The organism is Thalassobaculum salexigens DSM 19539 (assembly GCF_000423805.1).
In the GTDB taxonomy this organism is placed as follows: Bacteria; Pseudomonadota; Alphaproteobacteria; order Thalassobaculales; family Thalassobaculaceae; genus Thalassobaculum; species Thalassobaculum litoreum.
Genome location: NZ_KE384095.1, coordinates 592,159 through 703,798 on the forward strand (window position 1 = coordinate 592,159; position 111,640 = coordinate 703,798).

The following is a 111,640-nucleotide window of genomic DNA, read 5'->3' on the forward strand; positions in this document are numbered from 1 at the left end:
AGACCCGGTCGAGCGCGTCGGCCGCCGCCTGGGCCCGGGCCTGGTTCTCGGTCGCGTCGCGGGCGACGGTGCCGGCGTGATCGCCGACCCGGCCGGTGGTCTCGGTCAGACTGGTCGCGGTGCGGCTCAGTTCCTCCGAGGCGGCGGCGACGGTGTCGGCGATGCCGCCGACGGTCTGCTTCAGAGTGTCGGACAGGGTGACCAGGGCGGCGGTCTTCTCGGTCGCCGCCTGGCGGTCGCGCTCGCGGGCCTGCTCGGCCATACGGGCCTGCTCGGCCTGGGCCAGTTCGACCTCCTTCAGGGCGCGCGTCGAGGCGTCGAACGCCCGCTGGATGCTGTGGGCGATCCAGAGCAGGGCGCCGGTCTCGATGACCACGATGACGGCGTGAAGGATGACCCGGCCCAGCGAGGCGTCATCCGGGAAGACGGCGGCCGGCAGCAGGAAGCTGAGCGTCAGGTGATGCACGGCCACGACCACCGCCGCCACCAGGATCGACACGGTGCACACCATCGGCGCCAGGATCGCCAGGGCCGCGAAGTAGTACATGTGCATGTCGATCTGCCAGGAATTGCCCCAGAACAGGGCGACCATCATCGACACGATCCCCATCATCACCGCGGCGATCAGATATCGCGTGGCCGGCGCATCGGGCTGCAGCCGGGCGAAAGCGACCACGATGGCCGCGGCGACCGCGGTCGCCAGGGTCGGCCAGATCGCGTCCCGGCCCAACAGGAAGGCGGTCGCGCCGACCACCGGCACATGGGCGAGAATGAACATCGAAAGCGCGAAGGTGGCGCGGCGGCGAATGCTCAGAATGTCTGACATGGCAGTATCCCGATTTGGCGGCGGATCAACCGCGGGCGGTTGCGGCGGAAAGCCCGAGGCAACCGGCGGCGGCCGTCGGATCGATGGTCAGGAGAGCCCCGGCCCTGCGCAGGCGCTGGGGAAGTCCGGGCGTGGGGCTGGCAAGCAGCAGGACCGTGGGTGCAATGCCCTCGCGCAGGATGACCGTGTCGCTTCCGGCCAGGCTGACCATGACGTCGCGTGCGCTCCACCACGGCGGGAAGACCGCGGCGACCCGGGCGTCGGTGTCGGCCGACGGCGCGAGCAGGCCGAACACCGCGACGGCGAGCATCGCGATCCCGGCGAGGGCTGCGGGGAGGAGGTTCAGCAAGGTCGGGTCCGATCGGGGTGTCGAGGACGGCTGCGTCGGCATGGCGCCGTATCTCTACCCGTTAAATATTTAACGGGCAGTTAAGGTAAAATCGCAGACGTCTTACGATTCCGACGGGGCATCGGATCCGAAAAAGTGCTCGGCAAAGACGACCGGCGGCCCGGACTCTTGGGCCGCCGGAGGTCGACCAGGAAGCCGTGCCGCCGGGGCTGATCGGGCGGCCGTGCCGCCGGGATTGATCAGGCGGCTGTGCCGCCCGGGCTGATCAGGCGGCCGTGCCGCCGACGGCGATGGTCATCTTCAGGGTCGGCTGACCGACGCCCACGGGCACGCCCTGCCCGTCCTTGCCGCACGTGCCGATCCCGTCGTCCAACTTCATGTCGTTACCGATCATGGTGATCTTGCCCATGGCGTCGGGGCCGTTGCCGATCAGGGTGGCGCCCTTGACCGCCGGGCCGATCTTGCCGTTCTCCACCAGATAGGCCTCGTTCATGGAGAACACGAACTTGCCCGACGTGATGTCGACCGAGCCGCCGGCGAAATTCACGGCGTAGAGCCCGCGCTTCACCGACTTCAGGATCTCCTCCGGATCGGCGTCGCCGGCGGCCATGTAGGTGTTGGTCATGCGCGGCATCGGGTGATGGGCATGGGACTGGCGGCGGCCGTTGCCGGTGGCGGGCACGCCCATCAGCCGGGCGTTCTGGCGGTCCTGCATGTAGCCGACCAGGATGCCGTCCTCGATCAGCACGTTGCGCGCCGACGGGGTGCCCTCGTCGTCCACGGTGATCGAGCCGCGGCGGTCGGGCAGGGTGCCGTCATCGATGACGGTCACGCCCTTGGCGGCGACCCGCTGGCCGATCATGCCGGAATAGGTCGAGGTGAGCTTGCGATTGAAGTCGCCCTCCAGACCGTGGCCGACCGCCTCGTGCAGCATGACGCCGGGCCAGCCCGGGCCGAGCACCACCTCCATCTCGCCGGCGGGGGCCTCCACCGCGCCGAGATTGACCAGGGCCACGCGCAACGCCTCGTCAGTGGCGTGCTGCCAAGTCTCCGGGTCGACGTAGTTGTCGAAGCTCATCCGGGCGCCGCAGCCGTAATAGCCGGCCTCCATCTTGTCGCCGTCGCCGACCACGACCTGCACGTTGAGCCGGACCAGCGGGCGCACGTCGGCGACGCGCTGGCCGCCGGCGCGCAGGATCTGCACCGCCTGCCAGGAGCCCATCAGTGTGGCCGTGACCTGGCGCACCCGCGGGTCCTTCGCGCGGGCATAGGCGTCGATCTCCTTCAGCACGCCGATCTTCGCCTCGGTGGTGAAGCCCTGCAGCGGGTTCTCGGCGGTGTAGAGCGCCCGGTTGGTGCCCTTCGGCCCCAGGTCCATCTTGCCGTTGTGGCCGCCATGGACCGCGCGCACCGTGTCGGCGGCGCGCTTGATCGCGTCCTCCGACAAATCGGCGGCATGGGCGAAGCCGCGGGCCTCGCCGGCGATGGCGCGCAGACCGAAGCCCTGGGTGGTGTCGAAGCTGGCGGTCTTCAGCCGGCCGTCGTCGAAGGCGAGGCTTTCGCTCTGGCTGTATTCCAGAAACAGTTCGCCGTCGTCGGCGCCGTTCAGCGCACCGTCGACGATGTCCTGGGTGCGGCCCTTGTCCAGGCCGGCGCGGTCGAAGAACAGCTCGTCAGTGAGGGCCAGATTGGACACGGGGCGGCTCCATCGGGATAGAATGGGTCTAATTCGGTCGATCAGCTTCACATAGGCGTCCGTCCCATGGAAGTCGAGGCCGGTGGGCCGAGGAGAAGGGCCGAGGCGCCGGGACCGATCGCGGCCTGCAGTCGGCGGTTACGCGACCGAATGCCGCGTCGCGCGCGCTTGTGGGTCACCGGACCGGCATTTAGCCTTGTTCGGTGTGCTGAAGGGTCGCGTTGCACGGCTGGGCGGATGGTGCCATAAGGGCGTCGCTGCACTCCGGGGGACTGCGGCTCAAGGACCAACGACGACGGGAATGACCGAGTGATGGAGCGGATCCTCAAGCGGGTTGCCGGTGCCACGATGCGCGGCGGAGCCGCACTTCTGGCGGCGGTGGCGATCCTCGCGGTGGCGGCGTTTGACGCGTCGGCCGCCCAGCCTCAGCCCTGGCAATTGGGCATGCAGGAACAAGTGACGCCGGTCGGCTACGACATCGACGAGTTGCACAACATTCTGCTCGTGATCATCACGGTGATCAGCCTCTTCGTGCTGGCGCTGCTGGCCTATGTGTGCGTCCGCTTCAAGCGGAGCAACAATCCGACCCCGTCGAGGACGACGCATAACTCCATGCTGGAGTTCGCGTGGACCGTTATTCCGGCGCTGATCCTGGTCGTGATCGCCTTCTATTCCTTCCCGCTTCTGTACAAGCAGGACAAGGCGGTCGACCCGGACATGACCATCAAGGTCCAGTCGCACCAGTGGTACTGGAACTACACCTACCCGGACGAGGAACTCGCGTTCGACAGCTACCTGATCCCGGATGCCGACATCCAGGACGGTCAGACCCGCCTGCTCGACGTCGATAACCGTCTGGTGGTCCCGGTCGGCAAGAAGGTGCAGGTTCTGGTCAGCACCTTCGACGTGATGCATTCCTTCTTCGTTCCGGCCCTGGCGGTGCAGGTCTACGGCACGCCGGGCCGCATCAACGAGACCTGGTTCCAGGTCGACAAGCCCGGCGTCTATTACGGCCAGTGCAACCAGATCTGCGGCATCGACCATTCCCGGATGCCGATCGTGGTGCACGCCATGGAGCAGGGCGAGTACGACGCCTGGCTCGTGAAGGCTAAGGAACAGTTCGCGATGAACCCGACCGCGACCAAGGTCGCGTCGGTCGCCGACTAACCGGTGGAGACAAGCAAGATGACAAGCGCTGATCACGCTCACGACCACGGTCACGACGACCACGGCGCGCCGAGCAGCTTCGTGAAGCGGTGGCTGTACTCCACCAACCACAAGGATATCGGCACCCTCTATCTGGTGTTCGCGGTGATCGCCGGCCTGTTCGGCGGCGCGATCTCGATCTACATGCGCATGGAGCTCCAGGATCCGGGCGTCCAGTACATGGCCGACGGCAATGCCTGGAACGTCTACGTGACCGCCCACGGCCTGATCATGGTGTTCTTCGTGGTCATGCCGGCGCTGATCGGCGGCTTCGGCAACTGGTTCGTGCCGCTGATGATCGGCGCACCGGACATGGCCTTCCCGCGGATGAACAACATCAGCTTCTGGCTGATCGTCCCGGCCTTCCTGCTGCTGGTCATCTCGATGTTCGTGCCGGGCACGGGCGGCGCGGACGGCGTCGGTACCGGCTGGACGATCTATCCGCCGCTGTCGGGCAAGCTCGGCACGCCGGGGATGTCCATGGACCTGGCGATCTTCTCGCTGCACCTCGCCGGTGCCAGCTCGATCCTGGGTGCCGCGAACTTCATCACCACCATCTTCAACATGCGCGCCCCGGGCATGACGCTGCACAAGATGCCGCTGTTCGTGTGGGCCATGCTGGTCACGGCGTTCCTGCTGCTGCTGGCGGTTCCCGTCCTGGCCGGCGCCATCACCATGCTGCTGACCGACCGCAACTTCGGCACCTCGTTCTTCGAGCCGGCCGGCGGCGGCGACCCGGTGCTGTTCCTGCACCTGTTCTGGTTCTTCGGTCACCCCGAAGTGTACATCATGATCCTGCCGGCCTTCGGCATCGTCAGCCAGGTGGTCTCGACCTTCTCGCGCAAGCCGGTGTTCGGCTATCTCGGCATGGCCTACGCCATGGTCGCGATCGGCGTCGTCGGCTTCGTCGTCTGGGCGCACCACATGTACACGGTGGGACTGGACGTCGACACGCGGGCCTATTTCACCGCGGCGACGATGGTCATCGCGGTGCCGACGGGCATCAAGATCTTCTCCTGGATCGCCACCATGTGGGGCGGGTCGATCGAGTTCCGCCTGCCCATGATCTGGGCCGTCGGCTTCATCTTCCTGTTCACCGTCGGCGGCGTGACCGGCGTGGTCCTGGCCAATGCCGGTGTCGATATCGCCCTGCACAACACCTACTACGTGATCGCGCACTTCCACTACGTGCTGTCGCTGGGTGCGGTGTTCGGCATCTTCTGCGGGTTCTACTACTGGTTCCCGAAGATGACCGGCTACACTTACAACTCCATGCTGGCCCGCGCCCATTTCTGGGTGACCTTCATCGGCGTCAACCTGACGTTCTTCCCGATGCACTTCCTGGGTTTGGCCGGCATGCCGCGGCGCTACATCGACTATCCGGACGCGCTTGCCGGCTGGAACTACGTGGCCTCGATCGGCTCGTATATCGGCGGCATCGGCACCCTGATCTTCGTCGTGGTGGTGATCGAGGCGTTCAGCGCCAAGCGCAAGGCTGAGGCCAACCCGTGGGGCGAAGGTGCGACGACGCTCGAGTGGACGGTCAGCTCCCCGCCGCCGTTCCACACCTTCAACGAGCTGCCGCAGATCGCTCCCTCCAAGGGTCATTGATCGGAGCGAGTGGTGACTGACCTGACGGCTCAGACGCTTTCGGCCGAGGCCGTTCCCAGCACGGGGACGGCCTCGGTCCGCGACTACATCGCGCTGCTCAAGCCGCGGGTGATGTCGCTTGTCGTCTTCACCGGCTTTGTCGGCCTGGCCATCGCGCCGGGCGACATCCATCCGGTGCTGGCGACGATCGCGGTGCTGTGCATCGCCGTCGGGGCCGGCGCCTCGGGCGCCATCAACATGTGGTATGACCGCGACATCGACGCGGTCATGGGCCGCACCGACAAGCGGCCGATCCCGGCGGGTAAGGTCGATGCCGACGAGGCGCTGAGCTTTGGCGTCATCCTCGCCGGCTTCTCGGTTCTGGTCATGGCCCTGGCGGTGAACGTGCTCTCGGCCGCCCTGCTGGCCGCGACCATCGGATTCTACGTCTTCGTCTACACCATGTGGCTGAAGCGCCGCACGCCGCAGAACATCGTGATCGGCGGTGCCGCTGGTGCCGTGCCGCCGGTGATCGGCTGGGCGGCGGCGACCGGCGACGTCTCGTGGCTGTCGCTGGTGATGTTCGCCATCATCTTCGTGTGGACCCCGCCGCATTTCTGGGCGCTGGCGCTCTGGAAGCGCGGCGAGTACGCCGCCGCCGGCGTGCCGATGCTGCCCGTCGTCTCGGGCGAGCGGTCCACCAAGCGCCAGATCCTGGCCTATTCCGTGCTGCTGGCCGTCCTCGGCCTCGCTCCCTGGGCGATGGCCGCGACCACCGCGGTCTATGGCGTGGCGTCCATCGTGCTCGGTGGGCTGTTCGTGCTAGGCGCGGTGCAGGTGCTGCGGGCCGGCGCGGACGACATGAAGCCGGCCAAGCTGCTGTTCGGCTACTCCATCCTGTACCTCTTCGCCCTGTTCGGCGCCATGCTGGCCGACCACTGGATCGCGGGATGACGGCGATGAGCGACCCCCATACCGACGACAGCAACCCGACGCCGCGCAAGGCCGAGGACATCTGGGCGCAGCGCCGCGGCAAGAATCTGGCGATCCTGGCGACCATCATGGGCCTTGCCGTGCTGTTCTTCGTGGTCACCATCCTGCGGATGAGCTGAACGATGACCGGACCGACAGAGACCTCGCAGACCTCACCGACGTCCGAGGGGCGCGCCGACCGGGCCCGCCGTTCGAACCTCCGCGTCGCCGCGGTGCTGGGTGGGATCGTGGTGGGCATGGTCGGCGTTTCCTTCGCCGCCGTGCCGCTCTACACCCTGTTCTGTCAGGTCACCGGCTTCGGCGGCACCACCCGCCAGGCCGAGGCCGCCCCGGGCGCGTCGGCCGAGCACCGCAAATTCACCGTGCGCTTCGATTCCAATGTGGGCGAGGGTCTGCAGTGGGAGTTCGTCCCGGCGGTGAACACCACGAAGGTCGAGGTCGGCGTCGAGAAGCTGGCGTTCTATCGGGCGACCAACACCGGCGACACGCCGGTGGTCGGCACCGCCGCCTTCAACGTCACGCCGCACAAGGCCGGCCCGTATTTCATGAAGATCGACTGCTTCTGCTTCACCGAACAGGTGCTCAAGCCGGGGCAGACGATGGACATGCCGGTGCAGTTTTTTCTCGATCCGGAGCTGATGAAGGATCCGAAGATGGACGGGGTGACCACGGTCACGCTGTCCTACACCTTCTATCCGGCTGAGGATCAATCGAAGGCCCAGCAGCTCGCGCTGGCGCCGTCCGTAGAGTAACATACCGCCAGTTCCGGCGGAGGGTCTGAAGACGAGGGGACCGATGGCACACGAACAGCAACATCCCTACCACCTGGTGGAACCGAGCCCCTGGCCGTTCATGGGAGCCGCCGCCGGCTTCGTGCTCGCGGTCGGTGGCGTCATGTACATGCACGGACTGCCGATGGCGGTTCTGGTCATGCTCGTCGGCCTGGCGCTGATCATCGCCACCATGTTCTTCTGGTGGCGCGACATCATCCGCGAGGCGCAGTGGCAGGGCCATCACTCCCCGGTCGTGCAGATCGGCATGCGCTACGGCATGGCGCTGTTCATCACCTCGGAAGTGTTCTTCTTCCTCGCCTTCTTCTGGGCGTTCTTCGACATGGCGCTGTATCCGCGCACCGGGGTGTGGCCGCCGGAGGGGATCCAGACCTTCGATCCGTTCGACCTGCCGCTGATAAACACCCTGATCCTGCTGCTGTCGGGCACCACGGTGACCTGGGCGCATGCCGCGCTGCTGCAGAACAACCGCAAGGACCTGCTCTGGGGTCTCGGCCTCACGGTGATCCTCGGCTTCCTGTTCACCTGCCTGCAGGCGTACGAGTACAGCCACGCGGCCTTCGGCTTCACCGACACGGTCTATGCCTCGACCTTCTACATGGCGACCGGCTTCCACGGCTTCCACGTGATCGTCGGCACCATCTTCCTGGCGGTCTGCTGGGTACGCGCCTACAAGGGTCACTTCACCCCGGAGCAGCATTTCGGCTTCGAGGCGGCGGCCTGGTACTGGCACTTCGTGGACGTGGTCTGGCTGTTCCTGTTCATCTGCGTCTACTGGTGGGGCGGCTGACGCCGTCCCCCTGAGGGCGCCCCGGCACCATGGCCTACGGCCCGTCTCCGATCGCGACCGGGCTGGCCTGCAAGTGCCCGGCCTGCGGAAAGGGCCGACTGTTCGACGGGTATCTGACCGTCGTCGAAAATTGCGAGGTCTGCGGCGAGGCGCTGCGGACCCGCAGCTCCGGAGACGGCCCGGCCGTCTTCGTGATCTTCGCCCTCGGGGCGATCCTGTCGGTTCTGGCCTGGATCGTGGAGACGCTGTTCTCGCCGCCGATCTGGGTGCACGCCACTTTGTGGACCGTTGCCGTGATCGTCGGGACCTTGTTACTTCTGAGACCGTTCAAGGGTGTCGTCGTCGCGCTGGAATACCGGCACGGCACGCCCGACCAATAGCCGCCGCGGCCGACGCCGCGGCCTGAGGACATCATGGTTTTTCGCCCGCGCCTCTGGCCGACGCTGTTCACCGTTCCCGCCGTCATCCTGATGCTCGCCCTGGGTGTCTGGCAGCTTCAGCGGCTGGCCTGGAAGACCGAGCTGATCGACGCGTTCGAAGCCCGGGTGTCGGCAGAGCCCACGGACCCGCCGCCCTCCCTGACCCATGCCGACATGGGCGACTGGCGCTACCGCCATGTGGTCGCGACCGGACGGTTTCTGCACGACAAGGAGCTGCAGATCACCGGTAAGCCCTTCAAGGGGACGGCCGGCTTCCATGTGATCACGCCCTTCGTCACAGAGTCCGGCCTGACGGTCTTCGTCAACCGCGGCTGGGTGCCGGAAGAGCAGCGTCGCCCGGCCGACCGGCCCTCGACCCTGGTGCCGCCGCCGGCGAGCATCGACGGCGTGGTGATGGAATCCGGGATCAAGGGCACCTTCGTGCCGGAGAACGAACCGGCGAACGACGTCTGGTTCACGGTCCGACCGCAGGCCATGGCCGAGCATCTCGGCCTCGAAGGGCCGGTCGCCACCGGCTACTACATCGACCAGCTCGCCGAACAACCCAAGCCCACCACCCTTCCGTTCGGGGCCGAGCGCACCATTACCGTACGCAACGAGCATCTGCAGTACGCCATCACCTGGTTCCTGCTCGCCGCCACCCTGATCGGCGTCTACATCGTCTGGCATCGCCAGGCCGACCAGGCCGAGCGTGACAAGCAGGTCGAGCGCGACGGGGACGGCGCATGAGCGCCACGCCCGCGACGGATGCGCTCGAGGCCCGGTTCCGCCGGCTCTCCGCCCTGTCCGGGGCGTCGGGGATGCTTGGCTGGGACCAGCATGTGCTGATGCCGTCGGGCGGGGCCGAGGCGCGGGCCGAGCAGCTTGCGACGCTGTCGGTGCTGCGACACGAGCTGCTGACCGCGGCCGAGGTGGCCGACGCGTTGGAAGCGGCCGGGGCCGAGAGCCTGACCGGCTGGCGGGCGGCCAATCTGGCGGAGATGCGTCGGGCCCATGCCCATGCGACCGCGCTGTCCTCCGCGCTGGTGGATGCCCTGTCGCGCGCCGGCTCGCGCTGCGAGGCCCTGTGGCGCGAGGCCCGGGCCAAGGCCGACTTCTCGATCGTCCGCGACGCCATGGCCGAGCAGATCCGCCTGATCCGCGAGGAGGCCGATGCCAAGGCCGCCGCCCTCGGCACCACGCCCTATGAGGCGCTGCTCGACGGCTACGAGCCGGGCGGGTCGGTCGCCAAGATCGAGGCGCTGTTCGCCGAGCTGGAGGCCGAGCTCCCGCCGTTGCTGGACGCGGTCCTGGAGCGCCAGGCGCGCCACGGCGAGCCGGTGCCGCCGGAAGGGCCCTTCCCCGTCGCCACCCAGCGCATCCTGTCGCGCCGGGTGATGGAGACCCTGGGCTTCGACTTCAATCACGGCCGGCTGGACGAGACCCTGCACCCGTTCTGCGGCGGCGTGCCCGACGATGTGCGCGTCACCACCCGCTACGATGAGACCGGCTTCATCAACGGCATCATGGGCGTGATCCACGAGACCGGCCACGCGCTGTACGAGCGCGGCCTGCCCGCCGACTGGCGCAACCAGCCGGTGGGCGAGTCCCGGGGCATGGTCATGCACGAGAGCCAATCCCTGCTCATGGAGATGCAGGCCTGCCGCTCCCCGGCCTTCCTCGGCCTGCTGTCCGGCTGGGCGCGGACCGCCTTCGGCGCCGAGGGTCCGGCCTGGGAGCCGGAGAACCTGCGCCGCATCTACACCCGCGTGGCGCGCAGCTTCATCCGAGTCGAAGCGGACGAGGTGACCTACCCGCTGCACGTGATCCTGCGCACCCGGCTGGAGCGCGCCATGCTGTCGGGCGACCTGGAGGTCTCGGGGTTGCCGGCCGCCTGGAACGACGGCATGCGCGACCTTCTCGGCGTCACGCCGCCGGACGATGCCCGGGGCTGCCTGCAGGATATCCACTGGTATGACGGGGCGGTCGGATACTTCCCCACCTACACGCTGGGGGCGATGGCGGCGGCGCAGCTGTTCCAGGCGGCGGTCCGGGCGGTGCCGGGCATTCCAGAGGCGATCGGCCGGGGCGACTTCGCGCCGCTGGTGGGCTGGCTCCGGGAGAACGTCCACGGGGTGGCCAGCTCGACGGGCACCGAAGCGATCCTGAAGGCCGCAACCGGCGCCGAGCTGAGCGCGGCGCCGTTCCTGGCGCATCTGAAAACGCGGTATCTGGAGGCATAGCCCCCGCTTCCTCACCGGTCCGGCGGCGCTGACCGAGAAGAGGCTCCGGCTGGCCCCTCACGCTGGCCGCGTGTTCGTGTTCCGCGGTTGGCGCGACGACCTGATCAGGGTGATCTGGTACGACGTGATCTGGTACGGCGGCCAGCGCGCGTCCCTCTTCGCCGGGTGCCGAGGGAAAGCCCTAGAGAAAATCACGATCAGATGGAAACATCTGCTCCTGTGAATTTGCCCTATCTTTAATGGGTTAGAGAGCGATTCACGGTTCAGATCGTTTCGATCTGAACCGATCGCGCGCTAGTAGAAGCCGAACATGCTTTCCGTCAGGTCGCTGGCCTGGACACCGATCAGGCGGACATACTGGCCGCCCAGGTCGATCTCCACGTCGCCGTCGGCATTGTCCGCCGCCCGGGCGATGACGTCGGCGGCCGAGGTGAAGGTCTGACCGTTCGCGGTGGATCTGATGACGATCTGATCCTCTGTCAGGCCGAAGTCGGCGACCACGTCGATGCCGTTGAGGTCGTCGACGTAGATCTTGTCGGCCCCGGCACCGGTAAAGATCCAGTCCACACCCTCGCCGCCATGGAAGACATCGTCGCCGGCGCCACCGGACAGGATGTCGAACGACGTTCCGTCGCCGCCATTGGCACTGGAGAGACCTCCATAGAGCGTGTCGTTGCCGTCGCCACCGATCAGCGTGTCGGCTCCGTCGCCACCGGAAAGGTTGTCGGCTCCGTCGTTCCCGTTCAGCACGTCCAGGCCCTGACCGCCGAACAGAGTGTCGTCGCCCTGCCCGCCATAAAGCGTGTCCTCGCCCAGGTTGCCGTAGAGCAGATCCTGGCCGTTATTGCCGTAGAGCAGATCCTGGTGCTGGCCGCCATACAGGCTGTCCTCGTTCTGGCCGCCATAAAGCGTGTCGTAGCCCTGGTTGCCGTAGACGACGTCATTGGCCTGATTGCCGTAGACCACATCCTCGTGCCCGCCGCCGGACACGGTGTCTGTGTCGGTACCGCCGAAGACCCTGTCGTTGCCGTCCTCGCCGTGGAGCTGGTCCGCCCCGCTGCCGGACCCGATCGTATCGGCCCCGTCGCCGCCGAACAGGGTGTCGTTGCCGACGCCGAGCGAGATGAACTGGCTGCTGTCGTCGGCGGTGACGTAGTTGTCGCCGTTACCGCCCGTGACCGTGGACGAGCCCATGACCGACGCGAACTCGATGTTATCAAGCTGCAGGTTTGATCCCGAGGGCAGCGAGCGCATGTCGATGACGAAAGCCTCCGACTGGCTGCCGCCATTGGTGCCGGTGATTACGATCGGGCTGGACAGGCTCGAAGTGGTCGTGGTCGGAACGATCGTGCGCACGTCCAGGGTGGTGGTGGTGGCCAGGTTGTTCAGAAAGGTGCGCGCGCCGGACACCAGCGGTGTCTCGGCCGTCGAGCCGCGGGCTTGAATCGACGTGACGAGCGTGGTCAGCGCGTCGGTCGGGCTCTGCGCGGTGCTCGGCCCTTCGGAAGTGATCGTCGTGCTGGGTGGCAGGGTGGCGGTGACCAGGTTGCCGTTGTTGTTGGTGTTTTCGACGATCGCGGCGGAACCGGAATTGCTGCCGTTGTTCGTGATGGTCTGGGCTGTGGTCGTGCCCGACCCGCCGGATCCGGTGGTGGGCGTGGTCGGGGTGACGACGATCGTCCCGCCGCCGCCGGAATCGCCATCCGATGCCGGAGCGACCAGGGTGATGGTGGTATTGCCGCCGGCGAAGGTCGCGCTGAACGTCCCGCTCGCCGAGGTGATGCCGGTGAGCGTGGTCGCGACGCTACCGCTGATGTCGATCGTGCCGCTGGCGGTCGTACCGTTCAAGGCCGACAGATCCTTGCCGGTGACGACGATGCTGTCTCCCACCGCGAAGTCGGAGATGGTGTCGCCGTTGAAATCCGACGCGCTGCCGGTGAGCGTGTCAGCACCATCACCCCCGACGAGCGTGTCGAACCCGCTCCCGCCGCTGACGACGTCGTTGCCGGCTCCGCCGCTGACGGCGTCGTCGCGGCCGCCGCCGATCACCGTATCGTCACCGGCGCCGCCGTCGAGGGTGTCGGCACCCGCACTGCCGGTGACCGACTGGCTGCCGGCAGAGCCTGTGATCACGAAATGATCCAGGCCGCTGTCGCCGGCGGTCAGGGTCTTGCCCGCGGCCTGGGCGGCGGTCAGGGTGATGGTCTGGGCACCTGCATCCGCCGCGGTCGCCAGGGTCTCGATCGGCGTGATGTTTGCACTGGCGATTGATCCCGTGGCCGACAGCGTCACCGTTTCGGTGCCGGCCGCCGTCGTGGTGCCGGTGAAGCCGTTCAGTTGCGCCGCCGTCATTGTGACCGACGCGCCGCTGCCCAGTGTCAGGTTCTCGAAATTGCTGACCGTCGAGCCGGACAGATTGTCGCCGTCATCAAGGATCAGCGTGTCGGAGCCGCCGGCACCGCCGTTCAGCGTGCCGGTCAGCGTATCGATCGAGGTGCTGGACTGGACCGTCTGGTTCGCGCCGGCGCTGCCGGTGACGTTCTGCCCGGCGGCCCCCAGCGTAAAGGTGAAGGCGGCATTCAGGGTGTAGGTCTCGATATCCGCGTCGCCCGTTACGGCGCCGTCGCCATTCGCGGACGACAGGACGATCGTCTCCGTCCCGGTATTGCCGTTGACGGTCGTGAACCCCTCGTACTGGCTCTCCGACATCGTCACGGTGGCGCCGGCAGCCGGCGTGAGAACTTCGAAGCCGGTCAGCGTGAAGCCGGTCGTGGTCAGGTCGCCGCCGTCGGCCAGCACGATTGTGTCCGTGCCGGCGCCGCCATTCGCCACCGACGCGCTGGTGATGTGGCTGGCATCGGCGATGGTCAACGTGTCGTCGGTGGTGCCGAAGGTCGAGGCCGGGTTGAGGTTGGTCCCATTGGTCGTGTTGAATCCGGCCGCCGTCGTCGTTGCCGACACGCTGGCGCTGCCGAGCGTGATCAGCGTGTTGCCGCCGGAATCCGCGACCGACGCGACTGTCAGCGCGCTGGTCAGATCGGACACCGTCCCGATCGCGACTTCCGGCGTGGCGAAGGTGGTGGCGTTGGTGTCGACCTCCAGGCTGGTGCCATTGAACCGGACATTCGCGGTCGACAGGCCGGTGACCCCGGTGAGAAGAATCGTCTCTCCGCTCGCAAGATCGGTAATCGTGTCGCCGTTCAGGTCGCTGACACTGCCCGTGAAGCGGTCGGTATCGTCACCGCCCGTCAGCCTGTCCGCGCCGGCGCCGCCAGCGAGCGTGTCCGCGCCGGCACCGCCGTCGATCGTGTCGACGCCGGCGCTGCCCGTGACGCTCTGAGCACCTGCGGAGCCGGTGACGACAAAATGGTCGTTGCCGGTATCCGCGGCGGTCAGCGTCTTGCCGGCAGCGATCGACGCGGCAAGCGTGATCGTCTCCGAGCCGCCGCCGGCGGTGGACAGGGTCTCGATGGCGCCGAGATTGGTGCCGCTGACGGTCCCGGTAGCGGTCAGCGTGACGGTGTTGGTGCCGGCCGCCGTGATGGTGCCGGTGAATCCGTTCAACTGCGCCACCGTCATGGTGGCGGAGCCGCCACTGGTGAGCGTCAGGTCTTCGATGTTGCTGATCGTCGCGCCGGAGATATTGGCGCCGGTGCCCAGCGACAGGATGTCGTTGACCGTGCCGTCGCCGGTCAGGGTGCCGGTAAGGGTCAGACCCCCGGCATCGAAGGTGACCGCATCGGTGGTCGACGTGGCGCTGACGCTGTGTCCGGCATTGGTGATCGTGACGGTGCGCGTGTTGGTGCTGTCGTCGCCGACGTTGTAGACCTCGAGGTTGGCGGTCGTCGAGACGTTGCCATCGCCCGAGAGCGTCACCGTCTCGGTGCCGCCGGCGGTGATCGTGCCGGAGGAGAATGCGTTGAACTGCGACAGGTTCATCGTCACCGAGGCGTTGCCGGCCAGGGTCAGGTTCTCAACCCCGGAGATGGTGGCGCCGGAAATGTCGGTCCCGTTCGTCGCCTGGATGACATCGGTGCCGGCGCCGCCCGAGAGCGTCCCGGTGTAGGTCAGTCCCTGGAAGGTGATGGTGTCGTTGCCACCCGAGCCCGTAAGGTCCTGCGCACCGCCGGCGATCGTGACCGCGTTGGCGACCCCCAGAGCGTAGTTTTCCACCGCCGTGTTCGTCGCGAAGCCGTTGGTGGCGGCCGAAATGGTGATGGTATCGGTTCCCGCAGCGTTGACCGTGGAGAACGCGTCGTGCTGCGCCTCCGTCATGGTCACCGACGCGCCGCCGGACAGGGTAAGAGTCTCGAAACTGCTGACCGTGGCGCCGGAAATATTGGCGCCGGTGCTGAGCTGCAGGATATCGGTGCCGAGGCCTCCGCTCAGGGTACCGGTCGCGGTCAGACCGCCGCCATTGACGGTGTCGTTGCCCGTGCTGCCGGTGACGTTCTGTGCGGCCGCACCCAGCGCGAAACTGGTCGCTGCGCCGAGCACATAGATCTCGATGTCTGCGTCGCCGGAGACATTGGCGTCGCCGTTCGCCGAGGACAGCGTGATCTGGTTGGTGCCGGTGCCGTTGATGGCTGTAAAGCCGTCGTGCTGGACTTCGGTCATGGTGACCGACGCGCCGCTTGCAACGCTTGCCGTGCCGATATTGGTGATGGTGGCGCTGGAAATGTTGGAGTTGTTGGTCAGCTCCAGCGTGTCGCCAACCGTGCTGTCGCCTGTCAGCGTGCCGGTCAGGGTCAGGCCGCCGGCACTGAAGGTTACGGCATCCGTCGTTGAGCTGGCGGTGACGCTGGTGCCCGCGCCGCCAAGGGTGATGGTCCGCGCGTTGGTGCTGTCGTCGCCGACCGAATAGCTCTCAGTGTTCGCGAGAGTGGTGAAACTACCGTCGCCGGTGATGGTGACGGTCTCGTTGCCGGCGGCGGTGATCGTACCGCTGAACCCTGCGTTCTGCGTCGCGGTCATGGTGACGCTGGCGCCGCTGGTCAGCGTCAGGTTCTCGAAGCTGGAGAGGGTGCTGCCGGTGATATCGGCACCGGTGCCGAGCTGCAGGGTATCGGTGCCGGTGCCGCCGTTCAGCGTGCCGGTTGTGGTCAACCCTCCGCCATTGACGGTATCGGCGCCGCTGCTGCCGGTGAGATTCTGTCCGGCCGCTCCCAGGGTGAAAGTAATGCCGTTGGCGCCGAGCACATAGGTCTCGATCGCAGAATTACCGGTGACGGCGGTATCGCCGCCGGTGGCGGCCAGTGTGATCTGTTCTGTTCCGACTGCGGTGACGGTGCCACTGAAACTGTCATGCTGTGCCGCCGTCATGGTGACGGAGGCACCGCTGCCGAGCGTCAGGTTCTCGAAATTGCTGACCATGGCGCCGGCGATGTTGTCGCCGGTGTCCAGCACCAGGGTGTCGGATCCGCCAGTGCCGCCGTTCAGCGTGCCTGACAGAGTATCGACGGCGGCCGTGGACTGCACCGTCTGGCTGTCGGCATCGTTGCCGGTGACGCTCTGGCCACCCGTGCCAATGGTGAAGGTGAAAACCCCGTTGAGGGTATAGGCTTCGATATCGGCGTCGCCGGTGACGTTGCCGTCGCCATTGGCCGAGGACAGGACGATCGTCTCCGTCCCCGTATTGCCGTTGACCGTCGTGAACGCCTCGTACTGGCTCTCCGACATCGTCACGGTGGCGCCGGCGGCCGGAGTGAGAACCTCGAAATTCGTCAGCGATGCGAAACCGGACAAGTTGCTGCCGTTCGCGGCGACGAGTGTGTCGGTGCCGCCTCCGCCATCGGCGGTGGATCCCGAGACATGGGAGGCGTCGGCGATCGTCAAGGTCTCGTCTAAGGAGCCGAAATTGAAGGAGGGAGTGAGGCTGGTGCCGGAGGTGGTGTTGAAACCTGCGCCGGTGCTGGTCGCGGAAGTGAGGACGGTGAAGGTGATCTGGTCGACGCCGGCGAAGTAGTTTCCGCCACCGGAGTAGGACACCGTGATCGTCGTGATCCCGGTCCAGTCTCCCGGCGTGAGGTCCTCGTGGAAGCCTGTGATGCTTGTCTCAGCCACGACCGAGGCCGTGCCCGATGACGGTGTGAGAACGTAGTTTCCGCCGGTATTGGCGGGGGCGCCAGCCTCCCAATAGGATAGCGCGGTCACGGTCACCGGCGCGCTGAAGGTTAGCGTCATCGTGCCGTTGACGGTCGATCCGCTGTCGAGGAAGTTTCCGGTTGACCCTGTGGCGCTGGTCGTAAGCGTCCCGCCGTCCGACCGGGTCGCGGTGACGGTTACGCTGCTCACCGTCTGTGTCAGAGTGGCGGTACCCGACCCCGACACGGACTCGAAATCGAACAGCGCAAGCCGGTGCGGATAGCGTTGAAGCGTGGCCGAACCGAACAGCGATGCAAGGACCGGCAGTGCCTCCCATCCCGCCTCGCCGCCAAGATCGGCGGTCGGTGCCGAGACCGGAACGCCAAGCGCTGTCTCCAGCGCCTCCACGAAATGCGCGCCGTCCCTACCCGCGCCGGTCGCGCAAGAGGCGAGAATAAGTTCGGCGTCCGGTGCCAGGGCGGCCTTGATTTTCGCGAGGGGGCCTTCCCGATACCGCATCGCGGCGCAGTCGATCCTTTTGCCCGAGAACTCTATCGTGCCGGGGGAGCCGTGTGCCAGGATGACGAGCCGGTCTACATTCCGTCTGCCCGAGAGGGCGGATGCAATTTCCGAGAGTGGATCACCCGATCCGGAAAGAAAATAGGTTGTGTCCTTTGGCTTCAGGCCGGATATTAAGATTTCAGCGCTGTTTATTTTCTGATCGACGAATAAAGTAGTATTTTTTTCGCGCATAGACTTCGAGGCCCTGGATTTCTCAGCTAAAGGTTGGAATTTAAAGTAGTATATGGGTTTTATATTGCCGGCCTGCGGCCCGTGTCAATTGTATAAAATTGTCAATATTTTAGATCTCTGGTGAGTTAAATTTTATAAATAAAAATCCTGAAGTGAACCTAATTTGTAAAATTTTTGGAGATTCGCTTTGTGAATTTAAAGTTAATTTCTATTCTGCATAAATCTATATTCCGCTTGCTGACGATCAGCGCTGTGTCGGTTTGTTGATCTCGGCGGCGTAATTGATCGGTGTTGCGGGTGATTTGGTGCTTTGAGACCTCTGGTATGGGTCTCTACCAAGGCCGGTTCGGTGACGCCGCCCCGTGCTTGGGTGGGGTGGCGTCACCTCCAACATTTAACTGCGCGGCGGATAGAGCCCTTCAGTGGCGATGCAGAATCTCAGGCCCATAACCGGGTCCTGGATCTTGAAGGGCCTGGAACTGCCCGTGTCAGCAATGGCAACAGAGCCCCCACCGCTTTGGCCGCCTTCGATGGTAAGGCCGTCGAGCTCAACCAGTTCCGCACCCAGGCCGCCTGTACCGAATATGGAGGTCCCACCGCCGCCCGAGATAAAATCTCCCGTGGCCGGAGTGTCGCCGCTGGCTCTGGCGCTGTAGGCCATCAGCGAACCTGTCGCGCCCGATCCGCCAGTGGGCGTAAAGGTCGCCGTGTGGTCATGCGTAGCAAGCTCTTCTTTCGTGAGAGTGTGAGTTTCCGTCCCCCGCCATTCCCCCAGCTCAATAGCGGTTAGTCCCGGACCCGCCCCGACTCCGATGGGCGCACGCCCGCGCATATCCGGCAATGCGAAACTCGATCGGCAGTCACCGCCCCACGCGCAGCCGAGCAGCGAGAACAGGGCGTTGTACTCCGAAATCGCCAACAGCTGTCCTTGCATGGGTTCGTAGCCGCGCGGGCAAAACGATATCGCTGTCATGCAGACCGAGCCGATGTAAACCGAATCGCCCGGCCCGCATGAGGCGCTGGCCTTGGTGGGGATCGTTCCCGCTATGGCAAGGCAGCAGACGGCCAACGGCCCTCTGATGCTCCGCGATAAATGTCTGAGTTTCATCGGTATCTCCCTGTTTACGTGATATAGTTGAATAATGCGATATTCGAAATGTAAACGCTATCGAAAAAGTAGTTTTTATAATCGACCAATACCCGCTACCAGGGCGTCTGCCAAAGAAGGGTTTGCGTACCAGCTTTCCCCGAGAGTATCGGGGACTACTCCAAAGGCGGGGGCTGGGCGGGCTTGTGAGTTCTCGCGATCGGTCGGATTTGGGGATCCATGGGTCGACCTCGAAGGATCCAAGGCCCCCACAACACATTGACGATCCGCGTCCCGCGCCTTGTGCGTATCGGCATAGGCGAACGGGCGCCAACGAGACGTCACGAATTACAGATCAGACGGTCCAGAAACCCCTGCCCCGGGTCCCGGCGCCGGGCCGGGAGGGAAGACGGACGGGTAGGACCGCGCGTCTACCCCTCGCCCTGCGGCAGTCCGGCCTCCAGCGCGCCGGCGATGATCTCCGACACCTCGTCGGCGGTGAAGCCGATGGTGCGGTTCTCCGGCGTCTCCTTGCCGAGCTGGGTTCCGGCCACCAGGCGGTAGGTCTCCGCCGCCCCCATGAAGATCTGCGGGTCGAGGCCGACATCGTTGAAGGTGCGGGCGATCTCCTCCATCTCGCCGACCCAGCGATAGGCCTTCGGCGCCATGTCCGGCAGGGAGCGGTCGAAGCGCTCGCGCAGCATCCGCAGGCTGGCCACCATCTCCGCGTCCAGCTCCTTGCCCACCCCATAGGCCTTGGCCGAAGCCAGCGACTGGATCGCCAGCGCCGTCAGTCCCTTGGTCACCGCCGCATAGCTCATCTTCAGGGCCGAGGCCGCGCCCACGCCGCCCGGCACCGCGCGCATGTCGAGCCCGAAATTGCGCAGCTCCAGCACCCGCGTCACGTCGTCCTCGTGGCCTGAGACGTAGAGCCGCGGGCCCATGCCGCTGGCGCTCTTCGGCGGGCCGCCGATGATGCCGCCGTCGACGAAGGGCACGCCGATGCCCTCGATCACCTCGCCCACCTCCACCGCCGAAGCCGGCGCGATGGCGTTCAGGTCCACATAGATCGGCTTCGAGCGGGCCAGCGCCAGGGACGAGGCCAGCCGCTGGGCCAGCTCGAGCGCCAGGGAGGGCGGCAGAATGGAGAACAGCACGTCGGCGCCGTCCACCGCCGCCACGTCGTCTTCCGTGTCGGTGATCCCGGCCGCCCTGGCGAGATCCCGGGTGCGGTCCGACCGGTCGGCGAGATTGGTCGTCACCGTCAGGCCCTTGGCGACCAGGACGCGGGCAAGGGCATGACCCATGTCGCCCGGCGCGAAGATGGCAACTCTCTCGATTGTCATGCCGATCCGTTCCTAACCATCGGTGGAGGCCAAAGTGGTGCCGAAGACGGCCGCATGATCGCAAGGTTGCACACGGCCGGCACCAAGCATAGGTTACCGCGTCAACGCTCGGGGATATACAGGTCCGTGCAATACGTTAGCACCCGCGGGCAGGCGCCCGCTCTCGCCTTCGACGATGTTCTGCTCACCGGACTGGCGCGTGACGGCGGTTTGTACGTCCCGGCGGTCTGGCCGCTGTTCTCGAAGGACGACATCCGAAGCCTGCGCGGCCTCTCCTATGCGGAGGTGGCGACGCGGGTCATGGCGCCGTTTGTCGGCGGCACCATTCCCGAGAACACCCTGCGCAAGATCGCCGAGGACGCCTATGGCGGTTTCGGCCACACCGCCGTCGCGCCGCTGAAGCAGCTCGACGGCAGTCTGTGGATGATGGAGCTGTTCCACGGCCCGACGCTGGCGTTCAAGGACTACGCCATGCAGATCCTGGGGCGGCTGTTCGACCATGTGCTGGCCCAGCGCGGCGACCGGGTGACCATCGTCGGCGCCACCTCCGGCGATACCGGGTCGGCCGCCATCGAGGCCTGCCGCGACCGCGACAATATCGACTGCTTCATCCTGTTCCCGCACGGACGGGTGTCGCCGGTGCAGCGCCGGCAGATGACCACGGTCGACGCGCCCAACGTCCACGCCATCGCGGTGGAAGGCACGTTCGACGACTGTCAGGACCTGGTGAAGGCGGCGTTCGGCGACACCGAGTTCCGCGACGAGATGACCCTGTCGGCGGTCAACTCGATCAACTGGGCGCGGATCATGCCGCAGATCGCCTATTACTTCTGGGCCGCGGTGGCGCTCGGCGCGCCGGAGCGCACGGTGTCCTTCTCCGTCCCCAGCGGCAATTTCGGCAACGTCTATTCCGCCTATGCGGCCCGCAACATGGGCCTGCCGATCGAGACCCTGGTGGTCGGCACCAACTCCAACGACATCCTGTACCGCTACCTGGAGAGCGGCACGATGGAGATCACCGGCGTGGCACCGACCCTGTCGCCGTCCATGGACATCCAGGTCTCGAGCAATTTCGAGCGGTTGCTGTTCGACCTGCTCGACCGGGACGGCGATGCGGTCCAGCGCACCATGAACGGCTTCCGCCAGTCCGGCTCCTACACGGTCGAACCCGAGCGCCATGCCCGGGCCACCGCCCTGTTCCGCGGCGCGCGGGCGGATGACGACGAGATCGTCGCCACCATCCGCGCCATTGCCGAGCAGACCGGCGAGGTGATCGACCCGCATACCGCCGTCGGCATCGCCGCCGCGCGCCGGACCCAGGCCGGTCGCGACGGCTCGATCCCGATGGTGTCGCTGGCCTGCGCCCACCCGGCCAAGTTCGCCGAGGCGGTGGAGCGGGCCGTGGGGACCGCGGCGCCGCTGCCGGAGCGGATGGCCGACCTGATGGACCGGCCGGAGCGCCAGACCGTGATGCCGAACGATCTCTCGTCCCTGAAGGCCCTGGTACGCGACCGCGCGGCGCGGCGGGGAGCGGCAGCTTGACCGCACCTGCCTTTCCCGGGATGCGCCTGACCACCCTGGATAACGGGCTGACCGTCGCCACCGATGCCATGCCGTCCGTGGAATCCGCCTCCGTCGGCCTGTGGGTCGGGGTCGGCACCCGCCACGAGAAGCCGTCCGAGAACGGGCTCGCCCATCTGATCGAGCACATGGTGTTCAAGGGCACCGCCAAGCGCGACGCCGCCGCCATCGCCCGCGAGATCGAGGATGTGGGCGGGCTCATGAACGCCTATACCTCGCGCGAGCAGACCGCCTATTACGCCAAGGTGCTGGCCGACGACGTGCCGGTGGCGATCGACCTGATCTCCGACATCGTGCAGAACTCGGTCTTCGATCCGTCCGAGCTCGAGCGCGAGCGGTCGGTGATCGTGCAGGAGATCGCCCAGGTCAACGACACGCCGGACGACGTGATCTTCGACCATTTCCAGACCGCCGCCTTCCCCGACCAGGGGCTGGGCCGGCCGGTGCTGGGGACGTCGGAGGTGGTACGGTCGGTGCCGCGCCAGTCGCTGGTCGACTATGTGGCGCAGAGCTACGGCGGGGATGCCTGCATCCTGTCGGTCGCCGGAAAGGTGGACCATGACCGGGTGGTCGAGATGGCGGCCGAGCGCTTCGCCGCGATGCCGGCCAAGACCACCAGGACCACCGAGGCCGGGCGTTACAGCGGCGGCGAGATCCGGGTCGAGCGGGAGCTGGAGCAGTTGCACGTGATCCTCGGCTTCCGGGGCACCTCGTTCGACGATCCGGACTTCTACACCCTGCAGGTCCTGTCGATGATCTACGGCGGCGGCATGTCGTCCCGCCTGTTCCAGGAAGTGCGCGAGAAGCGGGGTCTGGCCTATTCGATCTACTCCTTCACCTCGGCCTATCTGGATGATGGGCTGCTCGGCGTCTATGCCGGCACCGGGGCCGACGAGGTGGGCGAGGTGATGCCGGTGATCTGCGATCAGCTCCGGGCGATCCCGGACGAGCTGGACGAGAGCGAGCTGGCCCGGGCCAAGATCCAACTCAAGTCCTCCCTGCTGATGAGCCGGGAGAGCACCAGCGCGCGCTGCGAGCAGCTCGCCAACCACTTTCTGGTGCACGGCCGCCTGCCCGATCTGGCGGACATCATCGAGAACGTGGAGAAGGTCGATCAGGCGGCCATCCGCGCGGTGGTGGAGCGCCTGCTGAGCGCCCCGCCGACCCTGACCGCCGTGGGCCCGACGCGGACCCTGGAGAGCTACGACGCCATCCGCGCGCGGTTGAGCTGATCTTACCCCGTTAGACACTTCCCGGCCTTGTGCCGGGACCCACGGGTCAGGCGGCACGAACGCCGCAACCAGGGTGCCGAGCCTCCGGGCGCGATCCGACGTGGACCCCGGAACAGGTCCGGGGAGTGAGTGTGCTTGGAGAGAAGCTACAGGTCCCGCAGCAGGAGCCGCACGCCACCCTCATGGGGCAGGCGAGGGAGCGGGGGGATGTCGACCGCGTCCACCTCGCGGAACCCGCATTTGCGATACAGACCCAGCGCCGGCGCGTTGTCGGCGAAGACCCGCAGCGTCAGCTCCGAGAAGCCCGCCGCTCGGGCCTTGTCGGCCACCGTCTCGATCAGGGCGCGGCCGACGCCGTGGCCGCTGGCACCGGCGCCGACGGCGAGCATGTTGATGAACCACGAGCCCGGCCGCCCCATCGCCTGGATCGGCGCCACGTGGGCAGCGCGGTCCTCGGGGACGCTGGTCTCCAGGCCGGAGGGCGGCTGGTCGTCATAGGGTTGACTGGTGATCGCGCCGACCGGCTCGCCGTCCAGCTCGGCGATCAGGGCGCGGCTCCAGGACAGCGCGGTGTCGGCCGCAAGCACCGCGTGCAGCATGAGCTGTGCAGCGCCGGGCTCACCCGGTCGGTCGTCATAGATGAATTCGTAGACCCCGCCGCCGGCGAGAATGTCGAGCGCGGCGAGGACCGGCGCGTCGGTGGGACGCGCCGGTCGGATGGTCAGATCAGGCACAACCCGAAGCGCGCCGGCTCACGCCGCCTTCTTCAGGTGCTTGGCGACCAGTTCCTCGGCGATCTGCACCGCGTTCAGGGCGGCACCCTTGCGCAGGTTGTCGCTGACGCACCAGAACACCAGCCCGTTCTTTACGGTCGGATCGACCCGGATGCGGCTGACATAGACCGCGTCCTCACCGGCGCTCTCCACCGGGGTGACGTAGCCCTCGTCGGCCCGGTGGTCGAGCACGATCAGGCCGGGGAAGCCGTGCATCGCCTTGCGGGCGGTCTCGGCGTCGATCGGCTTCTTGGTCTCGATGAACACCGCCTCGGAATGGCCGATGAACACCGGCACGCGGACGCACTGGGCGACCACGTCGATGTCCGGGTCGAGGATCTTCTTGGTCTCGACCGTCATCTTCCACTCTTCCTTGGTGAACCCGTCATCCATGAACTTGTCGATGTGCGGGATCACGTTGAAGGCGATCTGCTTGGTGAAGGTCTCGCGCTCGATCGGGTCGTTCACGTAGACCGCGCGGGTCTGGTTGAACAGCTCGTCCATGCCTTCCTTGCCGGCGCCGGAGACCGACTGGTAGGTCGAGACCACGGCGCGCTTGATGCCGAAGGCGTCGTGCAGCGGCTTCATCGCGACGACGAGCTGGGCGGTGGAGCAGTTCGGGTTGGCGATGATGTTCTTCTTGCCATAGCGGGCCAGCGCCCCGGGATTGACCTCGGGCACGACCAGCGGCACGTCCGGGTCCATGCGGAAGGCGGAGCTGTTGTCGATCACGACGCAGCCGGCCTGGCCGGCCTTCGGCGCGTATTCCAGCGAGACGTCGCCGCCGGCGGAGAACAGGGCGATATCGGCCTTGGTGAAATCGAAGGTCGCCAGGTCCTGGACGGTGAGGGTGCCCTTCTCGCCGTAGGAGACCTCGTTCCCGGCGGAGCGCCCGGAGGCCAGCGCGATGACCTCATCGGCGGGGAAGTTGCGCTCGGCCAGCGTGGTCAGCATCTCGCGACCCACCGCACCCGTGGCGCCGACGACGGCAACTCTGTAGCCCATTTCTTTCTCCTTCCGCGATGTACGCGACGTTCGGCGGGGGTTTACGCCCCCCGGTCCTGCATCGCAAGCACGCAAACGGAAGGGCGGAAGCCGCTAGCCGGTGGTCTTGGTGGTGGTTTTCGGGGTGGTGAACGCGCAGACGCCGACGCCGGCCGCTTTCGGAGCGGAGCGCAGGAGAAGGTCAGCCATGAAAGCCGGTGCGTTCATGGGAGGACGTATAAGCGATTTCGGGGGTGTGGGGAAGGGCACTTCTGGTGCGGGAGATGGCACGCTAGGGTTGCGGGTCCAAGGGGAGGCGTGCATGGCGGAAAAGTCCACATGGCCGGTCGAGTTCGACTGGCGCAAGACGGCGCTCAAGCTGTCGAAGATCGCGATCAAGTTTGCCGTGACGGGCGTCCCGCCGAGCCCCGGTGCTGTGGTCGATGCGGTGGTGGACAACATCAAACTGGCACCGGAGGCGGCCGGCAAGGATGGCGCGTCGCCGACGCCGGAGGCGCTGATCACGCTCTGGCTCAATCAGGCAATGGCCCTGGCGATGATCGATGTGTTCCGGGAGGCGCAGGAGCACGCCAGCAAGCCACTGCCGCTGGAGATCGACGAGAGCGTGGTTCAGCCGGGCGGGCTCGATCCCACGGCGCTCTATGAACCCCAGGATGTCGATGTTTGGTCGATGGTGGGCGACGCGACGCTGACGCGGCTCGATGACTGTGGTGTGGCCAAATCAACGGCGTTGGAGATTGCCGGAGATCTTGCCGATCGGTTCGTGGAGCGGTTCTGGGGGCTGGTGGCGGGTCACGAAGCACGCGGCGGAACCATTCCGATCTTGCTCAAGCGGGACGTTCTGCGTCAGCGGGCGGCGGAGGCGGCGGCATGGCGGGAAAATCGCAGGCGTCTGATCCGGACACCCCGCGAAGCGGACAAGAACCCGCTCCTCGATGGCAAGGCGAGCCTGGAACAGATCTATGTCCCCCTCCAAGCATACGAAGCGGTCGAGAACTCCAGGCTGAAGGGCCTGCGTCGACGGGGCGATGAGGATCATGGCGACAGACGCCCTTTGATGCGCTTGCTCAGCCTCGATCAGGAGTTGGATCGTTGGGTGGACGATCCAAAAGCGCCGTCGGTTCGGATCGTCGCGGGTGGGCCAGGGTTCGGCAAATCGAGTGCGGCTCTCATGCTGGCTGCTCGGCGGGCGATAGAACCTGGATGGCGCGTCCTGTTGGTACCCCTGCATCAAGTTGACGAGGCCATGACCTGGGACTCGGTCGAGGACGCCATTCGGGCAACAAGCACGGTTATGCCGCAGGCCCTTGCTCAAGCGGCACGGGGTCGGAAGATACTGCTAATCTTTGATGGACTGGATGAACTGGCGACGAAGAACGAGAGCGGCGTTCTTCCGCTGGACACCCTGGTGTCGCAGATCAGAGAGGTCGTTGAGATCCGAAACCGAGACGGCCGTGGCATGCGAGCTCTTCTGCTTGGGCGTGACCTCGCTGCGGGCGAAGCGAGTCGTGCCGCTCGGGCGACGGACGATATGTTGCATGTCCTGCCATTGCGCCCGACGGAGGAGGACCGTGAACGATATCGGTGGCAGGACGACACCGCGCCGGAGTTCGACCACCGCCAGGAGTGGTGGCGTCGATATCGGGAGGCGGTTCCAGGTGCTCCGGACCTGCCCGAAACTCTTTTCGAGAATGGGTCCTTCACCGAGATAACGTCGCTACCTGTTCTTATGTCCCTGCTGGCATTCTCGCTGGGGGAGAAACCAGCGCCCGACAATCTGGCGACTCTTGGGCGTGTCGAGCTGTATGACAACATCTGTAGGGCCGCGTACCGTCGCACCTGGGGGGAAAGCGATCAGCCGCCCCATTGGGGTGTTGAAAGCGAGGACGATTTCTTCCGGCTCGTCGAGGACATCGCGCTGGCTACCTGGCGGCGGAACAGCCGGCGGGCAACGGTGGAGGATCTGACCGCTGTTCTGAAGGCGAGTGCCAGCGCGACGGGTGAAACCCAGGCGGCCCTGATTTCCGACAGCAACGGCGCGGGTGCGAAGCGGTTGCTGATGCTGTTCTTCTTCCGTGATGGAGCGGACGGGGAAGTGCGCAAGGCGCGCGCAGACCGGATGGTGTTCGAGTTTAGCCACAAATCCTTCGCCGACTATCTGCTGGCGCGGCGGCTGCTGCGGGCCGCGCGGGAGGAGGTGGATCTTGCCGGTTGGGCGCGGCTGTTTGGGGCCTTCCGCATCGAGATGGCGGTGGTCGGATTCCTGCGCTCGGAATCGGTGCGGCAACGGGACGCTGAATACCTGCCCTTGGCGACGGCCCGCGATCATCTGACGAGTTTGCTCAACGTCGCGGTCGGTGATGGCTTTCCGATTTCCGGGTTCGACGCATCCGGCGGAACGAGCGGTGCCTTGGCTCGCCAGGTGGCCGATGCCGAGCTGGCCTTGCTGGCGACGTTGGATGCGGTATGCCGGGGAAATGACGAGGCCGGGGTCGAAAGAAAGATCGGCCGTGCGGCGGTGAAATGGCCCGACGCTTGGGCCGCGTGGCGGATGATCGGGCGCCAACCGCCACCGGCAGACGACCTTAGTATCCGCTGGCGCGACAAGCCGCCGTTGGACCCCATCCGCGAATGCCTCGCGCGCTTGATCTATGTCTTGGAAGATGGTCGATCCGAGGCTGACGATGACTCGACCGCCGTAGGGGCCGACGAAATGCTTCACCTTCGGGGAATGCGGTTGGAGAACGCAAACCTTGAAGGCGCAAACCTTGAAGGCGCGAACCTTCAAGCCGCACGTCTTCGTAGCGCAAACCTAGAAGGCGCAACCCTAGAAGGCGCGAACCTTCGTGAAGCGAAGCTTCAAGACGTTAACCTTCAAGGCGCGAACCTTCAAGGCGCGCAGCTCCCAGACGTGAATCTCTGGGACGCTAACCTTCATGGCTCGAACCTTCAGGGCTCGAACCTCGACGGCGCAATCCTTCGTGATGCGAACCTTCAGGGCGCGGACCTTCATGGCGCGAACCTTCAGGGCGCAAACCTTCGGGGCGCAATCCTTCGTGATGCGAACCTTGAGGGCGCGGACCTTCATGGCGCGAACCTTCAGGGCGCAAACCTTCAGGGCGCGAACCTCGAGGAGGCACCCAGTATCCGGGCCGCTCGGAACGTCGATCAGGCGATCATGACCACCGATTTGCGCGCTGCTCTCGGCCTGCGTCCGCAGCGGCAGGACGTGCCGCCGACCGATCCTGACGAGGAGGACGACGGCACGCCTGACTAGCGCCGGATCAAACCAGCTTATCCAGCTCCTTGAGGATGCTGTCGGTCATGGTCGCGGTGGAGACCTTGGCCTTGCCCGGGGCCATGATGTCGGCGGTGCGCATGCCGCCGGCCAGCACGTTGTCGATCGCCTTCTCCAGCAGATCTGCGTCCTCGCCCATGTCGAAGCTGTAGCGCAGCAGCATGGCGAAGCTCAGCATCTCGGCGATCGGGTTGGCCATGCCCTTGCCGGCGATGTCCGGGGCGGAGCCGTGGACCGGCTCGTACAGGGCGTGGCGCTTGCCGGTGGTCGGATCCTCGGCCCCGAGCGACGCCGAGGGCAGCATGCCGAGCGAGCCGGTCAGCATGGCGGCACAGTCGGACAGGATGTCGCCGAACAGGTTGTCGGTGACGATCACGTCGAACTGCTTCGGCGTGCGGACCAGCTGCATGGCGCAGTTGTCGGCGAACATGTTCTCGTAGTCGAGACCCTCGCCCTCGGAGGCGTGCAGGGCGGTCATGACCTGGCGCCAGAGCACGCCGGACATCATGACGTTGGCCTTCTCCACCGAGGTCACCTTGCCGCGGCGCTTGCGGGCGAGGTCGAAGGCGACCCGGCCGATGCGCTCGATCTCCGGCGTGGTGTAGGCCTGGGTGTCGAAGCCGCGCTTGCTGCCGTCGGGCAGATCCTCGATGCCGCGCGGCTCGCAGAAATACACGCCGCCGGTCAGCTCGCGCAGGATCATGATGTCGAGACCTGACACCAGCTCCGGCTTCAGCGAGGAGTTCTCGACCATGGACGGGAAGACCATCGCCGGACGCAGATTGGCGAACAGGTCCATTTCCTTGCGCAGGCGCAGCAGGCCGCGCTCCGGCTTCAGCTCGAACGGCAGGTCGTCGTATTTCGGACCGCCGACCGCGCCGAACAGGACGGCGTCGGCATGGGTGGCATCGGTCATGGTCTCGTCGGTGAGCGCCGTGCCGTGGGCGTCATAGGCCGCACCGCCGACCAGGCCTTCCTCGATGTCGAAGGAGACCGAGCGCTTCTTCGCCATCCAGTCGACGACGCGCAGGGTCTCGCCCACGACCTCGGGGCCGATGCCGTCACCCGGCAGCACCAGCAGTTTCTTGTTCGACGCCATAACCCGCTTCCCTCCAGAAAACCCTCTTCACCCCGCGCAAGTCCTTAAACAAAGGGGCGAGGCGAAGCAAACCGGTTGTTTTTCTCGGCCGGCGGGAGGGTGTCCCGCCGACGCCGTTGTCTATGCGCAGCCCGTTCCGCCCGGGATCAGGTCCCGGATCAGGCCCCGGATCAGGCCCAGAATCGGGCCAGAATCAGGCCCAGGGCGTGGCCGCCTTGCGCTGCTCCTCGAAGCTGTCGATCTTCGAGGCCTGCTGCAGGGTCTGGCCGATATCGTCGAGACCGTTGATCAGGCAGTGCTTGCGGTGGGGGTCGATCTCGAACGACACGCTCTCGCCGTTCGGACGGCCGATCGTCTGGTTCTCCAGGTCGATCTCCAGCACCGCGTTGGAGCCCTTGCCGGCATCGTCCATCAGCTCGCGCAGCTGCTCGTGGGTCACCTGGATGGGCAGGATCCCGTTCTTGAAGCAGTTGTTGTAGAAAATGTCGGCGAAGCTGGTGGAGATCACGCACTTGATGCCGAAATCGAGCAGCGCCCAGGGGGCGTGCTCGCGGCTCGACCCGCAGCCGAAATTGTCCTCGGCGACGATGACCTGGGCGTTGCGGTACTGCGGCTTGTTCAGCACGAAGTCCGGCTTCTCGCTGCCGTCCTCGTTGTAGCGCATCTCGGCGAAGGCGTGCTTGCCCAGGCCGGTCCGCTTGATGGTCTTCAGGTACTGCTTGGGAATGATCATGTCGGTGTCGATATTGATCATGTCCATCGGAGCGGCGGTGCCGCGCAGCTGGGTGAACTTTTCCATTTTTCTTCCTCCCCTTGCGCTCAGTTGGCCAGCGCGCGCACGTCGGACAGGTGGCCCGTGACGGCGGCGGCGGCGGCCATGGAGGGGCTCACCAGATGGGTGCGCCCGCCCGGGCCCTGCCGGCCCTGGAAGTTGCGGTTGGAGGTGGACGCGCAGCGCTCGCCCGGCTCCAGCTTGTCGGCGTTCATCGCCAGGCACATGGAGCAGCCCGGCTCGCGCCAGTCGAAGCCGGCCTCCTTCAGGATGACGTCGAGGCCTTCCTGCTCGGCCTGCTCCTTCACCAGGCCGGAGCCCGGAACGACCATGGCGTAGACGCTGTCCGCGACCTTGCGGCCCTTGGCGATCGCCGCGGCGGCGCGGATGTCTTCGATGCGGCCGTTGGTGCAGGAGCCGATGAAGACCTTGTCGATCTTCACCTCGGTCATCGGCGTGTTCGGCGCCAGGCCCATATAGGCGAGCGAGCGCTCGATGGAGGCCTTCTTGCCGGGATCGGACTCGGCGGCCGGATCAGGCGTGTGGCCGGTGACCGGGACCACGTCCTGCGGGCTGGTGCCCCAGGTGACCTGCGGAATGATGTCCTCGGCCTTCAGCACCACTTCCTTGTCGTACCGCGCCCCCTCGTCGGACGGCAGGGTCTTCCAGTATTCCACCGCCAGTTCCCATTCGCCGCCCTTCGGCGCCATGGGGCGGCCCTTCAGATACGCGAAGGTGGTCTCGTCCGGCGCGATCATGCCGGCGCGGGCTCCGCCCTCGATGGTCATGTTGCAGACCGTCATGCGGGATTCCATCGACATCTCGCGGATCGCCTCGCCGGCGAACTCCACCACATGGCCGGTACCGCCGGCGGTGCCGATCTTGCCGATGATGGCCAGGATCACGTCCTTGGAGGTCACGCCCTCCGGCACCTTGCCCTCGACGGTGATGCGCATGTTCTTGGCCGGCGCCTGCGGCAGGGTCTGGGTGGCGAGCACATGCTCCACCTCGGACGTGCCGATGCCGAAAGCCAGCGACCCGAAGGCGCCGTGGGTGGCGGTGTGGCTGTCGCCGCACACGATGGTCATGCCCGGCAGGGTGAAGCCCTGCTCCGGGCCGATGATGTGGACGATGCCCTGGCGGACATCCAACACGGGGAAATACGGGACGCCGAAATCCTTGACGTTCTTCTCCAGGGTCTCGACCTGGATGCGGCTTTCCTCGTCCGCGATCCCCTTGGAGCGGTCGGAGGTCGGCACGTTGTGGTCGGCGACCGCGAGGGTCAGGTCGGGCCGGCGCACCTTGCGGCCGGCGAGCTTCAGGCCCTCGAAGGCCTGCGGGCTGGTGACCTCATGGACCAGGTGGCGGTCGATATAGATGAGACAGCTTCCGTCCTCCTGGACGTCCACCAGATGGCTTTGCCAGATCTTGTCGAACAGCGTGCGGGGCGTCGCCATGGCTGCCGGTTCCTCCTAAAGCATGGGGGCCGCGCGGGTCCGGAGCATCGGGGGCTCCGGCGGCGGCCGGTCTCTCTCTTGCGTCGTCTCGCGTTCCGTTGGCCGGAACGGCTTGTTTCGAGCGCCGGACTGTACAAGGACGCGGGTTGCAGGCAAACCGTGAAACGCGCAAGAACGCTTTGCACGGGGGCGGTTCCGCGTCTGATTCGTTCTTCACCTGCCTTCGCATCCTTCCCGACGACCATTCGAGCCGCCCACATGACGGAAATGCTGTCCGATCTCGATCCGCCGCTGCTGGTCCTCACCATCTGCGCCGCCTTCCTGGCCGGCGCGGTCCGCGGCTTCGCCGGGTTCGGGTCGGCCCTGGTGCTGGCGCCCGTGCTGGCCCTGGTCTACGGGCCGACGGTGGCGGTGCCGGTCATGTCGGTACTGCAGGTCCCGATCCTCTACCAGGTCACCAAGATCGCCATGCGCGAGACCAACTGGAAGCGCACCGCGCCGATGGCGGCGACGGCGCTGGTGTCGATCCCGCTGGGCGCGGCCGTGCTGAAGAGCCTGGACCCGGAGATGTTGCGCATCGGCATCTCGGTGATCGTGCTGACCCTGGCGGCGGTGATGGCGGTGGGCGGCCTGCCCCGGGTCGCCCGCACCCGCACCCGCGACATCGTGGCGGCATCGACCGCGGGGGCGATGGGCGGGGCGACCGGCATCGGCGGGCCGCCGCTGGTGCTGTATTTCCTGGCGACGGCCGAGCCGGCGCGCCAGGTGCGCGGCGACCTGTCGGGCTATTTCCTGGTCACCGGCATCGTCGGCCTGGCGACCTATTTCCTCTACGGCCTGATCACGCTGAAGGCGCTGACGATCGGCGGCATCCTGGCGGTGCCGCATTTCGCCGGCATGTCCTTCGGCGGCTTCCTGTTCCCGCGGGCGAGCGAGAAGACCTTCCGCTGGATCGCGCTGACGATCCTCGCCTGTGTCGGGGTGGGGACGCTGCTGAAGTAGGGGCATCTCCCTCGTTCCCCACGCCCTCGCGCACTCCCCGGATTCATTCCGGGGCCTACGCCCAGGTGCGCTTGGACGTTCCTTTGCTCACTCGAGCGCCCGTTCAGGCTGACCCGTGGGCCCCGGAATGAATCCGGGGAGTGTGAGAAGAGGAAAACGGAGAGCCTCCAAACGAAAAACGCCGCGACCCTCGTGGGATCGCGGCGCTCTCGTATGGGTAACCCGAGTGAGCGGGAGGCTTACGCCTCGGCGTTGCTCTCGGCGGCCTTCGCCTCGCGGGCGGCGGCCTGAGCGGCCTTGTTGGCGGCCTTCGCCTCGGCGGCGGTGGCGCGCTCGGCGGCGGCCAGCTTGCCGGCGTAGCCGGTGGTCTTCTCGGCGATACGGGCCGACTTACCGGTGCGGCCACGCAGGTAGTACAGCTTCGCGCGACGGACCTTGCCGCGGCGCATCACCTCGATGCCGGCGATCCGCGGGGAATACAGCGGGAACACACGCTCCACACCCTCACCGTAGGAGATCTTGCGGACCGTGAAGGAGGAGTTCAGGCCGTCGTTGCTGCGGCCGATGCAGACGCCCTCGAAGGCCTGGATACGCTCACGCGTGCCTTCGACCACCTTCACGTCGACGCGCACGGTGTCGCCCGGGGCGAACTCGGGGATGGTGCGGTCCGCGCTCAGCTTCTCGACCTGCTCTTTGTTGAGCTGCTCGATGATGTTCATGGCTTCGTCTCCGTCTCGAGGCCGGCTCGAACTCGGTCCGGCGGTTGGTCCCGTTGTCATCGGCCGCCTGGTCTATCGACCTTCGGCCTGGTCCTTGTTCCTGCAGTAGCGCGCCCAGAGGTCCGGTCGCCGCTCCCGCGTGATGGTCTCCGCTTCCCGGCGCCGCCATGCCTTCACGTTGGCATGGTGCCCGCTGGTCAGCACCTCGGGGACGGTCCTGCCGTTCCAGTCCCGAGGCTGGGTGTAGAGGGGATACTCCAGCAGCCCCTCTTCGAAACTCTCCTCGGCCAACCCGTCGGCCGCGCCCATGACGCCGGGCAGCAGACGGATCACCGCATCCATCATCGCCAGTGCCGCCGGCTCGCCGCCGGACAACACGAAATCCCCGAGGCTGACCTCCTCAAGGTCGCGGGCGGCGATCACCCGCTCGTCCAGTCCCTCGTAGCGCCCGCAGACGATCACCGCTCCCGGTTCCGCCGCCAACGCCTTCGCCCGCGCCTGGTCAAAGCGCCGTCCACGCGGGCTGAGGTAGAGCCGCGGACCCGGTCTGTCCTCCACCGCCGCCAATGCCGCATCCACGACATCCGGGCGCATAACCATACCGGTACCCCCGCCGAACGGGGTATCGTCCACGGAGCGGTGCTTATCTCGCGCGAAGTCCCGGATGTCCAGCGTTTTCAGACTCCATACGCCGGAATTCAGGGCCTTTCCCGCGAGCGACAGGCCGAGCGGTCCCGGAAACATCTCCGGGAACAGCGTCAGTACCGTGGCCTGCCACCCGCCGGTCGCGCCGTCGGATGAAAGGGCCTCGGACTGCCGCTCCACCTGCGGCCCGCTCCGCTCGTCCACACCGCACTCCTATTCTTCTTCCGCCGGGTTTTCCGGCGCGTCCTTTTCCGGCGCGTCCTTTTCTGGCGCGTCGTCCAGAGCGCCTTCCGGCGGATCGACCACCATCCGGCGCGCCTCCAGATCGACCGTGGGGACGATCTGCTCGGTGAAGGGCAGCATCCGCGCCTTGCCGTCCTCGCCGCGGAACTCCAGGAGGTCGCCCGCGCCGAAATCGTAGAGCGCGGAGACCCGACCCAGAGGGGTGCCGTCGGTGGCGACCACGTCCATGCCGATCAGGTCGGCATGATAGAAGCTGCCGTCTTCCGGCTCGGGCAGCGCGTCGCGCGCCACATACAGCCGCTCGCCCTTCAGGGCTTCGGCGGCGTTGCGGTCGCCGACCCCGTCCAGGGCGACGATCACCTGACCCTTGGCCTCCCCGGTAACCCGCAGGGTGAACCGCCGCTGCCCGGTCTCGTCCTCGACGGGTCCGTAGGCGGCGATGTCCGCCGGCACCTCGGTGAAGGGCTTCACCTTCACCAGGCCCCGGACCCCGTGCGGGCCGGTGATGGCCCCGAGACAGACGCGTGCGCTCATGGCGGCGGTCTCTGCGAGCATGGCAGGCCTCAGGCCTCGGCCTTCTCTTCCTCGGCCGGAGCTTCTTCAGCCGGGGCCTCTTCGGCGGCCGGCTCAGCGGCGGCGGCGGCAGCAGCCTCGGCGGCTTCGGCGGCCTTCGCGGCTTCCTCGGCCTCGCGCTCGGCGCGCTTCTTGCCCGGCGCGGCCTTCTTGGTCTGTTCGGCCCAGACGAACGGATCCATCACGCCGGCCTTGCCCAGCAGCTTGTGGACGCGGTCGGTGGCCAGCGCGCCGACGGAGAGCCAATGCTTGATCCGGTCTTCCTTGACGATCAGGCGGTGCTCATGATCCTGCGGCAGCATCGGGTTGTAGGTGCCGAGCTTCTCGACGAAGCGGCCGTCGCGCGGCGAGGTCGCCTCGGCGACGACGATCCGGTAGAACGGGCGCTTCTTGGCGCCGCCGCGGGACAGGCGGATACGAAGTGACATTGTCGTTCCTTTCTCAGTACATTCTTTAGTTTGTTCAATGCGTTAATCGTGATCCGGCAGGCTATTTGCGCTTGCCGGGAAATCCTGGGGGCAGGCCGGGGAGCCGCGGGCCGCCGAGACCGGGCATGCCGCCCATCCCACCGCCGTGGGAGCCACCCATGCCGCCGCCCATGCCGCCGGACGGCAGTTTCGGCATCTCGCCCGGGGCCGGCATGCCACCGCCGCCGCCCATCAGGCCCTTCATCATGCCCTTGCCGCCCATCTTGCCGACCTTCTTCATCATCTTCGCCATTTCCATATGGCTCTTCAGAAGGCGGTTGATGTCCTGCACCTCGGTGCCCGATCCCGCGGCGACACGGCGCTTGCGCGAGGCGTTCATCACCCGCGGATTGACCCGCTCGGCCTTGGTCATCGAGGAGATGATGGCTTCCTGCCGCTTGAGCTGGCCGTCGTCGATATTGGCGCCGGCGAGCTGTTTCTGCAGCTTGCCCACCCCCGGCAGCATGCCGAGCACGCCGCCCAGTCCGCCGAGATTGCGGAGCTGCTTGAGCTGGGACGCCATGTCGTCGAGCGTGAAGGTGCCCTTCATCATCCGCTCGGCCATCTTCTCGGCCTCGTCGGCCTCGATGGTCTGGGCGGCCTTCTCGACCAGGGAGACGACGTCGCCCATGCCGAGGATGCGCCCGGCGATCCGCTCGGGGTGGAAGTCCTCCAGGTCGCCGACCTTCTCGCCGACGCCCAGCGCCTTGATCGGCTTGCCGGTGACGCCGCGCATGGACAGTGCCGCACCGCCGCGGCTGTCGCCGTCGACGCGGGTCAGGATGATGCCGGTGATACCGACGCGCTCGTCGAAATTGGTGGCGGTGGTGACCGCATCCTGGCCGGTCAGCGCATCGGCGACCAGCAGGACCTCGTGCGGGTTGACGGCGTCGCGCACGGCGCGGGCCTCGGCCATCAGCCCCTCGTCGATCGAGGTGCGGCCGGCGGTGTCGAGCATGACCACGTCGTAGCCCTGCAGGCGGCCGGCGGTCATCGCCCGTTTGGCGATGGTCAGCGCGGTCTCGCCCTGGACGATCGGCAGGGTGTCGACGCCGACCTGTTCGCCCAGGGTGCGCAGCTGCTCGCGCGCCGCCGGGCGGGTGACGTCGAGCGACGCCATCAGCACCTTCTTGCGGTCGCGCTCGGTCAGGCGCTTGGCCAGCTTGGCGGTGGTGGTGGTCTTACCGCCGCCCTGCAGGCCGACCATCAGGATCGGCACCGGGGCCACGGCGTTCAGGTTCACCGCCTGGCTGTCGGAACCCAGCGTGGCGACCAGCTCGTCATGGACGATCTTGACGACCATCTGGCCCGGGGTGACCGACTTGATCACCTCCTGGCCGATGGCGCGCTCGCGCACCCGGTCGATGAAGGACTTCACCACCGGCAGGGCGACGTCGGCCTCGAGCAGCGCCACGCGCACTTCGCGCATGGCGGTCGACACGTCGCTTTCGCTCAGTGCGCCGCGTTTCTTCAGGCGGTCGAAGACCGACCCAAGACGCTCGCTCAATCCCTCGAACACGTCGTCACCCGTGGTGCGTTACGGTCGAAACCTAATGGCGTTGTCCCAAACGGAAACGCGCCCGTGCTCGAACCCTCGAGGACGGACGGAACCCGTTAAGGTCTCGGCGGCCGAAGCTGTGCCAAGAAGCGCGCTGTATACGGGCAACCGCCCGCTGGGTCAAGGATGCGGCGGAAGGGGGATGCTAAAGCCGCCGTCAGCGGCTCAGCATGGCGATCAGCTCGTTGTTCTTGTCCCGCGCGATGCCGGGGATCAGGAACAGGTCGAGGAACCACCAGATCGCCGGGATCAGCAGCAGGAAGCCGAACACGCCGAAGGTGATGCTGGAGAGAGCGCCGAAGATCACCCACATGCCGAGCATGACCAGCGCGCTCTTCACCGCACCCAGATAGAACCGGTGAACCGCGAAGGTGCCGAGGAAGAACCAGAGCAGATAGGCGATCAGCACGGACTTCTTGTTGGCGTCGTACTGCATGATCCGCTCGGCCTCGCCGGAGGGACCGTAATAGCCGTTCGTGCGATCCGGCGACGTGTCGGTCATCGTGCGCTTCCTCTATCTCTCTTGCGTTGTCCAACTATTCATATGGGGATGCGGATCAAATCCGCAAAACAGCATGGCCGCTCCGCGTCCGGCGCATGGGTTCCCCTCTTTCAAGACCGGGCATAGCAGAGGATATTCCACGCCGCGATCTGGGGAGCCCGGCGACTGTGTCCGGCGATAACCGGGGCGCGCCGCGCCGCACGCGCGACCGGGCCGGGAGGCCCTTCCCCAAATGACGTTCCAAATCATCCGCACCGCCGTCTTTGCGGCGCTCGCGCTTGCGTTCGTCTCCACCGCCGCCTCCGCCGCCGGCAATACCAATCGCGGCCTCGCGCCGGCGACCGACGCCAAGACCTGCGGCCAGCTCATCAAAGACACCCGCGAGATGCTGAACGAGACCGAGGTCACCGAAGAGACCGACAAGGCGGTCGAGGCGATGATCAAGGAGGCCGATGCCCAGTGCAAGGCGAGCGACTTCGGCACGGCCACCGACACCGTCGTCCAGGCGCGCGCCCTGCTGACCAAGGAATAATCGTATCGGCCGTCGGCCGGTCTGACTTGCTTGCCCCAGCCCCCGGTCAGGCCGCCGCTTCCGGCACGATGGGCGGCCGCGCGTTGAGAGCGTCCTTGTCGAACCCGGCAAGGCGCTTGTAGGCCGCGGCCGTCCCCTCCCTTTCCTCCGCGCTCAGCACGTCGTCGATCCGGTCGAACCCGTCCGGCGCGCGCTCCTCCACCATCTGCATCACCTGCTCCGGCCCGTTGCCGCGATTGGCCGTGACGATCTTCGCCGTCGCCGGCAGCCGCTCCGCCTCATAGGCCCGGAGCGCCGCCGGGCTTAGACCCTGCGCCAGCAGCTCGCGGGTCAGCACGCGGGCATCCAGGATCGCCTGGCTCGCCCCGTTGGAGCCGATCGGGTACATCGGATGCGCCGCGTCGCCCAGCAGGGTCAGCCGCCCGTGGCTCCAGGCGTCCAGCGGATCGCGGTCGACCATCGGGTATTCGTAGACCGTCTCCGCCGCCCGGATCAGCCCCGGCACGTCCAGCCAGTCGAAGGCCCAGGTCTCGAACGGCGGCAGGTAGTCCTCCACCCGCCCGGCCCGGTTCCAGTCCTCGCGCCGCCAGGGCTGATCGGGGCTGAACTTGCGCTCGGCGATGAAGTTGATGAGCTGGCGGCCGTCCGGGAGATCGCGCAGCGGGTAGCACACGAATTTCTGATACTCGTGGCCGGCCATGATCATGGTCCGGCCGCCCAGGAACGGCGCGGCCACCGCCGTGCCGCGCCACAGGATGGCGCCGTTCCAGATCGGCGGACCCTCGTCCGGGTGCAGGGCGGCGCGGGCGGCGGAATGGATGCCGTCGGCGGCGATCAGGATATCGCCCGCAACCTCGGCGATCTGGGCGCCGCCGCGATCGGCGAAGCGGGCGGCGATGCGGTCGCCACGATCCTCCCAGGACGTCAGGGCATGGCCGGGGGCGATGGCGTCCGGTCCGAGCCTGTCGAGCACGGTGCGGGTCAGCAGCATCTGCAGCTCGCCGCGATGGATCGAGATCTGGGGCCAGGCATAGCCGGCGTCCCGTCCGCGCGGCTCCGACCAGATCTCCTGGCCGCGGCGCGAGTAATAGGCGAGGCGGGCCGTCGGGATGCCGAGGGCGAGCAGTTCGTCCTGCAGGCCGAGCTCGGTCAGTTCGCGGACCGCGTGGGGCAGGACGTTGATGCCCACGCCCAGCGGCGCCAGCCGCTCCACCGCCTCGAAGATCCGGCAGGGGATGCCGACCTGATGCAGGCTGAGTGCCAGGGTCAGCCCGCCGATTCCGCCGCCGGCGATCAGCACCGTCATGACCGTCCCCTCCTTTTCCGTCCTTTCCCGCGATGATAGGGAGAGCGGGCCGGATCACACAAGCGAGGCGTCGGAACAGGCATGGCGGCAAGACAGAGCGAGATCGTGCAGACCGGCTTCGGCCAGGTGGAGGTGCACCGCTGGGGGCCGGGCGGCCGCCCTCTGGTCCTGCTGCACGCCGCCGCGACCGGCCCGAAGGCCTACGCGCCGCTGGCGGAGCGGCTGGCCGAGGCCGGGTGGCAGTGCCTGGTGCCGGCGCTGCACGGCTATGGCAACAGCCGGGTCCCGGGGGCGGCCACGGCCGTAGAGGCGCATGCGGCGATCGCCATCTGGCTGGCGGAGGTCAGCGGCGCCAGGGCCCTGGTCGGCCATTCCATGGGCGGGCTGGCGGGCCTGCTGGCGGCACCCTCGGTGGCGCTCGACCGGCTGGTTCTGTTCGAGCCGATCCTGTTCGACGCCCTGGACCCGGAGGCGGATGCCGACCTGATCGCCGCCGAGGCGGAGATGGCGGCCGAGATGCAGCGGCATCTGGCCGACGGCCGGGACGAGGACGCCGTACGGGTCTTCGTGGAGGTCTGGAACGACACGCCCTGGGCCGACCTGCCGGAGGCGGCCCGCGCCCGGCTGACCGCCCAGGCCGCCGGCGTGGTGGCAGACACCCAGGCCACGGGCGGCGTGACCATCGCCCCGGAGATCTGGACGGCCGCGCCGCCGACAACGCTGATCCATGGCGACCGCTCGCCGGAGATCGCCCGGCGCATGGTGGCCGGGGCGATGCGGCATCTGCCGCGGGCAGCCGTCACACCGCTCTCCGGCGTCGGGCATATGGGTCCGCTGATGCGGACCGGGCCGGTGGCCGAGGCGATCCTCGCGGCGCTGCCCTGAGCCCTCACATGAAGGCACGGTCCTCCGCCGGACCGTGCAGCAGGGTCTCGGCGACGATATGCAGGCCGGCGATGGCGTCGTCGTCGCTGCGCGGGCGGCCCAGCGCGAGGCGGATGCGGTTGCGGCCGGCGCCGGTCACCGTCGCGAACACTTCCCCCGCCGTGGTCACCACGCCCCGCTCCAACAAGGCCGCCGCCGCGTCGCTTCCCTCCCAGGCGTCGGGCACCTGCAGCCAGGCATGGGGGCTGGCCTCGCAGCGGATCGAGATCAGCGGGCCGAGCACATGACGGGCGGCATTGGCCCGGCGGATCTGCGCGCCCCGCTTGCCGTCGCGCAGCCGGTCCGCCGTCCCGTCGGCGAGCCAGCGGGTCACCACCTCGACGGTGAGCGGGGCCGCCATCCACACAGAATCCCGGATCGCCGCCCGGCCGCGTGTGCGCATCCGTGGCGGCATGTGCAGGGCCCCGACCCGCAGGCCCGGTGACAGGTGCTTGGAGGCACTGGTCAGGTAGATCACATGCTCCGGCGCGAAGGCGGAGATCGGCGCCGGCACGTCGGCATCGGCATAGGCCCGGTACAGGTCGTCCTCCACCACCGGCAGGCCGTAGCGCTCGATTACCCGCGCCAGCTCCCGCCGCCGTGGCTCGGCAAAGGTCAGCGAGGTCGGGTTGTGCACCGTGGGGATGAGGAACAGCGCCTTGGGCCGGTGGTGGCGGATCGCCGCGTCGAGTGCGTCGGGCGCCATGCCGTCGCCGTCCCAGTCCACCCCCACCGTGCGCAGGCGCAGGGTCGAGGCGACGCCGATGAACCCCGGATGGGTCAGCGGATCGCACAGGACGACGTCGCCCGGTTCGGTCAGCGCCTGCAGGGCCGAGGAGATCGCGTGCTGGGCGCCGGCGGTGATCAGCGTGGTTTCCGCCGTCGCGTCCACGCCGAAGCCGGCGATCCAGTGGGCGAGCGCCGCGCGATGCTCGCGTCGGCCGCCATTGGTGTCGTAGTCGGCCAGCCGCAGGTCGCGGGGATCGGCGACGATCTGCGCCAGCGTGGCGCGCAGCGCGGCCTCGGACTCCGCCATCTCGGTCGGGAAATTCAGGCCCATGTCGACCGGCGCCGGCTCGCTGTCGGAATTTCGGCCCCAGCCATGGGTGCGCGGGTCGCGCACGAAGGTGCCGCGGCCGATTTCCCCGTCCACCAGGCCGCGGGCGGTGACCTCCTTATAGGCGCGGGTGACCGTGCCCACGGTGACGCCCAGGCGCCAGGCGAGGTCGCGATGGGTCGGCAGCCGCGTGCCCACGCCGAGGCGGCCCGCCTGGATGTCGTCGGCGATGGCCTCGGCGATGGCCCGGTAGCGGGGACCGGTGCGCCGGCCGATATCGGGAAGCCAATGTGTCATGGTGACAATGTTCCGCTTGAACCGAATGAAGGGAGACAATATGCCGGACAATCAGAAAGACAATCGTAACATTGTCCCCATGACAGACCCCACGACAGACAGCTCGCGGACAATGCAGACACAAGGACCGGACCGATGAGCCAGAGCGATGCGCTAGACCGCCTGAACTCCGCCGCCGAGATCGTCTATTCGGTCATGGCGCCGACGCCGCAATACGCCTGGCCGCTGCTGGGCGAGCGGGTCGGGGCCGAGGTCTGGGTCAAGCACGAGAACCACACGCCGGCCGGCGCCTTCAAGATCCGCGGCGGCTCGGTCTATGTCGACCACCTGCGCCGCACCCGGCCCGACGTGACCGGCGTGATCGCCGCAACCCGGGGCAATCACGGCCAGTCCGTGGCGATCGCCGCCCGTCGGGCCGGCCTGTCCTCCACGGTCGTCGTGCCGGAAGGCAATTCGGTGGAGAAGAACGCCGCCATGCAGGCCTGGGGCGGCGAACTGCTGGTCCATGGCCGCGATTTCCAGGAGAGCTTCGAATACGCCCAGGGCCTGGCCGAGGAGCGCGGGCTGCACATGTTCGCCAGCTTCCACGACCGGCTGGTCGACGGGGTGGCGACCTACGGCATGGAGCTGTTCAAGGCGGCGCCGGACCTGGAGGCGGTGTTCGTGCCGATCGGCCTCGGCTCCGGCATCTGCGCGGTGATGGCGGCGCGGGACGCGGTCGGCTCCAAGGCGGAGGTGTGGGGCGTGGTGTCGGAAACCGCGCCGGCCTATGCGCTCAGCTTCGAGGCGGGCCATCCGGTCTCCACCAACGCCGCCAGCGCGCCGACCATCGCCGACGGGGTCGACTGCCGGGTGCCCAACGCCGCCGCCTTCGAGCGGATCAAGGCGGGTGCGGCCGGGATCATCAAGGTCTCCGACGACGAGATCAAGGACGCCATGCGCGCCTATTACACCGACACCCACAACATCGCCGAGGGCGCCGGCGCGGTGCCGCTGGCCGGGCTGATGCAGGTGCGCGAGCGCTGGCAGGGACGCAAGGTTGGCGTGATCCTGTCCGGTGGTAATGTGGACATGGACGTCTACCGGGAAGTCCTGGCCGGGGCGTCCTGAATCGAACCCCGGACGAACGCACGCGAAAGGTGGATCATGACCGAGGAGCTGTTCCGCGAGGACTCCTACCTCAAATCCTGCGAGGCCAAGGTGGTGGCGGTGAGCGAGGAGGGCATCGTCCTCGACCGCACCGTCTTCTACCCGACCGGCGGCGGCCAGCCCGGTGACGTCGGCACGCTGACGACCGAAGACGGGCGCACCGTCCGGGTGGCGGATACCCGCAAGGGCAAGACCGTCGCGGGCATCGTCCACGTCCCGGCCGACGGCGCGCCCGCGCTGGCCGAGGGCGACAGCGTGACGGCGACCCTCGACTGGGAGCGCCGCCACCGGCTGATGCGCATGCACACGGCGATGCACATCCTGTGCTCGCTGGTGGATGGCGGGGTGACCGGCGGCCAGGTCGGCGACGCCAAGAGCCGGCTGGACTTCAACCTGGAGCCGGAGAACGTGCCGGACAAGGACGCCCTGACCGAGAAGCTCAATGCGGTGATCGCCGGCGACCACGCGGTCACGATCGGGTCGATCACCGATGCCGAGCTGGAGAGCAATCCGGATCTGGTGCGCACCATGTCGGTGAAGCCGCCGACCGGGGCCGGCACGGTGCGGATGATCCGCATCGGCGACGACGTGGACTACCAGCCCTGCGGCGGCACCCACGTGAAGGCGACCGCCGAGATCGGCCGGCTGGAAGTGACCAAGATCGAGAACAAGGGAAAACAGAACCGCCGGATCAATATCGCCCTGGTCGATTGAGGGCATCCCATCGGCGGGAGGCATGACGCGCCGGGGGGCCGGCGCGACCGGGTGAAGTGCGCCCTTCGACACGTGTGAGGACCGAGGAATGACCCTGAGTTTCGAGACCGTGGACGTCTTCACCGACACCCGCTTCGGCGGCAATCCGCTGGCCGTGGTGTTCGGTGCCGAGGGGCTGCCGACCGAGCGCTTGCAGCAGATCGCCCGGGAGTTCAACTACTCGGAGACCACCTTCGTGTTGCCGCCGGAGGACCCGGCGAACACCGCGCGGGTGCGGATCTTCTCCACCAAGCGCGAGATGCCCTTCGCCGGCCACCCGAATGTCGGCACCGCCGCGGTGGTCGGCTGGCGCGGGGAGCTGTTCGGCAGGCCGCTCGGCGACACGGTCCTGTTCGAGGAGATCGCCGGCGTGGTGCCCGTGACCCTGGAGCGCGCGGGCGGGGCGGTTATCGCGACCACGCTCACCGCCCCCGCCGCCTTCTCGCGTCACGCGGAGATCCCGGTGGCGCAGGTCGCAGCCTGTCTGGGGTTGGAGGAGACGGCGGTGACCGTCGCCCGCCACGCGCCGGTGATCGGCTCGGTCGGCCTGCCCTTCATCCTGGCCGAGCTGAGCGATGCCGAGGCGATCCGCCGGGCCCAGCCGGTGGCGGCCCGCTTCGCCGACCAGCCGGCCGTGGCCGCCAACGGCGCGATCCTCTGCTACGCCCGGGTGGCGGAGCCGGAGATCGACATCCGGGCGCGCATGTTCGCGCCGATCCGCAACGTCGCCGAGGACCCCGCCACCGGCAGCGCCTGCGGCGCGCTGATGGGCCTGCTCGGCACGCTGGAGGCGGGACAGGGAGCCCAGCGAAAGCGGATCGCCCAGGGGGTGGAAATGGGCCGCCCGTCGCTGCTCCAGGGGGCGGTCGACCACGACGACGGCATCAGCACCGCCGTGCGCATCGGCGGCCGGTCCGTCCGCGTTCTGCGCGGGACCATCGAGGACTGAGGAGATCGATATGACCCTGACCTACGAGACCGTGGACGTGTTCACCGAGACCCCGTTCGGCGGCAATCCGCTGGCGGTGGTGTTCGGCGGCGAGCACCTGACGACCGAGCGCATGCAGGCCATCGCCGTCGAATTCGCGTATTCGGAGACCACCTTCGTGCTGCCGCCCAAGGACCCGGCGAACACAGCCCAGGTGCGGATCTTCACCCCGACGCGCGAGGTGCCCTTCGCCGGGCATCCCAATGTGGGCACCGCCACCGTCGTCGCCCGGCGCGGGACCCTGTTCGGCAGACCGGTGGCAGATGCGGTCCGCTTCGAGGAGGGAGCCGGGCTGGTGCCGATCTCGATCCTGAGCGAGGGCGGCACGCCGGTCGGCGCCCAGCTCACGGTGCCGCAGCCTTTCCAGCGGGGCACCGAGGTGCCGGCGGCCGATATCGCCGCCTGCCTGGGCCTGTCCGAAAGCGCCATCCGCATCGACCGCCACCCGCCGATCGGCGGCACGGTCGGGCTGGAGTTCATCCTGGTCGAACTCGCGGATCGGGCGGCGCTGGAGGCGGCGCGGCCGATCCGGGCGGAGTTCGAGAGCCGTCTCGCCACCCGGCCGGTCTACGACATCCACTGCTACCTGCGCACCGGCGACGAGGACGAGGTCGACGTGCGGACCCGGATGTTCGCGCCGCTCGACGATATCGACGAGGACCCGGCCACCGGCAGCGCCAACGGCGCCCTGCTCGGCCTGCTGGCGGAACTCGACGGACCGGCGGATGGCATGATGGCCCTGCGCATCGCCCAGGGGGTGGAGATGGGCCGCCCGTCCCTGCTCCTGGGCGAGGTCGACCGGGCCGGCGGTGCCACAACCGCGATCCGGGTCGGCGGTCGCTGCGTGGCGATGATGCGCGGCGAGCTGGTGATGCCGTGACCGAGGCCGTCACTGTCTCGGTGGCGGCCAGCACGTCGGACCGTGCCGATTTCGCCGCCCTGGTCCGCGAATACGTGGACTGGCTGGCGGTCGATCTCGGCTATCAGGGGCTGGAGGCGGAGCTGTCGGAGCTGGAGCGGGTCTATGGTCCTCCCGGCGGCATCCTGCTGGCCCGGGCCGTCGACGGGGCGGCGCTGGGCGGCGTCGCGGTGAAGCCGCTGCCGGCCCTGGGCTCCGGCATCTGCGAGATGAAGCGGCTCTATGTGCGGCCGGCGGGCCGCGGCCTCGGGCTGGGCCGGCGCCTGGGCGAGGCGGCAATGGTCCATGCCCGGGCGGCCGGGTTCACCGCCATGGTGCTGGACACCATGCCGAGCCGCATGGGCGATGCGGTGGCCATGTATGCCAAACTCGGCTTCAGCCGCCGGACCGCCTATTACGACACGCCGATCGCCGAGACGATCTTTCTCGAACGCATCCTGTAGCCGGGGCAGCGGCGCACCTGACGGTCAGGCTTCCGCCGGCGGAGTGTCGTCGGCCGGCGGCAGGGCGCGCCAGGGCGGCAGGATGACGGTGACCCGGGTCCCCTCGCCGAACGTGCTCTCGATGAGGATCTGGCCGCCATGGGCCTGGGCGATGGCCCGGCACAGGGGCAGCCCGAGCCCGGCGCCGCGGTGTTCCCGGTGCAGGCGGGTATCGAGCTGGGTGAAGGGCTCCAGCACCTTGTCGATCTGGTCCTCGGGAATGCCGATGCCGGTATCGGCCACGAAGAGCGACACCGACCGGCGGTCGTCGACCGCCGCGCCGATGGTGATGGTGCCGTCGGACCGGGTGAACTTCACCGCGTTGGTGATCAGGTTGGACAGGAGCTGCAGGATCAGCCTGGCGTCGGCGCGCAGCGGCGGGACGTCCGCGTCGACCGCCACCCGGACCGTCAGGCCCGAGGCGTCGATCTCCGTCCGGCTCATGTCGATGGCCCGGCGGATCTGGGCGTCGACGGCGAGGGTCGAATCCGCCGGGATCAGGCCGCCGGCCTCGGCACGCGACAGGTCCAGCAGGTCGTTGATCAGGTCCAGAAGGTGGGTGCCGCTGGTGCGCACGATCTCGGCGTAGCTGCTGTAGCGCTCGTCGCCCAGCGGGCCGAACTTCTGGTTCTTCAGCACCTCGGCGAAGCCGATGATCGCGTTCAGCGGGGTGCGCAGCTCGTGGCTCATATTGGCCAGGAAGGCGCTCTTGGCGCGGTTGGCGGCGCGGGCCTCGTCGCGGGCGCGCTTGAGCTCGACGGTGCGCTCCTCGACCCGCTGCTCCAGATCGATGCGGGCCTCGTCGAGAGCGTTCTCATAGGCGGTATGGCGGCGCTGCATGCGGTTGAAGGCCTCGATCACCCGGGCGACCTCGTCCGCGCCGCTCCACTGCACCTCCTCGCGCGGTGCGCCGAGGCGGGTGCTGTCGATCGCCTTCTGCAGCTCCTTCAGCGGCCGGCCGATCACCAGGTCGAATGCCGCCTGGGCGGCGAAGACGATGGCGACGCTCAGCAGGATGGCGAAGGCGATCAGCACCAGGGTGCGCGAGCGGGCCGAGGCGCGGATGCCGGCATCCGTCATCACCAGCTCGAGCCGGCCGGCCTCCTGGAGATCGGCGCCGGCATCGTACCGGATCGGCGCCTCGCCGGTTATGGATTTGCCCAGGGGTGTCTCGCGCGCGCCGAACTCGGCCAGGGTGCGGCCGGCGCGGTCGGTGATGAAGATGCCGATCAGGTCGGGGTCGATCAAGGCCGGGACCGCCTGGCTGGCGATCAGGGCCTCGTTGCGCTCCCACACCGCCCGGGCCAGCATGACCGAATTGCTGGCCAGCGTCCGGTCGAGCTTCATCTCGAGCCGCTCGACCGCGTCGTTATAGGTCTCGACCTCCAGCAGGACGAAGAACCCGCCGACCACCGTGATCACCAGGGGCAGGATGACGGCCAGGAACGCCATCCTGACCGACCTGAACCGGTACACCCGGCTCAGGCCCCGCCGGACTAGGGAGTCCGGTTTCGCCGCCGCGGCCTTGACCGTCGGATCCTCGTTTTCCCTGGGACCCCGCACCCCATGTCGTCCTCAGGCAGGGGATCAGTAGTCGAGGAAGCTGCGCAGCTTTCGCGACCGCGACGGGTGCTTCAGTTTGCGGAGCGCCTTCGCCTCGATCTGACGGATACGCTCACGGGTCACGCTGAACTGCTGGCCGACCTCTTCAAGGGTGTGGTCGGTGTTCATGCCGATGCCGAAGCGCATGCGCAGCACCCGCTCCTCGCGCGGCGTCAGGCTGGCCAGCACCCGCGTCGTGGTCTCGCGCAGGTTCGCCTGGATCGCGGCGTCGAGCGGCTGGACCGCGTTCTTGTCCTCGATGAAGTCGCCGAGATGGCTGTCCTCCTCGTCGCCGATCGGCGTCTCGAGGCTGATCGGCTCCTTGGCGATCTTCAGGACCTTGCGGACCTTCTCCAGCGGCATCACCAGCTTCTCGGCCAGCTCCTCCGGGGTCGGCTCGCGGCCGATCTCGTGCAGCATCTGGCGCGAGGTGCGCACCAGCTTGTTGATCGTCTCGATCATGTGCACGGGAATGCGGATGGTGCGGGCCTGGTCGGCGATCGAGCGGGTGATCGCCTGGCGGATCCACCAGGTGGCGTAGGTCGAGAACTTGTAGCCGCGACGGTATTCGAACTTATCGACCGCCTTCATCAGGCCGATATTGCCCTCCTGGATCAGATCCAGGAACTGCAGGCCGCGGTTGGTGTATTTCTTGGCGATGGAGATCACCAGGCGCAGGTTCGCCTCGACCATCTCCTTCTTCGCGCGGCCGGCCTCGCGCTCGCCCTTCTGCACGGTCTGGACGATGCGGCGGAACTCGCTGATCGGCAGGCCGGCATCGGCCGAGATCACCGCCAGGTCGGCGCGATGGTTCTCGATCTGGTCGCCGTAGCTCTCGAAGAACCGGGCCCAGCGTGCGTCCTTCTTCGACACGCGCTCGCCCCAGCCGGGCTCCAGCTCGTTGCCGAAATGCTCGGCCATGAAGGATTGGCGCGGCACCTTCACGCTGTCGGCCATGCGCCAGAGCTGCATGTCCACCTGGGTCATGCGGCGGTTCAGCGAGTAGAGCTGTTCGACCAGGGCCTCGATGCGGCCGTTGTTCAGGCGCACGCTCTCCATCGCCTCGATCAGCTCGCCCTTGAGCTTCTCGTACTTGCGCTCGGTGGTGCGGGCCAGCTCCTCGCCGCGGGTCAGCTTCTCGATGCGGCGCTTCTGCATGCGCGCCAGCTTGCCGTAGGTGTCGGCGATCTTGTCGAAGTTCTCCAGCACCTGCGGGATGAGCTGCTGCTCCATCGCCGACAGGGACAGGTTGTTGTCCTCGCCGTCCTCGGAATCCTCGTCGTCGTCCTCGGTCTCGCCCTCGGCCTTCTCGGTGGCGGTGCCGTCGCCGCCGACGCCCTCGGCGGCGGGAGCGGCCGGCGGGTTCTCGGCGCCGTAGGTGGCTTCCAGGTCGATGACGTCGCGCAGCAGGATGGCGCCGTCCTTGAGCTGGTCGCGCCAGTGCACCAGGGCGCGTATGGTCAGCGGGCTCTCGCAGATGCCGCCGATCATCATCTCGCGGCCGGCCTCGATGCGCTTGGCGATGGCGATCTCGCCCTCGCGGGACAGCAGCTCGACCGAACCCATCTCGCGCAGATACATGCGCACGGGGTCGTCGGTGCGGCCGACATCCTCGTCGGAGACGTTGCCGGCGACCGCGCCGTCGGCCTCGCCCTTGTCCTCGTCCTTGTCGCCGTCGTCCTCGTTCTCGACGACGTTGACGCCCATCTCGCTGAGGGCGCTCATGATGTCCTCGATCTGCTCGGAGGACATCTCCTCCTGGGGCAGGGCCGAGTTCACCTCGTCATAGGTCAGGTAGCCCCGCTCCTTGCCCTTCTTGATGAGGTTCTTGACCGCCTGGTTGATATTGTCCAGCAGCGGCCCGTCCGGCGCGGCACCCTCTTCGCGGGTGTCCTCGTCGTCGTTCTGAGCCGCCGTCGCTGTCTTAGTCGCCATGAGCCTTCGACCTCATCGTTGTCGCCGGTGTCGACCCCGGCTCCGTTCTCAGTTCGCGTCTTCCAGCGCCGACGCGGAGGTAATCGCCTGAAGCGTGCTTTGCAGGCTCAGCATGCGCTGCCAGCTAGCCTCGCTGAATGTCTGTCCGTATTCCCGCTGCGCATCGAACAGTTGCTCTCGTAGCAGAGGGCCGGCGAATCGTCCAAGCAGTTCCGCCAATCCCTGTCGCGCATCGGAATGGCTGGCGCTCTTCCGAGCGAAGCCCGCATGGTGCAGCGCCTCGTCGGCCAGCAAGCCATCCACAGTGTCCGAATAACCTAACGCCATGAAGTGGTCGCGAAGACCGTCCGCGTCAAGCCCAGGGTCCTCCGCGTTGATCTCTAGAATTTGACGGCGAAGCTTGTCAAGGAATGGGTCGTCGAGGGAGAGCGTGGCGAGCACCTCGCCCAATTCGTCCAGCAGTCCCGGATGGTGCATGAACGTGGCCAGAATGACCTGCTGCTGGCGCCGGGGCAGGACCGCATCGACCCGGGCGCGGGCGGTGCGGCTGCCGACCGGTTCGGGCGGCGGCGGCGGGGTCCAGCGTCCGCCGCGCTGGCGGTCGTTGCCCCGGCTCCGCTGGAATCCGCCCCGGCCCTGATCGCGCCCGGCGCCTCCGCCGAAGCCGCGCCCCCCGTTGCGACCCTGGGGTCTGCGCATCTCCTCGATCCGGGCCTCCATGTGGTCCCGGTAGGCGATCTGCACGCCCTGATCGGCGACCTCGCGCACCAGGTCGCGCATGCGCTTGAAGAAGGCGGCCCGGCGTTCCGGGGTGTCCGTGGGGTTGGACACCAGCTCGCTGGCCCACAGGAAGTCGGCGAGCCCCCGGGCGGTGCCGAGAATGTCGCGCAGCGCCTTCTTGCCGTCGCCCTTGATCAGGTCGTCCGGGTCCTGGCCTTCGGGCAGGGTGACGAAGCGCAGCGAATGGCCGGGCTTCAGCAGCGGCAGGGCGCGGTCGCAGGCGCGGCGCGCGGCGCGCTGGCCGGCGGTGTCGCCGTCGAAGCACAGGATCGGCTCCGGCGTCAGGCGCCACAGCTCGACGATCTGGTCCTCGGTCAGCGCGGTGCCGAGCGGGGCGACCGCCGGGAAGCCGGCCTGGGCGAGCGCGATCACGTCCATGTAGCCTTCGGCGACCAGCAGCTCGCCGGACTTGTGGGCGGCTTCGCGCGCCTGGGCCAGGCCGTAGAGCACCCGGCCCTTGTGGAACAGCGGGGTGTCCGGCGAGTTCAGGTATTTCGGTTGGCCGTCGCCCAGCACCCGGCCGCCGAAGGCGATGACCTTGCCGCGCCGGTCGGTGATCGGAAACAGCACCCGGCCGCGCATGTAGTCGACCGTCTCGCCGGCGCGCTCGCCCTCGTCATAGCGTTTGACGAGACCGGCCTCCACCAGCACCTCGGTGTCCACGCCCTCGGCCTTCAGGGCGCGCTGCAGCGCCTTGCGGTCGTCCGGCGCCCAGCCCAGGCGGAAGGCCTTGACCGTCTCGTCGGTCAGGCCGCGTTCCTTCAGGTAGCGCAGTCCGGCGTCGCCGGCCGATGTGTGGAGCTGGCGCTCGTACCAGCGGCAGGCGAGGTCCACCACCTCCTGCAGCGAGCGGCGGCGTTCGGCGCGCTGCTGCTCCTCGGGGCTCTCCTTCGGCACTTCCAGTCCGGCCAGCGACGCGACCTGCTCGACCGCCTCCATGAACTTGAGGCCGTCGTTCTCCATCAGGAACTTGAAGACGTCCCCATGCGCCCCGCAGGCGAAGCAGTGATAGAAGCCCTTGTCGTCGACGATCGAGAGCGACGGTTTGCTGTCGTTATGGAACGGGCAGAGCGACAGGAACTCGCGGCCCTTGCGCTCCAGCTTGTACTTCCGGCCGATCACGCTGGAGACCGTCACGCGGTCGCGCAGCTCGTCGAGGAAGTGCGGAGGAAGCGACATGGGCGGGGGCACTCGGCATATCGGGATGCGGGGCCGCGATCATACGCCTGTCGGGCGGCAGAGTCATGGCGATGACCTCACTCCCCCCATCCCTTTCACACACTCCCCGGATTTATTCCGGGGCAAGCGCTGGGCGCGAAACCTGGCGTCGGAGAAAATCCACCCACCCCCGCCCGGTTGACCCGATTGCCCCGGAATAAATCCGGAGAGTGTGGGGGGGTGGAATCATAACGAGCGCGCTTTCTACACCCCCCGCAGAAACGCCAGCAGCTGCTCCACCACGGCCTCCGGCTGCTCCTGCTGCACCCAGTGGCCGGCGCCCTCGATCAGGTGGGTGCCGCGCCAGTCCGGGCAGACGGCATCGCTGGCCATCGCCTCCAGCGCGCCGGGGAACTGGTGGATGCCCCAGTCCTGGGCGCCGGCGATGAAGGTCGCCGGCACGTCGATGGTGCGTCCTGAGAACACCTCCTGCTCGGACAGGAAGGCGCCCGTGGTGTTGCAGCGGTACCATTGCAGCCCGCCCTGGAAGCCGGTGCGGCCGTACTCGCCGGCATAGACCGCCAGCTCGCGCTCCGGCAGCCAGCTATTGGCGGCGATCTCGGCGTCGGACGGCATCTCCTTGGCCACGGTCTGCGCCATCGTCTCGTTCAGGTCCATGATGTAGTAGGTCGGCATCTGTGCCAGCGCCTCCGCCGTCCAGCCGTCCAGCCGGAACGGCCGGTTGCCGGCCCAGTCGGCGCTCTTGTGGTGGTAATAGGCGCGCAGGAAGGCGTGCAGACCCTGGGGGCAGTCGGTCATGTCGGCATTGGCCGGGCGGGTGGCGTAGTACCACTGGTAATGCTTGCGCGGCCGGGCCAGGGCGGCGAGGTCGGCATGGACGTCCGCCTTCGCCGCCGGCGCCTCGAACGGCGTCTTCGGCGGGCCGGGGAAGGGCGAGCTCATCATCGCCAGGGCGCGGAACACGTCGGGGCGGACCAGGGCGCAGGTCGCGGCGATGGGCGAGCCGAAATCGTGGCCGATCACCGCCTCCACATGCCGGCGGCCCAGCGCGGCCAGCAGGCCCAGGATGTCGCGCAGCAGGTTCAGCGGGCGGAACGGCGTCAGCGGGCCGTCGTACTCGGCGTCCCAGCCGGTGGTACGGCCGTAGCCGCGCTGGTCGGGGGCGACCACGTGATAGCCCGCTTCGGCCAGGGCCGGCATCACCTTGCGCCAGCTATAGGCCAGCTCCGGGAAGCCGTGCAGCAGCAGCAGGCAGGGCTTGTCCGCCGCCTTCTCCCATCCGGCCTCCAGAAGATGCATGCGCAGCCCGTTGATGTCCTCGACGAAGCGCGAGCGCACGCCGTCGGGAAGAAGCGACGGGTCCAGCGGGTCCTGGGGGGTGAGCGAGGGATGGGTCATGGCGGGGCGTCTCCGGCTGTCCCGGGCTGTTCATTTGCCCGGTGTGTCGTTGAACCCCTATCCTAGGCCGTCCGTTCCTTTCCGCGATAGCGCCCGGGATCCCATGATCGCTTCCGTCTCCGCCCTGCTGACCAGTCTCGCCCTGCTGCTTGCCGGCAACGGGCTGCTGACCCTGTTGCTGCCGACCCGGGCGGCCCTGGGGGGCATGGCGACGGGGGCCATCGGCCTCGCCATGTCCGGGTATTTCGTCGGCTACGTGATCGGCTGCCTGCTGACCCCGCGGATCGTGCAGCGGGTCGGCCATATCCGCAGCTTCGCAGCCTTGGCCGCCCTGGCGGCGGCGACGGCGCTGGCCTATGCGCTGGCGGGGGATCCGGTCGCCTGGTTCCTGCTGCGCGCCCTGTCCGGCATCGCCATGTCGGGGCTCACGATGATCGTGGAGAGCTGGCTGAACGACCGGGCGACCGACGAGACCCGCGGGCGGATCATCTCGGTCTACCGCATCGTCGACCTGAGCGCGGTGTCGGTCGGCCAGCTCCTGCTCAGCGTCGCCTCGCCGGCCGGGTTCGAGCTGTTCAGCCTGTCGGCGATCCTGATCGTTCTGGCCCTGGTGCCCACGGCGGTCTCGACCGCCCAGGCGCCGGCGCCGATCCAGAACGTGAAGATCCGGCTGTTCTATCTCTGGCGGATCTCCCCCCTCGGGCTCGCCACCGCCCTGGCGGTGGGCGTGGGCAATGGGGCGTTCTGGTCGCTCGGCGCGGTGTTCGGACAGAAGACCGGGCTCGATGCCGTCGGCATCTCCCTGTTCATGACGGCGGTGGTGATCGGCGGTGCTGTGATGCAGGTGCCGATCGCCGCCCTCGACCGGCATTTCGACCGCCGCCTGCTGCTTATCGCCGCCGCCTTCGCCACCTCCATCGTCAGCGCGGCGGCGGCGTTTCTGGCGTCGATCTCGGTAACCTGGGCCATAATCTCCGGATTCGCGCTGGGCGGCCTGTTCCTGCCGATCTACGGGCTGGCGCTCGCCCATGCCAATGACCGGCTGGAGGCCGGCGACTTCGTGGTGATGAGCGGCGGCCTGTTGCTGACCTACGGCCTGGGCGCCATCGTCGGTCCGCTGATCGCCTCGCTGTTGATGGAGGCGATGGGGCCGCGCGCTCTGTTCCTGCATGTTTCCGCGGTGTGGTTCCTGCTGGTGCTGTTCGGTCTGTGGCGTCTGAGGGCGCGCCCGCCGGTGGCGCTGGAGGAGCAGGCGGAACTGGTGCCGACCCCGCGTGGCGGCACCATGATGTTCGAGCTCGATCCGCGCACCGAGGATCCGCAGCCGGACGCGGAAGAGGCCGAACCGCCGAAGCCGGTCGGGGATGGCGGCCAATAGATTCTGGTCGGCAGGCCGGATCAGCGGCGCCAGGCGAGCAGGGCGCGTTCTGCCCGGCTGATCAGCCAGTTCACCACCAGGCCGATGGCCGAGAGGATGGCGACGCCGGCGATCAGCTCGTCGGTCGCCATCAGGCTGCCGGCCAGCAGGATATAGGCGCCGATGCCGTATTCGGCGCCGATCATCTCGGCGGCGACCAGCAGCACGATGGCGATGGCGGCGGAGATCCGGAAGCCCGGCAGAATCGCCGGCAGCGCGCCGGGCAGGATGATCTTGCGCACGATGGAGAACCAGGACAGCCCGAAGGACTGGCCCATGCGGATCAGGGTGCGGTCCACATTGTCGACTCCGCCATAGGTGGCGACCACGGTGGGGAAGAAGGTGCCGAACAGGATGGTGGCGACCTTGGAGCCCTCGCCGATGCCGAACCAGATGACGAAGAGCGGCAGCAGGGCGATCTTCGGCACCGGGAAGATGGCGGCGACGATGGGGGCGAGCCCGGCCCGGGCCAGGGAGAACAGCCCGATGCTCAAGCCCACGGCGACACCCAGCACCGTCCCCAGGCTCCAGCCGACGACGAGACGCTGCAGCGAGGCGCCCAGATGGTCCCAGATCAGTCCGGTTTCCACCAGCCGGGCCAGGGCGGCATAGACCTCCGAGGGGGCGGGCAGCACCAGCGGCGGGATCACCCCGGTGCGGCACCCGATCTCCCACAGGGCGACGATCGCCACGAACACCAGCGGGCCGACCAGCCCCAGCTTGCGCGCGGTGAAGCCGCCGCCGCGGAACGGGACCGGCTGAACCTGTTTCTCAGCCACCGACCAGCTCCTTCTCCGCCGCTTCCGCCTCGTCGCGGATCAGTGCCCAGAGCCGGGACTGATGCGCCTCCAGCTCGGCCATGCGGTCGGTCCGCTCGCCCAGGGGCATGTCGATATCGACGATCTCGCGGATCCGGCCCGGACGGCGCGACAGCACGATGACCCGGTGGCCGAGCCGTACGGCTTCCGCCAGGTTGTGGGTGACGTAGACGGCGGAGAACCGCTCGCGCTCCCACAGGGCGACCAGATCGGCCATCAGCAGCTCGCGGGTCTGGGCGTCCAGGGCCGAGAGCGGCTCGTCCATCAGCATGACGGCGGGCGACACCGCCAGCGCCCGGGCGATCGCCACGCGCTGGCGCATGCCGCCGGAGAGCTGGCGCGGCCAGGCCTTGCGAAACTCGGTGAGGTTGGTGCGGGCGAGCACACCGGCGACGATCCGCTCCGTCTCCGCCGCGCCCAGGCGATGGTCCTCCAGCACGAGGCGGATGTTGCCCTCCACGCTGCGCCAGGGCAGCAGGGCGAAATCCTGGAAGATGAAGGTCAGCGGGTTGAGGCTGGCCGCGGGCGGGGCGCCGACCTGCAGGATCTCGCCGCTATCCGGCCGCTCCAGCCCGCCGATCATCCGCAGCAGGGTGGATTTCCCGCAGCCGGACGGGCCGACGATGCACACGATGCGGCCGGCCGGGACCTCGAAACCGATCCCGTCCAGCACGGTGAGCGGGCCGTAGGCGTGGCCGACGTCCCGGATCTTCAGGTCCACGGCCCGCTCCCGTCGGGGTCAGTAGGTCTCGACGTAGCTCGGGTCGACCAGACCGTCGATCCCGATATCGCTCTTCACCAGGCCCTCCGCCTTGAACCAGGCGAGCTGGTCGGCGACGTTGGTGACGTTGAGCTTCGCCCCTTCGTTCAGCCGGATCGCGCCGTTGCGGATCGACACCGAGGCCTTCTCGTAGGGCTGGGTGGTGTAGACGTATTTGTGGATCAGCTTGGTCACCGCCTCGGCCTCGTCCTCGCCGGCGGTCCTGTCGACCAGGGCGGCGTTGAAGTCGGCGGCCCCCTTGGCGAAGGCGGTCAGGAACCGCTCGGTCTGGTCGCGCTTGCCGGCGGCGATGTCGGCCGAGGTGAAGACGGTGGTCACCTGATAGTCCGGGGCGTAGTCGTTGACCCAGCCGATGATGTGCACCGCACCGCCGCCGGCCAGCGCCTTGGCGATGTGCGGGACGATGGCCCAGGCGTCGACCTGGCCGGACTTCAGCGCGGCGATGACGTTCGGCACCTTCTGCAGCGGGGTCAGTTTCATGTCGGCGACGGTGAAGCCTTCCTTCTCGGCGATGCGCGCGGCCATGTAGTGGAAGGAGGAACCGGCCTGGGTGATGGCGAAGCTGCGGCCCTTGAGCTTGGCGGGGGAGGTCACACCCTCCTTGAAGGCGGCGTCTGAGACCACGATGGCGGAGCCGTCGATGCCCTTCTCCTCGTGCATCACGCCGCCGATCACCTTGATCGCGCCCTTGTCGGCCAGGTTGATCAGGCCGCCGGTGATCGCGGTGATGCCGTAGTCGATATCGCCCGAGGCGATGGCCACCGCCATCGGCTGGGCCGCCTGGAAGAACTCGAACTCGACGTCGAGCCCGGCCTCCTTGAAGTAACCGCGCTCGAAGGCGATGAAGCTGGCGGCGTGGGAGGCGAAGCGCAGGGCCCCGACCTTGATTGTGTCGGTGGCCGAGGCGAGGCTGGCGCCGCCGGTCACGGCCGGTACGGCGACCAGGGCCGCGAGAAGGGCGCGGCGCGCGACGGCGCCGAAAGCTGAACGGGTTGCCCGCATGTTTCGTTTCCTCCGGGTGGTGTCTCCGCCGCCCCTCGGCGGGAGCTTGGCGCGATAATACCGGGATGAGCCGCTGCGACCAGATCTTGCCGCCGGACTTCGCCGCAGCGACGGGTCAGGCCTCGGTGCCGGGCGCCGGCGACGGGTCGAAGTCGATCGACGGAATGATCCCCAGATCGACGATGCCGACAAGGCTGTCGTCCGGGTCCGGCAGCACCTGGAACATCAGCGCATCCAGGATCCGGTGCAGGGAGTCCCGCTCGCCATTGACCAGGCCGTTGACCCCGGTATTGGCGAAATAGGTCCCGGGCATCAGCGTACAGGTGAACTCGAAAGCCACCGAGATCCGGTCGCCCGAGGTGAAGCTCGGCAGGTCGTCGGCCAGACGCTGGGTCGCGCGGCCGCCGACCTCCACGCCGGTCTTGGTCTTGAACAGGGTGGCGAAGCGGACCTTGCGGCAGTCGCCCTCGAAGGACACGTCGTAGCGCAGGACGTAGGAGCGGCCGCGCACCAGCAGGTTGACCCGCTGGCCGTTCACCGTCTCGATCCGCGGGTCCTGGATGGTCGCCCCGTTGCCGCCATGCTCCACCCGGCTTTCGCTGACGAAGGTGGCGTCCATGCCGGATTCCACATCCTTCGCGCCGCCGCCGGCCGCCGAGGCGGCCTCCACCGCATGGCCGCGGTCCAGGATCTCGGTGCGGATGCGCTCGCGGTCGGCGCCGGGCGCGTGGGTCAGGCGGTAATAGTTCGAGGCGACCTCCTTGGGCTCGCCGTCGATCAGCACCTCGCCGCGGTCCATCAGCACCGCCCGGTCGCAGAGCTGGGTGACCATGCCCATGGCATGGCTGACGAACAGGATCGTCGCGCCGGCGTCGCGCATCGCCTCGATCCGGGCCAGGCATTTGCGCTGGAAGCCCTCGTCGCCCACGGCCAGCGCCTCGTCGACGATCAGGATGTCGGGATCGACGCTGACCGCGATCGAGAAGGCGAGGCGGACATACATGCCGCTGGAATAGGTGTTCACCGCCCGGTCGATGAAATCGGCGAGGCCGGAGAATTCGACGATGCTGTCGAAGCGGGCGTCGATCTCCTCCTGGGTCAGGCCGAGGATGGCGGCGTTCAGGTAGATGTTCTCGCGGCCGGTGAACTCGGGGTTGAAGCCGGCGCCCAGCTCCAGCAGGGCGGCGGGGCGGCCGTGCACGGTGACCGAGCCGCCGTTGGGCTGCAGCAGTCCGGCGATGACCTGCAGCAGGGTCGACTTGCCCGAGCCGTTGGAGCCGACGATGCCGACGGTCTCGCCCCGATTGACGGTCAGGGAGACGTTCGTCAGGGCCATGAAGACGTCGTAGTAGCGCCCCCGGCCCATGGACAGCATCTGCAGCAGGCGGTCGGCCGGACGCTTGAAGATCGAGAAGGCCTTGGAGACGTTCTCGATGACGATGGCGGGCTCTGCGGCCCGCCGTGCCGTGCCGGACGGAGTCGCGTCAGACGACATCGGCGAAGCCCTTCTTGGTGCGCTGGAACCAGAACGCGCCGAACCACAGGAAAACCGCCGCCACGCCGGTATAGATCGCCAGATGCTCAAGGTCCGGCATCACCCCCCAGAGGGCCAGGTCGCGGGTGGCGTGGACCGGCACCGACAGCGGGTTGAACCAGATCAGCGTCTTCAGGAACTCCGGCAGGGTGTCGGGCGGGAACAGGATCGGGCTGCCGAACAGCAGCACCGTCGACAGGATGCCGACCACATGGCCGATATCGCGCAGGAACACGCCGAGCGAGGCGAAGATCCAGGAAATTCCCAGCACCACGGCGAAGAACGGGATCCAGACCAGCGGCACCAGCAGGATGGTCGGCGGCACCGTGCCGTTGAAGAACAGGACGGCGGCGACCAGGATCACGAAGTTGAAGCCCAGGGTCACCGCCGCCGAGCCGGTCGCCACCAGGGACAGCATCTCCAGCGGGAAGACCACCTTCTTCACGAAGTTCACGTTCTCCAGCACCAGCACCGGCGAGCGCGTGAGGACTTCGGTGATGAAGAAGTGCAGCATCAGGCCGGAGAACAGGATGATGCCGTAGTTGTAGTCGACATCCGGCACCCGGGACGGGAACCGCACCTTCAGAATCGTGCTGAACACATAGGCGTAGATCACGAAGGTCAGCAGTGGCGTCAGCAGGGCCCAGACCATGCCCAGCGCCGACTTGCGGTAGCGGGACAGAATGTCCCGACGGACGAGCTGGCGCAGGATCAGGCGGTGGGTGACCAGCGAGCGGCAGATATCCGCGGGCGTGGTGAGGAAACGGGGCGCTGGCGTCATTGCACTCGGGTCTACGGGCTCCGGCCGGGCCGTCGGCGACTGCCAAGGCGGGCCGTCGACACTCCGCGCGGTGTACCCGATCGGCCAGGGGATGGCAATTGCGGCCCATCGCCCCGATGCGCGTGCCTACCGGGTCGGGACCGGCCGTTCGGAGTGGTAGTCGTAGAAGCCGCGCTTGGTCTTGCGGCCGAGCCAGCCGGCCTCGACGTATTTCACCAGCAGCGGGCAGGGCTGGTACTTGGCGTCGGCCAGGCCGGAATGCAGCGAATGCATGATCGCCAGGCAGGTGTCGAGACCGATGAAATCGGCCAGCTCCAGCGGTCCCATCGGGTGGTTGGCGCCGAGCTTCATCGCGGTGTCGATGCTCTCCACCGAACCGACCCCGGCATACAGCGTGTAGATCGCCTCGTTGATCATCGGCATCAGGATGCGGTTGACGATGAAGGCGGGGAAATCCTCCGCCACGCTCACCGTCTTGCCGAGGGACTCCGCCAGCCTGCGCACCGTGTCGAAGGTCGGCTGCTCGGTCTGGATCGCGCGGATCAGCTCGACCAGCTGCATCACCGGGACCGGGTTCATGAAATGCATGCCGACGAACTTGCCGGGCCGGTCGGTCGCGGCGGCGAGCCGGGTGATGGAGATCGACGAGGTGTTGGTGGCGATGATCGCGTCTGGCGACAGGTGCGGGACAAGGGACTTCAGGACGTCGCGCTTGACCTCCTCGTCCTCGCTGGCGGCCTCGATCACCAGATCGCAGTCGCCGAACAGGGCGTAGTCCTTGCCGGTGACGATGCGCTGCTGGGCGATCTCCGCCGCATCGACGGACAGACGGCCGCGGGCGACCTGCCGGGAGATGTTGGTCTCGATGGTCGCCAGGGACGCGGCGATGACCTCGTCCTTGACGTCGATCATGCGCACGTCATAGCCGGCCACCGCGCAGATCTGCGCGATCCCGGTACCCATCTGACCGGCCCCTATGATGCCGATCCGTTCCATGATCCCTCCGGGCACCCCATCGGGCGTGTCCGGCCCCCGCGCCTTGCCGTGGCGGCTGCGCGCGGGGGCCGGGTGATGGTCAGGCCTTGTCCAGAGCCTCGCTGAGCTCCGGCACCGCCTTGAAGAGGTCCGCCACCAGGCCGTAATCGGCGACCTGGAAAATCGGGGCCTCCTCGTCCTTGTTGATGGCCACGATGACCTTGCTGTCCTTCATGCCGGCCAGGTGCTGGATGGCGCCCGAGATGCCGACCGCGATGTACAGGTCGGGGGCGACCACCTTGCCGGTCTGACCGACCTGATAGTCGTTCGGCACGAAGCCGGCGTCCACCGCCGCGCGCGAGGCGCCGACGGCGGCCCCGAGCTTGTCGGCGATCTCTTCCAGCATCTTGAAGTTCTCGCCGTTCTGCATGCCGCGGCCGCCGGAGATCACCACCTTGGCGGAGGTCAGTTCCGGACGGTCGGATTTTGACAGTTCCTGGCCGACGAAGCTGGACAGGCCCGCGTCGCCCTCGCCGCTGCCGTCCTCGACGCTGGCCGAACCGCCCTCGGCGGCGGCCGGGTCGAAGTTCGTGCCGCGCACGGTCACCACCTTGGTGGCGTCCGACGACTTCACCGTCGCCAGCGCGTTGCCGGCATAGATCGGCCGCACGAAGGTGTCGGCATCGACAACCTCGATGATGTCGGACACCTGGGCGACGTCCAGCAGGGCGGCCACGCGCGGCATGATGTTCTTGCCGACGGTGGTCGCGGTCGCCAGCACGTGGCTGTGACCCTCGGCCAGCTTGGCGATCAGCGGCGCCAGGTTCTCGGCCAGGGTGTGGCCGTACTCGGCGCTGTCGACCTTGATGACCTTGGTGACGCCGGCGACCTTGGCGGCCGCCTGGGCAGCACCGTCGCAGCCGGAACCGGCGACCAGGGCGACCACGTCGCCGCCGATCTGCGTGGCGGCGGTGACCGCGTGCAGGCTGGCGGGCGAAATGGCGTCGTTGGTGTGTTCGAAGAAGATCAGCGTGCTCATGATCAGATCACCTTCGCTTCGTTCTTCAGCTTCGAGACCAGCTCGGCGACGTCGGCGACCTTGGTGCCGCCTTCGCGCTTCGGCGGTTCCACGACCTTCACCGTCTGCAGGCGCGGCGCCGGGTCGACGCCGAGATCCGCCGGGCTCATCTGCTCGATCGGCTTCTTCTTCGCCTTCATGATGTTCGGCAGCGACGCGTAGCGCGGCTCGTTCAGGCGCAGGTCGGTGGTGACGATGGCCGGGGCCTTGACCTTGATGGTCTCCAGGCCGCCATCGACCTCGCGGGTGACCGTCAGGTCGCCGTCGCCGATCTCGATCTTCGAGGCGAAGGTCGCCTGGCTCCAGCCGAGCAGGGCGGAGAGCATCTGGCCGGTCTGGTTGCAGTCGTCGTCGATCGCCTGCTTGCCGAGGATGCAGAGATCCGGGCTTTCCTTCTCCACGATGCCCTTGAGCATCTTGGCGACCGCCAGCGGCTCGACATCGCCGTCATGGACCACGTGGATGCCGCGATCGGCGCCCATGGCCAGGGCGGTGCGGATCGTTTCCTGAGCCTGGGTCGGGCCGATGGACACGGCGATGACCTCGGTGGCCTTGCCGGCTTCCTTCAGACGGATCGCCTCTTCAACGGCGATCTCGTCGAACGGGTTCATCGACATCTTCACATTGGCGAGCTCGACACCGCTTTGGTCGGCCTTGACGCGGACCTTAACGTTGTAGTCGATCACCCGCTTGACGGGGACGAGTACCTTCATGGCTCCCTCGAACGATTTCGGATCTGACGGCCTTACTGGACCGAGCGCCGTGATTTCGGGCGACCCCGCTCTTTAGAAAGCGCTCGGTCCCAAGTCAACCCGGCCCCCGACCGGGACCGGTGGAATTCGGTGGATTCGCGGCTGTGAGCCCGATTTGCCCTCTGATTTCTCGTTATCGGTTTGCGCCGGGCACCCACAGCACGTCCGTCGCACCCCGGTCATTGACCCAGCGCGCCAGCACGAAAAGGTGGTCCGACAGTCGGTTCATGTACTTCACCACCTCGGCGCCGATCGGCTCCTGGGTGGCGGCCAGGGTGATCTCGCGCTCCGCCCGCCGGGCGATGGTCCGCGCCAGATGCAGATGGGCCGCCGTCGGCTTGCCGCCCGGCAGGATGAAGGAGTTCAGGGGCGCCAGCTCGGCATTCATCGCATCGATCTCCGTCTCCAGGCGGGCGACCTGCTCGGCGGTGATCCGCAGCGGCGGATATTTCGGGTTGTCCTCCTCCGGCGTGCAGAGGTCGGCGCCCAGGTCGAACAGGTCATTCTGGATACGGGCCAGCATCGCGTCGGTCTCATCGCCGCCATCGGCCACGGCGGTCAGCCGGGCGATGCCGATCGCCGCATTGGCCTCGTCGACGGTTCCGTAGGCGGTCGGACGGGCCGAATGCTTGGCCACGCGGGTGCCGTCGCCCAGCGAGGTCTGCCCCGCATCGCCGCCGCGGGTATAGATCTTGGTCAGCTTCACCATGGGCCGTTGCGCTCCCTCACCCTTTGCCGATCGCCGTGAGCAGCACCATGAAGACGCAGATCGCGATGAACTGGAACAGGATGCGGTAGCGCATCATCTTGTTGGACCATTTGGCGTTGAATTCGCCGCCGCGGGCCATGGCGATGACGCCCCAGACCAGCGCGCCGACCGTGGCCGCCATGGCGAGAAGCATCATGATGAAGAGAAACGTGTTCATGATCAGGAGATATAGCGGGTCCGCGGCCGGCTTCGATACCGAAACCGACATTTCCGTGTGACGGATCGACGCGAGGGGGCCGGATAATCGGTAGACGGCTTGGGCAGACGGCGTGATCTAGGGGGGTGGCAGCACCTTTGAATAATGTCAGATACCTTTGTTTGACGATTAATTTAATTTTAAGGAGAGACTCATACGGTCCGGGCAACTTGCCTGGCCGGGAGCGGGTCGGGCTGTCTTTCTGGAGGTGAGATATGGCCCGGCTCTCAGTAACTCAACGCATCGCGACGATCAGTCTGGTCGCCGTTACCGGGTTCCTCCTGGTCCTTGGGGTCGTTTACTGGGCCCATGTCGAGCAGGTCGAGGTGACCGAGCGGCAGCAGCGCGCCACCCAGAAGCTCGCCCTGGTGGAGCGGGTCGCTGAGGGCTTCCTGAACGCGCGGCGGCGGGAGAAGGACTTCCTGCTCCGCCTGGACGACAAGTATATCGGGCAGCATGCCGGCGTGATTGACGAGCTGCAGGCGAATTTCGCGGCCCTGGCCGGCCTGGCCGACGGCAACGAGGCGGCGCTGCTGAGCCAGCTGCGCGACCGGATCTCGGCCTACCAGACGGAATTCGTCGATCTCTCGAACGCGACCATCGCGCTCGGCCTGGACGAGACGCTGGGGCTGCAGGGCAGTCTGCGCTCGGCCGTGCACAAGGCGGAAACGCTGATCGAGCAGCACGCGACCGACGACCTGATGGTCAAGCTGCTGATGATGCGCCGCCACGAGAAGGACTTCATCCTCCGCCAGGATCCGAAATATATCGGCCGGCTCGACGATCGGATCGCCGAGTTCACCGCCCTGCTGGACGGCAAGCCGGTCGAGGAGAGCGTGAAGGCGGACATGGTCGCCGCCCTTGGGGTCTACCGGGCCGATTTCGGCAACTACGCCGCCGCCGTGCTGGCGAATGTCGAGAAGACGGCGGCCCTGTCGGCGACCTTCGCCTCGGCCGAACCGCTCATGGAGGAGCTGCGGGCCGGGATCGAGCGGGATTACGAGACCGCCGTGGAGGAGTTCGACCGGATCAGCCAGGAGGCGTTCCTCATCACCCTGGTGCTGATCGCCGTGATCGCGGCGGCCTGCCTGGCCCTCGGCCTGTTCGTCGGCCGCTCGGTGTCGCGCCCGGTCGCCAGCCTGACCGAACGCATGCGGGCGCTGGCCGGCGGCGACAAGACCGTCGAGGTGCCGAATACCGAGGCGGGCGACGAGATCGGCGACATGGCCAGGGCGGTGCTCGTGTTCAAGGAAAACATGATCCGCAACGACGAAATGGCCGCCGAGCAGGAGGTCCAGCGGGCCGCCCGCGAGCGCCGCGCCCAGGCGATCGAGCGGATCACCGGCACGTTCGACAACCAGGTGCGCGAGATGCTGCAGGTGGTGGCCAATGCCACCCATGAGCTCGACGCCTCGGCCCAGTCGATGCTGCACATCTCCGAGCAGACCACAAGCCAGGCCTCGATCGTCGCCTCGGCCTCCCACGAGGCCTCGGCCAATGTGCAGACCGTCGCCACGGCGACCGAGGAGTTGGGCGCCTCCATCAGCGAGATCGGTACCCGGGTGAGCGACAGCTCCCGCATGGCCGGCGAGGCCGAGGAGCAGGCCCGGGCCAGCAGCGAGGCGGTGACCAGCCTGGAGAGTTCGGCCCAGGAGATCGGCCAGATCGTCACGCTGATCCAGGAGATTTCCGAGCAGACCAACCTGCTCGCCCTGAACGCCACCATCGAGGCGGCCCGGGCGGGCGACGCGGGCAAGGGTTTTGCCGTCGTCGCCAGCGAGGTGAAGAGCCTGGCGACCCAGACCGGCAAGGCGACGGAGCAGATCGCCAACCAGATCACCCGCATCCAGCAGGAGACCGGCCGCTCGGCGAATGCGATCCGGACCATCGCCCAGACCGTGTCGCAGCTTCGGGAGACCGCTGCCGGTATCGCCGCGGCGGTGGAGGAGCAGTCCTCGGCCACCCAGGAGATCAGCCGCAGCGTCCAGGAGGCGGCCGTCGGCACGGAAAGCGTGTCCGAGAACATCGGCCGGGTCGATGCCGGCGCTCGGGAGACCGGCGCCTCGGCCCAGGAGGTCCAGGCGACCAGCGGTGAACTCGCCCGTCAGAGCGAGTCCTTGAGCAAGATGATCGCCAGCTTCCTCGACGAGGTCCGCGCCGCCTAACCTTCCCGTTTAGTCGGAGAACGCGAAGCCCATTGTGCGGGCGTAGTAGTGCAGCCCGCCGTCCTGGACGATCAGGAAGCGGGCGAGCCCGGCGCCGCCATTGTGGTGGCTGTGCACCTCGGCCGGCGGAGTGACCATGGTGGAGAACGGCGACCAGTCGATCCGTTCCCCGTCGATCATCGAGAAACAGCCCGGCCCGTCGACGCAGAGCGTGATCGCGGCGGCGTTGTGCCTGTGCGGCCGCTGGTGCTGGCCGGGGGCGAGGGTGTTCATCGCCAGGGTCATCGACGGCATGGCGTTGCGGCTGTCGGCCGTGCGCTCGGAGGCGAAGATCAGCGCCACCCCGGCCTGATCCTCGTTCGCCGGCATGTTGGTCAGCACCTCGATCTGCCGGGCGATCTCGTCGGCAGTGTAGTGCACCGGGTCGATCCGCGCGCTGTCCGGTGTCGGCGCGCGCAGCCCCTCGAAGGCCAGCACCGGCTCGTTGGTGACGACCCACAGGACGGCGGCGGCCTCGCCGTCGGCGGTGTGGCTCACCTCGTGGCCGCCCGGCAGCACCAGGACATCCCCCGGTCCCCAGGCGATGGTCTCGCCGGCGATGGTCGTCGTGCCGCTGCCGACGATGGCGTAGATCACCTCGCCGCTGGCGACGAAGCGGGTGGTGAGCGTGTCGCCGGGGGTGAGGCGCAGGTAGCGGGCGAGCACCAGGGGCGTTGTGGCGGGGAACGGCGCGCCGATCGCGTCCGACTGGTCCATCGGGTGCAGACCGCTCGGCGAATCCTCGGCGAAGGCGGCGTCGCGCTCGGCGTCGAACCGGGCGCGCGGCACGGCGGGGAGTTTCAGGTTGAAGGCGTTGCCCGAGTTGAAGAACCGCGCCCGGCGCTGGGCGTCGGTGTCCGCCTGCATCGGCGGATCCCCGTCGAGAACGGCGGCGTCGGCGGGCTTTATCGCGGTCGACATGGGGCGTCTCCTGGGCTGGTCCCGGTTCCCCATGCTGACGGATGACCCGCCATGGCGCTAGAGGCGGACTGTGGCGTCAGCCCATCCCGGCAATGCCGAAGCGCTCGCGCAGGGCCTGCTGGCCCTTGGGTGTGACGTGCAGGGCCCGGCTGCCGGCGACCCGGGTGACCCAATGCTGCTCGATGAAATGGCTGCACACCGCCGCCCCCAGGCGCCCGGCCAGATGCGGGCGGCGCTCGCTCCAGTCCAGGCAGGGCCGGCAGAGCGGCCGCGTGACGCGCGTCGTCGGGGCGTTGACGGCGATGCCGAGCGCGGCCAGCCGCTCCATTCCGTTCGGCGTCACGATGCCCGCCCCGTCGTCGAAGGCGATGACGTCGCGGGCGACCAGCGCGTCGGTGACCGCCACGCCGAGTCCGCCGGCCAGGTGGTCGTAGCAGGTCCGGGCCAGCCGCATCTGGGCGTCGCGCGGCCCGGTGACCGGCATGCGGGTCGGGTCGGGCAGGGTGACCGCGGCGATCCGCATCACGCTCTCGATCAGCTCCGCCACCTCGGGGGACGCGAGACGGTGATAGCGGTGGCGGCCCTGGCGCTCGACCGCCAGCAGATTGGCCTCGGCCAGCCGGGCGAGGTGGCCGCTCGCCGTCTGCGGCGCCACCCCGGCCACCCCGGCAAGCTCTCCCGCCGTCAGCGCCCGCCCGTCCATCAGCGCACCCAGCATCGCCGCGCGGGCCGGCTCGCCGATCAGCAGGCCGATCTCCGCCATGCGGTTGGTGTTGACCATGCGGGCCTCCGGGCCTGGGGACAGTGCCTCCCAGGGTACCTCTGCCGGGAGAGCGACGCTACGGCGCGGGCCGAAGCATCGGATCGACCGGCTCGGGCATCCCTGCGGCATCGCAACCGAGGAGAGCGCCATGATCACCTGCGTCATCGAATACGAGATCGATCCCTACAAACGCGCCGCGTTCGAGGCCTATTCCCGCGTCTGGGGCCAGGCGATCCCGCGCTGCGGGGCGGATCTGATCGGCTATTTCGCCCCGCATGAGGGCTCGGCGACCCGGGCCTACGGGATCTATTCGCTCGACAGCCTGGCCGCCTACGAGGCCTATCGCGCCCGCCTGGCGGCCGATCCGCTGGGCCGAGAGAACTACGAATTCGCCAAGTCGGAGCGGTTCATCCTGAAGGAGAACCGGACGTTCCTGACGCTCTCCTCGGGTCCGCATGCGCCGTTGGTGACGCCTTGATCGCCGTGCTGTTCGAGCTGGAGCCACTCGGGGGCCAGCGCGACGCCTATCTGGCGCTCGCGGCGGAGCTGAAGCCGGTACTGGAGGAGATAGACGGCTTCGTGTCGATCGAGCGGTTCCAGAGCCTGAGCAATCCGGACAAGCTGCTGTCGCTCTCGGTGTTCCGCGACGAGGCGGCAGTGGCGGCCTGGCGCAACACGATGCTGCACCGCCGGGCACAGGCGGCAGGCCGGGTGGCGATCTTCCGAGACTACCGCCTGCGCGTGGCGAGCGTGCTGCGGGACTACGGCATGACCGAACGGGCCGAGGCGCCGGCGGATTCACGGGCGGCGCATGGGCCGGGACGCCTAGCCGCCGATGCGGGATGACACTGTTCGCAGTTGCGAGATTGTCGCCGGCGTGGCGCGGGTCTATAGCGATGGGGTGCAAATTCAGCGGATTCCTTCATGAGCTCGAGCGCGCCCCCAGCGCCATTCGTAGCCACGCGACCGGGCTCGATCGCGTTGCTGACCTTCATGGTGGCGCTCGGGCAGATGTCGCTCGGCCTCTACCTGCCCTCGCTGCCCTCCCTGGCCCATGCCATCGGCGCGACCCGGGCCGAGGCGCAGCTCACCCTGACGGTCTTCCTCGGCGGCTTCGCCGTCAGCCAGCTGTTCTGGGGGCCGCTCGCGGACCGGTTCGGCCGCCGGATCACCCTGCTGATCGGGCTGGTGGTCTATGCCGCCGCCGGGCTGGCCTGCGCCCAGGCCGACACGATCCACGAGCTCATCGTCTTCCGCTTCTTCCAGGCGCTCGGCGCCTGTTCCGGCCAGGTGGTGGCCCGGGCGATGGTGCGCGACAGCACAGAAGGGGCGGCGACGGCGGTGGTGATGAGCTACATCGCCATGTCCATGTCCCTGGCCCCGGCGATCACCCCGGCGCTCGGCGGATTCCTTGAGACCCATTTCGGCTGGCGGGCGAATTTCATCGCCCTGGGCGCGATCGGCGCGACTCTGTTCGTGCTGACCCTGGCGCGGGTTCCGGAGACATTGAGCAACCGGGTGGTCGATGCCCTGTCGCCGATCCGTGTGGTGCGGAACTACGGCATCCTGCTCAGCGACCGCACCTATGTCTGTTACATCGTGACCGTCGGCGGGATCTTCGGCGCCTATATGGCCTACACCACGGCCACCCCGTTCGTGCTGATGGAGATGCTCGGCTGGTCGCCCCAGGCCTTCGGCTTCCTGATCCTGTTCAACGTCGTCGCCTTCCTGTCGAGCAGCATTCTGGCGGGCCGGCTGGCGCCGATCTACGGTCCGCGACGGATGGCGCGGATCGGCACCGCCATCGGTCTGGTGGCCGGGCTGGCGATGATCGCCGCACCGCTGACGGGCCACCTGTCGACCCCGGCGGTGATCGGACCGGCCATGCTGCTGCTGGTCGGCATGGCCTTCGCGATCCCCAACGCCATGGCCGGCGCCATGCAGAACTTCCCCTATATCGCCGGGTCGGCCTCGGCCTTTCTCGGCTTCAGCCAGATGGCCCAGGCGATGATCGCCTCCTTCGCGGTCGGCGCGATCGGCGGCAACATCCATCTGACCATGGCCGGCGCCACCCTCGCCTGCACGGTCGCCAGCCTGACCGCCGCCCTGCTGCTGCCCAGGCCGTCTCCTTCCCCCGCCGCGAATCAGGTAAGCTCGCCGCCGTCATGACCCGCACCGCGCCGCTCGAACAGGACATCCTCGTCCTCACCGATACCGACGGGACCGAGATCCCGGTCCCGGTGCGGCGCAGTGCGCGGGCCCGCCGCATGCTGCTGCGGGTCGATCCGGTGCGCGGCGGCCCGGAACTGGTGCTGCCGGCGGGTGCTAGGATCGACGCGGCGCGGACCTTCGCCACCAGGAATCTCGGCTGGCTGCGCGCCCGGCTGGCGCATCTGCCGGCCCGGACATCGTTCGTTCATGGGGCCGCCGTCCCGATCCTGGGCCGCGAGCATGTCATCCGTCACCGCCCGGACCAGCGTGGCGGGGTCTGGCGGGTCGAGGATCCGGACGGGTCGGTCGAACTGCACGTCTCGGGTGCTGGGGACCATCTGGCGCGCCGGGTGACGGACTTTCTCAAAGGAGAGGCCCGCAGGACCATCGCTCCCCGCGCGAAGTTGCATGCCGCGGCCCTGAACCGCCGGGTCGGGCGGGTCACCGTCCGGGATACCGCGACCCGCTGGGGCAGCTGCTCGTCGCGCGGCGACCTCTCCTTCTCCTGGCGTCTGGTCCTGGCGCCGGAGGAGGTGCTGGACTACGTCGTTGCCCACGAGGCGGCGCATCTGGTGGAGATGAACCATTCCGACCGGTTCTGGACCCTGGTCGAGCGGCTGATGCCCGACTACAGCCGCCCGCGCGCCTGGCTGAAGCGGCACGGCTCCAAGCTGCATGCATACGGCTGACGCCGAAATGCGCGCTGCGCTTGCCGCAATCGGCCGGCGGGCGTAAGTCGGGTCTGTCTTTATCTCTCGCCAAGGTCCGCTCCATGCAACGCCCCAGGCCCGACAGCTTCGCGGTCGCAGCGCTCCTGACATCGCTGGTCGCGTTCGGCCCGATCTCCACGGACATGTACCTGCCCTCGCTGCCGGCCCTGGTAACGGACTTCCAGACCGACGTGCCGACGGTGCAGCTCACCCTCAGCGCCTTCATGGTGGCCTTCGCGCTCGCCATGCTGGTCTACGGACCGCTGTCGGACCGGTTCGGCCGGCGGCCGGTGCTGCTGGGGGCGGTGGTGCTCTACGTGATCTCCTCCATCGCCTGCGTCTTCGCGCCGACCATCGAGGCGCTGGTGGTCGCCCGGGTGTTCCAGGCCATGGGCTGCTGCGCCGGGCCGGTGCTCGGACGCGCGGTGGTGCGCGACGTTTACGGCCGTGACCGGGCGGCCCAGGTGCTGTCCTATATGGGCACGGCGATGGCCCTGGCGCCGGCGATTGGACCGATCGCCGGCGGCTGGCTGCAGGTCGCCTTCGGATGGCACTCGGTCTTCGTGGTGCTCAGCCTGTTCTCGCTGATCGCCCTGATCGGCACCTATTTCATGCTGGACGAGACCAACCCGCACAAGAACCCCTACGCCATCTCGCCGCGGGGCATCGTCTCGAACTACGCCCTGCTGCTGTCGCATCGGGTCTATGTCGGATACCTGGCGACCATCGCCGCCTGCTACTGCGTGATCTTCAGCTTCATCTCGGGTTCGTCCTTCGTGCTGATCGAGGTGGTCGGGCTGTCGCCGGATCTCTACGGCTACTGCTTCGCCACCATCGTGATCGGCTACATGACCGGCACCTTCATCTCCGGCCGGTTCGGCCGTCGGGTCGGTGGCGAGCGGCTGATCTTGATCGGCGCCACCCTGGCCGCCATCGGGGGCGGAATCATGGCCGCCTTCGCCTGGAGCGGCCATGTCACCGTGCTCAGCATCGTGCTGCCGCAGATGCTCGCCATGGTCGGGGTCGGTTTCGTCTTTCCGAACAGCCAGGCCGGCGCCATCGGTCCGTTTCCCCAGATGGCGGGGGCCGCCTCGGCTCTGGTCGGGTTCTTCCAGATGGGGGTGGCCTCGGTGGTCGGCCTCGCCATCGGCCACGCCTTCGACGGCACCGCCAGGCCGTTGGCGACCGGGGTGGCGGTGTCCGGCTTCCTGATGCTGGTCTTCTTCCTGACCCTGGTCTGGCCGGTGCGGAACCGGGCGTAGGCGTGCCGTGGCGATGAGGCTCTGGATCCGACCGCCGAAGGTCTCGGAAGCGCGCCCCGTGTCCCGGGTGGTGCGGCGGTCCATCGTCGAGCTCTGCGAGGAGGATCACGGCGGCGACGTCCATCGCATCGCCGAGTGGCTGGCCAACAAGTCGCCGCAGCAGGTGGCCAGGTGGATCGCCGACCGCGAGCAGCTCTGGAGCGTCGCCGGCCGCGAGGTGATCGAGGGTGCGGGGGCGGTGCGCCGGGACGGTCGCGTGCTGCTGCTCTATGTCGATCCGGCCGCCCGGTTCAGCGGCGTGAGCCGGGCCCTGCTCGAGCAGCTCGAGCTGGACGCCTTCCAGGCCGGGGCGACCAGGATCTCGCTGCAGAGCACCCGCACGGCACGTCGGTTCTATCTGGAGGCGGGGTATGTCCCGGTCGCCGCCGACAGCGACGAGCTGGTCAAATCGATGGGGCGGATGACCGAGCTGACCCGGAAAACCAAGAAGCCGACGGTCGGCTGAGACTGTCGGCTTCCTTACTGCGGCGTTTCCTGGGGGTGTCAGCGGCGTTTGGAGCAAAACGCGATCAGATAGTCTGACCGTGCTCTAACGCGGCGCGACCACCATGATCATCTGTCGGCCTTCGAGCTTGGGATGCGCCTCCACCTTGGCGATCTCGGCGACCTCCTCCTGCACGCGCTTCAGCACGTTCAGGCCGATCTCCTGGTGCGCCATCTCACGACCGCGGAAGCGCATGGTCAGCTTCACCTTGTCCCCGTCGCCGAGGAAGCGATTCACGCTGCGCATCTTCGTCTGGTAGTCGTGCTCGTCGATGTTCGGGCGCATCTTGATCTCTTTGACCTCGATGACCTTCTGTTTCTTCTTGGCTTCGTTCTTCTTCTTTTGAGCCTCGTACTTGAACTTGCCGTAGTCCAGGATCTTGCAGACCGGCGGATCTGCATTCGGTGACACCTCGACCAGGTCGAGGCCGAAGCCTTCGGCCTGCGCAATGGCTTCATCGACGTTCATCACGCCCAGCATGTCGCCATCGGGACCGACGCAGCGCACCTTCGGCACGCGGATGTCACGGTTGACCCGAGGGCCGTCCTTTTGCGGCGGGGTCGTATTAAAAGGTGGTCTGGCGATAGGTTACCTCCTGTGTTTCATTCAGCGGAGCGGCTGGCGGAACGATCCGGGGCCGCCGCTTCATCCTGTAGTCTATGAACGGCGTCGTCGAGAGCAAGGATTTCCTGCGCCTTGCCGCCGAGACGGCGGACCGCGACTTGCTTTCCTTCGGCTTCGCGGGCGCCGACGACAAGCAGCGCCGGCACCTTTGCCTCGGAATGTTCGCGGACCTTGTAGTTAATCTTTTCGTTGCGTAAGTCCAGGGCGACACGGAGTCCGGCGGCCTTGCAGGCGGCGGCGACCTCGCGGGCATAGTCCTCGGCGGCATCGGTGATCGTCGCGACCACGACCTGGACCGGCGCCAGCCACATGGGGAACCGGCCGGAGAACTGCTCGATCAGGATGCCGATCCAGCGCTCCATGGAGCCGAAGATCGCCCGGTGCAGCATGACCGGCCGCTTGCGCTCGCCGCTCTCGGCCACATAGGTGGCGTCCAGCCGCTCCGGCAGCACGAAATCGACCTGCAGCGTGCCGCACTGCCAGTCTCGGCCGATGGCGTCGCGTAGCACGAATTCCAGCTTCGGGCCGTAGAACGCGCCCTCGCCCGGGTTCAGGGTCGTCTCCAGCCCGGCGGCGTCGCAGGCCTCGCGCAGCGCGCCCTCGGCCCGGTCCCACACCGCGTCCTCGCCGGCCCGGACCTCGGGGCGGTCGGAGAACTTGATGCGGATGTCCCGGAAGCCGAAATCGGCATAGATCGATTTCAGCAGGTCGCAGAACTTGATGCTCTCGTCGGTGATCTGGTCTTCCGTGCAGAAGATATGGGCGTCGTCCTGGGTGAAGGCGCGCACCCGCATGATGCCGTGCAGCGCGCCCGACGGCTCGTTGCGGTGGCACGAGCCGAACTCGGCCAGGCGCAGCGGCAGGTCGCGGTAGGACTTCAGGCCCTGCTTGTAGACCTGTACATGGCCCGGGCAGTTCATCGGCTTCAGCGCCAGCACCCGGTCGTCCTCGGCGTTGGCCGTGAACATGTTCTCGCGGAACTTGTCCCAGTGGCCCGAGGCCTCCCACAGCGCCCGGTCGATGAGCTGCGGCGTCTTGATCTCCTGATACCCGGCCGCGTCGAGCCGGCGGCGGATATACATCTCGATCTCGCGGTACAGCGTCCAGCCCTTGGGGTGCCAGAACACCGAACCGACGGCTTCTTCCTGGATGTGGAACAGGTCGAGCTCGCGGCCGAGGCGGCGGTGGTCGCGCTTCTCGGCCTCCTCGATCATCGTCAGATGGGCCTGCAGCGCCTTGTCGTCGGCGAAGGCCGTGCCGTAGATGCGCTGGAGCTGCTCGCGGTTGCTGTCGCCGCGCCAGTAGGCGCCGGCCACCCGCATCAGCTTGAAGGCATGGCCCACGCCCTTGGTCGACGGGCCGTGCGGACCGCGGCACAGGTCGAGGAACTCGCCCTGGCGGTAGAAGCTGATCGTCTCGCCCTGGGGGATCGCCTCGGTCAGCTCGACCTTGAACGGCTCGTTCGTGGCCTTGTAGTGCTCGACCGCCTGGTCGCGCGTCCACTCCTCGCGCACGATCTTCTCGTCGCGGTCGACGATCTCGTGCATGCGCTGTTCGATCTTCTCCAGATCGTCCGGCGTGAAGGGCTGGTCGCGGTAGAAGTCGTAGTAGAAGCCGTTGTCGATCGACGGGCCGATCGTGACCTGGGTGCCGGGATACAGCTCCAGCACCGCCTCGGCCAGGATATGGGCGCAGTCGTGACGGATATGCGCCAGCGCCTTGTCGTCCTTGCGGGTGACCAGGGCGAGCCTGGCGTCCTCGGAGATCACATGGTCGAGATCGACCGGCTTGCCGTCGACCTCGGCGATGAAGGCGGCCTTGGCGAGGCCCGGGCCGATATCGGCGGCGACGGCGGCCGGCGTGACCGGCGCGTCGTAGGAACGGACGGAACCGTCGGGAAGCGTGATGGCGGGCATTGGAGTTCTCTTTGTCGAAACCGGGGCAGAGCGGGCGGAAGCGGTCCGGCCCCTCAGGGCCACCGCTCAGGCGTCATGCCGTCTCGAACGCGCGCAGGGATGCGCCGGCCGTCCGAGACGGCCAGATAGTCTGCGTCCGAGTGATGATGCGCAGCAGGCGCATGGGTTCGTCCGGTTTCGTTGCGTTCGGCTGGGTTTTACGCGCCTCGGCGGTGCGAGGCAAGGGGCGGGCTGAACCGGGTCGCGGCGGTCGGTCTTGCACTGCCCGGTTCGAACAGGTTCACTCGCCCGACCTCTGGAAAATCCGGGACCGGCCATGACGACCCAGATGAGACAGCTTCCCACCCTTGCCGTGGGCGACATCATGCCGAAACTGCCGCTCAAGCGGCGCAACGGCGAGACGTTCGACCTCTATTCCGACGAGGAGTCCGGCAACATCCACTTGCTCGCCTTCGTCGCCGACCCGGCCTCCGGCACGGCCGTGGTCGATGCGCTGGCGGCAAAGCGGGACGATTTCGACGCGCTCGGCACGCGGGTTCGCATCGTGCTGTCCGGCGAGGCCAAGGGCGAGTTTCCCTTCCCGGTGCTGGGCGATCCCGACGGCACCGCGTCCAGGCTGGCCGGGCTGACGGTCGCCCTGGGCAGGGTCACCGGCGGCGGGCCGGTCCTGCTGCTGGTCGGCCCGAACCAGCACCTGGCCGCGCGGATCGGTCCCGAGGACGGCGACCCGGCCGAGGCCGCCCTGGCGGTGGCCCGGCCGATGGTGGAGCGCCGCCGCGCCGAACTGGTGCCGGCGATGCACCCGCCGGTCCTGATGGTGCCCGACGTGTTCAACGACGCGGACTGCAAGCGGCTGATCAACATCTTCGCCATGCAGGGCAACGAATTCGTCGAGCCCGGCCACAACCAGCTCCAGGGCCGGACCACCGACTGCAAGATGCGGATTCCGGACTACGGCCGCGACGATCGGATCGACCACTGGGTCTGCTCGCCGGAGACCAACACCATCATCGACGAGCGCATCGGCCCGCGGTTGATCCCGGAGATCCAGCGCGCTTTCAACTATCGGGTCACCCGGCACGAGCGCTACCGGATCGCCCGCTACGAAGGGGCGCAGAAGGGCTCCAAGCACGGTCACCGCGACAATACCCAGCCGGGGGTCGCCCATCGACGCTTCGCGGTGACGATCAACCTGAACAGCGACGAGTACGAAGGCGCGGAGATCCGCTTCCCGGAGTTCTCGCAGGCCGTCTACAAGCCGCCGGCCGGCGCGGCCATCGTGTTCTCCTGCTCGCTGCTGCACGAGGTCATGCCGATGCGCTCGGGTCGCCGCTTCGCCCTGCTGGCTTTCCTGTTCGGCGAGACCTGAGGGCCTGTCCGGGGAGACCCGAGGGTCGGCCCCGCGCGTCCTGGGCGGCGGCCTCGAACTGGTCGCGGGTCCAGGCGTTGCGGGCGGGGGACGGCCCGATCCGGCGGCATTCCTCGGCGCAGACCTGATAGTCGCGGACCGCGAGCCCCTTGGTGCGGAAGGTCGGGAAGCCGCTGTAGAGACCCTGCGGGCCGAGATTGTAGGCCATGTCGAAGGTGGCGAGCTGGACCCGCGCGGGCCAGGCCGCGAAGCCGCCGCCGACAGTCTTGAACAGCCTTTGCGTCTCGGCGAAGATTTCGGCGAACTTGCTGCGGAACAGGTCGGCCGATTGCTCCGGCGTGATCCGCAGGTCCGACAGGTCCTGAAAGGCGTTGGCCCCGCGCAGGGCGCGGTCGGTCGCCGCGGCGACGGCGGCATAGGCGGTCTGCTTGTCCGAATCGCTCGCCGCCTGTCCGTTCCGACCCAGCGGGATGGCCCCGACCGCGGCGGCGTTCGGGAGCATGTGGCCGATGCCGATCGTCACCTTGTCGACCGTGTCGAGATAGAGCCAGGGAATGTCGCCTTCGAATCGCCGGGCGATCGGCAGGTAGTCGTCGGCAGTGATCAGCATGCTCACACTCCCTGGCTGAAGGCGTTATCTCCGCGCGGCGACCGCCTCGATCTCGACCGTCCAGTCCGGATTGGCGAGGGCGGTGATCACCAGCAGGGTGCTGGGCACCTTGCGGCTGCCGAGAAAATCATTCCGCGTCGTCCGCATCGTCGGGATGTCGGCCGGGTCGGTCAGGTAGAAGCGCAGGAACACCAGGTCGTCTAGACCGAGCCCGGCATCGGCCAGCAGGTTCGCGATGTTGGCGAAGGCCTGTCGGATCTGGCTTTCGGTGTCGCGGCCGGCCAGCGTGCCGTCCGCCTTCAGGCCGATCTGGCCCGACAGGACGAACCAGTCCTTCACCCCCTCGACCATCAGGCCCTGGGTGAAGGTCGGAATGCCGAGATTGGGGACGGTATCCGGATCGTGGGTGGTGGTGGTCATGGGCATCTCTCCCGATTGGATCGTTCTATAGGATTTTTACGATTAATGCAAGTTAACACTGTATTCAGATTCCGAAAGTTGCATCCGGTCAGTACGTCAGCCGGCCGAACATATGGTCGAACGGCAGCATGACGTGCTCGCGATAGGCCGGGCGGTCCTGCAGGCGGCGGTACCAGGCTTCCACATGGGGCACGGACGGCCGCTCGATTGGGATGCCGAAATATCGGAACAGGTTGGTGCCGGCCGGAATGTCGGCCAGGCCGAAGCTGTCGCCGCCGAGCCAGGGGCGGGTGGCCAGCTCGCGGTCGAGAAGCTGCATATGGGCGGCACAGCGCGCCAGCTTCTGGGCCACGGCGGCGGTATCCCGCTTGTCCTCCGGCGTGCGGTAGAAGCCCCAGAACACGCCGGTCAGGAAGTCGGGCTGCAGGGTCGTGCCCGACCAGTCCATCCAGCGCTCCGCCCGCGAGCGCGCGCCCGGGTCGTCCGACCAGTAGGTGCCCTTGCCGTAGCGGGCGGCGAGGTAGCGCAGGATCGTATGGGATTCCCAGACCACCGTGCCGCCGTCGTCGATCACCGGCACCCGCCCATGTGGGTTCATCGCCCGGAACTCGGGGTCGTCGAGCCCGCCATGGTCGCCGCCGGCCGGGATGTGCCGGTGCTCCAGCCCCAGCTCGCCGATGAACCAGAGAACCTTCTGCACGTTGAACGCGTCGCGGCGTCCCCAGACCGTCAGCATGGGCATTCTCCTTATTTTTTGCGTCGGCTCCTTCTTTGCGCCGGGCTCAGCGCGCGGCGACGATCTCCAGCTCCACCCGCCATTCCGGCAGGACAAGGCCGGAGACCAGGATCAGGGTGCTCGGGATCACCTTGTCCTCGCCGAAGAACTCGGTGCGGGCCTGGCGCAGGGCGAGGATGTCGTCCCGGTCGATCAGGTAGATCCGCAGATGGGCGACGTCGTCCCTGGTCATGCCCGCACCCGCCAGCAGCATGCCGATATTGGCGAAGGCCTGGCGGCACTGGGCGAGCGTGCCGGACGCGGTGGTGCCGTCGGGCAGCACGCCGACCTGACCGGCGATGTGCAGCCACTTGCTCACCCCTTCGGTGACCATGGCGTGAGTGTAGTTCGGGGTGCCCATGACCGCCATGCCGGCGGGGTCGAGGGGAGTGTGCGTCATCGGTCGTTCTCCGGGTCCGGGGAAAGGGGTGGCACGCATGCCGCGGGAGGCATTGAAGCCCAGATCGGGGTCCGGCGGTACCGGCCGTCTTTCTTCGCTGCCGACGATTCACTTCCGCCGGCCGGGCCTGTAGAGTGGCGCCGTGACGAGACCCGGGGGCGGGGTATCGGGAGACGGCGATGCTACGGATCTGGCGCACGTTTGTGATCGGACTGGCCCTGACGCTGGGTGTGGCGCTGGCCGCGCGCGAGGCGGCGGCCCATCCCCATGTCTGGATCGACCTGCGGACCACCGTGGTGATGGACGACCAGGGGCGGGTGACGGCGATCGGCCAGGAATGGCTGTTCGACCCGATCTATTCCGCCTATGTGACCGGCGGCCTCGGCCCGGCATCGGACAAGGCCCGCAAGGCGCTGGACGACCTCCTGGGCGAGAGCATGACCAACTTGCGGGAGTACGATTATTTCATGCGGGTGCGGGCCGATGGCGGGCGCCTGGCCCTCGAAGACGCGCGAGACACCTCGGCGGCGATGCGCGGCGACCGGATGCTGTACCGCTTCACCGTGCCCCTGTCCGATCCGGTGGACCCGCGCAGCCGGAACCTCGATATCGCGGTGTTCGACCCGACCTACTACATCGAGATGCTGCATCTGGAGGGGGACGTCATCGCCTTTCAGGGAGCGAACCAGACCGGTTGCGGGGCGCGGATCATCGAGCCCGCCCCGGACATGAACGCCATTGCCCTGGCCCAGTCCCTCGACAGGAACGCCGCTGCCGACGACACCCTCGGCGCCCAGTTCGCCGAGACCGTCATCATCGCCTGCAAGTGAGACCGCGATGTCCTCGACCGAACTCCGGATGAATCCCCGGCTCCTCCTGCCGGCCGGCGGACTGGTTCTGCTGGTCGGTGCGGCGATCCTGCTGGCCTTCGCGCCGCAGTTCGACCTGTCGATCCCGTACTGGTCGCGGATCGCCCTGGAGATCCAGGTCATCCAGCGCGAGCTGCATCGGGGACTCGCCGCCGCGATCACCGCGGTGCGCGAAGAGGGGATGGTCGCGGCCTGGACGCTGGTGGGGCTCAGCTTCCTCTACGGCATCTTCCACGCGGCCGGCCCGGGCCACGGCAAGGTGGTGATCTCCACCTACCTGCTGACCCAGGAGAGCGAGCTGAAGCGGGGACTGACCCTGTCCCTTGCGGCGGCCCTGGTGCAGGGTCTGGTGGCGATCCTGGTGGTCGAGGCGACGGTTCGGGTCCTCGGCCTCACCATGCGCCAGGCGGAGGGCGTTGTGCCGAGCCTGGAGGCGGCGAGCTACGGGCTGATCGCCCTGGTGGGCGCGGGGCTGGTCTTCGCCCGCGGGCGCCGGCTGCTCCGCGCGCTGGCCGGATCGCCTGCCGCGCACGACCCTCACCACGACGCTCACGGTCATCATCATGATCACCCTCACGACCACGCACACGATCACGCCCATTGCGGCCATTCCCACGGTCCCAGCCGCGAGGATCTGGCCGCGCCGCTGAGCCTGCGCGGCGCTGCCGCCCTGGTCCTGTCGATCGGCATCCGGCCCTGCAGCGGCGCGGTGCTGGTCCTGGTGGTCGCCTATTCCATGGGCCTGCGGCTGACCGGCATGGCCTCGGTGCTGGCGATGTCCCTGGGCACGGCGATCACCGTCGGGGTCCTGGCCGCCCTGTCGGTCTTCGCCCGCGACATGGCCCGGCGGCTGGCGGCGCGGATGCCGGCGCATGCGGGGGGCCTGTCGCTGGCGGCGGAGGGCGTCGCCGTGCTGGGCGGGCTAGCGATCCTGGTGCTGGGCCTGCTGCTGCTGCAGGCGGTGCTGAGCGCGCCGGCGCATCCGCTCAGGTAGCGCCGTCTCCCAACCGCGGGTCGCGGGCGATCCAGTCGCCGGTCTCCGCCAGAACCGCCTCGACATCCAGGTCCGCCAGATCGTCGCGCTGCAATGCGCGGGTATGCGGGCCGCGCGGGCCGGTACGGCCGGGATCGCTGTCGGCGGAGAACAGGGCCAGGGTCGGCGCCCCGGCCAGGGCGGCCAGATGGGTGGGCCCGGTGTCGTTGCCGATTACCAGCCGGGCCGCCCGGGCGAAAGCCGCGAGCTCCGGCAGGGATGTCGCCCCGGTCAGGTCGAGCGCCTCGGGGGCCGCCGCCTGGATCGCGTGGGCGAGGTCGCCTTCCCCGGCGGTGCCGGCGACGGCGGTGCCGAGGCCCTGCGCGTCCAGCCGCGCGGCGAGGTCGCCGAACCGGTCCGCCGGCCAGCGTTTGGCCGGACGCCCCGGCGAAGCGCCGGGGATCAGCAGGACGAAGGGCCGGGCCGGCAGGCGGTCGGCGATCGGTGCGTCGAGGAAGCCCAGATCCGACAGCGGCACGTCGTCGATCCCGGCGATGGCGAGTTGTTCGCGCTGGCGCTCGACCGTGTGCAGGGGCGAGGGCGCGTCATAGACGTGGCGGTGGCTGCATCCCGGCACTTTGCCGCACCATTCCGGCCCGCCGGCGCCGCCGAGCAGGCGGAAATAGCCGGCCGACCGGTCGGAGGTCTGCAGGTCGTAGACACGCCGGAACCGCCCGCCGCGCAGCTTTCGGCGCAGGGCGAGCCAGGCGAGGGGATTGAGCTTCGGCGCGGAATCGACCCAGATCTCGTCGAACAGGCCACTCGCCTGCGCCAGGTCGAGGTACGGCGCGCGGGTCAGCAGGGTCAGGCGGGCCGAAGGATGGTCCCGCCGGATCGCCTGCATCGGGCCGAGCGCGAGCAGAAAGTCCCCCAGCGCGCCGAGCTTGATCACCAGCACGCGGTCGATGGCGGAAGCGGCGGTCATAGGCGTTCGCAGCCCCGCGCGGCCAGGACCTCGGTATAGACGGACAGGGTGCGGGCGCACATCTGATAGCGCGAGAAGTTCCGGCGCACATGGGCGATGGCCTTGGCCGACAGGGCCGCGCGGGCTTCCTCGTCGAGGGCCAGCGCGGTGCGCAGCCCCGCGGCCAGCGCGCCGGCATCCCCGGGCTGCACCAGCCAGCCGGTCTCGCCCGGCAGCACGGTCTCCCGCGCGCCGCCGTGATCGGCTGCGACGATCGGCCGGCCCATGGCCTGGGCCTCGATCATCACCCGGCCGAACGGTTCCGGATCCAGGCTGGCGGAGACCACCACATTGGCCAGCTTGTAGGCGGCGGGCATATCGTCGGTCCGGCCGACGAAATGCACATAGCCGCCCACGCCGGAGGCATGGGCATGGGCTTCCAGCGCCTTCTTGGCGTCCGGTCGCGCGGTGTCGTCACCGACCATGAGGCAGCGAAAGGATCCGCGCTCCAGCTGCGCCAGCGCGTCGATCAGCAGCTTGTGGCCCTTCCAGGCGGTGATCCGTCCCGGCATCATGATCACCGGGACCCCGTCGGGCAGGCGCCACTTGTTGACCAGCCGGATCATCCGTTCCGCCGGCACCTTGTCCGGGTCGAACAGCTCCAGATCCACCCCGCGCGGGATCACCCGCAGTCGGGCGGCGTCCAGGCCGTAATCGGCGAGCAGCCGCTCGGCGATGTAGTGGGAGATGGCGATCACCCGCTCGCCGCGCACCATCACCGAATTGTAGGCGCGCTTCAGGGCGTTGGAGGCGGCCGGGCGCTGGTGAAAGGTGGTGACGAAGGGCACCCGGTTGCGCGCCGCCGCCTTGATCCCGAGCCAGGCGGGAATGCGCGAGCGGGCATGCACCAGGTCGACCCGCTCGCGATGGATCAGGTCGACCAGCGAATCGAAGGTCGCGCGCCAGTGCAGCGGGTTCTTGGAATGGACCGGCAGTTCGATATGGGTGGCGCCGATCCGTTCCAGCTCGCGCACCATCGGGCCGCCGCGCGAGACCACCAGCGACCGCCAACCGGCCTGGACGATGGCCCGGGACATGTCGACCGTGCCGCGTTCCACCCCGCCGGAGACCAGCGCGGGCAGCATTTGCAGGACGGTCGGCCCCATGCCGCCATGGCCGGGCCGGAACGCCTCGAAATCTTCGTCGGAAATGTTAGGATCGGGCGCGGCGGTCGCGCCGGCCTCCAACGGCTCTGTCACCGGCAAATCCAGCAATCGGTACGGTCCAATTCGAAAAGAGACCCTAGCACAATGACGCCCACGTCACAGCATGGCGAAACGCCCTCTCCGGCACCCAAGACCTTGACCACGCAGGATGGCGAGACCCTGGCCTATCATCACGTGCCGGGGCGGCAGCCCGGGATCCTGTTCTGCGGCGGATTCATGTCCGACATGACCGGCACCAAGGCCCTGGCCCTGGAGGCCCTGGCCCGGGCGCGCGGGCAGGCCTTCACCCGGTTCGACTATCGCGGCCACGGCCAGTCCTCCGGCGCGTTCCGGGACGGCACGATCGGCCTGTGGAGATCCGACGCCCTGGCCATTTTCGACGCGGTCACCGACGGCCCGGTGATCGTGGTCGGATCGTCCATGGGCGGCTGGATCGCCCTGCTCCTCGCCCTGGCCCGGCCCGAACGGGTGGCGGGGCTGGTCGGCATCGCCGCGGCGCCGGACTTCACCGAGGATCTGATGTGGGCGGAGTTCGACGAGACGGTCCGGCGGGCCCTGACCACCGAGCGGGTCTATCTGGAGCCGTCGGAGTATTCCGAGGAGCCCTACACGATCACCATGGATCTGATCGAGGAAGGGCGGAACCATCTGATCATGCGCGGGCCGATTCCGATCGCCGCGCCGGTGCGCCTGCTGCACGGCATGCGCGACACCAGCGTGCCGCACCGCCTTTCCGTTCTGTTGGCGGAGCGGCTGGAGACCGACGACGTCCAGGTGCATCTGGTGAAGGACGGCGACCACCGGCTGTCGACCGAGCGGGACCTGGCCCTGCTGGCCGGGGCGGTGGCGGAACTGTCGGGAGGCTAAGGCCTGCCGGTGCCGAGCGGCAGGCGGATGATGGCGCAGGTGCCGCCCGACGTGCCGGCGCGGAATTCCAGCGTGCCGCCCAACTCGGCCACCGTGCGCCGGGCGATCATCAGGCCGAGGCCGGACCCGGTATCGCCATGGGGGCCGACGGTGCTGGGTGCGCGGTCGCTCGGGTCGACCGAGTTCATCTGATCGGCCAGGATCGTCGGATCCATGCCGATGCCGTTGTCGGCGACCACGAACACCGCCACGTTCTCCAGCGGCTCGCGCCGGGCGATCAGCGAGACCCGGCCGCCCCGGGGTGTGAACTTGATGGCGTTGGTCAGCAGGTTGTTCAGAACCGTGCCGAGCAGGGCGATGTTGACCGAAAGCTCGGGCAGGTCGGGCTGGACATCGACCTCCAGGGACAGGCCCCGGGCCTCGGCCATCGGCCGGTACATGGCGGCGAGGTCCGCGAGCAGGGTCGAGACCGGAACGGAGGACGGCTCGGGCCGGGTCAGGGGGGCCTGGACCAGCTTGTCGCACAGGCCGATCATTTTTGAGGTCGCGTCATGCGCAAGGGCCGCGTATTCCTTGTAACGCGCGCTGCCAAGCGGGCCGAAGCGCTCGTCCTTCATGATCTCCATGATCGCCGACAGCGCGTTCAGCGGATTGCGGAGTTCGTGGGCGATCTCGCGCAGCTGGGCGGCGGCATCGGGTGAGAGCCTTGAAGTGCCGATCGAGGATTCGCCGACTTTGTCTGGACGTTCTTCTGACATCATGATGCAAGTCTCCACCAGATCCTCTTACCAACCGGTAAAGAAGACGGCCCTGATCCTGGCGATTGTGGGGCTGGTATTAGGTCAGATCGGGGCGGCATCGGCCCAGACGGTCGGCGGCGAGCAGCAAGCGGCGATGTACGACGCCTGTCTGACCCAGGCGGACTCCGAGCCCAAGGCGGCCTATGAGGCCGCGCTGGACTGGTACAAGGCGGGCGGTGGGCTGCCGGCGCGGCACTGCGCGGCGGTCGCCCTGCTCGGCCTGGACGCCTATGAGGAGGCGGCCGCCCGGCTGGAGAAGCTGGCAGGCGAGGTCCCCGACGCCCGGATCGATCTGCGCCTGGGCCTGATCGCCCAGGCCGCCCAGGGCTGGATGATGTCCGGCCGGGCGGAGCGGGCGGCCCAGCTGCTGTCCCTGGTGATCAACGTCCGCTCCGACGACCCCCAGCTCCGGGCGGACCGGGCGGTGGCCTGGATGTCGCTCGGCGACCACTGGGCGGCGATCGACGATCTGGACCTCGCCCTGCAGCGCGCGCCCGAGGATGTGGAGCTGCTGCTCTACCGGGCCGCCGCCTACCGCTATCTCGGAGTGCCGGACCTGGCGCGCGACGACGTGACCCGGGCCCTGGCCGTCGATCCGAACCATCCGGGCGCCTGGCTGGAGCGGGGCATTCTCGACGAACTCGCCGGCGACAAGGCGGCCGCGCGCCGTGACTGGATCAAGGTGCTGGAACTGGCGCCGGACGGAGCGGCTGCAGATGCCGCCCGGGCGCGGCTTGAGGCATTGGACGTGGCCCGGTAGCGGCCGGCCCCCGAACGATCAGACAGACAACGGCCAGACAGCCAGCGGTCCGGCAGCCAGCGGTCGGACAGCGAATGGTCAGACGGCGAGCGGCCGCTCATCCGCATCGTCGTCCGCGCCGTCAACGGTGTCGCCCGCTTCCGCCGCCAGGATCAGTCCGGCGAATTCCGACAGGAAGACCGAGCCCTTCACGGTGCGCTGGACCAGCACGCTGCGCCGGTCCTCATCGTCCACCTTGCGGCGCAGGAATCCCAGCGTGCACAGCCGGTCGAGCGCCCGGGTGACCGCGGGCTTGGAGATGTTCAGGGCGATGGCCAGCCCGCGCACGGTATGCGGCGGCGTGGTCAGATAGACGGTCAGCAGGAGCCCCATCTGCCGGGCGGTAAGGTCGGGCCCGTCACGGCGCACGCTCTGCACGGTGGCGGCCCGCCACAGGTTCAGGACTCGGTGCTGCTGATCGGATCGGTGCATCGACGGGCCTTTCCCGGTCGTTCCGGAAGCGGATCGAAGATACATGTCCTTGGCGGCAAAGGGAAGAGCGATCGTTTCGATCCCAGTCGATCGTTCAGCCGCCGAACCGCGCCTTGATCGTCTGGAAGGTCGCGCGGATGCCCTGGGCTTCGCCGCCTTCCGGCCGGCCGGGGCGATCGCGCAGGTTCCAGGCGATCAGATCCACATGCATCCAGGGTGTTGTTTTGGAAACGAAATGCTCCAGGAACAGGGCCGCGGTGATGGCGCCGCCATACGGGCCCGACCCGGTATTGGACAGGTCGGCGATCTTGGTCTTCAGCATCGCCTTGTAGGGCTGGTGCAGCGGCAGGCGCCACAGCGGATCCTCCTCCGCTAGGCCGCTGGCGAGGATGTCGCCGGCGAGCGAATCGTCGTTGCAGAACATCGCCGGCAGGTCTGGGCCGAGCGCCACGCGGGCGGCGCCGGTCAGGGTGGCGAAGTCGATCAGCAGGTCGGGCTGCTCGCTGTCGGCCTCGGTCAGGGCGTCGCAGAGCACCAGCCGGCCCTCGGCGTCGGTGTTGCCGACCTCCACCGTCGTGCCCTTGCGGGTGCGGCAGATGTCCATCGGCAGGAAGGCGTTGCCGGAGACCATGTTCATCACCGACGGCACCAGCACCCGCAGACGCACCGGCAGGTTCGCCGCCATGATCATGCGGGCCAGCGCCAGCACCTGGGCGGAGCCGCCCATGTCCTTCTTCATGGTCAGCATGCCGATGGACGGCTTCAGGTCGTAGCCGCCGGTGTCGAAGCACACGCCCTTGCCGACCAGGGTGACCTTCGGATGCTTGGCGTCGCCCCAGACCATGTCGATCAGGCGCGGCGCATCCTCCGCCCCGCGGCCGACCATGTGGATCGTCGGGTAGTTCTTCTTCAGCAGCTGGTCGCCGACGGTGACGGCGATCTTCGCCTTGAACTCCTTGGCCAGCGCCTTGGCCGTCTCGGCCAGCTCGGTTGGCCGCAGGTCGGAGCCGGGGGTGTTGATCAGGTCGCGGGCGAGGGCGGTCGACGCGGCGATATTCTCCACATGGTCGCGGTCCGCCCCTTTCGGCCAGACCAGTTCCGCCTCGATCTCGGGCATCTCGGTGTAGCGGGTGAAGCGGTAGGTCGCCAGTGCCCAGCCGGTCGCGGCCCGGGTCGCGTCCGCGCCCGACAGGTCGGCGTCGATGGCATAGCGTCCGGCGGGCAGGGATCCCGGCAGGCCGGCGAAGTCCCACACGCCGATCCGGCCGGCCTCCTCGACCCCGACCAGCACCCGGGCGATGTCCCCCGCCTTGCCGGGGACCACGCAGGTCTCGCCGGGCTTGGCCTTGTAGCCGGTGGCGGCGATCCAGGTCTTGGTGGCGGCATCGGCCTCCACGGCCCATTCCTTCAGTCCGTCGGCGGTGACCGGGGTGACCGGAATGGTTCCTGCGGTGGCGCGGGCGACGAGGTTGAAGGCCACGGCGGTTGCTCCTGGCTGTTGGACAAAGGACGAATGAGCGGTGACAGTTCCGTACATCCGGTATACTCGCTGCGGCTTAACAGGCACAAGCGAGCACCCCACATAGGGGTCTGCGCAACTGAATGGCGAGATGTTATGGCAGACACGGCCGACAGTCCCCTGACCTTGATCATCGGGAACAAGAACTACTCGAGCTGGTCTCTTCGGGCCTGGCTGATCCTGCGTCAGGCCGGTCTCAAGGCCGATGAGGTTCTCATCGCACTCAGCGAGTCCGGATCCAAGAGCGCGCTGCTGAAACACTCGCCTTCCGGGCGGGTCCCCTGCCTGGTCCATGGCGACCTGACGGTCTGGGACAGCCTGGCGATCGGCGAGTATGCCGCCGAGCTGGCGCCGGACGCCGGTCTGTGGCCGGCGGACCGGGCGGCCCGCGCCCTGGCCCGGTCCGTGTCGGCCGAGATGCATAGTGGCTTCACCGCCCTGCGCACGCATATGCCGATGAATATCCGCTCCTCCTTCCCCAAGGAGGGCCGCAAGCCGGGCGTGCAGGAGGACATCGACCGGGTGAAGGCGATCTGGCGCCAATGCCTGTCGCGCCATGGCGGCGACGGGCCGTTCCTGTTCGGCCGTTTCACCATCGCCGACGCCATGTACGCGCCGGTGGTCAGCCGCTTCCGGACCTTCGCCGTGGATCTGGGCGAGCAGGAGCAGGCCTATGCCGACGCGGTCTGGTCGATGGAGGCGATGAAGGTCTGGGTCGAGGCGGCCGAGGACGAACCGATGGTGATCGACGACGCCGAGTTCTGACCCGCCGCCGCGCAGGTCCGGTTCCGAAGGGCCGGTTCCGCGGGGCCGATCAGGTCAGTCGATCTCGTTCACGCAGTGCACAGGCCGGTCGAAATAGGTCGAATCCGAGCAGCGCTTACCCATCACCTTGTTCAGGTGGTAGAAGCCGTTGCGCCCCGTCGCCAGATTGGGGCCGAGCGCCAGCGCGCCGCCTCCCCAGACATAGGGATTGCATCCTCCCAGCAGGCCAAGCAGCAGGGCGGCGACGGACAGTCGGGCAAGGATGGTCTGGAACATCGTATCCTCCGAACTTCTTTCGGGGGGCCGGTCGGCCGGGTGCCGCCCTTTTGGCGACCGGCCGATAATGCATAAAATACCAGATATTTCCAGGGCAAAATCGCTTGCTGCAAGTGAGTCGCAAAACCACCTTGCGCCGATGGGTCTTTGCCTCAAGGGTATGGAACCCTATCTTCGCGGCATACTCAATCGGAGCACGTTCACATGTCTGTCGCTGAAACCGTCGCGACCGCCGCATCCCCCGACACGCTCGACCTGCTGCTGACCCGCCGCTCGGTCGTCGCCAAGAATCTGAGCGAGCCGGGGCCCGACGCCGCCACCCTGCAGAAGATCATCGCCGCCGGCCTGCGCGTCCCCGACCACGGCAAGATCGGCCCCTGGCGGGTCCAGGTCCTGCTCAAGGAGGGCCAGCTCGCCCTGGGCGACGTGCTGGCATCGGTCTATCTGGCCGACAATCCGGATGCCGAGAAGCGGCTGGTGGACATGGAGCGGCTTCGCCCGTCGCGCAGCCCGGTGCTGCTGGCGGTGACCTCCAAGATCGACCCGCACCATCCCAAGATCCCGGAGCTGGAGCAGCGGCTGTCCGGCGGTGCGCTCTGCCAGAACATCCTGGTGGCGGCCCATGCCAGCGGCTTCGCCGCCCAGTGGCTGACCGAATGGCCGGCCTTCCACCCCACGGTGAAGGAGGCGCTGGGCCACGACGCCGACACCGACATCATCGGCTTCATCTATATCGGCACCCCGACCGAGGCGCCGACCGAACGCGGCCGTCCGGCCTATGAGGACGTGGTCAGCGAGTGGACGGGGCCGGAGCCCAAGGTCTAAGCCCCGCGGTCTCTAGACCTCGCGCTCGATGAACCGGCGCCGGGTCTCGGCGAAGGCCCGCATCCGCGCCTCGACCCGGGCATTGACCGTGCCGTCCGGATAGGATCCGTCGGCCCCGCGCGGGCCGGCGGGCACGCCGGTCAGGATCTCGATCCCCTCGGCGATGGTCGACACCGCCCAGACCTTGAACTTCCCGGCCTTCACCGCGTCGCGCACCTCTTCCTTGAGCATCAGGTGGCGGGTGTTGGCGGCCGGGATCATCACCCCCTGATCGCCGGTCAGGCCGCGGGCGGCGCAGATGTCGAAGAAACCTTCGATCTTCTCGTTCACCCCGCCGATCGCCTGGACGTCGCCCATCTGGTTGACCGAGCCGGTGACCGCGATGCCCTGGCGGATCGGCACCTCCGACAGGGCCGAGAGCAGGGCGTAGAGTTCGGTGGATGACGCGCTGTCGCCGTCCACCCCGCCATAGGACTGCTCGAACACCACGCTGGCCTGCAGCGAGGCGGGCACGTCGGTGGCGTAGGTCGCCGCCAGATATCCCTGCAGGATCAGCATCCCCTTTGAGTGCAGCGGGCCGCCCAGCTCGACCTCGCGCTCGATATCGACGACCTTCCCGTTGCCGGGACGCACGCGCGCGGTGATCCGGGTCGGCCGACCGAAGCCGTGGGTCCCGATCTGCAGCACGCTGAGCCCGTTGACCTGGCCGACCTCCGCTCCGTCGGTGTCGATCAGCATGGTCTCGGCCAGGATCTGTTCGCGCATGCGCCGTTCGATCCGGTCGGAGCGCCGGCGATAGGCCTCCAGGGCGGCCTCGACATCCGCCTCGACCACGGTCTTGTGGTTGTGCTCGCGGGCCTGGTAGTCGGCCTCCCGCATCAGGTCGGCGATCAGCCCGACCCGGGTGGTCACCCGATCCCGGTCGGCGACCAGCCGCGAGCAGTGCTCGATCACCCGCTCCACCGCCTTGCGGTCGAAGGGACGCAGGGTCTCGTTCTTCTGGATGGTGGCGATCAGGCGCGCATAGAGCGCGTCGTGCTCGTCGTCGCGCTCCATGATGTCGTCGAAATCGGCGGCCACCTTGAACAGGTCGGCGAAGTCCGGATCGGCCGCCGCCAGGGTGTGATAGAGCCGCTGGTCGCCGAACAGCACCACCTTGACCGACAGCGGGATGTCGGCCGGCTGGATCGACACCGCGAGGGTGGTGGTCGCCGCGTCCTGCGGGCTCTCGATCGTCACCCGGCCGCTGTACAGCGCACGTTTCAGGGCGTCCCAGGCGAACGGCTGCTGGAGCAGTTTCAGTGCGTCGATCAGCAGATAGCCGCCATTGGCGCAGTGCAGGGCGCCGGGGCGGATCAGGGTGAAGTCGGTCAGCATTGAGCCCATCTGGGCTCGGTACTCGATGCGGCCGACCAGCCGGCCGAGGGTCGGGTGGTCCTCGATCACCACCGGCGCGCCGACCTCGGCCTCGTGGCTGACGAAGACGTTGACCCGGAACCGGCGCTGGGGGTCGGGAGCGGCGGCCGGATCGGTCGGCCCTGACCCCTGCCCAGATCCCGACCCCTGCCCCTGCCGCGCCTCAGCCGGCTGGGCGAAGACGTGGATCTTCTCGATCAGATCCTCCTCCAGCGCGGCCAGCCAGGCCGCCAGCTCCTCGGTCGGGGTCATGCCCTCGCGGACCTCGGTCATCTCCTCGTCCACCAGGGACCGCGCGACGCTGTCGTTCAGCGCCCGGATCGCCTTCTGGCGGTCGCGCTCCAGCAGCGGCGCCTTGTGCAGGGCATCGCGCAGCAGCGCCTGGACCTCCTGAATGGCGGCCTGCAGCCGCTCGCGCCGGATCTGCGGCAGGGCATTGAACTTCTCCTGCGCCATCGGCTTGCCGCCATCCTCCGGCACCACGGCGAAGCCCTGCTCCGTGCGCACAAGCAGCAGGTCGCGCTCCTTGGCGGCGGCGGCCACGCCTTCCAGCGACTGCTCGCCCTGCTTGGCGAATTCCTGGTCGATCGCCTCGCGGCGGCCGCGGTACTCCTCGCCCTCGAGCACGGCGGCGACCGAGGCGGTCAGATCGGCGATCAGCTTCTCGATCCGCCGGTGCAGGTTAGGTCCCTCGCTAGGCGGCAGGCGCAGGGCGAGGGGCCGGTGCGGATCCTTGAAGTCGTTGACATAGACCCAGTCGTCCCCGGCGGGGAACCGGGCGGCCCGGTCCCGGAGATAGCCGCGCACGGCGGCGTGCTTGCCGGAGCCCTTGGGTCCGATGACGAACAGGTTGTAGCCGCGGGACCGCATGCGGGCGGCGAAGCGCACCGCCTCCAGCGCGCGGTCCTGGCCGATCAGCGTGTCGACCGGCTCCAGCTCCTTGGTGGTCTTGAAGCCGAGTTTGGAGAGGTCGGTGTGGCGGTACAGGTCGTCGACGGTCAGCGCGGGAATGGGCATGTCGGTCCTCTGGGCGGAAGCCGGGGCATTCGACACCTCGAGGCCGGCGATGTCGAGGCTCGAAGGCCCCGCGGATGCCGAAGCTCCACATGTCGAGGGTCGACGCCGGGGCGGCGGGGCGGTGTAATGATCGGACCGATCCGGAACGACAATCCATCCATCGTCTGCCCATCACTCGGGCTCAACGAAGAACCAAGCGGGGAAACGCCATGCCGCACGCCAAGATCAACGGCATCGATCTGTATTACGAGATTTCCGGCCGGGAGGACGGCCCGCCGATCCTGTTCTCCAATTCGCTGGCCTCCACGCTGCACATGTGGGACCCGCAGATGCCGGCGTTCCGCAAGCACTACAAGGTGATCCGCTACGACAGCCGCGGCCACGGCAAGTCGTCGGCACCCGACGGCGCCTACAGCATCGAGACCCTGGTCGACGACGCGATCGGCCTGCTCGACCACCTGGGCATCGACAAGACGGATTTCTGCGGCCTGTCCAAGGGCGGCATGGTCGGTCAGCGGCTCGCCACGCTGCATCCCGACCGGGTCGAGCGGCTCGTGCTCTGCGACACCGCCTGTTACATGGGCCCGCCCGAGCTGTGGGAGGGGCGGATCGACACCGCCGCGGTGGACGGGATGGAGGGCGTCGTCGACGCCACGATCATGCGCTGGTTCACCGAGCCGTTTCAGAAGCGCGACCCGGACGCGGTGGACAAGGTCCGCGAGATGATCCTGAACACGCCGGTGGCCGGCTTCGTGGGCTGCTGCCGGGCGATCCAGGCGATGGACCAGCGCGAGACCATCCAGGCGATCGCCGCCCCGACCCTGGTGGTGGTCGGCGCCGACGATCCCGGCACCACTCCCGATGCCGCCCGCGAGATCCAGAAGCGCATCGAGGGCGCCAGGCTGGAGATCCTGCCCGAGGCGGCGCATCTGGCGAATATCGAGCAGCCGAAACTGTTCGACGAGGCGGTGCTCGGGTTCCTGGGGAAGGGCTAGGGTTCTACCCCCACGGCCCCCGCTGCGGCGCGTCCTGTCCGGCCAGCGCCATCAGCCGGGCGATCCGCTCGCGCATCGGCGGGTGGGTGGCGAACAGGCCGTCCAGCGCATGGGCGTGCAGCGGATTGACGATGAACATATGCGCCGTCGCCGGGTTGTTCTCGGCGGCGTGGTTGTCGATCTGGCGCGCGCCGTTCTCCAGCTTCTGCAGGGCCGAGGCGAGCCAGAGCGGCCGGCCGCAGATCTCCGCGCCGATCCGGTCGGCGTCGTATTCCCGCACCCGGCTGATCGCCATCTGCACCAGGGTGGCGGCCAGCGGCGCCAGGATCGTCATGGCCAGCACGCCGACGATGCCCATCGGATTGTTGCGGTTGCCACCCAGGAACGAGCTCCACATCGCCATGTTGGCCAGCATCGAGATCGCCCCGGCGATGGTGGCGGTGATGGTCATGATCAGGGTGTCGCGGTTCTTCACATGCGCCAGCTCGTGGGCCATCACCCCGGCGATCTCCTCGTGGGAGAGGTGGCGCAGCAGGCCGGTGGTCGCGGCGACGGCGGCGTTTTCCGGGTTGCGGCCGGTGGCGAAGGCGTTGGGCTGATCCTGGTCGATCACATAGACCTTGGGCATCGGCAGATCCGCGCGCTGCGCGAGCTGGCCGATCATGTCGTGGAACCAGGGCAGCTCGGTCCGGCCGATCTGCCGGGCTCCGTGCATCCGCAGGACCATCTTGTCGGAGTTCCAGTAGGCGAACAGGTTCATGCCGCCGGCCAGCAGCAGGGCGATCACCATGCCGCCGCTGCCGCCCAGCAGGTAGCCCACGCCCATGAACAGCGCCGTCAGGGCGGCGATCATCAGACTGACCCGGAACATGCCGGCGCTCTCCTGTGCAGATGTGCGTGAAACCCGATTGCATGTGTGGGGGCGGGGGCGCCCCTTCAAGATCTGGCGGACCGCCGCCAAACGCCCTATATCCGCACATCATGAGCGAGTCGAAGCAGCCCCAGTTCCGTCAGGTGTCCGTCCCGCAGACCAAGGAGGCACCGAAAGCGTCCGACCGCGCGAAGCGTATCCCCGCGCCGGGCGAGGAGGTTGCCGTTCCGGCCCAGCTCGATCCCCGCGCGGCGGCCAAGGACCTGCCGCCCGAGCGCGGCGGCTACAACGGCCCGGAACCGACCCGCTTTGGCGACTGGGAACACAAGGGCCGGACGACGGATTTCTGAGGCGGGTTTTTCCCCTTTTCTTCCCTCACTTTTCCTTTCCATCACTCCCCGCATTTATTCCGGGGCCTACGCCTCGATGCGGCACTGAGTTCACCGCGGGATCTCCGTCGCCCGTTCGGTCGAACGGTGGGCCCCGGACTAAATCCGGGGAGTGAAGGAGGGTAGGCAGCGGGGAGCGCAACCTCCCAAACCCGCCTTGCGTTTCTGCACCTTTGATCGCCGCCCGCCTCGGCGTACCCTCCCGGCAACAAGGATCCACGGGAGGATGAACGGAAATGGCCACCCTCAAGAGCAAGTTCCAGAAGGGCAAGCTTCTCACCGCGCCGGGCGTGTTCGACGGCGTGTCGGTGCGGCTGGCCGACGCCATGGGCTTCGACGCGCTGTACATGACCGGCTACGGCACGGTCGCCTCGCATCTGGGCCTGCCCGATGCCGGCCTCGCCTCCTACCGCGACATGGTGGAGCGGGTGCGCACCCTGTCCGAGCTGTCGAAGGCGCCGCTGATCTGCGATGGCGATACCGGCTATGGCGGGCTGCTGAACGTCGACCATACGGTCCGGGGCTACGAGCGCGCCGGGGCGGCGGCGATCCAGCTTGAGGACCAGGAATTCCCCAAAAAATGCGGCCACACCCCGAACCGCAAGGTCATCCCGATCGACCAGGCGGCGGCTAAGATCAAGGTCGCGGCCGAGGCGCGGGACAGTGCCGACTTCCTGATCATCGCCCGCACCGACGCCCGCACCGCCCTCGGCCTCGACGAGGCGCTGCGCCGGGCCGAGGCCTTCGCCAAGGCCGGGGCGGACATCCTGTTCGTGGAGGCGCCGGAATCGGTCGAGGAGATGGAGATCATCGGCAAGCGCTTCGACCTGCCGCTGCTGGTCAATGTGGTGGAGGGCGGCAAGACGCCGGTGCTCACCGCCGAGCAGTATGCCGAGATCGGCTACCAGCTCGCGATCTACCCGGCTGCCGGTTTCCTCGCCGTGGGCCACGCCCTGAACTCGGTCTATTCCACCCTGAAGCGGACCGGCGCCTCGACCGAGCTGGAGGTTCCGATCTCCGATTTCATGACCTTCTCCAAGGCCATGGGCTTCGAGGATGTGTGGACGTTCGAGCGCGACCACGCCGATCTGGAAACCAAGAGCCAGGCGGCCGAGTAGGGGGACGAAGCCATGCGCGCGACCGTCCTGCACGGGATCGAGGACCTGCGGGTCGAGCCACGGGACGAACGCCCGCTCGGCGACGGCGAGGTCCGGGTGCGGGTGGAGGCCGGCGGCATCTGCGGCTCCGACCTGCACTACTTCCACCATGCCCGCATGGGCGACTTCCCGGTGCGCGAGCCTTTCGTGCTCGGCCATGAGGCGGCGGGGCGGATCGCCGAGGTCGGTCCCGGTGTGGAGGGGCTGGCGGTCGGCGATGCGGTGGCGATCAATCCGAGCCACCCCTGCGGCACCTGTGACCACTGCAGGTCCGGTCGCGAGAATCTCTGCGGCGACATGCTGTTCCTTGGGTCCTCGCGCCGGTTCCCCCATGCACAGGGCCTGTTCGCGGAGACCTTCGCCACCCAGGCGCGGCAATGCGTGCCGGTGCCGGCGGGAACCGATCCGGGCGTGGCGGCCCTGGCCGAGCCGCTGTCGGTCTGCCTGCACGCCGCCGGCCATGCCGGGCCGATGCTCGGCCGCCGGGTGCTGGTGACCGGGGCCGGGCCGATCGGCGCCCTGTGTCTGGTGGTGGCCCGGCTCGGCGGGGCGGTGGAGACGGTGATCACCGACGTGATGGACGAACCGCTGAAGGCGGCCGAGGCGCTGGGCGCGACCCGGGTGGTCAATGTGGCGAAGACTCCGGACGGGCTCACCGACCCGGCGCATCCGCGCGGGCGGTTCGACGTGGCGTTCGAGTGTTCCGGCAATCCGCACGCTCAGCGCGCCTGCCTGGAGGCGCTGGCCCCCGGCGGGGTGCTGGTGCAGGTCGGGACCTATGCCGACCCGAAGGTGACGATCGCGGCGGATTACGTGATGGTGAAGGAGCTGACCCTGAAGAGCTCGTTCCGCTTCGCCCGGGAGTTTCCCACGGCGGTGGCGCTGCTGGGCTCGGGGCGGATCGATACCGGGCCGCTGCTGAGCCACAGCTTTCCCATCGAGGACGCCATGCAGGCCTTCCGCACCGCCGCCGACCGCAGGCAGGCGATGAAGGTTCAGATCCGGTTCTGAGGGGGCGGGCCTCTCACCTCTCCTCAACCGTCATCCCGGACCGTCCCCGGGCTCGACCCGGGGCGGGGCCGGGACCCGGCCGCAGCACCTGCGAGGTCCCGGGCAGCCCCCGGATCGGGTCCGGGGTTTCCCGGGATGATGGGTAGGGGTTCAGGAATAGACAGGTTCATTCTCACTCCCCGTCTTCCCGGCCCTGCGCCCGGACCCAGGAACGGGGCTGCTGGAACCTTCGTCGCGTTCTGAAGGGCTCCGGTGAGCGGCACCCTCGGTCCCGGCGTGAAGCCGGGAAGACGAGTAGGGGAGAGTTTACGCGCCCACTTCCGCCTCATCCGATGTCCGGCCCAGCATCAGGATCCGCGCGCGGCCGTGGTTGCGCTCGTCCAGCACCTCGAAGCCGTCCGGAATCCCGGTGCGTTCGCGCTTGTCGGTCTCGATCACCACCACCGTGTCGTCGCCGATCCAGCCGCCCTTCAGCGCTGCCGCCAGGGCCGGGACCCACGCCTCGCTGCCATAGGGCGGGTCCATGAACACCACGCCGCAGGCGACCTGGGCCCGATCATGCCAGCGGGTGGCGTCGCCGGAGCGGACCTGGGTCCGCGCCTCGGCCCGCAGCTTCTCCACATTGGCCCGCAGTGCGTCCAGGGCGGTCGGATGGTTGTCGACCAGCACGACCCGCTCGGCCCCCCGGGACAGCGCCTCCAGGCCCATCGCCCCGGTGCCGGCGAACAGGTCGAGAACCACCCGGTCGCGCAGGACCGTGCCGAAGCGCCCGCTCTCCAGCATGCTGAACACCGCCTCGCGCACCCGCTGGGGGGTGGGGCGGGTGTCCAGGCCTTCCGGCGAGAGCAGGTTAGTTCCGCGGTGTTTTCCGGCGATGATCCGCACGGTTTCCGTCCTTCTTGCGTGGCGCGTCAGACTTGGCGGGACCGGAGCCGGCCCTGCCCTTGGAGGGACCCGGTTTGCCCGGCGCCGGCTTGGCGGCCGCTCCCTTGGCGGGTCCCGGCTTTGAGGGTGCGGCCTTGGGCCCGGCGGATTTCGCGCCCGGCGGCTTGGTACCGGTGCGTTTCGGCTTGGCCTTGGCCCGGCCGGTCTCGTCGCCGGTATCGAGGCCGAGCTGGCCCTTCAGCACCCGGGTCTTCACCTCTTCCACGCCGTTGGTCGGGATGTCGCCGAGCTGGAACGGGCCGTAGGAGATCCGCAGCAACCGGCTGACGCTCAGTCCGAGATACTCCATCACCCGCCGGATCTCGCGGTTCTTGCCTTCCTTGATGCCGACCGTGAGCCAGGAATTGGTGCGCGACGCCTTGTCGATGGTCACGTCGATGGCGCCGTAGGCGACCCCGTCGATCGTCACGCCGCGTTTCAGCCCGGCCAGCGCCTTCTCGTCCAGCGGTCCGAAGACCCGCACCCGGTAGCGCCGGGTCCAGCCGGTCGAGGGCAGTTCCAGATAGCGCGCCAGCCCCCCGTCGTTGGTCAGCAGCAGCAGCCCCTCGCTGTCCAGGTCGAGGCGGCCGACCGTGACGACCCGCGGCATATCCGGCGGCAGGGCGTCGAACACGGTCTTGCGGCCCTCGGGATCGCGGGCGGTGGTCACGGTGCCCCGGTCCTTGTGGAAGCGCCACAGGCGCGGCGGCTCGATCTTCGGCAGGGGCTTGCCGTCGACCACGATCTCGCTGTCGTCGGTGACGGTGACGGCCGGGCTGTCCAGCAGCGTGCCGTCGACCACGACCCGACCGTCGGCGATCCAGCGCTCGGCGTCGCGGCGCGAGCACAGGCCGGCGCGGGCCAGGCGCTTGGCGATCCGTTCCGAGCCGCGCTGTTCCTCGAACAGGGCCTCCAGCTCGGCGACCGGGCGTGGTGCCGGTCGGCCTGGTCGGCCGGCTGGCTTGTCGGCGGATCTGTCCGTGGATCTGTCGGCGGGTTTGCGGGGTGCGTTCATCCTCCTGCCTGTACCGCGCGCGCGGACGGATCGCAATGTTGCTGCAGCGTGCCGCGGCGATGGACAGTCGGTGTCTCTACCCCTATCCAGATCGCATGAGGACACCGACGACCCCGATGGCGATCGCTCTGGAGCAGGCCCGCCGCGCCGCCGAGGTGGGCGAGGTACCGGTCGGGGCCGTGGTGCTGGACGCCGCCGGACAGGTCGTCGCCCAGGCGCATAACCGGGTGGAGGCGCCGCCGGATCCGTCGGGCCATGCCGAGATCCTGGCTCTGCGGGCGGCGGCGCAGGTCCTGGGCACGCCCCGGCTCGTGAACTGCGATCTGGTGGTGACGCTGGAGCCCTGCGCGATGTGCGCCCAGGCCATCGCCCATGCCCGCATCCGCCGTCTGATCTTCGGGGCCTACGATCCCAAGGGCGGCGGCGTCGAGCACGGTCCGCGCATCTTCACCCAGCCGACCTGTCACCACCGCCCGGAGGTGATCGGCGGGGTGGAGGAGACGGCGGCCTCGGCGCTGCTCAAGAACTTCTTCGCCGCCCGGCGCCAATAGCCCAGCCTTAGAAACCCAACGTGCGCCGGGCGATCTCCTCCGTGGCCGGCGAAGGCTCGGCCAGCGCGGCGAGCACCGCCTCCAGCGCCCGGTCGCGCAGACCCATGGCATGGACATGCGCCACGGTCTGGCGCAGGTATTCGGCGTTCGGACCCGAGAGGCCATGGGCACCGGCGACGATGGCTGCCTGCTGGTCGACGCTCAAGGCCCCGGCGTAGTCGGCCTCGCTTCGGTCGACGGTATAGGTCACCGCCCGCTGCCGCCTGCCGCCGCCCAGATCGACCGTCACCGTGCTGCGCCGGTAGACCGGGTAGTGGGCGATCTCGCGCTCGTCCAGATAGGCCAGGGTCTCGGGCACCGCGGCTTCCGGCACCCGATAGGCCACGCCGCGGCAGGCGCCGCCGCGGTCGAGTCCCATCACCAGTCCCGGTCGCGCCGCCGTGCCGCGATGGTGGCGCGAGACCACACAGAGTCGGCGCCGGTAGCCGCGCAGCAGCGCGTCCGCCCGGGCCATGTGCTCGAATCCCGGCCGCCACATCAGCGAGCCGTAGCCGAAGACCCATATGTCGCCGGTCCCAATGCCGTCGTCCGTGGCCGTCACGTTGCGCGCATCCACATCTCTTCCCCGCCGCGGTTCCGATCCGTATTGTTCTCTTCCAAGCACCTAGGCGCAGGCAATGACCACCGCAAGCGATCCCATCGATCCCGTTTCCCCGAGCCGTCCGCCGAGGCCGGGCCGGAAACGGTTCTGGGCGATGATCCTCTTTGCCATCCTGGCCTTCGCCGCCATCGCCTGGAGCATCGGCTGGGTCCTGCTGTCGATCCAGCTCCGCGCCTCGATCGACGGCTGGATGGATTTCCGCCGGTCGGTCGGCGACCGGCTGACCCATGGCGACCGGGAACTCGACGGCTTTCCGCTGCGGATCCGCTTCACCTATGTGGACGTCGCCTGGGGCCGGGTCGACGGCCAGCGCGACCTGATGACCACGACCGACAAGCTCGTGATCTCCGCCCGGCCCTGGGAGCCGTTCACCCTGCATCTGGATAGTCCCGGGCCGGTGACGGGCTCCTGGCAGGCGCCCTCCCTCGCGGTCGGCCTCACGGCGGCCAGCGGCGAGGGGGCGATCCGCTTCTCGCCGGGTGAACTCGATCACCTGTCCCTCGACCTGCGGCAAGCGGTGGCCATCGACCGCCGGCGCGAGGTGGTCGCCCGGGCGAACCGGCTGGTGGTCGAGGCCGACCCGACGCCGACGGATGACGGCGACGACGTGCCGGCGACCCTGCAGTTCTTCCTGTCGGCGGAGGCGCTGGAGCCGACCGACCTGCTGACCCCGAACCTGCCCTTCGAGGGCCCCGCCGACGGCCGCATCCGGGCGAGCGTGCGCGGGCCGCTGCCGATTTCCCTCGACCCGTCGTCGCTGGCCCTGTGGCGCGATGCGGGCGGAGTGATCGATGTGGAGCATCTGGGACTGAACTGGCGCCCCCTGGACCTGACGGCCGACGGCACGATCACCCTGGACGGCATGATGCGGCCGGAAGGGGCGGCCTCGGCCGAAATGCGGGGCCTGCCGGCGATGATCGACCGGGCGGTGGATCGCGGCTTGCTGGCGCAGGATGTGGCGGCCCTGCTGCGGCTGGCGACGGCCGCCTTCTCGCGCACCGGCAGCGACGGGGGCTCCCCCTCGGTGCAGGCGCCGCTGACCATGCAGGACGGCCGGCTGGCCATCGGGCCGTTCAAGATCCTGAAGGTGCCGTCCCTGGTGCGATGACGGGAGGCCGATCGGCGGAGGCGGCAGATCGGCCGATATGGGGATCAGCCGAGGCGGCTGACCGCCATGCCGCTGACCGCCTGCTTGGCTTCCTTCTTCAGCCGGGCGATCGCGTCCATGACGGTGTCGATCGGCACCTCGTCGCGGCCGGCCCGCAGGTTGAGCAGTCCGGCGCTCACGGTCAGCAGGCCGTAGCGGTTGAGCCGTCCGTCGCGGCCCCGCATCTCCAGAAAGCCGCGCTCCCGTGTCTCGGCGTCGTAGAAGCTCTCCACGTCATGGGCAAAGCGCTTGATCAGCGCCGCCACCTGCTCGGTCACCTGGTCGGGATCCTCGCAGCGGAAGCCGGCGAAGAAGTCGTCGCCGCCGATATGGCCGACGAAGGCGTCGTGGTCGGCGGCGTGCTTCTGCAGCGACTCGGCGAACAGCTGGATCGCCCGGTCGCCGTTGCGGAACCCATAGGTGTCGTTGAACGGCTTGAAGCTGTCGAAGTCGAAATAGGCCAGCACGATGCCGGTCTCCAGATCCTCCAGCGCGTCGTTGACCCAGTCGCCGATCGACAGGTTGCCCGGCAGGCGGGTCAGCGGGTTCTGGTCCCGGGCGGCGGCCACGGTCTTCTCGTGCAGAACCTTCAGCAACGCGGTCGAGCTCATGAACCCGGCGTAGCGTCCGCGCTCGACCATCAGGATGCCCGGCGCGTCGGAGCGATGGGCGAAGATTTCCAGGATCTTCTCGATCGGCATGTCGACGCTGGCGGTCGGGCAGGACCGCACCAGATCGCGCAGCGAGCGGCCATAGGCCTTGTTGGCGATCAGGTCGCGACCGAACGGGGAATAGGCATAGGTCTTCAGATCGGCATCGCCGACCACGCCCACCGGCACGCCGGCCTGATCGACGACCGGGATCACGCTGAGGTCCCGGTGCTGGCGGAACATGTCGAACACCTCGACCATGGGCAGGTCGATCGCCATGGTCGGCAGCATCTCCAGGTGGCCCTGGAGCCGCGACTTGTCAGTCGAACGGTTGCGCCGCTCGCGGGCGTTCATCCCGGCGACGATCGGATACAGCGACAGGATGTGGTCGAGATCGGTCGTCGGCTTCTGGATCAGGTACCCCTGGACATAGTCGAAGCCGAGATCCTTGCAGGTCCGGAAATCGGCCTCCGTCTCCACCCCCTCGGCGATCATGGCGATGCCGAAGACATGCATGATGTCGACGAGGCGGGACAGGAACAGGCGCCGCTTCGGATCGGCGGAGACGCCGTTGACGAAGTAGCGGTCGATCTTCACGAAGTTCGGCTGCAGCTCGTGCAGCAGGCGCAGGCGCGAGTAACCCTGGCCGAAATCGTCGAGCGCCAGCCGCACCCCGGCGCCGGAGATCTGGTGCATGACGGGCAGGGCATCGTCGCCGGCGACGATGTCCTGGGTTTCCGGAAGTTCCAGGCAGAACCGGTCGGCGCTCATGCCGCTGGCGGCGATGGCGGCGGCCATGCCGTCGATGATGGTCCGGCCGCCGGAGGCCAGCAGTCGGGCGTCGACGTTCAGGAACAGCATGGCGGTGCGGCTCGGCAGCTTGACGAAGGCGTCCACCGCCTTGCGTTGCAGCCGGCGCTCCACCTCCTCCAGCACGCCGCTCGTGTAGGCGGTGTCGAAGAACTCGGCGATCGAGGCGTATCCGGCCTGATCGACACCCCTCAGCAGCGCCTCGTAACCGAAGGCGATTCCGGTATCGATGTTGACGATCGGCTGGAACGCGTACACAAGCGTGCTGTCGACGGCCTCAAGCAGGCGTTCGCCGTTGTCGGTGGCGTGAGGGTTCGGTGCGGACGCGTTCGTCGCCCCATCGAGAAGGTATGCGTCGGCTCGATGCATCTGTCTCTCGTCCGCAAAGCTTGGTGGGCTGCCGACATGAGACACAGAAATCCCTAACTAAACCTTAACGTCCGTTGGGGATTTTGATGGTAATTTTCGGAAAAGTTGCATCAGACGATGGCTGAAGACGTTACTCGGATACACGTGATCTTCGATTTGTCGCGGGAACGGCTGACCGCCCGGAAATTCCTGCACGAGATGGCGGAGCAGAACTGGCCGGTCCAGGTGACCGGCGCATCAAAACGTGAAGATTTAGACCCGCGTCACAAGGAGGTCGTGGTCACCGACAGGATGCGGACGGCGACGGTCGCCCTGGTCCTGGTCACGCCGATGTCCGGTGTGAGCCGGAACGTCAACGAAGAGATCAAATTCGCCAAACGCGCGAACCTGAACGTCGTGGGCGTGCTGGTCGCCGGATCGACCGCCCACACCAATCTGCCGGAAGGGCTGCACCGCTCCCGGGTGGTCGGTTGGGACTGGGGCGCGCTGAAGAAGGAACTGATGCCGAAGCGCGACATCTAAGGCCCATCTGGATCAGATGGGTCGATCGGACCCTGATGGGCTCTGGGCCGGAAGGCACCGGGACGCGACGAGGACGACGCAGGCGCACAGCGCGAGGCCGACGAACTGGACGAAAAAGCCGATCCCGGCGCCGTGCAGCACGGCGAGGAGCGGCGCGGCGACCGATCCCACGCCCAGGGACAGCGTATACTCCACCGAGATCGCCCGCGACCGGATGCCGGGCGACAGGTGGCGCCCCAGCAGCCAGGTCGTGATCGGGATCTCCGCGAACAGACAGGTCACGGCGAGCAGCGCCAGGACCAGGGCGCTCCAACCGGCCGCCTGGGACAGGGCGAGGAACAGTGCCGCCTGTGCGGTCAGCAGGGCGGTCAGCACTGGACGGGCGCCGATCCGGTCCAGCAGCTCGCCCACCGGCAGCTGGGCGATCGCCGCCACCGCGAAGACGAGCCCGGTGGACAGGCCGATCCAGGCCAGATCGATGCCGTTCCGGGCCAGGCGCTCGTCCAGGAATTTCGGCAGGGCGATGGTGACCATGTTGAAGATCAGCCCGCCCAGCAGCGCCGAGACGCAGACCACCAGGAACACCGTCCTCTGATGCGGGAGGCTGCCGGGCGACGGCCCGTCGCCGGACGGCGCGCGCGCCGGGCAGCGCCGGTCGACGTTCAGGCCGGAGCGGGCGAAGAGCAGGCCGCCGATCAGGAGCGCGATCGTGCCGGGGACGGCGAAGGCCGCCTGCCAGTGCCAGACCTGGGCCAGCACGCCGGTCGCCGCGGCAGCTCCGGCCAGGCCGAGATTGCCGAAGACGCCGTTGACCGCCAGCGCCCGCCCCGACCGGGATTTGCCGTCGGTCACCAGCGCGAGGCCGACGGGATGGTACAGGGACGCGAACAGGCCGAGCGCGCCGAGACCGGCTGCCAGGGAGACCGGACCGCTCGACAGGGCGATCGCGAGGCACGACCCGCCGATCCCCAGGAAGGCGACCGCGATCAGCGCCAGCCGGTCGTAGCGATCGCCCAGCCACCCCGCCGGCAGCGTGCCCAGGGCGAAGGCGACATAGAGCGGCGATCCCAGCAGCAGCACGTCCGCGAAGGTCATGCCCCAGGCCGGGGCGATGGCCAGGGCGGCGGTCGGAAAGATCAGCAGGCCGTAATGGGTCAGGAAATGAGCGGCATTGAGGAAGAGCAGCAGTTCGGTGCGGGACATGGCGGCCTCGATCGGGAGTGACCATGGCAGCCTGGCGGGGTGATGCCTTGCCGTCTGTCGATAGAATGCCCAATACTGATCCTAAGATGCCAAACCCGGATATCCCAGAGCCCCACATGCCGGACCCGGGGCGGCCCGATGTGGTCGGCTTCGCGCTAACCTACGGGTCCGGCACGGCGATCGAGCCCCACACCCACCCCGCCCATCAGCTCATTCATGCGATCTCCGGCGCCATGCGGGTGGTGGCGAGCGGCGGGATCTGGTTCCTGCCGCTCGGCCGGGCGCTCTGGATACCGGCGGAACTCGACCACGAGATCCGCTGCGACGGCGAGGTGGGGATGCGCACCGCCTATCTCAGCCGCGCCTGTCCCGAGGTGTTCGCCGATGTGCGGATGATCGCGGTCTCGCCGCTGCTGCGCGAGGTACTCGTCCGTCTTGCCGAAGGCGACGGAGGCGGGCTGCGGCCGGCCCTGCTGGAGATCCTGCTGCAGGAGATCGCCGGGGCGGGCCTGCCGCCGCTGCGCCTGCCCTATCCGGCCGACCCGCGCATCGCCGAGCTGGTGGCGCATCTGAATGCCGCGCCGGCGGACCGGACGCCGCTGGCGCAGTGGGCCAGGCGGCTGGGCTTCTCCGAGCGCAGCCTGATCCGGGCGGTGCGGGCGCAGACCGGCATGACCTTCCGCGACCTGCGGCGGTATTCCCGGGTCATGGCCGCCATCGAGCGGCTCTGCGAAGGCCGCCCGGTGACCATGGTCGCCTATGACGTGGGGTTCGAGACGCCGAGCGCCTTCGCCCATGCCTTCCGCACGGTTACCGGCAAGACGCCGCGCCAGTTCGTGGCCGAGGCGCGCGAGAGCTCCTGAGCGTCGTCAGCCCTGCAGGGCCCGCCAGGCGATGTCGCGCCGGCAGAAGCCGCCGGGCCAGTCGATCCCGTCCACCGCCGCATAGGCCCGCGCCCGGGCCTCGGCCGCGTCCTTGCCGATGGCGGTCACGCCCAGCACCCGGCCGCCGGTCGCCAGCAGGCGGCCGTCCTCGCCCCGGGCCGTGCCGGCGTGGAACACCACCACGTCGTCGCTCTCCACGGCCTCGGTGCCGGCGATGACGGTGTTCTTCTCGTAGGCGCCCGGATAGCCGTTGGCGGCCATGACCACGCAGAGCGCGGTCTCGTCGTGCCAGCGCAGGTGGAAATGGCCGATCTGACCGTCGGCTGTGGCGATCAGGGCGGACAGGAAGTCGCCCTTCAGGCGCAGCATCAGCGCCTGGCATTCCGGGTCGCCGAAGCGGACGTTGTACTCGATCAACTTCGGCCCCGCCTCGGTGATCATCAGCCCGGCGAACAGCACGCCGCGGAAGGTCCGGCCCTCGGCCGCCATGCCGGCGACGGTGGGGGCGATGATCTCCTTCACGATCCGCGCGGCCATGGCGTCGTCCACCACGGGGGCGGGGGAGTACGCCCCCATGCCGCCGGTGTTCGGGCCGGTATCGCCGTCGCCAACCCGCTTGTGGTCCTGGGCGCCGGCCAGCGGCAGGATCGCTTCGCCGTCGGTCAGCGCGAAGAAGCTGGCCTCCTCGCCGATCATCCATTCCTCGACGACGATCTCGGCCCCGGCCTCGCCGAAGGCCCGGTCGGCCATGATCGCGTCGACCGCCTCCAAGGCCTGGTCGACGGTCTCGGCCATGATCACGCCCTTGCCGGCGGCGAGCCCGTCGGCCTTGACCACGATCGGCGCACCCTGTTCGCGGATATAGGCCTTGGCGGCCTCGGCGTCGGTGAAGCGGCCATAGGCGGCGGTCGGGATGTGGTGGCGGGCGCAGAAATCCTTGGTGAAGGCCTTGGAGCCCTCCAGCACGGCGGCCGCGGCGGTCGGACCGAACGACTTGATCCCGGCGGCGTCCAGCGTGTCGACCAGCCCGGCGACCAGCGGGGCCTCCGGGCCGACGACGACGAACTCGATGGCGGAGTCCCGGCAGAACGCCACCAGGGCGTCGTGGTCGTCGACGCCGATGGGCACGCACTCGGCCTCGCGCGCGATGCCGGCATTGCCGGGGGCACAGAACAGCTTGGTCACCAGCGGCGAGGCGGCAATGGCCCAGCACAGGGCGTGCTCGCGCCCGCCGGAGCCCACGACCAGAATGCGCATGTCAGGCTTCTCCAGGTCCGATCCTTCGTCCCGCCGCCGGCTCGGCCCGGCGGCAGGCGCGGACCATACGCCGAGGCGCCGGGCCATGCCACCACGTCATCGCCTCGCGATCACCGGCGGGGCAGGGCCAGCAGCATCTCCTGGCGGAGCACCACCGGACGGGTCGCCAGGGCCGCCGCCCTGGGCCGCCAGACGGGCTCCGGGGCCGGGCATTCTTCACCCACCCAGAGATCGGATATCGACGCGACGGCCTGGAGCACGCGCGGTGCGGCCTTGCGGACGCTGGGGTCCGGCGCCTGCTCCGCGAGCCAGACGGTGGTGGAGAGGAATTCCGCGATCCTGGCGAGTTCGGTATGAATCGGGAGATCCCGCTCGCGGGCGATGGCACTGGCGGCGGAGAAGTCACCCTGGATAACGTGCCGGATGATGGGGTTTGTCATTTGATCTTCCATTGGTTGTGGTTTCAAGTCGAATGATGCGGGAATGAGCGTCCGAATTAGAGATCGTTGCCCGTGACGGCGGCCGCAGAAGGGTGGTACGGAGGCTCATGGAAGACGCAGCGTCAGACTCGGTCGGCAACCTGCCGGAGTTCTCCGTCGGCGAGATCAGCCTGGCGGTGAAGCGGACCGTTGAATCCAACTTCGAGCGCGTGCGGGTGCGCGGCGAGGTCTCGCGGCCCATGCGCGCGGGCTCCGGCCACGTCTATCTGACCCTGAAGGACGAGAACGCCGTCCTCGACGCCGTGTGCTGGCGCGGCGCCGCCCAGCGGCTGTCGATCCAGCCCGAGGACGGGATGGAGGTCATCGCCACCGGCAAGCTGACCACCTATCCCGGCCGCTCGAAGTATCAGATGGTCATCGAGCAGATGGAGCTGGCGGGCGAGGGCGCGCTGCTCAAGCTGCTGGAGGACCGGCGCAAGCGGCTGGCCGCCGAGGGCCTGTTCGAGGCCGAGCGCAAGCGGCCGATCCCGTTCCTGCCGAGCGTCATCGGCGTCGTCACCTCGCCGACCGGCGCGGTCATCCGCGACATCCTGCACCGGCTGGCCGACCGCTTCCCGGTGCATGTCATCGTCTGGCCCGTGCTGGTGCAGGGCGACGGGGCGAAAGATCAGGTGTCCCGCGCGATCCGCGGCTTCAACAGCCTGCCGGAACAGGGCGGGCCGATGCCGCGTCCGGACCTGCTGATTGTCGCGCGCGGCGGCGGCAGCCTGGAGGATCTCTGGGCCTTCAACGAGGAGGAGGTGGTGCGCGCCGCCGCTGCCTCCGACATTCCGCTGATCTCCGCCGTGGGCCATGAGACGGACACCACCCTGATCGATTTCGCCAGCGACCGCCGGGCGCCGACCCCTAGCGCGGCGGCCGAAATGGCGGTGCCGGTGCGCGCCGACCTGATCGCCCGCCTCGCCGAGGACACCGCCCGGCTGACCGGCGCCGTCAGCCGCCGCCTGAACGAGGGTCGGACCGTCGTCTCCGGTCTGGCGCGCGGGCTCGGCGATCCGGGCGCGCGCATCGAGCAGGCGCAGCAGCGGCTGGATTATGCGTCGGGCACGTCGCGCAGCCGGATCACCGCCCTGCTCGACCGGCTGAAATACGCGGTCGATCGGCCGATCCCCTCGCCGGCCGAGATCCTGGCCCGCACCCGGGGCCGGTTCGACACGGTGGCGCGCGGCCTGCGGGTCGGGCCGATCGAGCGCTCGATCGCCGACGGCGACCGCGACCTCGCCCGACTGCTGCGCGGCGCCCGGTCGGCCTATGGGCGGCGCCTGAAGAGCGAGGAGGACCGGCTCGCCGGGCTGGGCAAGCTGCTGGACGCCAATTCCTTCGAGCGGGTGCTGGAGCGCGGCTTCGCCCTGGTGCGCGACGAGTCCGGCGCCCCGGTGAAATCCGCCGCCGAGACCAGCGCCGGCCAGACGGTATCCCTGCGGTTCCGCGACGGCGAGACGTCGGCGGTCATCGGGACCGGTCCCGCTCCAGCCGACGGCGGCGGCGGCGCGAAGCCGAAAGCCCGTGCCAAGCCGGCTCCCGCCTCTCCGCCCGATACCCCGACCCAGGAGACCCTGTTCTGATGCGCCGGCTGTTCGCGATCGCCTGTCTCGTGCTGCTGTCGACGGCGGCGCGGGCCGAGACAACCTTCAACGGCGCCTTCACCCAGGGCGGGGTCGTGTTCGGTCGGACCGATCCGGGCTCCAGGCTGGTGCTCGACGATATCCCGGTGAAAGTGGACGAGGACGGTGTCTTCGTCTTCGGCTTCCATCGCGACGCGCCGGCGACGTCCACCCTGACGATCACAGCGCCGGACGGCTCGGCGGAGACCCGGACCCTCGACGTGGCGCCGCGCGACTTCAAGATCCAGCGGATCGACGGCCTGCCGGAGAACATGGTGACGCCGCCGCAGGAGGTGCTGGACCGCATCCGGCGCGATCAGGCGGAGGTGGCGGCGGCGCGGGCGGCGGACCGACCGGAGACCGATTTCCGCTCCGGCTTCATCTGGCCGGCGAAAGGGCCGATCTCCGGCGTCTACGGCAGCCAGCGGATCCTCAACGGCCAGCCGCGCCAGCCGCATTACGGCATCGACATCGCCGCTCCCAAGGGCACGGCCGTGGTGGCGCCGGCCGACGGGCTGGTGACCCTGGCGGCGACCGATCACTACTACACCGGCGGCACCCTGATTCTCGACCATGGCCACGGGCTGTCCAGCACCTTCATCCACATGGACAGCGTGGCGGTGAAGGTGGGCGAGCACATCCGGCAGGGCACGGTGATCGGCACCATCGGCGCCACCGGGCGGGCGACCGGACCGCATCTGGACTGGCGCATGAACTGGTATGACCGGCGTCTCGACCCAGCCTTCGTCGTGCCGCCGATGCCGACCAACTAATTTAGACGACGGCGCGCGCCAGCACGGCACGTGCCGCCGCCGGATCTCGCCAGGCGAGCGACACGTCGACCACCGTCACCATCGCCCGCGCCTCGGCTGGCAGACGCACCGCATCCTTCGCTGTGGTGACCGCGATGGCGTTCTCGGCGACGGCCCGTTCCACCAGTTCCATGACCTCCAACGGTCGGTAGGGGTGGTGGTCGTCGAAAGCCCGGAAGCCGACGATCTCCGCTCCCAGGCCGGTCAGGGTCTCGCGGAATTTCTCAGGCCGGCCGATCCCGGCGAACCCCAGGACCCGGCGTGCCCGTAGGGCGAGGGCGGCGGGCGACGGTTCCAGCACGGCGCGCAGGACCGGACGTCCGTCGCCGATCCTGGCCGCAATCCCGGTGCGATCCTCGCCGATCAGGATCACCGCGTCGGATTTCTCCAGCGCGTCGCGCCAGGGCTCGCGCAGGGGCCCCGCCGGTATCAGGCGACCATTGCCGATCCCGGCCCCGCCATCGACCACCAGCAGGCACAGGGTCGGGGCGAGTGAGGGGTTCTGCAGCCCGTCATCCATGACGATCACGTCGATGCCGATCTGTTCCAGCAGCCGCGCTCCGGCCGCCCGGTCGCGGGCGATCACCGTCGGCGCCGTTCCGGCCAGCAGCAGCGGTTCGTCGCCCACATCGGCGGCCGCGTGCCGGGCGGGATCGACCCGCACCGGACCCGTGAGCCTGCCGCCATGGCCGCGCGACAGCAGGCCGACCCGTCTGCCCCGTGCAAGGAGATCGCCGGCCACCGCCAGCACCGTGGGTGTCTTGCCGGCACCGCCGGCGGTGGCGTTGCCGACGCAGATCAGCGGGACTGACGGCCGGTAGGGCGTCGTCGTCGCCTTGCGAAGCCCGGCTCCCAGGCGCCACAACCAGCTCGCCGGAGTCAGGGCGAGCCCCGGCCAGCCGCCCGTGGCCCAGAAGGCGGGGGCCTTCACCCCGCCTCTCCGGGCAGCAGCGGGGACAGGGCGTCGAGAATGCGGTCAAGCCCGGCGCGGCCCTCGGCGGCGACCGCCCGGGCGCTGGCGGCCATCTGCGCCGCCGCCGCCGGATCGTCCAGCAGGGCGCCGACCGTTTCGGCTAGGCTGGCGGCGTCGCGGATCTCCGTCGCCCCGCCGGCGGCGAGCAGGGCATCGGCGGCGTCCCGGTTGTTGGGGATGAGCGGGCCGAAGACCAGGGCGGTGCCGCAATGGGCGGGCTCGATTGGGTTGTGACCGCCGACGGGCACCAGGGAGCCGGCGAGGAAGGTCACCGGGATCGCGCTGTAGAAGGCGGCGATCTCGCCCATCGTGTCGGCCAGATAGATGGCGGTCCGCGGCGTCACCGGCTCGCCGGCGGAGCGCCGCGCCAGGCCGAGGCCCCGGCTCTGGGCCAGGGCGGCGATCTCGTCCCCGCGCCGGGTGTGGCGCGGCACGATCACCGTCAGCAGATCGGGCCGGGCGGCTGCGAGCCGGGCGTGGGCATCGAGCACCACCGAATCCTCTCCCGGATGGGTGCTCGCCGCCAGCCAGACCGGCCGGCCTGCGATCACGCCCCGGATGTCCGCTGCCAGGGTATCGTCGACCACCGGCGGGTCGCCCGCGGCCTTCAGGTTGCCGGCATAACGTACGTCGGCGCAGCCCAGCGCCGAGAACCGGCGGGCCTGGTCCTCGCTGGCGGCCAGCACCAGGTCGAAGGCGTCGAACAGCGGCCGGGCGAGCCGTCCCAGCCGCCGCCAGCGCTGGAATGCACCGACCGAGAGCCGGCCATCGACGATGGCCATGGGTATGCCGCGCGCATCCGCCTCGGTCACCAGGGTCGGCCAGAGGTCCGACTCCATCCAGATGCCGAGATCCGGCCGCCAATGGGCCAGGAACCGGCCCACCCAGGCCGGCCGATCGACCGGCACGAACTGGTGGATCACACCCTCGGGCAGGCGTTTGGCCATGGCGTCGGCCGAGGTGGTGGTGCCGGTGGTCATCAGCAGGGCGAGGTCCGGCCGGGTATCGCGCAGGGCCCGGACCAGAGTGAGCAGCCCCACCGCCTCGCCGACGCTGGCGGCGTGCAGCCAGATCAGCCGGCCCTCGGGTCGGGATCGGTCGGCGACGCCGCGGCGCTCGTCCAGCCGGCCGGGATCCTCCTTGCCGCGCGCCACCCGGCGGTCGAGATAGACGTCGATCACCGGACCCAGAGCGGTGGCCAGACCTTTGTACAGCGGCAGGATCATCGGCGGACCTTCGCCTTCTCCGGCGCCGGCGGGATCGGCTCAAGGCCGAGCGACCGGTCGGCCTCGTCGGTGATCCGGATCAGGGTCTCCTCGATCCGCGCGCGGTTGCGCTCCCGCTCCCCGGCGTCGGCGGTCACGGTGACGGGGGCGCCAAGGATCAGCACGCCCCGGGTGAACGGCAGCGGCACCAGGAAGCGGTCCCAGGACCGGGCCTGGATCCGCGGCCGGGAACTGTAGGCGACGGGGATCACCGGGGCGCCGCTGAGCCGTGCCGCCTCGACCACCCCCATCTGGCAGCGCATGCGGGGGCCTCTCGGTCCGTCCGGCGTGGCGGCGACGGGCAGCCCGTCCTCCAGCGCCCGGAGCATGCCCCGCAGCGCGCCCAGGGGATTGCGCCGGGTCGAGCCTTCGATCGGTCGCGAGATGAAGGCCGCCAGGGCCGTGCCGAGCATGCGGCCGTCGCCATGGGAGGAATGGACCATGGCCATCGGCCGGCCGCGGGTCCAGGCGGCGGCGATCAGCCCCAGCCGGTTATGCCAGAACGCGCCGATGAACGGCTTGCCGCTGTCGATCAGCGCGGCCGCCGCCGGATCGATCCGGCGGTCCATCCGGACGGTCGCCAGCAGCAGGCCCAGATAGCCGCGCAGCACCCAGGTCAGCACGGCGGAACCCGCATCGCTCCGGAGGATGGATTTCAGCATGGTCTGGCGGCTGACCTCGGCACGGGGACGGCCCGCATGGGGCTGTATCGCCGCCTTCTAACACGCCGGCGCGGGGCCTGCATGTCCGCAGCGGCCGGGTTACGGGATCAGACGCGTTCGCTCAGCCAGATCGCCAGGCGCGAGCCGGCGGCGATCGCCGCGCGCATGACCGGATAGCCGACCGTCTCCTCGCCGCCATGCTCGCGGCCGATATGGGCGTGCTCGGCCTCCTCGGCGCGGAATTCCTCGATCGTCTGCTTCAGCGCCGCCTCGTCCTCGCCCAGCGACTCGTGCTGGCGGCGATAGTGGTCGTCGATCACCTCTTCGACGGCGATGGTGCAGGCCATGGCCGCCTTCTCGCCCAGCAGCGCGGTGCCGGCGCCCAGGGCGAAGCCGGCGACGTTCCACAACGGGTGCAGCAGGGTCGGCCGGGCCCGGCGCTCGACGATCAGCTTCTCGAAGGCGGCGAGGTGCTTCTCCTCCTGCTGCTGCATGTGGCGGATCGTCTTGCCGCAGGGCTTGCGGCCGAGGATCGCGAGCTGGCCTGCGTAGATCCGCTGGGCGCCGAACTCCCCGGCATGGTCGACGCGCAGGATACGGTCGATCTGCGCGCGCTTGGACAGGTCGCCGGGCAGGCGGCGGCCCCTGACGGCGGCGGCGGGCTTCGCGGCGGTTTGGGTCATCGCTCAGGCTCCCGGTCGGGCATTGCTCTGCACCAGCATGGCGCGGATCGCCACGAGGGCAACCCCCAGCGCGTAGAGGAGGTTCCAGCCGGCCATGGAAATGCCGAACAGGGAGAAGGCGACCTCGTCGCAGCGCACGATCGGTGCGTTCATGATCTGGGCGCGCAGGGCGTTCAGGTCGTCGGTGCCGGAGGTCGAGCCGCAGCCGGAGGTGCCCTCCCACCAACCCTGCTCGACGCCCACATGGAAGCCGCCGATGCCGCCGGAGACCAGGACGGCGAGGATGGCGAGCCCGGTCAGCGCGCGCGCGGCCGCAGGGGCCAGGCGCGCAGGGGCCCGGCGAAGGGCGATGGCGGCGAGGCCGAGCCCGATCGCCGCCAGATAGGGCCAGCGCTGCCAGATGCAGAGCACGCAGGGCTGCAGGTCGAAGCCGTACTGGGAGATCAGCGCGGCCGCCAGTGCGGCGGCGGCGGCGGCCGCGACGAAGAGCGGGGTCAGAACAGCCATTTGATCGCCACGAAGCCTCCCAGCAGGAGCACGAAGAACACGGTGGTGATCAGCCCCAGATGCCGCTCCAGCACCCGGCGGATCGGCGGTCCGAAATACCACAGCAGACCGGCGACGGCGAAGAACCGCACGCCGCGCGCCAGAACCGAGGCGATGACGAACACCAGCAGATCGAGTCGGGTTACGCCGCTGGCGATGGTGATCACCTTGTAGGGGAAGGGCGTGACGCCGGCGCCGA

Annotated in this window: 107 protein-coding genes (2 of these 107 running past the window's edge); 45 read left to right on the forward strand and 62 right to left on the reverse strand. The window is 68.4% G+C overall.

The features are described 5' to 3' along the window. The 3 genes from G578_RS27895 to tldD all read right to left on the reverse strand — a co-directional run. Positions 1-826 carry the 5' portion of a methyl-accepting chemotaxis protein gene (locus G578_RS27895; protein WP_051245203.1) on the reverse strand. It extends 632 nt beyond the left edge of the window, so only the first 826 of its 1,458 coding nucleotides appear in the window; the start codon lies at positions 824-826; the stop codon falls past the left edge of the window. A 25-nt stretch (positions 827-851) separates the two neighbouring features. Next, a complete protein-coding gene (locus G578_RS28830; protein WP_051245204.1) occupies positions 852-1,175 on the reverse strand; it encodes a hypothetical protein in 324 nt (107 codons plus the stop codon). Between the two features lie 265 nt (positions 1,176-1,440). Next, a complete protein-coding gene (tldD, locus tag G578_RS0123225) occupies positions 1,441-2,871 on the reverse strand; it encodes a metalloprotease TldD (protein ID WP_028796264.1) in 1,431 nt (476 codons plus the stop codon). A gap of 312 nt (positions 2,872-3,183) precedes the next feature. On the opposite strand from tldD, the gene coxB reads away from it, so the two are divergent. Genes coxB through G578_RS0123270 form a run of 9 tightly spaced genes read left to right on the forward strand, consistent with a single transcriptional unit; the run spans position 3,184 to position 10,903 of the window. Then, entirely contained in the window at positions 3,184-4,038 is an 855-nt protein-coding gene (gene coxB, locus G578_RS0123230) for a cytochrome c oxidase subunit II (RefSeq protein WP_028796265.1), read from the forward strand. Between the two features lie 18 nt (positions 4,039-4,056). Next, a complete protein-coding gene (gene ctaD / locus G578_RS0123235; RefSeq protein ID WP_028796266.1) occupies positions 4,057-5,688 on the forward strand; it encodes a cytochrome c oxidase subunit I in 1,632 nt (543 codons plus the stop codon). Positions 5,689-5,700: 12 nt separating this feature from the next. After that, positions 5,701-6,621 carry a heme o synthase gene (locus G578_RS0123240; RefSeq protein WP_028796267.1) on the forward strand — a complete coding sequence of 307 codons (921 nt, stop codon included), beginning with the start codon at positions 5,701-5,703 and terminating at the stop codon, positions 6,619-6,621. Between the two features lie 5 nt (positions 6,622-6,626). After that, entirely contained in the window at positions 6,627-6,779 is a 153-nt protein-coding gene (locus G578_RS29795) for a hypothetical protein (protein ID WP_156907440.1), read from the forward strand. A 3-nt stretch (positions 6,780-6,782) separates the two neighbouring features. After that, positions 6,783-7,412, forward strand: coding sequence for a cytochrome c oxidase assembly protein (locus tag G578_RS0123250; RefSeq protein ID WP_028796268.1), 630 nt, complete (start codon positions 6,783-6,785; stop codon positions 7,410-7,412). 43 nt (positions 7,413-7,455) lie between these two features. Next, on the forward strand, positions 7,456-8,241 hold the full coding sequence (locus G578_RS0123255; protein ID WP_028796269.1) for a cytochrome c oxidase subunit 3: 786 nt from the start codon (positions 7,456-7,458) through the stop codon (positions 8,239-8,241). Positions 8,242-8,270: 29 nt separating this feature from the next. After that, positions 8,271-8,621 (forward strand): DUF983 domain-containing protein, encoded by a 351-nt coding sequence (locus G578_RS0123260; protein ID WP_028796270.1) that lies wholly within the window; start codon positions 8,271-8,273, stop codon positions 8,619-8,621. A gap of 33 nt (positions 8,622-8,654) precedes the next feature. Continuing rightward, a complete protein-coding gene (locus G578_RS27905; protein ID WP_038015760.1) occupies positions 8,655-9,410 on the forward strand; it encodes an SURF1 family protein in 756 nt (251 codons plus the stop codon). Next, positions 9,407-10,903, forward strand: a complete 1,497-nt coding sequence (locus tag G578_RS0123270) for a carboxypeptidase M32 (protein WP_028796271.1) — start codon at positions 9,407-9,409, stop codon at positions 10,901-10,903. The genes G578_RS27905 and G578_RS0123270 overlap by 4 nt, the downstream gene beginning before the upstream one ends. 294 nt (positions 10,904-11,197) lie before the next feature. Here G578_RS0123270 and G578_RS0123280 read toward each other — a convergent pair whose 3' ends face one another. From G578_RS0123280 to G578_RS0123290, 3 genes are all read right to left on the reverse strand, one after another. After that, on the reverse strand, positions 11,198-17,740 hold the full coding sequence (locus tag G578_RS0123280) for a DUF4347 domain-containing protein (RefSeq protein ID WP_084619143.1): 6,543 nt from the start codon (positions 17,738-17,740) through the stop codon (positions 11,198-11,200). A gap of 394 nt (positions 17,741-18,134) precedes the next feature. Next, on the reverse strand, positions 18,135-18,848 hold the full coding sequence (locus tag G578_RS0123285; RefSeq protein WP_051245205.1) for a phage tail protein: 714 nt from the start codon (positions 18,846-18,848) through the stop codon (positions 18,135-18,137). Between the two features lie 410 nt (positions 18,849-19,258). After that, entirely contained in the window at positions 19,259-20,173 is a 915-nt protein-coding gene (locus tag G578_RS0123290) for an NAD(P)-dependent oxidoreductase (RefSeq protein WP_028796274.1), read from the reverse strand. A gap of 126 nt (positions 20,174-20,299) precedes the next feature. Here G578_RS0123290 and thrC point away from each other — a divergent pair, with 126 nt between their 5' ends. Continuing rightward, on the forward strand, positions 20,300-21,715 hold the full coding sequence (gene thrC, locus G578_RS0123295; RefSeq protein WP_028796275.1) for a threonine synthase: 1,416 nt from the start codon (positions 20,300-20,302) through the stop codon (positions 21,713-21,715). Next, complete coding sequence (locus tag G578_RS0123300; protein WP_028796276.1) at positions 21,712-22,986, forward strand: insulinase family protein; 1,275 nt, start codon at positions 21,712-21,714, stop codon at positions 22,984-22,986. The genes thrC and G578_RS0123300 overlap by 4 nt, the downstream gene beginning before the upstream one ends. Positions 22,987-23,132: 146 nt before the next feature. Here G578_RS0123300 and G578_RS0123305 read toward each other — a convergent pair whose 3' ends face one another. After that, a complete protein-coding gene (locus G578_RS0123305; RefSeq protein WP_028796277.1) occupies positions 23,133-23,720 on the reverse strand; it encodes a GNAT family N-acetyltransferase in 588 nt (195 codons plus the stop codon). A gap of 18 nt (positions 23,721-23,738) precedes the next feature. Further along, complete coding sequence (locus G578_RS0123310) at positions 23,739-24,764, reverse strand: aspartate-semialdehyde dehydrogenase (protein ID WP_028796278.1); 1,026 nt, start codon at positions 24,762-24,764, stop codon at positions 23,739-23,741. Between the two features lie 301 nt (positions 24,765-25,065). Here G578_RS0123310 and G578_RS28835 point away from each other — a divergent pair, with 301 nt between their 5' ends. Next, complete coding sequence (locus G578_RS28835; RefSeq protein WP_051245206.1) at positions 25,066-28,041, forward strand: pentapeptide repeat-containing protein; 2,976 nt, start codon at positions 25,066-25,068, stop codon at positions 28,039-28,041. A 7-nt stretch (positions 28,042-28,048) separates the two neighbouring features. On the opposite strand, the gene leuB is transcribed toward G578_RS28835, so the two are convergent. The 3 genes from leuB to leuC form a co-directional block, all read right to left on the reverse strand. Then, on the reverse strand, positions 28,049-29,161 hold the full coding sequence (leuB, locus tag G578_RS0123325) for a 3-isopropylmalate dehydrogenase (RefSeq protein WP_028796279.1): 1,113 nt from the start codon (positions 29,159-29,161) through the stop codon (positions 28,049-28,051). Positions 29,162-29,354: 193 nt separating this feature from the next. After that, positions 29,355-29,960: a 3-isopropylmalate dehydratase small subunit gene (leuD, locus tag G578_RS0123330; RefSeq protein WP_028796280.1), complete on the reverse strand. Its 606-nt coding sequence runs from the start codon at positions 29,958-29,960 to the stop codon at positions 29,355-29,357. A 20-nt stretch (positions 29,961-29,980) separates the two neighbouring features. Then, positions 29,981-31,390: a 3-isopropylmalate dehydratase large subunit gene (gene leuC, locus G578_RS0123335; protein ID WP_028796281.1), complete on the reverse strand. Its 1,410-nt coding sequence runs from the start codon at positions 31,388-31,390 to the stop codon at positions 29,981-29,983. A gap of 258 nt (positions 31,391-31,648) precedes the next feature. On the opposite strand from leuC, the gene G578_RS28840 reads away from it, so the two are divergent. Then, entirely contained in the window at positions 31,649-32,392 is a 744-nt protein-coding gene (locus G578_RS28840) for a sulfite exporter TauE/SafE family protein (RefSeq protein WP_028796282.1), read from the forward strand. Positions 32,393-32,631: 239 nt separating this feature from the next. Here G578_RS28840 and rplS read toward each other — a convergent pair whose 3' ends face one another. From rplS to G578_RS0123370, 6 genes are all read right to left on the reverse strand, one after another. After that, complete coding sequence (rplS, locus tag G578_RS0123345; RefSeq protein ID WP_028796283.1) at positions 32,632-33,111, reverse strand: 50S ribosomal protein L19; 480 nt, start codon at positions 33,109-33,111, stop codon at positions 32,632-32,634. A gap of 72 nt (positions 33,112-33,183) precedes the next feature. Continuing rightward, complete coding sequence (gene trmD / locus G578_RS0123350) at positions 33,184-33,936, reverse strand: tRNA (guanosine(37)-N1)-methyltransferase TrmD (protein ID WP_281169200.1); 753 nt, start codon at positions 33,934-33,936, stop codon at positions 33,184-33,186. A 33-nt stretch (positions 33,937-33,969) separates the two neighbouring features. Further along, positions 33,970-34,533, reverse strand: a complete 564-nt coding sequence (gene rimM, locus G578_RS0123355) for a ribosome maturation factor RimM (protein ID WP_028796285.1) — start codon at positions 34,531-34,533, stop codon at positions 33,970-33,972. A 29-nt stretch (positions 34,534-34,562) separates the two neighbouring features. After that, on the reverse strand, positions 34,563-35,000 hold the full coding sequence (gene rpsP / locus G578_RS0123360; protein ID WP_028796286.1) for a 30S ribosomal protein S16: 438 nt from the start codon (positions 34,998-35,000) through the stop codon (positions 34,563-34,565). Positions 35,001-35,061: 61 nt separating this feature from the next. After that, on the reverse strand, positions 35,062-36,558 hold the full coding sequence (ffh, locus tag G578_RS0123365) for a signal recognition particle protein (protein ID WP_028796287.1): 1,497 nt from the start codon (positions 36,556-36,558) through the stop codon (positions 35,062-35,064). Between the two features lie 196 nt (positions 36,559-36,754). Next, complete coding sequence (locus tag G578_RS0123370; protein WP_028796288.1) at positions 36,755-37,099, reverse strand: TM2 domain-containing protein; 345 nt, start codon at positions 37,097-37,099, stop codon at positions 36,755-36,757. Between the two features lie 232 nt (positions 37,100-37,331). Between G578_RS0123370 and G578_RS0123375 the strand changes: the two genes are divergently transcribed. After that, positions 37,332-37,631, forward strand: coding sequence for a hypothetical protein (locus G578_RS0123375; protein WP_028796289.1), 300 nt, complete (start codon positions 37,332-37,334; stop codon positions 37,629-37,631). Positions 37,632-37,677: 46 nt separating this feature from the next. On the opposite strand, the gene G578_RS0123380 is transcribed toward G578_RS0123375, so the two are convergent. After that, positions 37,678-38,937 carry a flavin-dependent oxidoreductase gene (locus G578_RS0123380; RefSeq protein WP_028796290.1) on the reverse strand — a complete coding sequence of 420 codons (1,260 nt, stop codon included), beginning with the start codon at positions 38,935-38,937 and terminating at the stop codon, positions 37,678-37,680. A gap of 81 nt (positions 38,938-39,018) precedes the next feature. On the opposite strand from G578_RS0123380, the gene G578_RS0123385 reads away from it, so the two are divergent. Further along, positions 39,019-39,822 carry an alpha/beta fold hydrolase gene (locus tag G578_RS0123385; protein WP_028796291.1) on the forward strand — a complete coding sequence of 268 codons (804 nt, stop codon included), beginning with the start codon at positions 39,019-39,021 and terminating at the stop codon, positions 39,820-39,822. Between the two features lie 4 nt (positions 39,823-39,826). Here G578_RS0123385 and G578_RS0123390 read toward each other — a convergent pair whose 3' ends face one another. Further along, positions 39,827-41,215, reverse strand: coding sequence for an aminotransferase-like domain-containing protein (locus tag G578_RS0123390; RefSeq protein WP_028796292.1), 1,389 nt, complete (start codon positions 41,213-41,215; stop codon positions 39,827-39,829). A gap of 135 nt (positions 41,216-41,350) precedes the next feature. Between G578_RS0123390 and G578_RS0123395 the strand changes: the two genes are divergently transcribed. The 5 genes from G578_RS0123395 to G578_RS0123415 all read left to right on the forward strand — a co-directional run bounded on the left by G578_RS0123395 (position 41,351) and on the right by G578_RS0123415 (position 45,467). After that, complete coding sequence (locus tag G578_RS0123395) at positions 41,351-42,325, forward strand: threonine dehydratase (protein WP_028796293.1); 975 nt, start codon at positions 41,351-41,353, stop codon at positions 42,323-42,325. Positions 42,326-42,361: 36 nt separating this feature from the next. Then, positions 42,362-43,078, forward strand: coding sequence for an alanyl-tRNA editing protein (locus G578_RS0123400; protein ID WP_028796294.1), 717 nt, complete (start codon positions 42,362-42,364; stop codon positions 43,076-43,078). A gap of 88 nt (positions 43,079-43,166) precedes the next feature. Next, on the forward strand, positions 43,167-44,066 hold the full coding sequence (locus G578_RS0123405; protein ID WP_028796295.1) for a PhzF family phenazine biosynthesis protein: 900 nt from the start codon (positions 43,167-43,169) through the stop codon (positions 44,064-44,066). 10 nt (positions 44,067-44,076) lie between these two features. Further along, the gene (locus G578_RS0123410; RefSeq protein WP_028796296.1) at positions 44,077-44,985 is read left to right on the forward strand and encodes a PhzF family phenazine biosynthesis protein; all 909 of its coding nucleotides are present in this window, start codon (positions 44,077-44,079) and stop codon (positions 44,983-44,985) included. Next, a complete protein-coding gene (locus G578_RS0123415; RefSeq protein ID WP_028796297.1) occupies positions 44,982-45,467 on the forward strand; it encodes a GNAT family N-acetyltransferase in 486 nt (161 codons plus the stop codon). The genes G578_RS0123410 and G578_RS0123415 overlap by 4 nt, the downstream gene beginning before the upstream one ends. A 24-nt stretch (positions 45,468-45,491) precedes the next feature. On the opposite strand, the gene G578_RS28845 is transcribed toward G578_RS0123415, so the two are convergent. The 4 genes from G578_RS28845 to G578_RS0123435 form a co-directional block, all read right to left on the reverse strand. Further along, positions 45,492-46,958, reverse strand: a complete 1,467-nt coding sequence (locus G578_RS28845; protein ID WP_051245207.1) for a HAMP domain-containing sensor histidine kinase — start codon at positions 46,956-46,958, stop codon at positions 45,492-45,494. A gap of 135 nt (positions 46,959-47,093) precedes the next feature. Beyond that, complete coding sequence (gene rpoD / locus G578_RS0123425; RefSeq protein WP_028796298.1) at positions 47,094-49,043, reverse strand: RNA polymerase sigma factor RpoD; 1,950 nt, start codon at positions 49,041-49,043, stop codon at positions 47,094-47,096. A gap of 48 nt (positions 49,044-49,091) precedes the next feature. Beyond that, on the reverse strand, positions 49,092-51,002 hold the full coding sequence (gene dnaG, locus G578_RS0123430; RefSeq protein ID WP_028796299.1) for a DNA primase: 1,911 nt from the start codon (positions 51,000-51,002) through the stop codon (positions 49,092-49,094). 243 nt (positions 51,003-51,245) lie between these two features. Further along, a complete protein-coding gene (locus G578_RS0123435; protein WP_051245208.1) occupies positions 51,246-52,400 on the reverse strand; it encodes an alpha/beta fold hydrolase in 1,155 nt (384 codons plus the stop codon). A 103-nt stretch (positions 52,401-52,503) separates the two neighbouring features. Between G578_RS0123435 and G578_RS27925 the strand changes: the two genes are divergently transcribed. Further along, positions 52,504-53,778: an MFS transporter gene (locus tag G578_RS27925; protein WP_051245209.1), complete on the forward strand. Its 1,275-nt coding sequence runs from the start codon at positions 52,504-52,506 to the stop codon at positions 53,776-53,778. A 20-nt stretch (positions 53,779-53,798) separates the two neighbouring features. Here the strand turns inward: G578_RS27925 and G578_RS0123445 are convergent, their stop codons facing one another. From G578_RS0123445 to G578_RS0123490, 10 genes are all read right to left on the reverse strand, one after another. Next, on the reverse strand, positions 53,799-54,596 hold the full coding sequence (locus G578_RS0123445) for an ABC transporter permease (RefSeq protein ID WP_028796301.1): 798 nt from the start codon (positions 54,594-54,596) through the stop codon (positions 53,799-53,801). Then, entirely contained in the window at positions 54,589-55,356 is a 768-nt protein-coding gene (locus G578_RS0123450; protein ID WP_028796302.1) for an ABC transporter ATP-binding protein, read from the reverse strand. The genes G578_RS0123445 and G578_RS0123450 overlap by 8 nt, the downstream gene beginning before the upstream one ends. A gap of 18 nt (positions 55,357-55,374) precedes the next feature. Next, positions 55,375-56,418 carry an ABC transporter substrate-binding protein gene (locus G578_RS0123455; RefSeq protein WP_051245210.1) on the reverse strand — a complete coding sequence of 348 codons (1,044 nt, stop codon included), beginning with the start codon at positions 56,416-56,418 and terminating at the stop codon, positions 55,375-55,377. A 115-nt stretch (positions 56,419-56,533) separates the two neighbouring features. Beyond that, positions 56,534-57,913, reverse strand: a complete 1,380-nt coding sequence (locus G578_RS0123460) for an ABC transporter ATP-binding protein (RefSeq protein ID WP_051245211.1) — start codon at positions 57,911-57,913, stop codon at positions 56,534-56,536. Continuing rightward, on the reverse strand, positions 57,903-58,733 hold the full coding sequence (locus G578_RS0123465; RefSeq protein ID WP_028796305.1) for an ABC transporter permease: 831 nt from the start codon (positions 58,731-58,733) through the stop codon (positions 57,903-57,905). The genes G578_RS0123460 and G578_RS0123465 overlap by 11 nt, the downstream gene beginning before the upstream one ends. A gap of 126 nt (positions 58,734-58,859) precedes the next feature. Beyond that, positions 58,860-59,729, reverse strand: coding sequence for a 3-hydroxybutyryl-CoA dehydrogenase (locus G578_RS0123470; protein WP_028796306.1), 870 nt, complete (start codon positions 59,727-59,729; stop codon positions 58,860-58,862). Between the two features lie 79 nt (positions 59,730-59,808). After that, on the reverse strand, positions 59,809-60,747 hold the full coding sequence (locus G578_RS0123475; protein ID WP_028796307.1) for an electron transfer flavoprotein subunit alpha/FixB family protein: 939 nt from the start codon (positions 60,745-60,747) through the stop codon (positions 59,809-59,811). Positions 60,748-60,749: 2 nt separating this feature from the next. Then, a complete protein-coding gene (locus G578_RS0123480; RefSeq protein ID WP_028796308.1) occupies positions 60,750-61,499 on the reverse strand; it encodes an electron transfer flavoprotein subunit beta/FixA family protein in 750 nt (249 codons plus the stop codon). 172 nt (positions 61,500-61,671) lie between these two features. Continuing rightward, positions 61,672-62,247 (reverse strand): cob(I)yrinic acid a,c-diamide adenosyltransferase, encoded by a 576-nt coding sequence (locus G578_RS0123485; RefSeq protein WP_028796309.1) that lies wholly within the window; start codon positions 62,245-62,247, stop codon positions 61,672-61,674. A 16-nt stretch (positions 62,248-62,263) separates the two neighbouring features. After that, positions 62,264-62,464, reverse strand: a complete 201-nt coding sequence (locus tag G578_RS0123490) for a twin transmembrane helix small protein (RefSeq protein ID WP_028796310.1) — start codon at positions 62,462-62,464, stop codon at positions 62,264-62,266. 254 nt (positions 62,465-62,718) lie between these two features. On the opposite strand from G578_RS0123490, the gene G578_RS0123495 reads away from it, so the two are divergent. Beyond that, positions 62,719-64,668 carry a methyl-accepting chemotaxis protein gene (locus G578_RS0123495; protein WP_028796311.1) on the forward strand — a complete coding sequence of 650 codons (1,950 nt, stop codon included), beginning with the start codon at positions 62,719-62,721 and terminating at the stop codon, positions 64,666-64,668. Between the two features lie 9 nt (positions 64,669-64,677). Here G578_RS0123495 and G578_RS0123500 read toward each other — a convergent pair whose 3' ends face one another. Both G578_RS0123500 and G578_RS0123505 read right to left on the reverse strand, forming a co-directional pair. Next, positions 64,678-65,628, reverse strand: a complete 951-nt coding sequence (locus G578_RS0123500; protein ID WP_028796312.1) for a cupin domain-containing protein — start codon at positions 65,626-65,628, stop codon at positions 64,678-64,680. 76 nt (positions 65,629-65,704) lie between these two features. After that, on the reverse strand, positions 65,705-66,409 hold the full coding sequence (locus G578_RS0123505) for an ArsR/SmtB family transcription factor (protein ID WP_028796313.1): 705 nt from the start codon (positions 66,407-66,409) through the stop codon (positions 65,705-65,707). A 130-nt stretch (positions 66,410-66,539) separates the two neighbouring features. Between G578_RS0123505 and G578_RS0123510 the strand changes: the two genes are divergently transcribed. The 6 genes from G578_RS0123510 (at position 66,540) to G578_RS27935 (ending at position 71,079) form a co-directional block, all read left to right on the forward strand. Further along, positions 66,540-66,869, forward strand: coding sequence for an NIPSNAP family protein (locus tag G578_RS0123510; protein WP_028796314.1), 330 nt, complete (start codon positions 66,540-66,542; stop codon positions 66,867-66,869). A gap of 5 nt (positions 66,870-66,874) precedes the next feature. Then, positions 66,875-67,237 (forward strand): antibiotic biosynthesis monooxygenase family protein, encoded by a 363-nt coding sequence (locus G578_RS0123515; protein WP_342664907.1) that lies wholly within the window; start codon positions 66,875-66,877, stop codon positions 67,235-67,237. Between the two features lie 78 nt (positions 67,238-67,315). Next, positions 67,316-68,560, forward strand: coding sequence for a multidrug effflux MFS transporter (locus tag G578_RS27930; protein WP_084619151.1), 1,245 nt, complete (start codon positions 67,316-67,318; stop codon positions 68,558-68,560). Next, positions 68,557-69,291: a M48 family metallopeptidase gene (locus G578_RS0123525; protein WP_051245213.1), complete on the forward strand. Its 735-nt coding sequence runs from the start codon at positions 68,557-68,559 to the stop codon at positions 69,289-69,291. The genes G578_RS27930 and G578_RS0123525 overlap by 4 nt, the downstream gene beginning before the upstream one ends. Before the next feature lie 83 nt (positions 69,292-69,374). Beyond that, positions 69,375-70,574, forward strand: a complete 1,200-nt coding sequence (locus G578_RS0123530; protein WP_028796317.1) for a multidrug effflux MFS transporter — start codon at positions 69,375-69,377, stop codon at positions 70,572-70,574. A gap of 13 nt (positions 70,575-70,587) precedes the next feature. Beyond that, positions 70,588-71,079, forward strand: coding sequence for a GNAT family N-acetyltransferase (locus G578_RS27935; RefSeq protein WP_084619153.1), 492 nt, complete (start codon positions 70,588-70,590; stop codon positions 71,077-71,079). An 84-nt stretch (positions 71,080-71,163) separates the two neighbouring features. Here G578_RS27935 and infC read toward each other — a convergent pair whose 3' ends face one another. Together infC and thrS are read right to left on the reverse strand one after the other, a co-directional pair. After that, positions 71,164-71,703, reverse strand: a complete 540-nt coding sequence (gene infC, locus G578_RS0123540; protein WP_028796318.1) for a translation initiation factor IF-3 — start codon at positions 71,701-71,703, stop codon at positions 71,164-71,166. 17 nt (positions 71,704-71,720) lie between these two features. Continuing rightward, entirely contained in the window at positions 71,721-73,658 is a 1,938-nt protein-coding gene (gene thrS, locus G578_RS0123545) for a threonine--tRNA ligase (protein WP_028796319.1), read from the reverse strand. Between the two features lie 328 nt (positions 73,659-73,986). Here thrS and G578_RS28850 point away from each other — a divergent pair, with 328 nt between their 5' ends. Continuing rightward, positions 73,987-75,027, forward strand: a complete 1,041-nt coding sequence (locus G578_RS28850; RefSeq protein WP_156907443.1) for a 2OG-Fe(II) oxygenase — start codon at positions 73,987-73,989, stop codon at positions 75,025-75,027. Here the strand turns inward: G578_RS28850 and G578_RS0123555 are convergent. From G578_RS0123555 to G578_RS0123570, 4 genes are all read right to left on the reverse strand, one after another. Beyond that, entirely contained in the window at positions 74,966-75,637 is a 672-nt protein-coding gene (locus tag G578_RS0123555; protein ID WP_028796320.1) for a hypothetical protein, read from the reverse strand. The genes G578_RS28850 and G578_RS0123555 overlap by 62 nt on opposite strands. 24 nt (positions 75,638-75,661) lie before the next feature. Beyond that, a complete protein-coding gene (locus tag G578_RS27945; protein ID WP_211228999.1) occupies positions 75,662-76,057 on the reverse strand; it encodes a RidA family protein in 396 nt (131 codons plus the stop codon). A gap of 88 nt (positions 76,058-76,145) precedes the next feature. Beyond that, entirely contained in the window at positions 76,146-76,793 is a 648-nt protein-coding gene (locus G578_RS0123565; RefSeq protein WP_028796321.1) for a glutathione S-transferase family protein, read from the reverse strand. 46 nt (positions 76,794-76,839) lie between these two features. Beyond that, complete coding sequence (locus G578_RS0123570) at positions 76,840-77,232, reverse strand: RidA family protein (RefSeq protein ID WP_211229001.1); 393 nt, start codon at positions 77,230-77,232, stop codon at positions 76,840-76,842. Between the two features lie 179 nt (positions 77,233-77,411). Between G578_RS0123570 and G578_RS0123575 the strand changes: the two genes are divergently transcribed. Both G578_RS0123575 and G578_RS0123580 read left to right on the forward strand, forming a co-directional pair. Beyond that, complete coding sequence (locus G578_RS0123575; RefSeq protein WP_028796323.1) at positions 77,412-78,062, forward strand: DUF1007 family protein; 651 nt, start codon at positions 77,412-77,414, stop codon at positions 78,060-78,062. Between the two features lie 7 nt (positions 78,063-78,069). Continuing rightward, positions 78,070-79,095 (forward strand): nickel/cobalt transporter, encoded by a 1,026-nt coding sequence (locus tag G578_RS0123580; protein WP_051245216.1) that lies wholly within the window; start codon positions 78,070-78,072, stop codon positions 79,093-79,095. Here the strand turns inward: G578_RS0123580 and G578_RS27950 are convergent. Beyond that, complete coding sequence (locus tag G578_RS27950) at positions 79,088-80,059, reverse strand: glycosyltransferase family 9 protein (protein ID WP_156907444.1); 972 nt, start codon at positions 80,057-80,059, stop codon at positions 79,088-79,090. The two genes, G578_RS0123580 and G578_RS27950, sit on opposite strands and share 8 nt — an antisense overlap. Next, complete coding sequence (locus tag G578_RS0123590) at positions 80,056-81,297, reverse strand: glycosyltransferase family 4 protein (RefSeq protein ID WP_156907445.1); 1,242 nt, start codon at positions 81,295-81,297, stop codon at positions 80,056-80,058. The genes G578_RS27950 and G578_RS0123590 overlap by 4 nt, the downstream gene beginning before the upstream one ends. Positions 81,298-81,348: 51 nt before the next feature. Here G578_RS0123590 and G578_RS0123595 point away from each other — a divergent pair, with 51 nt between their 5' ends. Further along, the gene (locus G578_RS0123595; protein WP_028796326.1) at positions 81,349-82,131 is read left to right on the forward strand and encodes an alpha/beta hydrolase; all 783 of its coding nucleotides are present in this window, start codon (positions 81,349-81,351) and stop codon (positions 82,129-82,131) included. Here G578_RS0123595 and G578_RS0123600 read toward each other — a convergent pair. Further along, on the reverse strand, positions 82,128-82,892 hold the full coding sequence (locus tag G578_RS0123600) for a sensor histidine kinase (protein ID WP_028796327.1): 765 nt from the start codon (positions 82,890-82,892) through the stop codon (positions 82,128-82,130). The two genes, G578_RS0123595 and G578_RS0123600, sit on opposite strands and share 4 nt — an antisense overlap. Between G578_RS0123600 and G578_RS0123605 the strand changes: the two genes are divergently transcribed. Beyond that, the gene (locus G578_RS0123605) at positions 82,891-83,691 is read left to right on the forward strand and encodes a tetratricopeptide repeat protein (protein ID WP_156907446.1); all 801 of its coding nucleotides are present in this window, start codon (positions 82,891-82,893) and stop codon (positions 83,689-83,691) included. The two genes, G578_RS0123600 and G578_RS0123605, sit on opposite strands and share 2 nt — an antisense overlap. A 78-nt stretch (positions 83,692-83,769) precedes the next feature. On the opposite strand, the gene G578_RS0123610 is transcribed toward G578_RS0123605, so the two are convergent. Both G578_RS0123610 and G578_RS0123615 read right to left on the reverse strand, forming a co-directional pair. Continuing rightward, entirely contained in the window at positions 83,770-84,162 is a 393-nt protein-coding gene (locus G578_RS0123610) for a MarR family transcriptional regulator (RefSeq protein ID WP_028796329.1), read from the reverse strand. 94 nt (positions 84,163-84,256) lie between these two features. Further along, positions 84,257-85,642, reverse strand: a complete 1,386-nt coding sequence (locus tag G578_RS0123615) for a leucyl aminopeptidase family protein (protein WP_028796330.1) — start codon at positions 85,640-85,642, stop codon at positions 84,257-84,259. Positions 85,643-85,777: 135 nt separating this feature from the next. Here G578_RS0123615 and G578_RS0123620 point away from each other — a divergent pair, with 135 nt between their 5' ends. After that, the gene (locus tag G578_RS0123620) at positions 85,778-86,446 is read left to right on the forward strand and encodes a glutathione S-transferase family protein (protein WP_028796331.1); all 669 of its coding nucleotides are present in this window, start codon (positions 85,778-85,780) and stop codon (positions 86,444-86,446) included. A 54-nt stretch (positions 86,447-86,500) separates the two neighbouring features. Here the strand turns inward: G578_RS0123620 and G578_RS0123625 are convergent, their stop codons facing one another. Next, entirely contained in the window at positions 86,501-86,722 is a 222-nt protein-coding gene (locus tag G578_RS0123625; RefSeq protein ID WP_028796332.1) for a hypothetical protein, read from the reverse strand. Between the two features lie 204 nt (positions 86,723-86,926). Between G578_RS0123625 and G578_RS0123630 the strand changes: the two genes are divergently transcribed. Next, positions 86,927-87,547 (forward strand): nitroreductase family protein, encoded by a 621-nt coding sequence (locus G578_RS0123630; RefSeq protein WP_051245218.1) that lies wholly within the window; start codon positions 86,927-86,929, stop codon positions 87,545-87,547. Positions 87,548-87,559: 12 nt separating this feature from the next. Here G578_RS0123630 and G578_RS0123635 read toward each other — a convergent pair whose 3' ends face one another. Then, entirely contained in the window at positions 87,560-89,980 is a 2,421-nt protein-coding gene (locus G578_RS0123635; RefSeq protein ID WP_028796334.1) for a Lon protease family protein, read from the reverse strand. 209 nt (positions 89,981-90,189) lie between these two features. Between G578_RS0123635 and pcaD the strand changes: the two genes are divergently transcribed. Continuing rightward, entirely contained in the window at positions 90,190-90,975 is a 786-nt protein-coding gene (gene pcaD, locus G578_RS0123640; protein ID WP_028796335.1) for a 3-oxoadipate enol-lactonase, read from the forward strand. A 4-nt stretch (positions 90,976-90,979) separates the two neighbouring features. Here pcaD and htpX read toward each other — a convergent pair whose 3' ends face one another. After that, complete coding sequence (htpX, locus tag G578_RS0123645) at positions 90,980-91,846, reverse strand: zinc metalloprotease HtpX (RefSeq protein ID WP_028796336.1); 867 nt, start codon at positions 91,844-91,846, stop codon at positions 90,980-90,982. Between the two features lie 110 nt (positions 91,847-91,956). Here htpX and G578_RS27955 point away from each other — a divergent pair, with 110 nt between their 5' ends. The 3 genes from G578_RS27955 to G578_RS0123660 all read left to right on the forward strand — a co-directional run bounded on the left by G578_RS27955 (position 91,957) and on the right by G578_RS0123660 (position 94,403). Further along, entirely contained in the window at positions 91,957-92,196 is a 240-nt protein-coding gene (locus G578_RS27955) for a DUF1674 domain-containing protein (RefSeq protein WP_038015776.1), read from the forward strand. 275 nt (positions 92,197-92,471) lie between these two features. Further along, positions 92,472-93,353 (forward strand): isocitrate lyase/PEP mutase family protein, encoded by an 882-nt coding sequence (locus tag G578_RS0123655; protein ID WP_028796337.1) that lies wholly within the window; start codon positions 92,472-92,474, stop codon positions 93,351-93,353. A gap of 12 nt (positions 93,354-93,365) precedes the next feature. Continuing rightward, positions 93,366-94,403 (forward strand): L-idonate 5-dehydrogenase, encoded by a 1,038-nt coding sequence (locus G578_RS0123660; RefSeq protein ID WP_028796338.1) that lies wholly within the window; start codon positions 93,366-93,368, stop codon positions 94,401-94,403. Between the two features lie 306 nt (positions 94,404-94,709). Here G578_RS0123660 and rsmD read toward each other — a convergent pair whose 3' ends face one another. Then, positions 94,710-95,288 (reverse strand): 16S rRNA (guanine(966)-N(2))-methyltransferase RsmD, encoded by a 579-nt coding sequence (gene rsmD / locus G578_RS0123665; protein ID WP_028796339.1) that lies wholly within the window; start codon positions 95,286-95,288, stop codon positions 94,710-94,712. After that, positions 95,254-96,342, reverse strand: a complete 1,089-nt coding sequence (locus G578_RS0123670; RefSeq protein ID WP_169400904.1) for a pseudouridine synthase — start codon at positions 96,340-96,342, stop codon at positions 95,254-95,256. The genes rsmD and G578_RS0123670 overlap by 35 nt, the downstream gene beginning before the upstream one ends. 116 nt (positions 96,343-96,458) lie before the next feature. Here G578_RS0123670 and G578_RS0123675 point away from each other — a divergent pair, with 116 nt between their 5' ends. Then, positions 96,459-96,893, forward strand: coding sequence for a nucleoside deaminase (locus G578_RS0123675; RefSeq protein WP_028796341.1), 435 nt, complete (start codon positions 96,459-96,461; stop codon positions 96,891-96,893). Between the two features lie 7 nt (positions 96,894-96,900). On the opposite strand, the gene G578_RS27960 is transcribed toward G578_RS0123675, so the two are convergent. Continuing rightward, positions 96,901-97,494, reverse strand: a complete 594-nt coding sequence (locus tag G578_RS27960) for a gamma-glutamylcyclotransferase (RefSeq protein WP_245565681.1) — start codon at positions 97,492-97,494, stop codon at positions 96,901-96,903. A gap of 154 nt (positions 97,495-97,648) precedes the next feature. Between G578_RS27960 and G578_RS0123685 the strand changes: the two genes are divergently transcribed. Then, positions 97,649-98,662, forward strand: a complete 1,014-nt coding sequence (locus G578_RS0123685; RefSeq protein ID WP_028796342.1) for a DUF2125 domain-containing protein — start codon at positions 97,649-97,651, stop codon at positions 98,660-98,662. A gap of 44 nt (positions 98,663-98,706) precedes the next feature. Here G578_RS0123685 and G578_RS27965 read toward each other — a convergent pair whose 3' ends face one another. Beyond that, a complete protein-coding gene (locus tag G578_RS27965) occupies positions 98,707-100,530 on the reverse strand; it encodes a GGDEF domain-containing protein (protein ID WP_051245219.1) in 1,824 nt (607 codons plus the stop codon). A gap of 144 nt (positions 100,531-100,674) precedes the next feature. Between G578_RS27965 and G578_RS0123695 the strand changes: the two genes are divergently transcribed. Continuing rightward, the gene (locus G578_RS0123695) at positions 100,675-101,052 is read left to right on the forward strand and encodes a TIR domain-containing protein (RefSeq protein ID WP_028796343.1); all 378 of its coding nucleotides are present in this window, start codon (positions 100,675-100,677) and stop codon (positions 101,050-101,052) included. A 12-nt stretch (positions 101,053-101,064) separates the two neighbouring features. Here the strand turns inward: G578_RS0123695 and G578_RS0123700 are convergent, their stop codons facing one another. Beyond that, complete coding sequence (locus G578_RS0123700) at positions 101,065-102,255, reverse strand: MFS transporter (protein WP_028796344.1); 1,191 nt, start codon at positions 102,253-102,255, stop codon at positions 101,065-101,067. A gap of 116 nt (positions 102,256-102,371) precedes the next feature. On the opposite strand from G578_RS0123700, the gene G578_RS0123705 reads away from it, so the two are divergent. After that, entirely contained in the window at positions 102,372-103,118 is a 747-nt protein-coding gene (locus tag G578_RS0123705; RefSeq protein ID WP_038015779.1) for an AraC family transcriptional regulator, read from the forward strand. Between the two features lie 6 nt (positions 103,119-103,124). Here the strand turns inward: G578_RS0123705 and purD are convergent, their stop codons facing one another. Both purD and G578_RS29800 read right to left on the reverse strand, forming a co-directional pair. After that, on the reverse strand, positions 103,125-104,396 hold the full coding sequence (purD, locus tag G578_RS0123710; RefSeq protein WP_028796346.1) for a phosphoribosylamine--glycine ligase: 1,272 nt from the start codon (positions 104,394-104,396) through the stop codon (positions 103,125-103,127). Positions 104,397-104,506: 110 nt separating this feature from the next. Further along, on the reverse strand, positions 104,507-104,836 hold the full coding sequence (locus G578_RS29800) for a hypothetical protein (protein WP_028796347.1): 330 nt from the start codon (positions 104,834-104,836) through the stop codon (positions 104,507-104,509). Between the two features lie 107 nt (positions 104,837-104,943). Between G578_RS29800 and xseA the strand changes: the two genes are divergently transcribed. Beyond that, positions 104,944-106,461, forward strand: coding sequence for an exodeoxyribonuclease VII large subunit (gene xseA / locus G578_RS0123720; protein WP_028796348.1), 1,518 nt, complete (start codon positions 104,944-104,946; stop codon positions 106,459-106,461). Next, a complete protein-coding gene (locus G578_RS0123725) occupies positions 106,461-107,273 on the forward strand; it encodes a M23 family metallopeptidase (RefSeq protein ID WP_028796349.1) in 813 nt (270 codons plus the stop codon). Before xseA ends, G578_RS0123725 begins: the two co-directional genes overlap by 1 nt. 1 nt (position 107,274) lies before the next feature. On the opposite strand, the gene lpxK is transcribed toward G578_RS0123725, so the two are convergent. The 6 genes from lpxK to G578_RS0123755 form a co-directional block, all read right to left on the reverse strand. After that, positions 107,275-108,243 (reverse strand): tetraacyldisaccharide 4'-kinase, encoded by a 969-nt coding sequence (gene lpxK, locus G578_RS0123730; protein WP_028796350.1) that lies wholly within the window; start codon positions 108,241-108,243, stop codon positions 107,275-107,277. Beyond that, positions 108,240-109,511: a 3-deoxy-D-manno-octulosonic acid transferase gene (locus tag G578_RS0123735; RefSeq protein ID WP_028796351.1), complete on the reverse strand. Its 1,272-nt coding sequence runs from the start codon at positions 109,509-109,511 to the stop codon at positions 108,240-108,242. Before G578_RS0123735 ends, lpxK begins: the two co-directional genes overlap by 4 nt. After that, positions 109,508-110,212 carry a lysophospholipid acyltransferase family protein gene (locus tag G578_RS0123740; RefSeq protein WP_038015782.1) on the reverse strand — a complete coding sequence of 235 codons (705 nt, stop codon included), beginning with the start codon at positions 110,210-110,212 and terminating at the stop codon, positions 109,508-109,510. Before G578_RS0123740 ends, G578_RS0123735 begins: the two co-directional genes overlap by 4 nt. 107 nt (positions 110,213-110,319) lie before the next feature. Then, on the reverse strand, positions 110,320-110,895 hold the full coding sequence (locus G578_RS0123745; protein WP_028796353.1) for a demethoxyubiquinone hydroxylase family protein: 576 nt from the start codon (positions 110,893-110,895) through the stop codon (positions 110,320-110,322). Between the two features lie 3 nt (positions 110,896-110,898). Then, complete coding sequence (locus tag G578_RS0123750; protein ID WP_028796354.1) at positions 110,899-111,402, reverse strand: disulfide bond formation protein B; 504 nt, start codon at positions 111,400-111,402, stop codon at positions 110,899-110,901. Continuing rightward, positions 111,390-111,640, reverse strand: the end of a protein-coding gene (locus G578_RS0123755) for a YqaA family protein (RefSeq protein WP_028796355.1). Its footprint extends 331 nt past the window's final position; the window shows 251 of its 582 coding nt (coding positions 332-582); its start codon lies off the right edge, out of view — the gene reads right to left on this strand; its stop codon occupies positions 111,390-111,392. The genes G578_RS0123750 and G578_RS0123755 overlap by 13 nt, the downstream gene beginning before the upstream one ends.

Excerpts from the sequence above, each read along its gene's own strand:
- coxB (WP_028796265.1), top strand. The coding sequence starts at position 3,184 with ATGGAGCGGATCCTCAAGCGGGTTGCCGGTGCCACGATGCGCGGCGGA.
- ctaD (WP_028796266.1), top strand. The coding sequence starts at position 4,057 with ATGACAAGCGCTGATCACGCTCACGACCACGGTCACGACGACCACGGC.
- G578_RS29795 (WP_156907440.1), top strand. The coding sequence starts at position 6,627 with ATGAGCGACCCCCATACCGACGACAGCAACCCGACGCCGCGCAAGGCC.
- G578_RS0123250 (WP_028796268.1), top strand. The coding sequence starts at position 6,783 with ATGACCGGACCGACAGAGACCTCGCAGACCTCACCGACGTCCGAGGGG.
- G578_RS0123255 (WP_028796269.1), top strand. The coding sequence starts at position 7,456 with ATGGCACACGAACAGCAACATCCCTACCACCTGGTGGAACCGAGCCCC.
- G578_RS0123260 (WP_028796270.1), top strand. The coding sequence starts at position 8,271 with ATGGCCTACGGCCCGTCTCCGATCGCGACCGGGCTGGCCTGCAAGTGC.
- G578_RS27905 (WP_038015760.1), top strand. The coding sequence starts at position 8,655 with ATGGTTTTTCGCCCGCGCCTCTGGCCGACGCTGTTCACCGTTCCCGCC.
- G578_RS0123270 (WP_028796271.1), top strand. The coding sequence starts at position 9,407 with ATGAGCGCCACGCCCGCGACGGATGCGCTCGAGGCCCGGTTCCGCCGG.
- G578_RS0123280 (WP_084619143.1), bottom strand. The coding sequence starts at position 17,740 with ATGCGCGAAAAAAATACTACTTTATTCGTCGATCAGAAAATAAACAGC.
- G578_RS0123285 (WP_051245205.1), bottom strand. The coding sequence starts at position 18,848 with ATGAAACTCAGACATTTATCGCGGAGCATCAGAGGGCCGTTGGCCGTC.
- G578_RS0123290 (WP_028796274.1), bottom strand. The coding sequence starts at position 20,173 with ATGACAATCGAGAGAGTTGCCATCTTCGCGCCGGGCGACATGGGTCAT.
- G578_RS0123310 (WP_028796278.1), bottom strand. The coding sequence starts at position 24,764 with ATGGGCTACAGAGTTGCCGTCGTCGGCGCCACGGGTGCGGTGGGTCGC.
- G578_RS28835 (WP_051245206.1), top strand. The coding sequence starts at position 25,066 with ATGGCGGAAAAGTCCACATGGCCGGTCGAGTTCGACTGGCGCAAGACG.
- leuB (WP_028796279.1), bottom strand. The coding sequence starts at position 29,161 with ATGGCGTCGAACAAGAAACTGCTGGTGCTGCCGGGTGACGGCATCGGC.
- leuD (WP_028796280.1), bottom strand. The coding sequence starts at position 29,960 with ATGGAAAAGTTCACCCAGCTGCGCGGCACCGCCGCTCCGATGGACATG.
- leuC (WP_028796281.1), bottom strand. The coding sequence starts at position 31,390 with ATGGCGACGCCCCGCACGCTGTTCGACAAGATCTGGCAAAGCCATCTG.
- G578_RS28840 (WP_028796282.1), top strand. The coding sequence starts at position 31,649 with ATGACGGAAATGCTGTCCGATCTCGATCCGCCGCTGCTGGTCCTCACC.
- rplS (WP_028796283.1), bottom strand. The coding sequence starts at position 33,111 with ATGAACATCATCGAGCAGCTCAACAAAGAGCAGGTCGAGAAGCTGAGC.
- rimM (WP_028796285.1), bottom strand. The coding sequence starts at position 34,533 with ATGAGCGCACGCGTCTGTCTCGGGGCCATCACCGGCCCGCACGGGGTC.
- rpsP (WP_028796286.1), bottom strand. The coding sequence starts at position 35,000 with ATGTCACTTCGTATCCGCCTGTCCCGCGGCGGCGCCAAGAAGCGCCCG.
- G578_RS0123370 (WP_028796288.1), bottom strand. The coding sequence starts at position 37,099 with ATGACCGACACGTCGCCGGATCGCACGAACGGCTATTACGGTCCCTCC.
- G578_RS0123375 (WP_028796289.1), top strand. The coding sequence starts at position 37,332 with ATGACGTTCCAAATCATCCGCACCGCCGTCTTTGCGGCGCTCGCGCTT.
- G578_RS0123380 (WP_028796290.1), bottom strand. The coding sequence starts at position 38,937 with ATGACGGTGCTGATCGCCGGCGGCGGAATCGGCGGGCTGACCCTGGCA.
- G578_RS0123385 (WP_028796291.1), top strand. The coding sequence starts at position 39,019 with ATGGCGGCAAGACAGAGCGAGATCGTGCAGACCGGCTTCGGCCAGGTG.
- G578_RS0123390 (WP_028796292.1), bottom strand. The coding sequence starts at position 41,215 with ATGACACATTGGCTTCCCGATATCGGCCGGCGCACCGGTCCCCGCTAC.
- G578_RS0123395 (WP_028796293.1), top strand. The coding sequence starts at position 41,351 with ATGAGCCAGAGCGATGCGCTAGACCGCCTGAACTCCGCCGCCGAGATC.
- G578_RS0123400 (WP_028796294.1), top strand. The coding sequence starts at position 42,362 with ATGACCGAGGAGCTGTTCCGCGAGGACTCCTACCTCAAATCCTGCGAG.
- G578_RS0123405 (WP_028796295.1), top strand. The coding sequence starts at position 43,167 with ATGACCCTGAGTTTCGAGACCGTGGACGTCTTCACCGACACCCGCTTC.
- G578_RS0123410 (WP_028796296.1), top strand. The coding sequence starts at position 44,077 with ATGACCCTGACCTACGAGACCGTGGACGTGTTCACCGAGACCCCGTTC.
- G578_RS28845 (WP_051245207.1), bottom strand. The coding sequence starts at position 46,958 with ATGGCGTTCCTGGCCGTCATCCTGCCCCTGGTGATCACGGTGGTCGGC.
- rpoD (WP_028796298.1), bottom strand. The coding sequence starts at position 49,043 with ATGGCGACTAAGACAGCGACGGCGGCTCAGAACGACGACGAGGACACC.
- dnaG (WP_028796299.1), bottom strand. The coding sequence starts at position 51,002 with ATGTCGCTTCCTCCGCACTTCCTCGACGAGCTGCGCGACCGCGTGACG.
- G578_RS0123435 (WP_051245208.1), bottom strand. The coding sequence starts at position 52,400 with ATGACCCATCCCTCGCTCACCCCCCAGGACCCGCTGGACCCGTCGCTT.
- G578_RS27925 (WP_051245209.1), top strand. The coding sequence starts at position 52,504 with ATGATCGCTTCCGTCTCCGCCCTGCTGACCAGTCTCGCCCTGCTGCTT.
- G578_RS0123455 (WP_051245210.1), bottom strand. The coding sequence starts at position 56,418 with ATGCGGGCAACCCGTTCAGCTTTCGGCGCCGTCGCGCGCCGCGCCCTT.
- G578_RS0123460 (WP_051245211.1), bottom strand. The coding sequence starts at position 57,913 with ATGTCGTCTGACGCGACTCCGTCCGGCACGGCACGGCGGGCCGCAGAG.
- G578_RS0123465 (WP_028796305.1), bottom strand. The coding sequence starts at position 58,733 with ATGACGCCAGCGCCCCGTTTCCTCACCACGCCCGCGGATATCTGCCGC.
- G578_RS0123470 (WP_028796306.1), bottom strand. The coding sequence starts at position 59,729 with ATGGAACGGATCGGCATCATAGGGGCCGGTCAGATGGGTACCGGGATC.
- G578_RS0123475 (WP_028796307.1), bottom strand. The coding sequence starts at position 60,747 with ATGAGCACGCTGATCTTCTTCGAACACACCAACGACGCCATTTCGCCC.
- G578_RS0123480 (WP_028796308.1), bottom strand. The coding sequence starts at position 61,499 with ATGAAGGTACTCGTCCCCGTCAAGCGGGTGATCGACTACAACGTTAAG.
- G578_RS0123485 (WP_028796309.1), bottom strand. The coding sequence starts at position 62,247 with ATGGTGAAGCTGACCAAGATCTATACCCGCGGCGGCGATGCGGGGCAG.
- G578_RS0123490 (WP_028796310.1), bottom strand. The coding sequence starts at position 62,464 with ATGAACACGTTTCTCTTCATCATGATGCTTCTCGCCATGGCGGCCACG.
- G578_RS0123495 (WP_028796311.1), top strand. The coding sequence starts at position 62,719 with ATGGCCCGGCTCTCAGTAACTCAACGCATCGCGACGATCAGTCTGGTC.
- G578_RS0123500 (WP_028796312.1), bottom strand. The coding sequence starts at position 65,628 with ATGTCGACCGCGATAAAGCCCGCCGACGCCGCCGTTCTCGACGGGGAT.
- G578_RS0123505 (WP_028796313.1), bottom strand. The coding sequence starts at position 66,409 with ATGGTCAACACCAACCGCATGGCGGAGATCGGCCTGCTGATCGGCGAG.
- G578_RS0123510 (WP_028796314.1), top strand. The coding sequence starts at position 66,540 with ATGATCACCTGCGTCATCGAATACGAGATCGATCCCTACAAACGCGCC.
- G578_RS27930 (WP_084619151.1), top strand. The coding sequence starts at position 67,316 with ATGAGCTCGAGCGCGCCCCCAGCGCCATTCGTAGCCACGCGACCGGGC.
- G578_RS0123525 (WP_051245213.1), top strand. The coding sequence starts at position 68,557 with ATGACCCGCACCGCGCCGCTCGAACAGGACATCCTCGTCCTCACCGAT.
- G578_RS0123530 (WP_028796317.1), top strand. The coding sequence starts at position 69,375 with ATGCAACGCCCCAGGCCCGACAGCTTCGCGGTCGCAGCGCTCCTGACA.
- G578_RS27935 (WP_084619153.1), top strand. The coding sequence starts at position 70,588 with ATGAGGCTCTGGATCCGACCGCCGAAGGTCTCGGAAGCGCGCCCCGTG.
- thrS (WP_028796319.1), bottom strand. The coding sequence starts at position 73,658 with ATGCCCGCCATCACGCTTCCCGACGGTTCCGTCCGTTCCTACGACGCG.
- G578_RS28850 (WP_156907443.1), top strand. The coding sequence starts at position 73,987 with ATGAGACAGCTTCCCACCCTTGCCGTGGGCGACATCATGCCGAAACTG.
- G578_RS0123555 (WP_028796320.1), bottom strand. The coding sequence starts at position 75,637 with ATGCTGATCACTGCCGACGACTACCTGCCGATCGCCCGGCGATTCGAA.
- G578_RS27945 (WP_211228999.1), bottom strand. The coding sequence starts at position 76,057 with ATGACCACCACCACCCACGATCCGGATACCGTCCCCAATCTCGGCATT.
- G578_RS0123565 (WP_028796321.1), bottom strand. The coding sequence starts at position 76,793 with ATGCTGACGGTCTGGGGACGCCGCGACGCGTTCAACGTGCAGAAGGTT.
- G578_RS0123570 (WP_211229001.1), bottom strand. The coding sequence starts at position 77,232 with ATGACGCACACTCCCCTCGACCCCGCCGGCATGGCGGTCATGGGCACC.
- G578_RS0123575 (WP_028796323.1), top strand. The coding sequence starts at position 77,412 with ATGCTACGGATCTGGCGCACGTTTGTGATCGGACTGGCCCTGACGCTG.
- G578_RS0123580 (WP_051245216.1), top strand. The coding sequence starts at position 78,070 with ATGTCCTCGACCGAACTCCGGATGAATCCCCGGCTCCTCCTGCCGGCC.
- G578_RS27950 (WP_156907444.1), bottom strand. The coding sequence starts at position 80,059 with ATGACCGCCGCTTCCGCCATCGACCGCGTGCTGGTGATCAAGCTCGGC.
- G578_RS0123595 (WP_028796326.1), top strand. The coding sequence starts at position 81,349 with ATGACGCCCACGTCACAGCATGGCGAAACGCCCTCTCCGGCACCCAAG.
- G578_RS0123605 (WP_156907446.1), top strand. The coding sequence starts at position 82,891 with ATGATGCAAGTCTCCACCAGATCCTCTTACCAACCGGTAAAGAAGACG.
- G578_RS0123600 (WP_028796327.1), bottom strand. The coding sequence starts at position 82,892 with ATGATGTCAGAAGAACGTCCAGACAAAGTCGGCGAATCCTCGATCGGC.
- G578_RS0123610 (WP_028796329.1), bottom strand. The coding sequence starts at position 84,162 with ATGCACCGATCCGATCAGCAGCACCGAGTCCTGAACCTGTGGCGGGCC.
- G578_RS0123620 (WP_028796331.1), top strand. The coding sequence starts at position 85,778 with ATGGCAGACACGGCCGACAGTCCCCTGACCTTGATCATCGGGAACAAG.
- G578_RS0123625 (WP_028796332.1), bottom strand. The coding sequence starts at position 86,722 with ATGTTCCAGACCATCCTTGCCCGACTGTCCGTCGCCGCCCTGCTGCTT.
- G578_RS0123630 (WP_051245218.1), top strand. The coding sequence starts at position 86,927 with ATGTCTGTCGCTGAAACCGTCGCGACCGCCGCATCCCCCGACACGCTC.
- G578_RS0123635 (WP_028796334.1), bottom strand. The coding sequence starts at position 89,980 with ATGCCCATTCCCGCGCTGACCGTCGACGACCTGTACCGCCACACCGAC.
- pcaD (WP_028796335.1), top strand. The coding sequence starts at position 90,190 with ATGCCGCACGCCAAGATCAACGGCATCGATCTGTATTACGAGATTTCC.
- htpX (WP_028796336.1), bottom strand. The coding sequence starts at position 91,846 with ATGTTCCGGGTCAGTCTGATGATCGCCGCCCTGACGGCGCTGTTCATG.
- G578_RS27955 (WP_038015776.1), top strand. The coding sequence starts at position 91,957 with ATGAGCGAGTCGAAGCAGCCCCAGTTCCGTCAGGTGTCCGTCCCGCAG.
- G578_RS0123655 (WP_028796337.1), top strand. The coding sequence starts at position 92,472 with ATGGCCACCCTCAAGAGCAAGTTCCAGAAGGGCAAGCTTCTCACCGCG.
- G578_RS0123660 (WP_028796338.1), top strand. The coding sequence starts at position 93,366 with ATGCGCGCGACCGTCCTGCACGGGATCGAGGACCTGCGGGTCGAGCCA.
- G578_RS0123670 (WP_169400904.1), bottom strand. The coding sequence starts at position 96,342 with ATGAACGCACCCCGCAAACCCGCCGACAGATCCACGGACAGATCCGCC.
- G578_RS0123675 (WP_028796341.1), top strand. The coding sequence starts at position 96,459 with ATGGCGATCGCTCTGGAGCAGGCCCGCCGCGCCGCCGAGGTGGGCGAG.
- G578_RS0123685 (WP_028796342.1), top strand. The coding sequence starts at position 97,649 with ATGATCCTCTTTGCCATCCTGGCCTTCGCCGCCATCGCCTGGAGCATC.
- G578_RS27965 (WP_051245219.1), bottom strand. The coding sequence starts at position 100,530 with ATGCATCGAGCCGACGCATACCTTCTCGATGGGGCGACGAACGCGTCC.
- G578_RS0123700 (WP_028796344.1), bottom strand. The coding sequence starts at position 102,255 with ATGTCCCGCACCGAACTGCTGCTCTTCCTCAATGCCGCTCATTTCCTG.
- G578_RS0123705 (WP_038015779.1), top strand. The coding sequence starts at position 102,372 with ATGCCGGACCCGGGGCGGCCCGATGTGGTCGGCTTCGCGCTAACCTAC.
- purD (WP_028796346.1), bottom strand. The coding sequence starts at position 104,396 with ATGCGCATTCTGGTCGTGGGCTCCGGCGGGCGCGAGCACGCCCTGTGC.
- G578_RS29800 (WP_028796347.1), bottom strand. The coding sequence starts at position 104,836 with ATGACAAACCCCATCATCCGGCACGTTATCCAGGGTGACTTCTCCGCC.
- xseA (WP_028796348.1), top strand. The coding sequence starts at position 104,944 with ATGGAAGACGCAGCGTCAGACTCGGTCGGCAACCTGCCGGAGTTCTCC.
- G578_RS0123725 (WP_028796349.1), top strand. The coding sequence starts at position 106,461 with ATGCGCCGGCTGTTCGCGATCGCCTGTCTCGTGCTGCTGTCGACGGCG.
- G578_RS0123735 (WP_028796351.1), bottom strand. The coding sequence starts at position 109,511 with ATGATCCTGCCGCTGTACAAAGGTCTGGCCACCGCTCTGGGTCCGGTG.
- G578_RS0123740 (WP_038015782.1), bottom strand. The coding sequence starts at position 110,212 with ATGCTGAAATCCATCCTCCGGAGCGATGCGGGTTCCGCCGTGCTGACC.
- G578_RS0123745 (WP_028796353.1), bottom strand. The coding sequence starts at position 110,895 with ATGACCCAAACCGCCGCGAAGCCCGCCGCCGCCGTCAGGGGCCGCCGC.
- G578_RS0123750 (WP_028796354.1), bottom strand. The coding sequence starts at position 111,402 with ATGGCTGTTCTGACCCCGCTCTTCGTCGCGGCCGCCGCCGCCGCCGCA.